Origin of the sequence: Ruegeria pomeroyi DSS-3 (assembly GCF_000011965.2) — a bacterium.
In the GTDB taxonomy this organism is placed as follows: domain Bacteria; phylum Pseudomonadota; class Alphaproteobacteria; order Rhodobacterales; family Rhodobacteraceae; genus Ruegeria_B; species Ruegeria_B pomeroyi.
In genome coordinates, this window is record NC_003911.12 from 3,086,235 (window position 1) to 3,198,793 (window position 112,559).

A 112,559-nucleotide genomic window follows, 5' to 3' on the forward strand; every position below is an offset into this window, starting at 1 on the left:
AGGCGTAAATGTCGGAGACCGCTGGGAAGAACTGGCCGATCTGAGTGCCGCGCGCACAGAGGATGGATGCCTGATCTTCGCAGACCTGCATTACCTGCTGGCCCTGACCGGGGATACCCGCGAAGACGCCATCTCGCGAATGCTGCACCGGATCAAACGCGATGCAGACATGGCCCAATGCGACACCACCCGCCGCATGGCCGACCCCGGACTGGCCGCCGCGCAAGGGCTCGAAGCCTTTGGCGAGGGGCAGTATGGCCAGGCCTTCGACCACCTGCTGACCGCGCGCGGCAGCATGCAGTTGGCCGGGGGCAGCCACGCCCAGCGCGACGTTTTCGAACGCATCACCATCGACGCGGGCCTGCGGGCCGGACGTCTGGATGCGGTCGAGCGAGTGCTGGACGACCGCCGCGCCAAACGCGGCGGCCACGAAGATACCTATGCCCTTGCCCGCCGGGCCTTGATCGAGGCGGGTCGCGACGATCGCAACATTCACAGCGTTCCCGCGGAATGACGAGTGATACAGAAGGACCAAGCACGTATGGCGACAATTTCGCCCGCCGCTGATTTCGCCCCCACCGCCACGGCGCCCCGCGCCGCGGCCACGGCTGCCAGAACCCGCGACCTGCGGCTGGATTTCTTTCGCGGAATCGCGATGTTCATCATCCTGGTGGCCCATATTCCGTTCAACCCCTGGGCCGGCTGGATTCCGGCGCGGTTCGGGTTTTCCGACGCGACCGAGATCTTCGTCTTCTGCTCGGGCATGGCCTCGGCCATCGCCTTTGGCGGCGCCTTTCTGAAACGGGGCTGGTGGATGGGCACCGCGCGCATCGCCTTCCGGATCTGGCAGGTCTATTGGGCGCATATCGGGCTGTTCTTCTTCACCGCCATGAGCATGGCGGCGCTGGACCTGTCGGGCCTGTTTGAAAAGAGCTATGTGGACGGGCTGAACCTGCAGCATTTCTTCGGCGATCCGATGCCGCAGATGCTGGGCTTGTTTACGCTTACCTACATTCCCAATTACTTCGACATTCTGCCGATGTATCTGGTGGTTCTGGCGATGATGCCGCTGATGATGGGGCTCAGACAGGTCGGGTTCTGGGCAATGGCGCTGGCTTCGGTGCTGATCTGGGCGGTGGCCCAGACTGGTGTGCTGGCATTGCCGGCGGAACCCTGGTCCGACCGGCAATGGTTCTTCAACCCGTTTGGCTGGCAGCTGTTGTTCTTTACCGGATTCGCCTTCATGCGCGGCTGGATCCCGGCGCCTCCGGTCAACAAGGCGCTGATCTGGGCGGCGGCGCTGTTTGTGGTGCTGTCGGCCCCGTTCGGCTCGTGGAAAGTGTTTCTGTGGGTCGATGCCTGGAACCCCACCGTCAGCGAGCCGATCCGCGCGACCTGGAAAGTGACCGGAGAGCTGCGCGACAAGACCGACTTCGCCTTGCTGCGCTATGTGCATTTCCTGTCGCTGGCCTATCTGGGCTGGGTCGTGGCGGGCGACAAGGGCGCGCGGTTGCTGCCGCAGGGTGATGGCGCGTTGGCGCGGGCCTGGCAGATGGTGCTGAACGTCATCCTCAAAGTCGGTCAGCAATCGCTGGCGGTCTTCGTCTTCTCTATGGCCGCCGCCCGACTGCTGGGCGTGCTGCTCGACATCGCCGGGCGCGACGCGCTCAGCGTTCTTGCCGTCAACCTGTTCGGCTTCGCCCTGATTACAGCGGTCGCCTATGGCGCCGCCTGGTTCAAATCGCATCCCTGGAAATCGCGCACATGATGCTGTCTCGCCGTTCCTTTCTGGCCTCTGTCTCGGTGCTGGCGCTGGTGCCGCGCGCCTTTGCCGCCGCCCCTGCCGAACCGTTCGAGCGCGCCATGGTGACCGCCCTGGCGCGCGATCTGGCATCGCGCCCCTATGCGCCGCGCCCCGGCGTGCCCGATCCCTGGCAGGCGCTGACCTATGAGCAATACCGCTCGATCCGGTTCCGCATCGACCACGGGCTGTGGGCAGGCACCGAAACCCCGTTCAGCGTCGATTTCTTTGCGCCCGGCCTCTATTTCCCGCGCGCCGTTCAGGTCGAGTCGGTCGAGGCCGGCATGACCCGCCCGGTCGCCTTCGAGATGGACATGTTCGACACCGGCCCCGAAGTGCCGCCCCTGCCTGTCGACGAGGCGCTGGGATTCTCGGGTCTGCGCCTGCGCACCGAGATGCACCGCCCCGGCGAGACCGATGAGTTCTGCGTCTTTCAGGGCGCCAGTTATTTCCGGGCCATCGGTCTGGGCGAGGCCTATGGCCTGTCGGCGCGCGGCCTCGCGCTCAAGACCGGCGATCCGATGGGCGAGGAATTCCCCGATTTCATCCGCTTCTGGCTGGAACGCCCCGAACCGGGCCAGCGCGCCATGGTCGTGCATGCGCTGATGGACAGCCCCTCGGTCACCGGTGCCTATCGGTTCGAGATCACCGCCGGCGAAGATACCGTGATGGAGGTCGAAGCGACCCTGTTCGCGCGCGAGGAACTTGACCATGTGGGCCTGGGCCCGCTCACCTCGATGTTCCTCTACGATGCCACCGACCGCACCCGGTTCGACGATTTCCGCCCCGCCGTGCATGACAGCAACGGGCTCTTGATCCGCAACGGCGCGGGAGAGGTGATCTGGCGACCGCTGGCCAACCCCCGCGCGTTGCAAATCTCCTCGTTTGTCGACGAGAACCCGCGCGGCTTTGGCCTGATGCAGCGGGCGCGCGAGTTTTCGGATTTCGCCGATCTCGAGGCGCATTACCACCGCCGCCCCGGCCTGTGGGTCAAGCCGCATGGCGATTGGGGCAAGGGCGCGGTGACCCTGGTCGAGATCCCGGCCGATCAGGAGATCTATGACAATATCGTCGCCTATTGGCGCCCCGCCACCCCCTATGCCGCCGGCAGCGAGGTGACACTGTCCTATCGCCTGACCTGGGGCGAGGAGCCGCACCGCACGCCGCTGCCGCGCGTGATCCGCACCGCCATGGGCGACAAGACCTTTGGCGAGGGGCGGCTGGTGGTCATCGATTTCGAAGCCAGCCCGCTGTTCGACGATGCCGAGGGGCTGGAGCCGATCGTGCAATCGCCTCATGCCCAGATCGCGCCGCCGGTTCTGCAACGCAATCCCGATACCGGTGGCATGCGCTTGGCGTTCTCCTTTGTCCCGGGCGAGGCGACGCTGGTCGAGCTGCGCGCGCAACTGCGCCGCGACAAGGAGGCCGCTTCCGAAGTCTGGCTATACAGGTGGACCGCGTGATGCGCGACGATCTTCATATCATGCCCCCGCCTGCGCCGCTGGCGATGCAGGCGCAGGATTTCAGCGCCGGGTTCCGTGATGCGCTGGCCCCGCCCGACTCTCCCCAGCGCGATGTGGCGCCCTGGCGGGTACTGGCGTTTTCGCCCGCCATGGCGGCAACGCTGGCGCTGGTCTGGCTGATGGGTGACTGGTTCTCCGACAGCGGGATCTCGGTGCTCGAGGCGGTGCTGCTGGCGCTGATCTCGTTCAACTTCTTCTGGATCGCCTTTGCGGCCAGCACCGTCCTCTTGGGCATGCTGTCGCTGTCGCGCCAGCCCGCGCGGGCGCGGGCGGGCCGGGCAGAGCCGCTGAAGGTGGCGCTGCTGATGCCGGTCTATAACGAGGTGCCCTGGTATGTGCTGGGCAATGCCCGCACCATGCTGGAAGAGCTCAAGGCGCGCGGCGGCCAGCATCAATACGCCATGTTCATCCTGTCCGACACCCGCGACGACGCCATCGCCGCGCAGGAACAGGCCAGCGTCGAGGCGCTGCGCACCACGCTGGCGCCGGACCTGGCGCTCTATTACCGCCGCCGGGTGGAAAACACCGACCGCAAGGTTGGCAATATCGCCGATTGGGTGGCTGGCTGGGGCGGCGCCTGGGATGCGATGCTGGTGCTGGATGCCGACAGCCTGATGACCGGCCGCGCCATCGCACGCCTGACCGATGCGCTGGCCCGCGACCCCGGTGCCGGGCTGATCCAGAGCTTTCCACAACTGATTGGCGCGCAATCGGTTTTTGCCCGGATGCAGCAATTCGCCAATGGCGTCTATGGCGCCGCCTTTGCCGAGGGCATGGCCCGCTGGTGCGGGCAGGAAGGCAACTATTGGGGCCATAACGCGATCATCCGCACCGCCGCCTTCGCCAATTGCGCGGGCCTGCCCAAGCTGCGCTCGTTGTCGGGGCGCGAAAAGCTGATCATGAGCCATGATTTCGTCGAGGCCGGGCTACTGCGCCGGGCTGGCTGGTCGGTCCGCTTCCTGCCGCGCATCCGAGGTTCCTACGAGGAAACTCCGCCTACCCTGATCGACCATGTGCTGCGCGACCGCCGCTGGTGCCAGGGCAACCTGCAACACCTGAACCTGCTGAACGCGCGCGGCTTTCGCTCGGTCTCGCGCTTTCACATGTTCCACGGCGCGATCGGCTATCTGATGTCGCCGATCTGGTTCGCGCTTTTGGTGATGTGGGCGCTGATCGGGCATGGGCAGGATGGATCGGTGCTGCAATATTTCAGCCCCGACAACCCGCTGTTCCCGCAATGGCCCGAGATGACCGAAGGCCGGCATGTGCTGATCATCGTGGTGATGTATGCGATGCTGCTGCTGCCAAAGCTGCTGGGCGTGCTGGCGTTGCCGCTGAGCGGCGCGCATTACTCGGATTTCGGCGGTGCCGGCCGCTTCCTGCTGTCCTTCCTCTCCGAAGTCGTGTTGTCGATCCTCTATGCGCCGATCCTGATGGTGCAGCAGATGATCGCGGTGTTCCGCACCTTTCTGGGCATCCAGAAAGGCTGGTCGCCGCAGGCCCGCGACGGCGGCACCTATGGGCTGGGCACGCTGGTCAAATGCCACATGCTGGAAACGCTGAGCGGGCTGGCGCTGGGCACCGGCATCGCGCTCGGTCTGGTCTCGGTCTGGCTGGCGCCCATCGCGCTCAGCCTGGCGCTGGCGGTGCCGCTTTCGGCGCTGTCGGGCGTGTCGGCGGGCACCGCGCGGCGGCTGATCGGCATGCGTGAAGAGTTCCGCGAGCCCGCGATCACCCGCAGCGCCCGCGCCTATCGCAACGAGCTGAAGACCTTGCTGGAACGCGGCAGCCGGATTCACCCGGCCGAGTGAGGGATCAGGGCGCGGGCAGCGCCTCGACCCAGTCGGCCATCATGTCGGCCCAGCCTTCGGGCACCGTATGGCCGCCGGGAAACAGCGCGAATTCCAGCGAACCGCCGCTGCATCCCTGCCAGCGGCGGCGCAGAAACGGGCCGGTCTGATCAAAGCCGTCCGGCTTGTGCTCGACACAGCCATTGGTCTGGCGCCACAGCTCCAGCCCGGCAAAGATATCGCCCTGCTGGAACCTGCCACCGCCCAGGAACCTCCCTTCGAGCGGCACCACCGGGTCGGCCCAGCCATGGGTCTGGAACAGGTGCACCGGACCGGCACAGCGGTCGGGCTGCGGTCGCCAGAACCCGCCCGAAACCGGCACATAGGCCCGATAGGCCCCGGGCGTGGCGCAGGCCAGATAGGTCACCATAAAGGCGCCCGCCGAAAACCCGCCCAGCACCGCCCTATCTGCATCCAGTCCGAATCGTGCGCTGGCTTCCCCCAGCACCTGGGCCAGAAAGGCGGGCTCGTCCCGCCCCTCCCAGCCGGGAAAGAAGGTCCAGCTGCGCGGGCGGCCCGGGGCGCGCGACTGGCCATCAGGGGCGATCACCGCCCAGCCGCGCGCCAGCAAGGGCGCCACCAGCCGGGCATTGCGCAGGGTCGCCGCCCCCTCGCCGCCATGACCGTGCAGAAAGATCAACACCGGCGGGTTCTCGGCCTCGGGCAGGGCGATATGATAGGTGCCGTCTGCGGTCTCGCAGGGGGCTGCCTCAGCCGCGCACCCCGCCTGCGCGCCCTGCCCCCAGAGACCGGCCAGCAGAGCCAGAACCGCCGCGCGCCTCATTCCTGCGCCTCGGCATGGGCCACCACCGGCAGTCCGGCGCGCAGCCAGCCCGGACCGGCGCGCGAGCCAAGCATCCCCTCGGGCACGTCGATGATGGAGGTGAACCCGGCCTGCGCCAGCTGGTTGGCCAATCGGGCCGAACGCACCCCGCGCGCGCAGATCAGCGCAATGGGCCGCGCCCGATCCCCGCCCGCCAGCTGGTCGAGAGCCGCCACGAAATCCGCGCGCCGCATGTCCAGCGGTTGCGCCCCCGCGCCGACCCCGGTCGAGGCCCATTCGTCGGGACGGCGGATATCGACCAGCAGCACCGCGCCCGCGTTGGCCTGCTCATGGGCCGCCTCGACGCTCAGATCTCCACCGGCGAAATCCTCGGGTGTCAGCAGATATTCCCGCACGGCAAGCCCGGCCAGCACCGCGCCGCCCAGCGCCAGCACCGCCCGGCGGCCCATCGGATGTGTCAGAATGGCGGTACCGCTCACGGCCTGATCCTCTCCTTGTCTCGATCCGCTTCTATCACCTGCGCGACATGATCGCGCGCCCGGATTGGCAAAAGCATGATCAAGAATACGTCAGTCCGGAATACATGAAACATTCTGTCGCGCCGAAACTTCGGGCTTTGCATCCTTGCAATACCGGCCAAGGACATAAATTATCGCTGCAAAGCGGAAACAAGAAAAACCAACAGCGGAGAAATCGACGGTGTCCCTCTTCCTCATCGCCGCCCTACCCTTTCTCGGGGCGATATTCCCTGCCCTGCTGATCCGGGCGGGACGAAACGCTTCGGCTTCGGCGGCGGGACTGACCAGCTTTCTGGCCTTTACCGGTCTGATGATCCATGCCCCGACCATCCTGGCGGGGGGCGTGGTGACGGCGCGGTTCGACTGGCTGCCCGTTCTGGGCCTGAATGCCAACTTCATGCTCGACGGGCTTGGCTTTCTGTTTGCGACGCTGATCCTGGGGATCGGCATGCTGATCATCCTCTATGCCCGGTTTTACCTGTCCCGGCATGACCCGATGGGTCAGTTCTTTACCTATCTGCTGCTCTTTCAGGGCGCGATGGTGGGCATCGTCCTGTCCGACAACATCCTGCTTTTGCTGGTATTCTGGGAGCTGACCTCGCTCAGCTCCTTCTTGCTGATCGGATATTGGAAACACCTGCCCGAGGGCCGCCAGGGCGCGCGCATGGCACTGGCGGTGACCGGATCGGGCGGCTTGGCGATGATCGCGGGCATGCTGATCCTGGGCCATATCGCCGGGTCCTATGACCTGAGCGTGATCCTGCAACATAAAGCGGCGATCCAGGCCTCGCCGCTGTACCTGCCGGCGCTGATCCTGATCCTCCTGGGCTGTTTCACCAAATCGGCACAGTTCCCGTTCCATTTCTGGCTGCCCCATGCGATGGCCGCACCGACGCCGGTGTCGGCCTATCTGCACTCGGCCACCATGGTCAAGGCGGGGCTGTTCCTGATGGCCCGCATGTGGCCGGTGCTGGCGGGCACGCCCGAATGGTTCTACATCGTCGCCACCACCGGGCTGGTGACGATGGTGGTGGGCGCGGTCATCGCGCTGTTCAAGGACGATCTGAAGGCATTGCTGGCCTTCTCCACCGTCAGCCAACTGGGGCTGATCACCATGTTGTTGGGCTTTGGCACCAAGATCGCCGCAGTCGCCGCGGTGTTCCACATCATCAACCACGCCACGTTCAAGGCCGCCCTGTTCATGAGCGCCGGCATCGTCGATCACGAGACTGGCACCCGCGACATCAAGCTGTTGGGCGGGTTGCGGCGGATGATGCCGATCACCTTTGGGATCGCGCTGATCGCGGGCCTGTCGATGGCGGGCATTCCGCCGCTCAACGGCTTTATCAGCAAGGAGATGATGCTGGAAGAGACGATCCACACCGTCTGGCTGGACAGCCATATCGTGGTTCCGGCGCTGGCCATCGTGGGGGCGCTGTTCTCGGCCGCCTATTCCTTTCGCTTCATCGCCCATACCTTCCTGGGTCCCGAGCAGGAGAGCTATCCGCATTCACCGCACGATCCCGGCCCGGGCCTGTGGCTTGCGCCCGCCCTGTTGGTAGTGCTTGTCGTGGTCATCGGCCTGAACTCCACCACCGTCGCCGGCCCGCTCGTCAAGGCCGCCGCAGGGGCGGTGATCGGCGGAGAGCTGCCTTACTTCAAGCTCAAGCTCTGGCACGGCTTTGCGCCCGCGCTTTACATGTCCATTGCCGCGGTTCTGGGCGGCCTGCTGCTGCTGGCGCTGCACCGGCATCTGGAGCGGTTCTGGAACGCCCTGCCCCGGCCCGAGGCCAAGGTCATCTTTGATGCGGTGATCGAGACGCTGACGGCGCTGTCGAACCGGGTGACCGACGGGCTGCACAATGGCGTCATCAGCCGCTATGCCGCCATCATGGTCGCCTTTACCGTGGGCATCGGATATTACGCCTATGCCACCGGCAGCATGGGCGCTCCGACACGCGTTCCCCTGCCCGCGACGATCATCCCGATCATCGGCTGGATCTGCCTGGTGGGCGCGACGCTGGCAATCATGTGGTTCCACCGCAATCGGCTGCTGTCTCTGGTGCTGATTGGCGTTGTCGGGCTGATCGTGTCGATGGCGTTCAACTATCTCTCGGCCCCCGATCTGGCGCTGACCCAGATTTCGGTCGAGGTGGTGACGATGATCCTGCTGCTGCTCTCGCTGAACTTCATGCCGACGGAAACCCCGGTGGACAGCACCAACGGGCGCAAGCTGCGCGATGCGGCGATCTCGATCGTGGCGGGGATCGGGGCGGGCGGGCTGATCTATGCGCTGATGCTGCGCGATTTCGCCTTTCCGACGATTTCCGAGTTCCACCTGGCCAATTCCTACAAGGGCGGCGGCGGCACCAATGTGGTGAACGTGATCCTGGTGGATTTCCGGGGCTTTGATACCTTTGGCGAGATCATCGTGCTGGGGATCGCCGCGCTGGTGATCTTTGCCCTGACCGAAAGCGTGCTGGCCACCAAGGTGCGCGCCTATCTGCTCAACCGCAAGCCGCATTGGCCGCAATCGGGCGACGCGCACCCGCTGATGATGGTGGTGGTGACCCGGGTGATGATGCCCATCGCGCTGATGGTGGGGGCCTATATCTTCTTCCGGGGCCACAACCAGCCGGGCGGCGGCTTCATCGCCGGTCTGGTGGTCGCCATCGCCTTTTTGATGCAATACATGGCCAGCGGCTTTACCTGGGCGGCCGAGCGGCAGCGGTTCTATTACCATGCCACCATCGGCTGGGGCGTGCTGATTGCGGCGGCCACCGGTCTGGGCGCCTGGTTCAACGACATGCCCTTCCTGACCAGCGATTTCGGCTATCTGCACTGGCCGCCTCTGGAGGAGTTCGAATGGGCCACCGCGATGCTGTTTGACACCGGCGTGTTCCTGGCGGTGCTGGGCGCGGTGATGCTGACGCTGGAAAGCCTGTCACGCTTTGCCTGGCAGCCGGGGATGACCCAGGAATTCCCGATGGATATCAACCCCGCGCGTGAGGCGCTGCGCCAGTTTGTCGAGGAGACCAAGCAGAAGATGGCCGAAAAGGGCAAGACCATAGACACGGAAAAGGGGGCCTGAGATGGAAGCGCTTCTTGCATCCGCCGTGGGCGTTCTGACCGCTGCCGGCATTTTCCTGATCCTGCGTCGGCGCACCTTTCCGGTGATCCTGGGCCTGTCGCTGCTGACCTATGCGGTCAACGCCTTCCTGTTCGCCACCGGGCGGCTGGCGCTGAACGCGCCGCCGGTACTGAACAAGTATAAGGAGGTCGTCTATACCGATCCGCTGCCGCAGGCGCTGGTGCTGACGGCGATCGTGATCTCGTTCGGGATGACGGCGGTGATCGTGATGATCGCGCTCAGCGCCTATCTGTCGTCGCGCGATGACCGGATCGACATGAGCGCGCAGGACAGTGTCGACGCGGCGGGAGAGGACGCATGAACCACTGGATCATTGCCCCGATCGTGCTGCCCGCGCTGCTAGCGCCCTTCATCATCATGGTGCTGCGCTATCACCTTGATTTGCAGCGCATCTTTTCGGTTGCAGGCACCGTCGGCCTCGTCGGCATCGCGCTGACGCTGACCGCGCAGGCCTCGGGCGGCGCGGTGCAGGTCTATGAGCTGGGCAACTGGCCCGCGCCCTTTGGCATCGTGCTGGTGCTCGACCGGATGTCGGCGCTGTTCGTGCTGCTGACATCGCTCTTGGCGCTGGTCGTGGTGCTTTATGCGATGGGATCGGGCTGGGACAAGCGCGGGCGGCATTTCCACCCTCTGTTCCAGTTCCAGCTGATGGGGGTCTGCGGCGCCTTTCTGACCGGCGACGCCTTCAACCTGTTTGTGTTCTTCGAGGTGTTGCTGATCGCCTCTTACGGGCTGATGACCCATGGCGGCGGCGCGGTGCGGCTCAAGGCCGGGGTACAGTATGTCACCTATAATCTGCTCGGCTCGACCCTGTTCCTGTTCGCGCTCGGCACGCTTTATGCGGTGACCGGCACGCTGAACATGGCCGATCTGGCGGTGCGGGTGGCCGAACTGCCGCCCGAGGATACCGCCCTGCTGCGGGTCGGGGCGGTCCTGCTGCTGCTGGTGTTCTGCATCAAGGCCGCGGTGCTGCCGCTGCATTTCTGGCTGCCGGCAAGCTATGCCAATGCGCCGCTGCCAGTGGCGGCGTTGTTTGCGATCATGACCAAGGTCGGCGCCTATGCCATCCTGCGCATGTATACGCTGGTCTTTGGCCCCGATCTGGCGATTGCCGAGGGGCTGGCGGGCGCCTGGCTGCTGCCCGCTGCTTTGGTCACCCTGGCGGTGGGCGCAATCGGTATCCTGGGCACAAGGCATATCGCCCGCATGGCGGCCTTTGGCGCCATCGCCTCGATGGGCACGCTGCTGATCGCGGTGTCGCTGTTCACCCCGCAGGCCACGGCGGCGGCGCTTTATTATGCGGTACATTCTACCCTGGCGGCGGCGCTGATGTTCCTGGTCGCCGATCTGGTGATGGAGCGTCAGGGCGGGCGTATCGACGGCATGCCGCCGATGGCGCAATCCGGCCTGATCGCGGTGCTGTTCTTTATCGGGTCGATCGCGCTGGCCGGGATGCCACCGCTGTCGGGCTTCGTCGGCAAGCTGCTGGTGATGGATGCCGCCCGCGACGCGGGCGAGTTTGCCGCGATCTGGGCGATGATCTTGATCAGCTCGTTCATCACCATCGTCGGGCTGGCGCGCGCGGGCTCGCTGATCTTCTGGCAGAGCCATGACGAGCGTCACAACACCGAGCCGGACCCGGAAAACGAGGATGAGGTGATCCACCTGCCCGCGCCCGAGCCGATGCCCGGTCTGACCTTTGCAGCGGTCTTCGGGCTGGTTGCCGGTCTGGCGGCGCTCACCCTCTTTGCCGGGCCTCTGATGGATTATACCCGCGCCATGGCGGCGCAGCTTTACGAACCGCAAGCCTATATCGACGCGGTCCTGAAGGGAGGCGGGAAATGAAACTCTTGCGCCGTATCTTTCCGCACCCGCACCTGACCCTGCTGTTGACGCTGGTCTGGGTGCTGCTGGCCAATGCGCCCTCGCTCAACTCGCTGCTGTTCGGGCTGATCTTGGGGATCGTGATCCCCTTCATCACACAGCCCTATTGGCCGGACCGGCCCAAGCTGCGCAACTGGCCGATGGTGGTCGAATACATGCTGGTCGTGCTGTGGGACATCGTGATGGCCAATGTCACCGTGGCCGGCATCATCCTGTTCAAGCGCGACGCAGACCGCAAACCGGCCTGGATCTCGATCCCGCTGGAGCTGCGCAGCCCCGAGGCGATCACCGTGCTGGCGGGCACCATCACCATGACCCCCGGCACCGTCAGCTGCGATCTGTCCGAGCGCGGTCTGAACCTGCTGGTGCATTGCCTGGACGCACCCGACCCGGACGCGGTGCGCGACGAGATCAAGCAGCGCTATGAACGCCGCCTGAAGGAGATTTTCGAATGATCCTGACCTATGCGATCTATTTCACCTTTGCCTGTTTCGGCGCGGCGATCATGATGTGCCTGTGGCGGATCATCACCGCCGAAGGGGTCGGCACGCGGGTGCTGGCGCTGGATACGATGGTGATCAACACCATCGCGCTGATGATCCTCTATGGCCTGACCGTGGGCTCCGAGATCTTCTTTGAAGCGGCCATGATTATCGCCATGCTGGGCTTTGTCTCGACCGTGGCCTACGCGCGCTTCATGTTGCGCGGCAATATCATCGAGTGAGGGCGGCATGGACCAGATCTGGGAAATCACTATCGCCTTCTTCCTGATCGTCTCGGGAGTGTTCGGCTTTGTCGGCTCGTTCGGGATGATCAAGCTCAAGGATCCGATGTCGCGGCTGCACGCGCCGACCAAGGCGACCACGCTCGGGGTGGGCGGGGTGCTGATCGCCTCGATCCTGCATTCGCTGACGCTCGAGGATCACGTCTCGCTGCACGAGTTGCTGATCACGCTGTTTCTGTTCCTGACAGCGCCGGTCACGGCGCTGTTCATTGCCAAATGGCACATTCACCGGCATGAAACGCCCGAGTCCCTGCCGCCGACCGGCGGGGACGGCAGATGGGCCACCCACGCGGTCGAACCCGACGACGACACACCAGAGCATACGGCCAACTGACATCATGCACACACCGCCCCTGCCCCGCACCCGCGACCTTGTTCTGATCGGGGGCGGCCACACCCATGCGCTGGTGCTGCGCAAATGGGGGATGATGCCGCTGGCGGGCACAAGGGTGACGGTGATCAATCCCGGTCCCACCGCGCCCTATTCGGGCATGCTGCCTGGTTTCGTCGCCGGTCACTATGACCGCGCGGCGCTGGATATCGACCTGGTGCAACTGGCGCGCTTCGCGGGCGCGCGGGTGGTGCTGGGCGCGGTTCAGGGTATCGACCTCGACCAGCGCGAGATCCATGTGCCGGGCCGCCCACCGATCAGCTTTGACGTGGCCTCGGTCAATGTCGGCATCACCTCGGCCATGCCCGAGATGGAGGGTTTTGCCGATCATGCGATCCCGGCCAAGCCGCTGGGGCCCTTCGCTGCCCGCTGGGCCGCCTATCTTGCGGGCGCGGGCCCGGCGCGGGTGGCGGTAATCGGTGGCGGCGTCGCCGGGGCCGAACTGGTGATGGCCATGGCCCACGCCCTGCGCAGCCGGGGCCGCGCGGGTCAGGTGACATTGATCGACCGCGCGCGCGTACTGGCGGGTCTCGGCCCGGGCGCCGCCGCGCGGGTCCGTCAGGCGATGGTCGGTCTGGGCGTGACCCTGGTTGAGGGGGTCGAGATCGCCCGGATCTCCGCCGAAGCGGTCGAACTGGGTGATGGCCGCCAGATCGAGGCCGATTTCATCACCGGCGCTGCGGGCGCGCGCGCCTATCCCTGGCTGGCCGAAACCGGGCTCGACACCCACGAGGGGTTCATCGCCGTCGATGCCTGCCTGCGCTCCAGCGATCCGATGGTGTTTGCCGCCGGAGATTGCGCACATCTGACCGATACACCGCGCCCCAAGGCCGGGGTCTATGCCGTGCGCGAGGCGCCGGTCCTTTATGACAATCTGCGCGCAGCGCTTGGCGCCGGGCATCCGCGCCCTTATCGCCCGCAATCCGATTACCTCAAGCTGATCTCGCTGGGTGGCAAATCTGCCCTGGCCGAGAAATGGGGGCGCGTGTTTGCCGGCCCCGCCATGTGGCGCTGGAAGGACCGGATCGACCGGACCTTCATGGACCGGTTCCGTGACCTGCCGCAGATGGGCCAACCCGCCCTGCCCGAGCTTCACAGCGCCGGGCTGAATGAGGCGCTGGGGGACAAGCCGCTTTGCGGCGGCTGCGGCGCCAAGGTGGGGCGCGCCGCCCTGCGCGCGGCGCTGGCACCGCTGCCGGGCATGGTGCGCAACGACGTGACCCCGCTGCCCGGGGATGACGCGGCGCTGCTGACGACCGGCGGTGTCCGGCAGGTGATGACCTCGGACCATCTGCGCGCCCTGGCTGAGGATCCGGTGCTGATGACCCGCATCGCCGCCCATCACGCGCTGGGCGATATCTGGGCCATGGGCGCAGCGCCGCAGGCGGCCACCGCCACGGTGATCCTGCCGCGCCTGTCACCCGAGCTGCAACAGCGTAGCCTGGCCGAGATCATGGCCGCCGCAACCGAGGTGATGCGCGCCGCCGGGGCAGAAATTGTCGGCGGCCACAGCTCGGTCGGAGACGAGCTGACCATCGGTTTCACCCTGACCGGCCTGTGCACCCAAGCGCCGATCACGCTGGGCGGCGGGCAGCCCGGCGACGTGCTGATCCTGACCAAGCCGCTGGGCAGCGGTGTGCTGATGGCGGCCGAGATGGCTGGCCGTGCGCCGGGCGCAGACGTGGCCGCCGCCTATGCCCTGATGACCATGGATCAGGGACCTGCCGCCCGCATCCTGGGCGCCGCCCATGCGATGACCGATGTGACGGGCTTCGGCCTTGCCGGGCACCTGCACGGGCTGTGCGAGGCCTCGGGCACCGGGGCGGAGCTTGACCTTGCGGCGGTGCCGCTGATGGCGGGCGCGTTGGCCTTGTCCGAGGCGGGTCACCGCTCGTCCATCTTCGCCGACAACCGGGCGCTGGTGCCGGGCTTGCCCGCCACCGGCGCGGCGGCGCTGCTGTTCGATCCGCAAACTGCGGGCGGCCTGCTCGCCGCTGTCGCGCCCGATCAGGCCGACGTCTGCCTCGCGGATTTGGTCAAAGCAGGTTACCCCGCCGCCCGGATCGGGGAGCTGACCCAAACGCCCGGCCTGCGTCTCGCCCGCTGACGGGGGCCAGCCCCCCGCCGCCCGTTCCGGGCGCCTCCCCCCGGAGTATTTCAAACCAGAAAGAAGCAGCAGAGGCTCGGCCCTGCATTTCGCCCAAAGTACGCTGGGGGGTCCGCGGCTTGCCACGTCGGAGGCAGCGCCCCCTCTCGCAGCGCTCAGAGGGCCTTCAGCACTGCGGCAACCTGTGCCGTCAGCGTATCAATACCCGCATGGTCGAGTGTGTCGGAGCGCAGGCGCGCCGCAACCTGCACCGCATGGCTGGCGCGGGACTTGCGATAGGCCGGGTCGTAATGCTGTTCCATCAGGGCGCGGGTGACCCCGTGTTTGTCACCTGCCGCGACCAGGGCCAGCCACCCTTCGACCACCGCATGCCCCCGGTGATAGCGCAGCGGGTCGAGCCGGGCGGTCAGGGTCTCGGCATCCGACAGGATATCGTCATAGGCAGCGGTGAGATAAGCGGAGCGGGCGGCAACGGGCGCCTCGATCTCGATCCGGGGCGCGGCACAAAGCGCGGCCCAGAGGCTGGGCGGCAGGATACGTTCGCCGATGCGCGAGCTTTCCGCCTCGACCACCACGGGGCGCGTGGGGTCGAGCCTGCAAAGCGCCGCCGCCAGCGCCGATTCAAACGCCTTCTGCTCTGGCTGTCCGCCGGGCCGCGCGCCCAGCAGCGAGCCGCGATGATTGGCCAGCGCCTCGAGGTCGAGCATCTGGACGCCCAGCGCCGGCAGCCGGGCCAGGATCTCGGTCTTGGCGGTGCCGGTGAACCCGTCGAGCGCCACCAGCCGGTGCGGCAGCGGATCCTCGTAGAGGTACCGGTTTACCAGTCGTCGATAGGTGCGGTACCCGCCCGAGACCACTTCGGCCCGCCAGCCGATCTGTTGCAACATCCAAGTGAACGAGCCGGACCGCTGCCCGCCGCGCCAGCAATAGACCAGTGGCCGCCAGTGGCCCTCGTGATGGGACAGGCTCTGCTCCACATGGCTGGCGGCGTTGCGGAACACCAGCGCCGCGCCCAGCTTGCGCGCCAGAAACGGGCTTTGCTGCTTGTAGATGGTGCCGACGCGGGCACGCTCTTCGTTGTCCAGCACCGGCAGGTTGATCGCGCCGGGCAGGTGATCCTCGGCAAACTCCGCCGGGCTGCGCACGTCGATGACAGTGTCATAGTCATGCGCATAGAGTTGCGGGAGCGTGGTGAATTCTAGAGCCATGCGCGCGGTGTAGCGCCCTTTGCGGACGGGCGAAAGATCACCCGTCGAAGGGTTCGATCAAATCCGGACCGCTGGCGCGGTTCGAATTCACCGCCGGGTCGACCCGGTGATAGTCGAGCACCTCTTCGGCACCCGGTTGCATCAGCCGGGCAGCGCCATGCCCCGCCTCGCCCAGCCAGAGCGGCCAGTCATCCGGTTCCAGGATCAGCGGCATCCGGTGATGCAACTGCCCCAGATGGCGGTTGGCAGCGGTGGTGACGATGGCGCAGGTGGGCTGGCGCGCGGCCTCGGGGCCCCAGTCCTGCCAGATCCCGGCAAAGGCGATCGGCGCGCCGTCGCGGCGGTGAATGTACCAGGGCAGGCGCACGTCTCCGCCCGGACGCGTCCATTCATAGAACCCCGTGGACGGGATCAGACAGCGCCGCTGCCGGCAGGCTGCGCGAAAGGCTGGTTTCTCGGCCAGGGTCTCGGCACGGGCGTTGATCAGCAGCGGGCCGTCGGTTTCGCTCTTGTACCACTGCGGCAGGAATCCCCAGCGCATCGCCAACAGGTTCCGCCCGCCGGGACCGGCGCGGACGACGTGAACCGGATTGGTGGGGCAGATATTGTAATTTGGCACCGCCGGCAGGTCATTGGCCGGCTGCGCCTGGAACAGCCGCGCCATGGCGTCGCTGGGCAGGGTATTGGCAATCCGTCCGCACATGGCGGCAGATTACGAGGCCGCCTGTACCTTGGCCAGTACCTGTTGCACCTGGGCCTCGACGCTCTGCCAGGCGGGCACTGCCTCGATCGCGGCAATCCAGCGGTGGATATTGGCGTAGCCCTCAAGCGGATAGTGGCACTGATCCCGCAGGCTGAGAATGCAGGCCAGCGTGATATCGGCCAGCGTCATCCCATCGCCCACCAGCCAGTCACGCCCCGCCAGATGGCTGTCGAGCACCGCCGCGTATCTGGCCACCTGGGTTGCGGCGGTTTCCAGATCGGCGTCCATCTGGCCAAAGATGTGGCGGCTGATGAAGGGCGACAGCGCCGGTGTCCAATGGGCGGTCTCCCAATACTGCCAGCGCAGGATGTCATAGCGGATGTCGGATTTCGGCCAGAGGCTGGTCTCGGTCTCGGCACAGAGCCGCGCCATGATGGCGTTGGATTCCCAAAGCGTGCTGCCATCGTCATATTCGAGCACCGGCACCTTGGCATTGGGATTGAGCGCGACAAAACCCGGCGCGAGCTGCTCGCCCGTGGCGAGGTTGACCAGTGCAACCGGCAGGTTCAACCCAAGATGCGCGTTCACGACCAGAACCTTGCGCGAGTTGGGCGAAGGCGGAAAGACATGCAGTTTCATGAAGTATCTCCTTTGTTTAACTTATTTGTTAATTAACGTATCCATATGCCGCAGGTCAAGCGTCATGAAACTGTCGCAAATGGGTTTGCAACCCGCCTGTGCCGCCCCTAGATCTACGGTACCACCTGCCGTCGCAGCGCACGAAAGCCCTTTATGACGCTTGATCCCACCCCTGCCCTGAGCGCGCTTCGATCCGGAGATTTCCGCACCGTGCAGAAACTGGCGCGCCGGGCGCTCAAGCTGGCCAAGGGTGATCCCGGCTGGCTGAACCTTGCCGCAATTGCCGAATCCGGGTTGGGCCGGCCCAAGGCGGCGCTGCCGCATTTCCAGCTGGCGCTGAAACTGGCGCCCGATTTCCATGATGCCCGGCGCAATCTGGCGCAGACGCTGGTGATCCTGGGCCGTTTGGACGAGGCCGAGCGGCATCTGCAGCAGCTGACCGGCACCAACCCGCAAGATGCCGAAGCCTGGGCGTTGCTGTCGCAGGCCGCGATGGGGCGGGGCGATGGCGATGCGGCGCTGGCGGCGGCGGATCGCTATGTCGACCTGCGGCCCGGACAGGCGCGAGGCCTGATGTTGCGCGCCACGTTGCATGGCCGGTTGGGCGACGAGGCGGCGGCGCTGGCTGATCTGCAACAGGCGCAGATGGCCGAACCCGACAATGTCGACCTGCTGATCGCCCTGTCACTGCCGCTGGCGCGCGCAGACCATCCCGGCGCCGCGATCGACGTCGCCCGCCGCGCCGTAGAGCTGGCCCCGCGCCATATCCCCGCCCGGCTCACCCTTGCGATGCGCCATGTGGAACAGGGGGACAGCGATGCCGCCAAGGCGATGTATCACAGAGTGCTCGAAATCGCGCCCGATCAGGCCGAGGCGCTGGAACAGCTGGCCCATCTCAACGATGCCGCCGAGAACCAGCGGCTTGCGCCCCAGGTGCAGACCGCATTGAAAACTGCCGAGGCGGGCAGCCTGGACAAGGCGCAACTGCATTTCGCGCTGGCCCGGATTGCAGCGCAAAGCGCGGATGACGACGGCCTTGCCCGCAATCTGACCCGTGCCAATGCCACCATGGCGCGGCTGATGCCCTATGACGCCGGGGCCGATACCCGGCTGAGCGAGGCGCTGATGGCGCGGTTTGCACCGGGCGCGGACTGCGACGGGCCCGGCGATGGGCCTGCGCCATTCTACGTTCTGGGCCTGCCGCGGTCCGGCACCTCGCTGACCGAGGCGGTGCTGGGCGCGCATCCGGTGGTGCACCCCCTGGGCGAACGCATCGCACCGGGGCGGCTGCTGGCGCCGCTGATCGACGGCGGGCTGCCGTTTGACGCACAGGCGCGGGCGGCGTTCCGCAAGGGCGAGGCCGCGAGCCTGCCCGCCCTGCCCGAAGGCACCCGGTTCTATACCGACAAGATGCCCGAGAATTACCGGCTTGTGGGCTTCCTGCTCGCGGCGCGCGGGGATGCGCGGGTGATCCACCTGCGGCGGGACCCGCGCGATGTGGCGCTGTCGCTGTGGCAGGCGCATCTGGCGGGATCGGCGTTGAACTATGCCTATGACCTGGGCGCTATGGCGCATCGGTTCAACCTTTACGCCCGGATGATGGCGCATTGGCGCGCGATCTTCCCCGACCGCATTCTGGATCTGCCTTACGAAGAGCTGGTGGCCGATGTCACCCGTGCCAGCCAGCGGCTGGCCGAGTGGCTGGGTCTGGTCTGGGATCCCGAAATGGCGCGACCCGAGCGCAGCACATCACAGATTCTGACGCTCAGCGCCAGTCAGCTGCGCCAGCCGGTGCATACACGCTCGGTCGGCAAATGGCGCAAGCATGAGGCCATGCTTGCGCCCTTCATCGCAGGTCTCGACCCCGGCCTCTGGCCCGAGTTGGGCCAGTCCGGGATCTGAGGGTCACTTCTTGACGATGCGCCCGTCGAGATAGGGCTGATAAGGCGCGTTGGCGGCAAGGTACTCCGCCGTCACATCGGCCAGATCGGGGCCGTAGTCATAGGCGTTCTTGTCGTCCCCCGAGAACATCGCATAGCCGTCGCCGCCATTGCGAACATAGTTGTTGGTCACCACCATATATGTCCCCGTCAGGTCGAGAGGCACAAAACCATCCTCGCTGGCAACCATGACCTCGACAATGCGGCTGCCGGCAGGCTGCGCGCTGTCCCAGGTGAAGGTCAGGCCCGAGACCTGCGGGAAGCGGCCCGCGCCCTCTTCGGCCTGGCTGACGCCGTTTTCCAGCGCCTCGACGATCAGGGCACCGGTCGCCTCAAAGGTCGACAGCGTGTTCTGGAAGGGCAGCACTGTCAACACTTCGCCCATGGTCACCTCGCCCGCGTCGATCGAGGCGCGCAACCCGCCCGAATTGGCGATGGCGATGGTCACGCCCTGATCGGCCACCCGCTCCAGCATCGCGTCGGTGACCAGATTGCCCATCTGGCATTCCTGCACCCGGCAGACATCTCGGCTGCCCTCGATCGGGGCGGCGGCATTGGCGACCACCTTGTTGCGGATCTCTTCCAGCGGCACCGCGAGTTCCTGGATACGGGCGACGGTGGCGGTGTCCTCGCTCACGGTGGCATCCATGATCAGCGGCTCGCCCACCGCCTCGATCACGTTGCCGGCGTCATCAAAGGTGACGTTCAGTTCGCCCAGGAACTTGCCATAGGCATAGGCCTGCACGATCTGCACCCCGTTTACCACGGTGGGATAGGGGCCCGACGCCTTGTCCGAGACATTGGACAGGTAGGTGTTGGAATGCCCGCCCACGATCACATCGACACCGGTCGTTTCCGCCGCGACGCGCTGGTCGGTGCCATAGCCCGAATGGCTGAGCACGATGATCTTGTTCACGCCCTCGGCGGTCAGCCGGTCGACCTCTCCCTGTACCGCAGGCACCGGGTCCGAGAAGGAGATGTTCGGGCCGGGGCTGGCCAACTCATGGGTATCCTCGGGCGTCAGGCCGATCAGGCCGATCTTTTCGCCGCCCTTCTCGATCACCGTCGATTTCAGCAACTTGGTGGCCAGCAGTTCCTCGCCGCTGAAATCGGCATTGGACATCAGGACCGGAAAGCTTACCGCATCCATGAAACCGCGCAGCACCTCGGGGCCGTCGTCGAATTCGTGGTTGCCCACGGTCATCGCGTCATAGCCGAGCTTGTTCATGAACTCGGCCGCGACCTTGCCCTTGTAATAGGTATAGAACAGCGTGCCCTGGAACTGATCGCCGCCATCCACCAGAATCGCGTTTCCGGCGCGGGCGCGCGCGGCCTCGATCGCGGTGACCAGACGGGCGGTGCCGCCAAAGCATTTGCCCTCGGCGTTGTCTTCGGCCCCGCAACCGCTGTCATATTTGCTGATCGGTTCGAACCGGGCGTGGAAATCGTTGGTGTGCAGAATGGTCAGCTTGTATTCGGCGGCGGCCATGCCGGCCGTCAGGCCCAGTGCCGCAACCGAAGTCATGAAACGGGTGAACATGCTATCAACTCCCTGTTGTTATTGCCGGTGATGGTGCGCGCGGAATTGAGCGGAGTCAAAGGTCTCGTGAGGGAAATCGCGCTTGATTCCTCCCCCTGCCCAAGGCATCACCGGACCATGCTGATCTACAAGATTTTTCGCGCCGACGAATGGGCGGCGCTGGAGCGTGACGGCCAGAGCGTCGGGGCACCGGTGGACCTGGCCGACGGGTTCGTGCATTTCTCGACCGCCGAGCAGGCGGGCGAAACGGCGGCGAAACATTTCGCCGGGGCCGAGGGGCTGGTCTTGCTGGCCTGCGAGGCCGATGCCATGGGTGACGTCCTGAAATGGGAGGTGTCGCGCGGTGGGGCGCTGTTCCCGCATCTTTACCGCGAATTGCGGCTGTCCGATGTGCTCTGGTCGCAGCCCCTGCCGCTGGTGGACGGTATACATCGCTTCCCGCAGGAGATGACATGACAGGCTATATCGACCCCGACCGTGCCCAGTTCGAGGCGTTCAAGGCGCTGGATCGCGACCACCCGATCGAGATGCTGAACCTGGTGAAGTTCCGCGACCGCGCCGCCTACCCCGAGGGGCACGAATTGGCCAATGCCGGGTTGAGCGGGGCCGAGGCCTATCGCAATTACGGCCGCGAGACCGCGCCGGTCATCGCCCGGCTGGGCGCCTCGATCGTCTGGCGCGGCACGTTCCAGACCGTGCTGATCGGCCCCGGTGACGAGGTCTGGGACGAGATGTTCATCGCGCGCTATCCCAGCGGGCATGCGTTTCTCGAGATGGTGACCGATCCCGCCTACAGACAGGCGGTGGTCCACCGGCAGGCGGCGGTCGAGACCTCGCGCCTGATCCGCACCAAACCCGGTACAGGGGGCACAAGCTTCGGATGAAGATGATCGAGAGATTGGGGCTGACAGCCCTGCACCGGCTGGACCCGGAAACCGCGCATGGCCTGTCGATCAAGGCGCTGAAGGCGGGGCTGGTGCCCCTGCCCGGCCCGGTCACCTCGACCCGGCTGCGCACCCGTGTAGCGGGGCTGGACCTGCCCAACCCGGTGGGGCTGGCGGCTGGATTCGACAAGAATGCCGAGGCGCTGGCACCGCTGGCGCGCGCAGGCTTCGGGTTTATCGAGGTCGGGGCGGCCACGCCGCGCCCGCAGCCCGGCAACCCGCGCCCGCGTCTCTTTCGCCTGACCGAGGACCGCGCCGCGATCAACCGGTTCGGCTTCAACAACCAGGGCATGGAAGCGATTGCCGTGCGGCTGGCCAAACGTCCGCGCGATGCGGTGATCGGCCTTAATCTGGGGGCCAACAAGGACAGCAGCGACCGGCCCGGCGATTTCGCCCGCGTGCTGGCGCATTGCGCCGCGCATCTAGATTTCGCCACGGTGAACGTCAGCTCTCCCAACACCGAGAAACTGCGCGACCTGCAAGGGCGCGCGGCGCTGACGGCGCTCTTGTCGGGCGTGATCGAAACGCGCGATGCGCTGGCCCGGCCGATCCCGGTGTTCCTGAAGATCGCGCCGGATCTGAGCAAGGACGAGATCGCCGATATCGCCGCCGTGGCGCGCGATACGGGCGTGGATGCGGTGATTGCCACCAACACCACCCTGTCGCGCGAGGGGCTGCACAGCGCCCACAAGGATGAGGCGGGTGGGCTGTCGGGCGCGCCGCTGTTTGACAAATCGACCCGCGTTCTGGCGCGGCTGTCGGCGCTGACCGATGGGGCGATCCCGCTGATCGGCGTGGGCGGCATCAGCAATGCCGAACAGGCCTATGCCAAGATCCGCGCCGGGGCCTCGGCGGTGCAGTTCTATACCGCCATGGTCTATGGCGGCCTGGCGCTGGCGGCTGAGATCGCGCGCGGGCTTGATGCGCTTTTGGCGCGCGACGGCTTCGCCTCGGTCGCCGAGGCGGTGGGAACCAGAAGAGAGGACTGGCTGTGATCGAATACTGGCACAATCCGCGCTGTTCCAAGTCGCGGCAGGGTCTGGCGCTGCTGGAAGAGCGCGGCGCAGAAATCGAACTGCGCCGCTATCTGGAGGATGCGCCCAGCCTTGAGGAGCTGCGCGCCACCCAGGCGGCGCTGGGGGTTTCGGCCATCGCAATGATGCGCACGGGCGAGGCGCGGTTCAAGGAACTGGGCCTCAGCAAGAGCGACCCCGACGCCGTGCTGCTGGCCGCCATGGCGGAAAGCCCGGTGCTGATCGAACGGCCGCTGGCGATCAAGGGCGACCGGGCGGTGATCGGGCGCCCGCCCGAGGATATGCTCAGCCTGCTGGACTGACCGCCGCGCGCTCCAGCGCCGGATAGCGCAGGCCCAGCGTGATGCCGCGCGCGATGAAGGAAATCGTCAGCGCCATCCACAGGCCGTGATTGCCGTAGGGCTCAATCAGCAGCCAGACGGTGGCAAAATAGATCGCCGCCGAGAGCGCCATCATGTTGCGCATGTCGGCCGAGCGGGTGGCGCCGATGAAGATGCCATCGAACATCACCAGCGCCAGGATCAGAAGCGGCGCCGCCACCATCCAGGCCAGATAGTCGCGGGCTGCCAGTTGCACCGCCGGGTCCTTGGTCATCACGTCGATCAGCCAGGGTCCAAGCGCCCAGAACACCACCGCCAGCAAGAGCGCCAGCACCAACCCCCAGAGGCTGGTCATCCAGGCCGCGCGCCTGAGCCGGGCCACGGCTCCGGCGCCAAAAGCCTGCCCAACCAGTGACTCGGCGGCAAAGGCAAAACCGTCGAGCGCATAGCCGGTGATATGGACGAATTGCAGCAGCACCTGATTGGCCGCCAGCGTCACGTCGCCGAACCGGCCGCCCAGCAGCAGGAAGCTGACAAAGATCGCCTGGAGCAGCATCGAGCGGATCAGGATATCGGTGTTGACCACCGCCATGCGGCGCAGGCGCGCCGCCTCGAACACCCGCGCCCAGTCGCGCCAGCGCGGGTTCAGAAAGGCATCGCGGCAGAGCCAGAGGCCAAAGGCGAGCCCGGTCCACTCGGCCAGAAAGGTGGCAAAGGCAACCCCGTTGACGCCCCAGCCGAGGCCAAGCACGAACCACAGGTCGAGACCCATGTTGAGCCCGTTCATCCACAGTTGCAGCACCAGCACCGCCCGTGTGCGCTCCAGCGCGATGAGCCAGCCGGTGATGCCATAGATGGCGATGGCGGCGGGCGCCGACCAGATGCGGATGGACATGTAGCCGCGCGCTAGAGTCTCAACCTCGGCGCTGGCCGGGCTGACGGCCAGTGCGCCCCAGTAGATCGGCAGTTGCAGCAAAATGAGTGCGACTCCACCCGCCACGCCGATCATCAGCGAGCGGGTCAGCAGGGCGGCGACCTCGCCCTCGTGCCCTGCGCCGTGCGCCTGCGCGGTCAACCCGGCGGTGCCCATGCGCAGAAAGCCGAAGATCCAGTAGATCGCCGACAGGATGATCGCGCCGACACCCACGGCGGCGATGGGCGCGGCCTGCGGGATCTGGCCCACCACGGCGGTATCGACCGCGCCGAGGATCGGCACTGTCATGTTGGCCAGCATGATCGGAACAGCGATCTTCAACACCCGCTGGTGCGTGATCGGGGCCGCGTCGGACATGCGCCGCTCAGCTTTCGGGGCCGGGGTCCTGCGGCATCAGGAAATGCCCGGTCCCCTGCGCATAGAGCTTGTCGTGATGGTCCTGCCAGGCCTCGACCCGGACCGAGGCATAGCGCCGCCCGGCCCGGCTGATATAGGCGCGCGCATAAGCGTCGCGCGGCAGGCCCGAGCGCAGGTAGTCGATGGTAAAGTCGATGGTCTTGGGAAAGCGCATGTTCTCGTCGGTCAGGATATCCTCGGGCGCGAGATCGCCGCTTTCGATCCGTTCGAACAGATGTGCCCAGCTCAGCGTGATGACGGCCGTCACCTCGAGAAAGGCCGCTGTCACCCCGCCATGAATGGCGGGCAGGAACGGGTTGCCGATCAGCTTGTCATCGAAATTCAGCACCCCGGTCAGCTCGTCCCCGCGCCGGTCGAAGGTGATGTTGAGAAACCGGATAAAGGGCACCCCGCTGACCAGCGCGTTCAGCGCGGCATCGCGGCGCTGCTTGACCACCTGCATGGGTTCGGGACGGGTCCGGGCCATCTCAGCGCCCCTCCACGGTAAAAGCGCCTGCCGCCGTGGCGACGGGACGGTCGGTATCGTCATCGGTGGCCACCGCACGCACAAAGGCGACGTTGCGGGTGATGTGATGACAGGTGGCCCGGGTGGTGATGGTCTGCCCCGGGGTTGCGGCCCGCATGTAGTCGATCCTGAGGTCGATTGTCGCAGTTCCGCCCGGCGCCGACGGGTGGCTCATCACCGCCGCGCCGCAGCAGGTATCCAGCATCGCCGACACCGCCCCGCCATGGATGACCCCGGTGCGCGGATCGCCCACCAGTTCGGCGTTATAGGGCATGGAAATCTCGGCCTCGCCCTGACCGATATACGTCAGTTCCAGCCCCAGCGCCTTGGCATGGGGGATCGCCTGGATGAATTGCCGGGCCAGTTTTACCTTGTCGGTCATATGCCTGCGGTCCTGCCGTTGCTTTGCCCCTTTATGAACAGGGCACGACACAAAGGGCAAGCCCGGCAGTTGCGCTGGAATTCGCAAGCCCCTAGGTTGCGGGCAAGGAGATTGGACATGCCCGAGACGCGTTTGTCATTCAAGGAGATGTGCGCCGAGTTCGACGTGACCCCGCGCACGCTCAGATATTACGAATACATCGAACTCCTTCAGCCCGACCGCGAGGGACGCGCCCGCTATTACGGTGCGCGCGAGCGGGCGCGGATGAAGCTGATCATGCGCGGCCGCCGCTTCGGCTTTGCGCTGGAGGAAATCCGCCAGTGGCTGCTGATCTACGAGGATGAGGGCAACCAGGCGCAGATGGCCGCCTTTGTCGAGATGGCCGACCGCCAGATGCACGAACTGCGCCTGCAACAGCAGCAACTGGACGAAGCGATGAGCGAGTTGCAGCAGTTGCGCGACCAAACCGCCAGGGGCATCAAGTAACGCCCGACCTACCGCAAACGTGATCCGCGCGCGCGACGCGCCGGCTTGTCTTTGCGCCACAGGCGCCGCAGGCTATGATGTGTCGGGCGCCTGCCGCCCGGCCCAGAGCGGGAGGACCGGATGCCCAACCCTGTAGCTCTTGTTACCCTGACGCTTGCCGCCCTTATGCTGGCGGCCTGTGACCCCGGCCCAACCGGGCATGGCACCGCGCCCGCCGGTGTGGATCAAGCCGACTGGGACCGCCAGATCGCCGCCCGCCGGCAGGCGCGCAGCGACGTTTACCGGGGCCCGCGCGGCGGCGCCACGGGGCGCTGATTCCACCCTTTCGTCGGCAGGTCAGCACCCGCAAATCCACCCATCAAACGGTTTCCGCTGGGTAAGGAAATGTCGCAAAACCGCCCTTCCGAGACTTGATCTTACGTCACCGAGAAAGTGACGTGACGTTTGGCTTACGTCAACGTCAAGCAGATGTTGTAAACAGCGGGAAAGCTGATCACCTCTCTGCCATGACGCCAGCGACGAGAGATTGAGAGAATGACCGAAGACCTGATGACCATCCGCGAAATGTGCGACGCCTATGACGTGACGCCGCGCACTCTGCGGTTCTACGAATCCAAGGAGCTTCTGTTCCCGGTCCGGGATGGTCAGAAGCGCCTGTTCACCAAACGCGACCGCGCCCGGCTCAAGCTGATCCTGCGCGGCAAACGGTTCGGCTTCAGCCTGGAGCAGATCCGTCAGCTGCTGGATCTCTACCATGTGGGCGATCAGCAGCACATGCAGCTGAACCGCACCTATCAGATCGCCCACGAGCGCCTGGCCGACATGGAATCCCAGCGCGACGAGCTGACCCAGGCCATCGACGACCTGCGCGAACAGCTGCGCTGGGGCGAGAAAGTGCTTGCCTCGATGAAAGACACCAAGAAGGCGGCCGAATAAGCCGCCTCATCCAACACCCGTTCCAAGACTTCAGGGAGCCCCCCATGCCCATCTATACCGCGCCCACCAAGGACACGCAGTTCATCCTGCACGACGTTCTCAAGGTCTCGCAATCCGACACGCCCGGCTATGCCGAACTGGACGCCGATTTCACCGGCGCCGTGCTGGAAGAGGCCGGCAAGATCGCGACCAACGTGCTGCACCCGCTCAACATCGTGGGCGATACCGAGGGCTGCCGGCTGGAAAACGGCGTGGTCTATACCCCGACCGGCTTCAAGGAGGCCTTTGAACAGGTCAAGGAAGGCGGCTGGACCGGGCTGGACATGCCCGAGCAATATGGCGGCCAGAACATGCCCCAGGTGATCGGCACCGCGGTGGGCGAGATGTTCTCTGCCTCCAACCAGGCCTTCACCATGTATCAGGGCCTGACCCATGGCGCCGCCTCGGCGATCCTGGCCCATGGCACCGACGCGCAGAAGGACACCTATCTGCCCAAGATGGTGTCCTGCGAATGGACCGGCACCATGAACCTGACCGAGCCCCATTGCGGCACCGATCTGGGCATGATGCGCACCAAGGCCGAGCCGCAAGGCGATGGCTCCTACAAGATCACCGGCCAGAAGATCTTCATCTCGTCGGGCGATCACGACATGGCCGACAACATCGTACACCTGGTGCTGGCCAAGATCACCGGCGGCCCCGAGGGCATCAAGGGCGTGTCGCTGTTCATTGTCCCCAAGTTCATGGTGAACGAGGATGGCACGCTTGGCGCCCGCAACGCGGTCTCGGTCGGCAAGATCGAGGAAAAGATGGGCATCCACGGCAACTCGACCTGCGTGATGAACTATGACGGCGCCACCGGCTATCTGCTGGGCGAGGAACACAAGGGCATGCGCGCCATGTTCACCATGATGAACGAGGCCCGCCTGGGCGTCGGCATGCAGGGCCTGGCCCAGGCCGATGCCGCCTATCAGAACGCGCTGGAATACGCCAAGGACCGTCTGCAGGGCCGCGACGTGACCGGGGTCAAGAACCCCGAGGGTCCGGCCGATCCGCTGATCGTGCATCCCGATATCCGCCGCAACCTGATGGACCAGAAAAGCTTTACCGAGGGTGCCCGCGCCTTCCTGCTGTGGGGCGCGACCCTGATCGACGCCGCCCACCGCGCCGGCGACAAGGATGCCGACGGGCTGGTCTCGCTGCTGACCCCGGTGATCAAGGGTTTCCTGTCCGATCAGGGCTATGACATGACCGTGCAGGCGCAGCAGGTCTATGGCGGCCATGGCTACATCGAGGAATGGGGCATGTCGCAATACACCCGCGACGCCCGGATCGCGATGATCTACGAGGGTGCCAATGGCGTGCAGGCGCTGGATCTGGTGGGCCGCAAGCTGGCCGCCGATGGCGGCAAGCACGTGATGGCCTTCTTCGAGCTGGTCAAAAGCTTCTGCAAGGAAAACGCCGGTCAGGACGAGGCCTATGACAAGGCGTTCATCGAACCACTGAAAGCGGCGTCCAAGGACCTGCAGGCCGCGGGCATGTATTTCATGCAGAACGGCATGAAGAACCCCAACAACGCGCTGTCGGGCTCCTATGACTTCATGCATATGTTCGGCCATGTCTGCCTGGGCCTGATGTGGGCGCAGATGGCCAAGGCCGCCCGGACCGCACTGGATGGCGGCGCTTCGGACACCGCGTTCTACGAGACCAAGATCGCAACCGGGCGTTTCTACATGGCTCGCCGCCTGCCCGCCACCGCCCTGCACCTGGCCCGTATCCAGACTGGCGCCGACACGGTCATGGCCCTGGACGCCGCCAACTTCTAAGCCAGCGGTGGGCAGGAATGCCCACCCTACCCCCGCCATGATGGGAGGACCTGGATGCCCAAACGTTTCCGCCTGACCCGCCGCTTCCCGGTCGCGATGACCGAAGACGGCTATCGTCGGCTCAAGAGCTTTTCGCGCGAGGCCGGGCTGGACGAGGGCGAGGCGCTGTCCTTCCTGTTCGAGAATTTCAACAGCGTGATCAACGAGGAGAACCTGATCCACCGGCTGCGCCTGTTCAACGCCGAGCTCGACGACCGCAAGCGGTAGAAAACGCCTTCGGCGGGAGTATTTGCAGCGGAATGAAGAACACGCCTGTTCCCCCGCCCTCCGGCCCGGCCGCCCGGCGGGACGCGGGCAGAACGACGGACCTTCATTCCGCGTGGTCATCGGCCCTTCAGCCTGTACCGCAGCCGGAAACAGACCAGATTAAGCTTGTTATCCGGTAACGAGGCCCCTGCTTCATTTCGCCGGAAATACTCCACGGGAGTGCGGGGGTGAGAAACCCCTGCCGCGACATTGGCCAAGGGAGGCAATGATGACGATCAAACTCTACTGCTTCGGAGAAAGCGGCAATTCCTACAAGGCGGCGCTGGCGCTGCAACTCTCGGGTCTGGACTGGGAACCGGTCTTTGTCGACTTCTTCGGCGGTGAGACCCGAACGCCCGAATACCGCACCACCGTCAACGAGCTGGGCGAAGCGCCGGTGCTGGTGGATGGCGAATTCCGCACCAGCCAGTCAGGCTGTATCCAGGCCTATGTGACCGAGGCATCCGGCAAGTTCGGCGGCAAGACCCGCGAGGAGAACTATGACATCCTGCGCTGGGTGCTGTGGGACAACCACAAGCTCAGCTCGATGGCCGGGCTGACCCGTTTCCTGATGAACTTCCTGCCCGAGGACAAACGCCCGCAAGAGGTGATCGCCTTCAACCAGGGCCGGCTCAAGGCCGCTTATGCCACGCTGAACTCCCATCTGGAGGGCCGCGACTGGATCGTGGGCGTTGGCCCCACCAATGCCGATCTCAGCTGCTGCGGCTACCTCTATTATCCCGAACCTTTCGGCTTTGACCGCGCCGACTGGCCCCATATCGACGCCTGGCTGGACCGCATCGCCGCCCTGCCCGGCTGGAAACACCCCTATGACCTGATGCCCGGCAACCCGTCGGATCGCGCTTGAGGAGACCAAGATGACCGAAGCTTATATCTATGACGCCGTGCGCACCCCGCGCGGCAAGGGCCGCAAAGACGGCAGCCTGCACGAGGTGACCTCGGTGCGCCTCAGCGCGCTGACGCTGAACGCGCTGAAAGAGCGCAACAATCTCGAAGGTCACGCGGTCGAGGACGTGATCTGGGGCAATGTCACCCAGGTGATGGAACAGGGCGGCTGCCTGGCGCGGACCGCCGTGCTGGCCTCGGACCTTGACCAGTCGATCCCCGGCCTGGCCATCAACCGGTTCTGCGCCAGCGGCATGGAGGCGGTGAACCTGGCCGCCAACCAGGTACGTGGCGGCGCGGGCGATGCCTATATCGCCGGCGGGGTCGAGATGATGGGCCGCGTGGCCATGGGCAGCGACGGCGCCGCCATCGCCGTCGATCCCAGCATCGCAATGGAAACCTACTTCGTGCCGCAGGGTATCTCGGCCGATATCATCGCCACCGAATACGGCTTCACCCGCGATCAGGCCGACGCGCTGGCGATGGAAAGTCAGCGCCGCGCCAAGGAGGCCTGGGACGAGGGCCGCTTTGCCAAATCGGTGATCCCGGTGCGCGACCAGAACGGGCTGACCATCCTGGATCATGACGAGTACATGCGTCCGGGCACCGACATGCAGTCGCTGGGCGGCCTCAACCCCGCCTTCCAGATGATGGGCGAGCAGATGCCCGGCTTCGACAAGATCGCGATGCTGAAATACCCGCATCTGGAGCGGATCAACCATATCCACCATGCGGGCAACTCCTCGGGCATCGTGGATGGGGCCGCCGGCGTGTTGATCGGCAACAAGGAATTCGGCGAGAAATACGGGCTGAAGCCGCGCGCGCGCATCAAGGCCACCGCCAAGATCGGCACCGACCCGACCATCATGCTGACCGGCCCGGTGCCGGTGACCGAGAAGATCCTGGCCGATAACGGCATGAAGATCGGTGACCTTGACCTGTTCGAAGTGAACGAGGCCTTTGCCTCGGTCGTCTTGCGCTTCCAGCAGGCCTTTGATGTCGATCCCGCGCTGGTAAACGTCAACGGCGGCTCGATCGCCATGGGCCACCCGCTGGGCGCCACCGGCGCGATCATCATCGGCACGCTGCTGGACGAGCTGGAGCGTCGCGACCTGGAAACCGGTCTTGCAACGCTCTGCATCGCCTCCGGCATGGGCGCGGCCACGATCATCGAACGCGTCTGATGCCGAAACTGGACCTCGACAGTATCGAACGGCGTATCGGCTCGGTCTATCCGGGTCGGCTGAACGCGGCCATGGATGGCCGGTCCAGCCTGCGCCTGGGCGATGCCGGCGGGCTCAGCCAGTTTGGTGTCAACCTCGTGCGGCTGGAGCCCGGGGCGAAATCGTCGCTGCGCCATTACCACATGGAGCAGGACGAGTTCGTCATGGTGACCGAGGGTGCGCTGGTTCTGGTCGACGACCAGGGCGAGCATCCGATGGTTCCGGGCGACTGCGCCGCCTTTCCCGCTGGCGACCCGAACGGGCACCAGTTCGTCAATCGCACCGATGCGCCCGCCACCTTCCTTGTGGTGGGCACGCGGACCCCGACCGAGACCGCTTATTACAGCGATATGGACATGATGGTGAAACAGGATGCCTCGGGCTTCGCTTTCACCCGCAAGGATGGCAGCCCGCTGACGGCTGACCAGATCGGAGACGACAATGAGTGATTTTACGCTGACCAAGGACGCCGACGGCGTCGCCTTCATCACCTGGGATGCTCAGGGCAAGTCGATGAACGTGATGACCCGCGAGGCCTTTGAACTGGTTGACAGCCTGGTCGATCAGGCGCTGGCCGATGACGAGGTCAAGGGCATCGTCATCACCAGCGGCAAGAGCGATTTCGCCGGCGGCATGGACCTGAACACGCTGGCCGTGATCCGCGAGGAAGCGGGCGAAAACCCGGCCCAGGGCCTGTTCGACTTCGTCATGGGCGGCCACCGCATCATGCGCAAGCTGGAACTGGCGGGCATGGACCCCAAGACCAAGAAGGGCGGCAAGCCGGTGGCCTGCGCCATCAACGGCACCTGCGCCGGGATCGGCACCGAGATCGCGCTGGCCTGTCATCACCGGGTGATGACCACCAACCCCAAGGCCAAGATCGGCCTGCCCGAGATCCTGCTGGGCATCTTCCCCGGCGGCGGCGGCACCATCCGCTATTCCCGCATGGTGGGCGCCATGGCCGCGGCCCCGGTGCTGCTGGAAGGCAAGATGATGGACCCGGCCAAGGCCAAGGGTGCGCAGATGGTCGACGCATTGGCGGATGACCCGGTTGCCGCCGCCAAGGAATGGGTGCTGAACGCCAAGGATGCCGATCTGGTCAAACCCTGGGACGCCAAGGGCTACAAGATGCCCGGCGGCGCCCCCTATCATCCGGCGGGTTTCATGACCTTTGTCGGCGCCTCGGCCATGGTCAACGGCAAGACCCAAGGCGCCTTCCCCGCGCCCAAGGCACTGCTGAGCGCCATCTACGAGGGCGCGCTGGTCGATTTCGACACCGCGCTGCGCATTGAGGCACGCTGGTTCACCCATGTGCTGATGAACCCCTCCTCCTCGGCCATGATCCGCAGCCTCTTCATCAACAAGCAGGCGCTGGAGAAAGGCGCGGTGCGGCCCAAGGACATCCCCGACCAGCGGGTCAAGAAACTCGGCGTGCTGGGCGCGGGCATGATGGGCGCGGGCATCGCGCTGGTCAGCGCGCAGGCAGGTATGGAGGTCGTGCTGATCGACCGTGACCAGGCCGCCGCCGACAAGGGCAAGGCCTATACCGAAGCTTACCTCGACAAGGGGATGAAGCGCGGCAAGGTCACCGCCGAGAAGAAAGAGGCGATGCTGGGCCTGATCACCGCCACCCCGGATCTGGACGCGCTGAAAGGCTGTGACCTGATCATCGAGGCGGTGTTCGAGGATCCGGGCGTGAAGGCCGAGATGACCAAGAAGGTCGAGGCGATCATCCCCGAGGACTGCATCTTTGCCTCCAACACCTCGACCCTGCCGATCACCGGTTTGGCCAAGGCAAGCGTGCGGCCCGAACAGTTCATCGGCATCCACTTCTTCTCGCCGGTCGAGAAGATGCTGCTGGTCGAGATCATCAAGGGCAAGGAAACCGGCCCGCGGGCGGTGGCCAAGGCGCTGGATTACGTGCGCCAGATCCGCAAGACCCCGATCGTGGTCAATGATGCGCGTTTCTTCTACTGCAACCGCTGCATCATTCCGTATGTCAACGAAGGCGCGCGGATGATCACCGAGGGCGTGTCGCCGGTGCTGATCGACAATGCGGCGCGGCAGCTGGGTTTCCCGGTGGGTCCGATCCAGCTGACCGACGAAACCTCGATTGATCTCGGCGCCAAGATCGCGCGGGCGACCAAGGCGGCGATGGGCAATGCTTATCCCGAAAGCCCGGCTGACGACCTGATCTTCTGGATGGAAGAGCTGGGCCGGATGGGCCGCAAGGCCAACGCGGGCTTCTTCGATTATGACGACAAGGGCAAGCGCACCGGCTATTGGCAGGGCCTGCAGGACAAGTACCCGCTGGCCGAAGAGCAGCCCGACCTGATCGAGGTGCAGGAACGCCTGATGTTCGCGCAGGTGCTGGAAGCGGTGCGTGCGCTGGAAGAAGGCGTGCTGGAAGACATCCGCGAAGGCGACGTGGGCGCCATCCTGGCCTGGGGCTTTGCCCCTTGGTCGGGCGGCCCGCTCAGCTGGATCGACATCATCGGCACGCCCTACGCGGCGGATCGCTGTGACCAGTTGGCGGCGAAATACGGCGAGCGCTTCGCCTGCCCGCCGCTGCTGCGCGAAATGGCCGACAAGGGGCAGAGCTTCTACGGGCGTTTTGACCCCGAGGCGAAATCGGCGGCCTGACGCCCCCTGTCAGACGGAACAAGACCGGCGCCCCTGCAAGGGGGCGCCGGTTTGCGTTTCGATGTTCGTCAGGCGAAGGGGTTGGCGGCCAACGGGTGACCGGGGCGCGGCGGGCGCATCGGCAGATTCGGCAGGTCGGCGGGATCGCAGCCCAATGCGTGATCGTCATCATCGTCGATCAGGCAATTGACCAGAAACCGCGCCGCCGCCCCGTCGAGCCGGTCATAAAGCGTCGGTTGCAGCAGATCGGCTCCGTCCAACACCTGACGGGGCACCGGACAATGGGCCAGCAGCCCGCCCTCGACATAGATCACCTCGTCCTGGTGGAAGGCCAGCGTGGTCACCTCGACCCGCTCGCCGGGCAGGTCGTCGGTGATGCCGCGATAGCCACGCAGCATGCGCGCGGGAACCACCGCATAGGGATCGCCGAGTGCATCCAGCGCCGCCTCGCATTCCACCAGCAGCCCCTGATCGGGCATCATCCACAGGTCGCGCCGGTTGTGGCACACGCCCTCGGGCAGCCGCACCGGGCGCAGCGCCGCCGGCAGGCCAGCCGGCAATGTCACCGTTTCCCGCTGGATATCGGCCACCGTCTGCATGGCATGGTCAAAGGTCAGCACCTTGTCCCCCACCTTGAGCGCTTCGACCGGTTGCCAGCCGAAATTGGAGGCCACCGACGTTCCCGCCAGAAGCCCCCCTTGCCCGGTGATCAGCAGACCGTCGAGCACCGCCATGGATTCCGCCATGGCCGGGCTTTCCCCTGTGTCCTTGTCTTTCCATCCGAACATAAGCGCCGTCCCCATTGTGGCAGCAGCAAGAGCATGGCTTGCCGGATTAACCAGTTTACAAGGTCAGGACACGCGATTCGAAGGCCGGAAACATGCCGCAACAAGGGCGAGATTGTGGCATTGGCCGGGCCATTTCGGACAATGCCGCGCGGTCTGGCGGATTGACGCCGAGCGCGCAACAGCGCCTCAGTCGAAGCGGTAACCAAAGCGCGCGATATCGCTTGCACAGGCCGCGCCCAGCGCCTCGGCGGCATGGTCAGAATAATAGCTGCGATAATCGGCGGCGCGCTCGGAGCGGTTCGCGCGCGGCATATCCAGCGCAAAGCCCAGATGCGCGGTCAGCGGCGCCAGATCGGTCTCCAGATGCTCCAGCCGGATATAGGCGGCGCAATGTTCCACCCCGTCGACGCGGCGCATATAGCTGGGGGCCGGGGCCGCGCGAAAGGCCGCCAGCGTCTGCGGAGCGGTGACGAAGCCCTCGAACTCCAGCTGCCGCGCCAGATGCACCGCCGGGTGATCGAACGTCTGCCCCCGCAGCCAATGGTAATAGCTGACCGCCCGGTCCCAGGGGTTGCGCACCAGGGTAAAGGCAAAGAGGCCAGCCAGAACCTCGGGCGCGATCAGCCCCTCGATATCGGCCAGCGTCGAATGTTTCCACAGCCGTCCGCGCGCCTGCACCCCCTTGAGACGGCCGCGCCGCCGGATCGCCTTGGGCGTGTCGCCGATCAGGATGTCATCCTTCATCGCCCGCGCTTCGAGCGCCAGCGCCAGCGAGGTGCCGCCCGTCTTGGGGATATGCACGAAGATATAGCCGCGACCGGGTGAGATGATCATGCCGCCACGCTAGCGGCGCGGGCAGCGGCGCTCAACCCGATCTGAGCGCGATGATCGCGCCCGCCAGCACGATCAACCCGATGCCCAGCATCTGCCATGGCCCCAGGCCGACACCCAGCACCACCCAGGCAAAGAGCGGACCAAAGATCATCACCGAGAACTCGAAGACCGAGACATAGGAGGGCTCGCCCAGCTGATAGGCCCGGATCAGCATGAAGACGGCGGTGGCCGATCCCACCGCCTGCAGCGCGACCCAAGGCATCGCCTCGGCCATCGGCCAGACCCAGCCACGCGCGACAAACCCGTCCGGCCCGGGCAGCGGTGTGGCGGGAAACAGCGCCAGCCAGATCAGCCCGCCGAGACCGGTCAGGCCCAGCGCCGTCACCATCGCGCCAAGCAGCGCCGCCGTGCTCTCGCCTGCGCAATGGCGGCGGGTGACCACCGCGCCCAACGCGTAGAAGAACCCACCCGCCACCGGGATCAGCACCGTCGCATCAAAGGCGCCGGGGTCGGGTTGCAGCACGAAGAGTATACCGGCAAAGCCCATCAGCACCGCCAGGATGCGCCAGGGTCCGATCCGCTGACGCAGGCCAAAAGCGGTCACCAGCAGCACGAAGATCGGCGAGGTGAACAAGCCCGCCAGCGCCTGGGCAATCGGCATGAAGGCCAGCGCGCTGAAATAGAACAGCATCGCCACCGTCAACAGAAGGCTGCGCAGCAGGACCCAGCCCTTGCGGCGCGGAAACAGCCCACCCAGCCCCATCAGTGACATCAGCCCCACCAGGGGCAACATCATCAGCGAACGCATAAAGTGGAACTGCCACAGCCCGATGCTCTCGGCCAGCCGGATCACGTAATTGTCGATTACGCCGATGATGCTCATCGCCGCGATCATGTAGAGCGCCGCCGCCAGGGGGGCCGAATTGGTTTCTGCCTGCATTCCGAATGCCATAGCCGGGCCGCGCGACCCGGTCTTGTCCCCTAGCGACACTTTGCCCGGATTATTGCCCGCGGCCCCGGGCACAGCGCAACCCGTTTGCCGCTGGCCCGCCAAAGGTGTAGGCTGGCCGAAAAACAAGAACGAGCATCCCGTATCAGGCATGACAGCTCTCAAGCAATACGAGCGGATCGAGGCGACCGGCCTCTGGCGCCCCTCACCCGAGGCACAGCGACGCGAGGTCGTGGTTTCGATCGGCGAGGCGACGCTGACGATTTCCGATTTCAACGACCGGGCGCTGACCCATTGGTCGCTGGCGGCACTGGAGCGGCAGAACCCGGGCGAGTTCCCGGCGCTTTACTGCCCTGACGGCGATCCGGGCGAGACGCTGGAACTTGCCGAGAGCGAGTCAACGATGATCGCCGCCATCGACCATCTGCAACGGGCGATCGACAGCCGCCGGGCGCATCCCGGGCGGATCCGCTGGATCACCGTGGCGGTGATGGTGACGATTGTGCTGGGGATGCTGACACTGTGGCTGCCCGGCGCGTTGCGGCGGCACGTGGTCGCCGTCGTCCCCGAGATCAAGCGGCAAGAGATCGGCCGTGCCGTTCTGGCCCGGGTCGAACGGGTCACCGGACAGGCCTGTTCCGACGAGGAAACCGACATGATCCTGTCCAGGCTGGCCCAGCGCACCGGTGTGCGCCGGCTGGTTGTGGTCCCCGGCGGGCGCGCCAGCAGCCTGTTCCTGCCCGGAGGCATCGTGGTGCTGAACCATGCGCTGATCGGCGATCACGAGGACAGTTCGGTCGCCGCCGGCTATGTCCTGGCCGAGCGTGCCCGTGCCAATGCGCAGGATCCGCTGGACGATCTGCTCTATCGCGCGGGGCCGCTGGCCTCGTTCCGGCTCTTGACCACGGGGGGTCTGACGCCCGGCATCCTCGACAGCTATGCCGAGCGGGTGCTGGCCGAGCCGCGCCCGGATATGCCGGACGAGGCGCTGCTGGCGGTGTTCAGCCAGGCGGCGATCCCCTCGTCTCCCTATGCCTATGCCCGCGATATCACCGGCGAAACCGTGCTGGGCCTGATCGAGGCCGACCCGATGACGGGCCGCACGCTGGAACCGGTTCTGGCCGACCGCGACTGGGTCCGGCTGCAGGATATCTGCGGCGGCTGAGGTCAGCGCCATCCCGGCAAAGACAAGGGCCGCCCCATGGGCGGCCCGTCTCGTTTCAGATGTCTGTCAGCGGCGCGCGCGGGTCGGGGCCGGTGGCGCCGTGGCCGGTGCGTTGCGCGTGGACAGTCGAAACCGCAGGGGCGGCTTGGCCCCGTGGGTATAGGACCGTTCGCTGTGTTCCACAGTAATGGTTCTGGGGTTGGTCTCGACCGGCAGCAGGGTGCGCGGCAGGTCGCGCGACCAGAGCTGTTCCATCTGTGCGTCCCCCTCGGCGGTCCGCATGCCGCGCAGGGGGTTCAGCCGGTCATCCTCGCGGTCGACGGCCCGGAACCCGGCAGGGGTCTGAAAGCGGCTGTACTGGATCGCCGGGCGCAGCGTGCGTTCAGCGCGATGGGGATTCAGCCGGTCGTCGGTCCAGACCGGGCGAAATCCCTCAGGTATCTGCAGATTGGTGGTGTTCTGCCGCTTGTCATAGACATGCTGCGGCACCACCCGGGTGTTGAGCGAGACCCGGACGCCGGTATCCCCCACCTTGAGCGAGGAACTCTTGCGGGTGCCATAGGTGATCGGCGGTTCCGCCTGCGGGCCGCAGCGCACACCGGTCTGGTTGATGTAACGCTGGCTGAGGGCCGAGGCATTGGAACACCCGCCCGATGCCGCCGCCGGGGCAACCGCGCGCGGCTTGACCCGCGCCGGAGCCGCGGCAGGGGCAACCGGTACGATCACCGGTGTCGGGCGCGCGGTGGTGGTACGGGTGGTGGGCACAGTGACCGGGCGCACGGTGGTGCGGACCGTGGCCACCGGGGCGGTGCGCGGCACGGGGCTGGCCACCGTGCGCACCTGCGGTTTCGGCGCGGGCGCGGCGGCGGGTCTGGCCGTGGATGTCGCGGCGGGCCGCGCGGCCGCTGTCGCGCTGGGCTGATCCAGCGTGATCACCTTGGGGGCGGCCTGTTGCGGCGCGGCGCTGGTCGCCCCGGCCACGGCGGTGGGCTGGTAGCCACAGACCTGCTTGCGCTCGCGCGAGACGCGCGGGACCCAGGTCACATTGCCGTCGATCCCGGCCCGGATATAGATACATCCGCGGCTGTCGACATATTGCTTGCCCTTGAAGGAGGCGGGCGGAAATTCGGCCGGCGGCGAGGCATTTCGCAGCGTCTGGGCGTTCAGCGTGCTGAACCCGATGCTCAGACCGATGACCGAAAGTGCAATAATCCTTGTAACTCTCATGCCTGCCCCCACAAGATATGGAAGGCAGGATGCCGCAAAACCTACTGATAGTAAAGCGGCACGTGCCTCAGTACCGCCCTATTTCGTGCCGAACATGCGGTCTCCGGCATCGCCCAGGCCGGGCATGATATAGCCCTTGGAGTTCAGTGCCCGGTCCAGCGAGGCGGTGACGATGGGCACATCGGGGTGTGCCTCCTTCATCCGCGCCACGCCTTCGGGTGCGGCCAGCAGGCAGAGGAAGCGGATATCGGTGGCGCCAGCCTGTTTCAGCAGATCGACGGCGGCGGCCGAGCTGTTGCCGGTGGCCAGCATCGGATCGACCGCGATCACCAGCCGATCCTGCAACCCTTCGGGTACCTTGAAATAATATTGCACCGGTTGCAGCGTTTCCTCGTCGCGATAAAGGCCGACAAAGCCGACCCGCGCCGAAGGGACCAGTTCCAGCACCCCGTCGAGCATGCCGTTGCCCGCCCGCAGGATCGACACCAGCGCCAGCTTCTTGCCCGCGAGTATAGGCGCCTCCATCTCTTCCAGCGGGGTTTCGATGGTGCGGGTGGTCAGCGGCATCTCGCGCGTGACCTCATAGGCCAAGAGCTGGGTAATCTCGCGCAGAAGCTGGCGGAAAGAGGCGGTCGAGGTGCCCTTGTCCCGCATCAGGGTCAGTTTGTGCTGCACCAGCGGGTGGTCGACGACGGTCAAATGTTCGTTCATGATGTCTCCAGTCTCTTAGCGACCCGGCTCCGGGTGTCTTCATCACAGAATGCCGCTCTGAGCGCGGTGGCGTTCAGGTCGGCGAAATCCTCTGCCCCCCAGCCAAAGGCTTTGGCCAGCATCTCATACTCCCGCCGCATCGTGGTATGGAAAAACGGCGGATCGTCGGTGGATATGGTGACGCGGACACCCGCGTCACGCAGCCGCGCGATGGGATGCGCTGCAAACGAGGGATAAAGGCCCAGCACCACGTTCGAGCCGGGGCAGACCTCGAGCGTGATGCCCCGGTCGGCCAGTTCATGCACCAGATCGGCGTCCTCGATGGCGCGCACGCCATGGCCGATGCGCTCGACCCCCAGCACACGCACCGCGTCGCGCACGCTGTCCGGCCCGCCAAACTCGCCCGCATGGGTGGTGAGCCTCAGCCCCGCCTCGCGGGCGCAGTCGAAGGACCAGGAATAGTCGCCCTGTTTGCCCACGCCCTCGTTGCCGCCCATGCCGAACCCCACGATCCAGTCGCCCGCCGTCTCGGCGGCGCAGCGGGCGGCGCGCCTGGCCTGATCGGGGCCGAAATGGCGCACACAGGTGACGACGCCGCGCAGGGTAATGCCCAGTTTCGCCTCGGCCTCGTCCGCCGCGTCACGGATGGCGGCCAGGTAATCGCGCCAGGCGGCGACATCGCCGCCGCCGCAGAAGTCGGGGCTCAGGAAGGTCTCGGAATAGACCACCCCGTTCTCGGCGCTTTGTTCCAGGATCGCCCAGGTCAGGCGGCGGAATTCCTCGGGGCCGGTCAACACCGAAGAGGCAGCCTCGTAAACGCTGAGGAAATGGGCGAAATCGCGGAAATCATAGGACCCGTCCGGCTTGAAGATGCCGCGCAGGTCGATCTTTTTCTCATGCGCCAGTTGCCGGATCAGGGCGGGCGGTGCGGCGCCTTCGTGGTGCAGGTGCAATTCGACCTTGGGCAGGTCGGCGACCGGGGGATGTTCTTCGCTCACAGAAAACTCCTCCCCGGCCCCTGCGCCGGAATAGCCAGATGCGCCGCCACCGAGGCGGCGATATCGGCGAAATTCACCTGTCCGATTTGCCCGGCGCCACGCCCGGCCACCAGAACCGGCACCTGTTCGCGGGTGTGATCGGTACCGCTCCAGCTGGGATCGTTGCCATGATCGGCGGTCAGAACCATCAGGTCGCCGGGCCGCAGGCTTTGCAGGATTTGCCCGATCTCGCGGTCAAACCACTCCAGTGCCCTTGCATATCCGCTGATGTCGCGGCGGTGGCCGTAAAGGCTGTCGAACTCGACAAAATTGGCAAAGGTCAGGCTGCCCTCTTCGGCGGTGCCGATCAACCGGGCAAGATGGGTCATCAGCTCGGCATCCGACCCTTTGACCACATCGTCGATCCCCTGCATCGAGAAGATATCGCCGATCTTGCCCACCCCATGCACGCGGCGGCCCGCATCCTGTGCCCAGTTGGTCAGCACCGGCGCGGGCGGGGTGATGGCAAAATCCTTGCGGTTGGTGGTGCGGGTGAACCCGGCCTCGGGCGTGCCGACGAAGGGCCGCGCGATCACCCGCCCTACCTTCATCGCATGCAGGCGCGGCGCGACGGCCTTGCACAGCGCCAAGAGGCGGTCGAGGCCAAAGGTTTCCTCATGCGCGGCGATCTGGAACACGCTGTCAGCCGAGGTATAGCAGATGGGCTGGCCCGTCCGCATATGCTCGGCCCCGTGGCGGTCGATGATTACCGTGCCCGAAGCATGGCAATTGCCAAGGATGCCGTCGCTGCCAGCAGCCTGGGCCACCGCCTGCACCAGATCATTCGGGAAGGCGGGAATGGTGTCGGGGAAATAGTGCCAGTCCCACGGCACCGGCAGGCCCGCCAGTTCCCAATGGCCCGAGGGCGTATCCTTGCCCCGGCTGTGTTCGCGCGCGCAACCCCAGAGGCCCGAAGCCTCCGCTGCCAGCCCCGGCGTGGCCGCGTCCGAAGCCAGCCGGGTGGCCGCGCCAAGGCCCAGCCGGTCGAGATGGGGCAGATGCAGCGGGCCGCTGCGCCCCTCTTCCGCCGCGCCACGCGCGCAGGCCTGGGCGATATGGGCCAGCGTGTTGGCGCCGGTATCGGGGCGGTCGCCGTTAAAGAAAGTATCGGCATCCGGCGCACCGCCGATGCCGACCGAATCCATCACCACCAGAAAGGCACGGGTCATGGCGTGATCCTTTCATGGATAAGCGGTGGCGCGGCCACCGGCTCTGGCCCGATGGTGATCGCCGCGCGCAGGGTGGCCTCGGCTGCCTCTGCCGCCTCTTGCCTTGCGGCGTGGATGGTGGCGAGCGGGGTGCCTGGGTTAACCGCTGTGCCCAGCCGGATCACCCGTGACAGGCCAACCGCCGGGTCAACAACATCGGTCTCGACCTGCCGCCCGCCGCCCAGCGCCACCACGGCAAGGCCCAACACCTCGCCGTCGATGGCGGTGACATAGCCTGACGCGCGGGCGGGAACCTCGCGGATCACGGTTGCCTCGGGCAGGAACCGCTGCCAGTTCTCGACAAATTGCACCGGCCCGCCGACAGCCGCGATCATGCGACCAAAGCGTTCGGCCGCGCGACCGTCTGAGATGATGGCAGCAATGCGCGCGGCCCCGCTGACCGCATCCGTTGCCAGCCCCGCATCAGAGAGCAGCACGCCGCCCAGCTCCGCCGAGAGTTGTGCCAGCGGGTCATCAGCGTGACCAGAGGTCAGCACCCGCATCACCTCGCCCACCTCGAGCGCGTTGCCGAGGCTGGGCGCCAGCGGCTGGCTCATATCGGTGATCAGGGCCGAGGTCCGGCAGCCAGCGGCATTGGCGGTCTCGGTCAGGGCAAGGGCCAGCGCGCGCGCCTCGTCCGGCGATTTCATGAAGGCGCCGCTGCCCAGTTTAACGTCCAGAACCAACGCATCGGGGCTGGCGGCCAGTTTCTTGGACAGGATCGAGGCGGTGATCAGATCGAGGCTTTCGACCGTGGCGGTCACATCGCGGATGGCATAGAGCCGCTTGTCGGCGGGCGCGATGCGCGCGGTGGCGCCAACGATGGCAGCGCCGGTATCGCGTACCACCTGCGCCAGCCGGTCAGGCCCAAGCTGGGTGGTGACGCCGGGGATCGCCTCCATCTTGTCGAGCGTACCGCCGGTATGGCCCAGCCCCCGGCCCGAGATCATCGGCACATAGGTACCGCATTCGGCCAGCGCGGGCGCCAGCACCAGACTGACGCAATCTCCCACCCCGCCGGTGGAATGCTTGTCGATCACCGGCCCGTCGAAATCCCAGTGCAGCACATCGCCGGTATCGCGCATGGCCAATGTCAGCGCCGCGCGCCCCTCAGAGCCAAGCCGACCCATGCAAACACCCATGGCAAAGGCGCCCGCCTGAGCATCGCTGACACTACCATCGGCAAGGCCTTGGGCGAACCAGGTCAGTTCAGCCGCACTGGGCACCTCGTGGCGCCTGAGCCGGGCAATGATGGCGCGGGCGTCCATGGTTCAGCCTTTGTCCATATGGGCTGCGCCAAAGGCGCCGGGCAGCAGCTGACCGATGGTCATCGCGGTTTCGACCCCGTCGAGATTGGCCATAGTAACGACCACATCCGGGTCGCCGAATTCGGCCAGTTTCTGGCGGCAGCCTCCGCAGGGCGGCACCGGCGCCGGGCTGTCGGCGACCACATAGACCTCGCTCAGCCGGGTCTCGCCCGCGGCGACCATCGCGGCAATCGCCCCGGCCTCGGCACAGGTGCCTTCGGGATAGGCGATGTTCTCGACGTTGCAACCGGCATAGACCACGCCCGAGGCACCCCGAATGGCCGCGCCCACCTTGAACCGGGAATAGGGCGCGTGGGCGTTTTCACGAACGGTCAGGGCGGCGGATTTGAGGCTCATGGCGATTCCCCGGTTTTTGATCATCTGGTCGGAAATGCATAGCCTATCCCGCAACCGCGCGCGAGAGGAACCGCCGGGCAAGGGGGCGCTGCCCCCGTCCTGCGGCCTCCCCCGGCGTATCTTTGGCGGAATGAAGCGGCTTTAGCCCAGCGTGGTGGTAAAGGTCCCGGGCAGCGTGACCTCGAGCAGTTCGACATCGTCGGAAGGGTCGGACAGGCAGGTGCGCATACCCGGCGGGATCACAAAGGCATCGCCCTGTTCCAGCGGGTACGGATCGCGCCCCTCGCCCATCAGCGTCACGGTGCCGTTCATCACGAAGGTGAACAGGATATCGGTGTCATGGGCCGCCCATTGCGGCGCGCCCTGCCCCCGGCGCACAACCTGCACCCCGGCCACGCCCTTGGTATTCTCGGCGATGGTGGTGTCGCGGTAGATATAGCCCGGCAGGCGGAAGGGGGACCATTCGGCGCCCTCGGCGCGGTTATAGACGAACCTTTGCCCCTGCCATTCACGCTCGGGGCGCAGGTGCGGTGTGGGCAGCATCATCTCGTGGTCGATCTCGGTGACATGTTCGGCCGGAACCCCGATCTCGATCACCTGCACGTTGTCGCTGGCCTCCAGCACCCGGTGGCGGATTTCCGGCGGCTGGATGAAGCAATCCCCTGCGGTCAGGCGCATCTTGTCGCCCTGATCCTCGTAGACCACATCGACCCAGCCATGGATGCAGAAGATCAGCTGAAAACCGACGCGGTGGAAATGCACCATGTCGGGCACCGGCCCGCCATCGGGGATGCGGATATGGCTGGCGATGATCGAGCCGCCCAGCCGCGAGGGCACCAGATCGCGGTAATGCATGCCGGCACGGCCGATGATCCAGGGCGCCTGGTCCTTGAGCCGGCGCACCACGAATGTGTGTTCGGTCTGTGGCATCACCAGGGGCGGGTGGCGCTCCTCTATCTCGATCCGTGTGCCGTTGGGCGCGGTCAGGCTGCGCTGGCAATCGGCGAAACCGTCCGGATCCTCGGTGAGGATGCGCAGGGTGCCGGGCGACTCGGGCGCGCCTTTTTCGATGCGCAGGCGCAGGCCATGACCCGAAAACACCGCGATACGCGGGTCGTCGGCGGGATAGATCATGTCCATCCGCATACCCAGAACCTTGGTGTAAAACGGGATATCGTCGCGCAATTCCTGCGTCGGCAGGCGCATCTCGGCTATGGTGTCGGTCATCGGATCCTCCCTCGGGGCGCGAGAGTGGCGGCTGCGCCCCCCTTTGGCAAGTCGGGCTGCGACCATGTTGCGCGAAAATCCCGGTTTCCCCAGCGTCAAAACTAGTTTAATACTAAACTAGTCTCCCGAGGAGGATTTTCCGAGATGTCCGACCAGCCCAGCCTGCGCCAGGCGGCGCTTGATTACCACGCCTTTCCCAAACCCGGAAAGCTGGAGATCCGGGCCACCAAGCCGATGGCCAACGGCCGCGATCTGGCCCGTGCCTATTCGCCCGGCGTGGCCGAGGCCTGTCTGGAGATCAAGGACAACGCCGCCCACGCCGAGACCTATACCGCGCGGGGCAACCTGGTGGCGGTGGTGTCCAACGGCACCGCGGTTCTGGGGCTGGGCAATATCGGCGCGCTGGCCAGCAAACCGGTGATGGAGGGCAAGGCGGTCCTGTTCAAGAAATTCGCCGGGATCGACTGCTTCGACCTCGAAGTGAACGAGAGCGACCCCGAGAAACTGGCCGATATCGTCTGCGCGCTGGAACCGACCTTCGGCGCCATCAACCTGGAAGACATCAAGGCCCCCGACTGTTTCATCGTCGAGAAACTGTGTCGCGAGCGGATGAACATCCCCGTCTTTCACGATGACCAGCACGGCACCGCCATCGTGGTTGGCGCGGCGGCGCGCAACGCGCTGCATGTTGCGGGCAAGGCGTTCGGGGATATCAAGATCGTCTCGACCGGCGGTGGCGCGGCGGGGATCGCCTGCCTGAACATGCTGGTGAAACTGGGCGTCAAGCGCGAGAATATCTGGCTGTGTGACATTCACGGTCTGGTTTACGAGGGCCGCGCCGAAGACATGAACCCGCAAAAGGCGGCCTTTGCCCAGGCCACCGATCTGCGCACGCTGGACGATGTGATCGCGGGGGCCGACCTGTTCCTGGGCCTCAGCGGACCCAATGTGCTGAAACCCGAGATGGTGGCGCGCATGGCCAAACGCCCGATCATCTTTGCACTGGCCAACCCCACGCCCGAGATCCTGCCCGACGCGGCGCGCGCGGTGGCCCCGGATGCGATCATCGCCACCGGGCGCAGCGACTTCCCGAACCAGGTCAACAACGTCCTCTGCTTTCCCTTCATCTTTCGCGGCGCGCTGGATGTGGGCGCGACCGAAATCAACGACGCCATGCAGATCGCCTGTGTCGAGGGGATCGCGGAACTGGCCCGTATCACCACCAGCGCCGAAGCGGCGGCGGCCTATCAGGGCGAGCAGCTGACATTCGGGGCCGACTATCTGATCCCGAAACCGTTCGATCCGCGCCTGGTGGGGGTCGTTTCCTCTGCGGTGGCGCGAGCCGCGATGGAAAGCGGCGTGGCGCGTCGCCCGATCACCGATCTGGAGGCCTATCGCCAGAAGCTGAACCAGAGCGTGTTCAAATCCGCCTTGCTGATGCGCCCCGTGTTTGAGGCAGCGGCCAAGGCGGCGCGGCGGCTGGTCTTTGCCGAGGGCGAGGACGAGCGGGTGCTGCGCGCGGCGCAGGCCATTCTGGAAGAGACCACCGAAACGCCGATCCTGATCGGCCGCCCCGAGGTGATCGAGGCGCGCTGCGAGAAGATGGGCCTGTCGGTGCGCCCGGGTCAGGATTTCCAGATCGTGAACCCGGAAAACGACCCGCGTTATTACGACTACTGGACCTCGTATCACCAGTTGATGGAACGGCGCGGCGTCACGCCGGACATTGCTAAGGCGATCATGCGCACCAACACCACCGCCATCGGTGCCATCATGGTGCATCGGGGCGAGGCCGACAGCCTGATCTGCGGCACCTTTGGTGAGTATCGCTGGCATCTGAACTATGTCGAGCAGGTGCTGGGCAGCAAGGATCTGCGCCCGCATGGCGCGCTGTCGCTGATGATCCTCGAGGACGGGCCGCTGTTCATTGCCGATACCCATGTGCGCAGCCGCCCCAGCCCCGAGGAGCTGGCCGAGATCACGCTGGGCGCCGCCCGCCACGTGCGCCGCTTCGGCATCGAGCCGCAGATCGCCCTTTGCTCGCAGTCGCAATTCGGCAACCAGGCCGAAGGCTCGGGCCAGCGGCTGCGCCAGGCGATCGAGATCCTTGACAGCCGGCCCCGCGACTTTGTCTACGAGGGCGAGATGAACCTGGACAGCGCGCTGGACCCCGAGCTGCGCCAGCGCATCTTCCCCAATTCACGCTTGTATGGCGCTGCCAATGTGCTGATCTTTGCCCATGCCGATGCCGCCAGCGGCGTGCGCAACGTCCTCAAGATGAAAGCCAATGGTATCGAAGTGGGCCCGATCCTGATGGGCATGGGCAACCGGGCGCATATCGTCACCCCCTCGATCACCGCGCGCGGGCTTTTGAACATGGCCGCCATTGCGGGGACGCCCGTGGCCCACTACGGTTGATCCCGGCGGCGGCGCAGATGCCGCCCGAAGGGAGAGGTCGGAATGAAGGGACATTGCCATTGCGGCGCGGTGCGCTGGCAGAGCGACGGCAAGGTCGCGTGGAGCTGCTATTGCCATTGCGCCGACTGCCGCCGCAATTGCGCCGCGCCGGTCACCGCCTTTTTCGGGCTCCCGCATGAAAGCGTCACGTGGAGCGGTGACGCACCGCGCATCTACCGCTCGACCGACCGGGTCGAGCGGCTGTTCTGCGGCACCTGCGGCACCCAGATGGCCTATCGCAACGCCGATGACCGCGTGAACATACATCTCTATACGGCAACGCTGGAAGATCCCTCCGCGCTCCCGCCGCGGTTTCACGTCTTTCATACCGCGCGGCTGCCCTGGCTGGACCTGCAGGACGACTTGCCCCGTTTCGACCGCACGGCAGGGTGAGGGCGATTCCACCCTGTTTGCAGAACAAAAGTTTGCAATTTTGCAAACAGGCGCGGATTTCCTGAATAACCCGGCTCAGAAAGCGGCTTTGCAAAAGTTTGCAGGACGATTTCCGCGATCTCTGCAAATTTCTTGCGATAATGTGACGCGACGTCCTTTGTCCGGCTTGCCCGGTGGCACCGCTATGCCTAACACACCATCCAGCCGAACGTGAGGAGGACGCCATGGCATATCAGGACGTATACGAGAGCTGGAAGAGCGATCCCGAAGCCTTCTGGATGGAGGCCGCCAAAAGCATCGACTGGGTTGAAGCGCCCAGCCGCGCGCTGGATGACAGCAACGCGCCGCTTTACGAATGGTTCACCGATGCCAAGGTCAACACCTGCTGGAACGCCGTTGACCGCCATGTCGAGGCGGGTCGGGGCGAGCAGACCGCGATCATCTATGACAGCCCGATCACCCATACCAAGCGGCAGATCTCTTACGTCGAGCTGCGCAACCGGGTGGCCATGCTGGCCGGCGCGCTGCGCGCCAAAGGTGTGGAAAAGGGCGATCGCGTCATCATCTATATGCCGATGATCCCCGAGGCGCTGGAGGCGATGCTGGCCTGTGCCCGTCTGGGCGCCGTGCATTCGGTGGTCTTCGGCGGGTTTGCCGCCAACGAACTGGCCGTACGCATCGACGACGCCCAACCCAAGGCGATCATCGCGGCATCCTGCGGGTTGGAACCGGGCCGCGTGGTGCATTACAAGCCCCTCCTCGACGGCGCCATCGACATGGCGAAACACAAGCCCGAATTCTGTGTGATCTTCCAGCGCGAACAGGAAGTGGCGCATCTCGAAGAGGGCCGCGATTACAATTGGCACGGGTTCCAGTATGGCGTCGAACCGGCCGAATGCGTCCCCGTAGAGGGCAACCACCCGGCCTATATCCTCTATACCTCCGGCACCACTGGCGCGCCCAAGGGGGTGCTGCGTCCGACCGCGGGTCATCTGGTGGCGCTGAACTGGACGATGAAGAACATCTATAACGTCGATCCGGGCGATGTGTTCTGGGCGGCATCCGATGTGGGCTGGGTCGTCGGCCACAGCTATATCTGCTATGGCCCACTGATCCACGGCAACACCACCATCGTATTCGAGGGCAAGCCCGTCGGCACCCCCGATGCGGGCACCTTCTGGCGGGTGATCTCCGAGCACAAGGTCAAGAGCTTCTTCACCGCCCCCACCGCCATCCGCGCCGTGAAACGCGAGGATCCCAAGGGCGAGATGCTGGCGAAATACGACCTGAGCCATCTCAAGGCGCTCTATCTGGCGGGCGAACGGGCCGATCCCGACACCATCATCTGGGCGCAAAAGGCGCTGAGTGTGCCTGTGATCGACCATTGGTGGCAGACCGAAACCGGCTGGACCATCGCGGGCAACCCGCTGGGGATAGAGGAGCTGCCGACAAAACTGGGCTCGCCCGCCAAGGCAATGCCCGGCTATGACGTACAGATCCTCGACGAGGGCGGCCACCAGATGAAACCGGGCGAGCTGGGCGCCATCGCGGTGAAACTGCCGCTGCCGCCGGGCACCCTGCCCGGCCTGTGGAACGCCGAGGCGCGGTTCAGGAAATCCTATCTGGAGCATTTCCCCGGCTACTATGAGACCGGCGACGCCGGCATGATCGACGAGGACGGGTACCTCTATATCATGGCGCGCACCGATGACGTCATCAACGTTGCGGGCCACCGCCTGTCCACCGGCGGCATGGAAGAGGTTCTGGCCGGGCACGAGGATGTGGCCGAATGCGCGGTGATCGGCGTCAGCGACGACCTCAAGGGTCAGATGCCGCTGGGCTTCCTGTGCCTAAACAACGGGTGCAACCGCGACCACGGGGATGTGGTGAAAGAGGTAGTCAAGCTGGTGCGCGACAAGATCGGCCCAGTCGCGGCCTTCAAGCTGGCCGTGGTGGTCGACCGCCTGCCCAAGACCCGCTCGGGCAAGATCCTGCGCGGCACCATGGTCTCGATCGCTGACGGCAAGGAGTACAAGATGCCCGCCACCATCGACGATCCGGCCATCCTGGACGAGATCAAGGTCGCACTGCAATCGCTGGGCTACGCCAAGTAACCCCCAGCGCGACCGCAAGAACAGGCGCCGCCCCCCGGGCGGCGCCTTTTTCATGCCCGCATCGCATCCGCCCAACAGCTTGTGATCGCCCGTCATCGCGCCAGCGATTGCCAGGTCACGGGCCGTTTTCTACCCTGACCGCAATCGCTGCAACTGATGAGGTTTCCCCATGCGCGCGTTCCTGACCGCCCTGGCCTGTTGTGCCGCCCTGCCCGCCTTGCCCGCGCTTGCAAGCGAGGGGCAGCGTATTCAGGTCACCGGAGAACTGATCGACACCTGGTGTTACTACTCGGGCGTCATGGGCGGCCCCGAGGCGGTGGTCGGCTCGGCCCATCACACCTGCGCCCTGTGGTGTTCGGCAGGTGGCATCCCGGTGGGGCTGCAGGCCGAGGACGGCACCATCTACATGGTGCTCAAGATCGAGCAGGACGACCAGCTGGCCGGGGGCGATACCGCACTGCGCCTCGCCTCGCACACGGTCGAGGCCGACGGGATGCATTACCAGCGCGACGGCATCAACTATCTGATCGTAGACCAGGTGATCAGCGATCTGGACATCACCAACCTCAACCACGAAGACTATGGCCCGGTGCCCGGCTTCGCCATTCCGGAGCCCAAGGAATGAAGCGCCTTTCTCTCGCGCTGGCGCTGCTCGCCAGCCCCGCCCTCGCTCAGGATTTCTCGGCCGGATCGACCGCCAAGCCCTGGAACCTCTATGCCGAACAGCCCGCGTTCTTCGAGGCCAAGGTGGTCGATCTGCTGTGTGAGCTGACCGGCGACTGCCCCGCCGATTGCGGCGCGGGCAAGCGGCAGCTGGGTCTGCTGCGCAGCGCCGATAACGTGATGGTCCTGCCGCTCAAGAACGGCCAACCGGTGTTTTCCGGCGCCGCCGCCGATCTGGCGCCCTATTGCGGCCAGACGGTCGAGGTGGACGGGCTGCTGATCGACGACCCCGATCTGGGCGCCAAACATGTCTATCAGGTGCAAAAGATCCGCCTGCCCGGCAGTGAATGGGAAACCGCCAATCGGTTCACCAAGGTCTGGGAGGAAGAGAACCCCGAGGCCACCGGCAAGGGCCCCTGGTTTCGCCGCGATCCGCGTGTCCTCGACCATATCGAGGACAGGGGCTATCTGGGCCTGGGGCTGGAGGTGGACGAGGCCTTTATCAAGGAGTGGTTCTGATGCGTCTCCTGCTTCGGGCCGCGTTGCTGGTGGGGGTCGCGCTGGCGGCCCCCGCACAGGCGGGCAATGCGCCGCTGCCCTTTGATGTGGGCGGCCCGTTCGAACTGACCGATCAGCACGGTGCAAGGCGCAGCCAGGCCGACCCGCAAGGGCACGGGCAGCTTCTGTTCTTTGGCTATGCCACCTGCCCCGGCATCTGCTCGGCGGCGATGCCGATGATGGCCGACGCTGTGGACCGGCTGGCCGAGGCGGGCATCCCCGTCACCCCGGTCATGATCACGGTCGATCCCGAACGCGACCGTCCCGGCGAGATGAACGCGCCCCTGGCGCGCTATCACCCGGATTTCATCGGCCTGACCGGATCGGAGGCCGAATTGCAGGCCGCCTATAGCGCCTATTCGGTGGAGCGCGAACTGGCCTATGTCGATCCCGAATACGGGCCGGTCTATACCCATGGTGCCTTTATCTATCTGCTGGACGCCAAGGGCGAGGTGCTGAGCCTGTTCCCGCCCATCCTCAGCTCGGACCGGGTGGTGGAACTGGCGCGCAAATACCTCGGCTCCGAAGGATAGTGACCTAGCGTCACCTTTGGTTCCGGGCGTAGCGTTTGGGCGAAGGGCCGCCTAACCTGCCGGCAGGAGGCCCCGGACATGACAGATACAGCGCTTTGGCAATTGGACGCGACGCAGATCGCGGCACAAACCACAAGCGGCGCGCTGAGCGCCGAACAGGCGGTCGGCGCCGCCATCGAGCGGATGCAGGCGGTGAACCCTGACCTGAACGCGGTGGTCGACAGCTGCGCCGAGGCGGCGATGGATCGCGCCCGCGCGCTGGACAAGGCCCGCGCCGCGGGCACGCCCTGCGGACCGCTGCACGGGGTGCCGGTCACCATCAAGGTCAATGTGGATCAGACCGGCTATGCCACAACCAACGGTGTGACCGCGCTGAAGGACATGATCGCGCCCGATGACGCACCCGTGGTGCGCAACCTGCAAGCGGCGGGCGCGGTGGTGATCGGGCGCACCAACACGCCCGAGTTTTCCTTCCGCGCCGATACCGACAACCCGCTTTATGGCCGCACCCATAACCCCTGGGGGCGGCATATCTCGCCCGGCGGTTCCTCGGGCGGGGCCGGGTCGGCGGTGATGGCGGGGATCGGCGCGCTGGCCCATGGCAACGATATCGGCGGCTCGCTGCGCTTTCCTGCAGCGGCCAACGGCGCCGTCACCGTGAAACCCGGTCTGGGCCGGGTGCCCGCCTGGAACCCCAGCCAGAAGGCCGAGCGCGGCATGCTGGCGCAATCCATGTCGGTGCAGGGGCTGATCACCCGGTCTGCCGCCGATCTGCATCTGGCCATGCCCAGCCTGATCGCCCCCGACCCGCGCGACCCGTTCCACGTGCCCCTGCCCTGGCGCGGCACCCCGGTCGAGGGGCCGATCCGGGTTGCCTTTACCAAGGCGACCTATGGCTATGACCTGCACCCCGAGGTCGAGGCGGCGCTGGACACCGCCCGCGACGCGCTGCGCGATGCCGGTTATCTGGTCGAAGAGGTCGAGACCCCCGACGCCTTCGAGGCGGGGCGTGCCGGCTATCGCGCCCTGATGGGCGAGGTCTGGGCGCTGATGAAGGCCGATGTCGACGCCTATGGCTCGCAAACCGTGCGCGACATCTTCGAGGTGTATTTCCAGGAGTTCCCCCCCTTTCACGGCACCGAGCTGTTGCAGGTGATGGCCGCGCGCAGCCACTACGCCCGCGAATGGTCTCTGTTCCTGGAGCAGTACCCTCTGGTGCTGGGCCCGTTCCTGCCGCAGCCCTTCTTTGGCCCCGACCGCGACACCGAGGGCGCCGAGGGCGTGCACGAAGCTCTGGGTTCTGCGGTCTGGTCATATGCGATGAACTTCATCGGCCTGCCCGCCGCCTGCCTGCCGACACGTTTGGCCGATCTGCCCAAGGGAGCGCAACCGATCAACGTGCAGATCACCGCCCGGCGCTGGCGCGAAGACATGGCGGTGGACGCCGCCGCCGCGGTCGAGGCACGGGTGGGCCGGATGGCGCCCCATCTTTGGGCGCGGATGGGATGAGTTGAGCCTTTTCGGCGACGAGAGAGATCGCGACACGCGGAAATTGACCCCGGGCATGGGGTACGGGACTGCCCGGGGCCATCACTTCACTTAAATCAGACGGCCGATGGTCATTCGGGGCGGACGCAAGCTACAAACCTGCGCCCGCTGCAAACCATGCGAACTCGTCCCAACACTCGACGTGAAGCAGCCACTCACTTCCACCTCACGCGATGTATCGGCAAGGAAGAGGCTGCCAGAAAGCGGCGCGCTTTCCTGTGAAATTGTTCACATAATTGCAAAAATTACGTAAACGATTGCAATTTCACGTGAATTGCTCGGAAATAAGACGCTCTTCCAGCCCGTGGCCCGGATCGAACAGAATCCGGTGACGGATCGTCGGTTCGGACTGGATCTCGACCCAGTCGATGTCCGTGATCGAGGTCGAATCCGCATCGGCCATGACCGGGCGCTTGTCCGCATCGACCACGTCAAAGCGGACCTTGGCGGTCTTGGGCAGCAGCGCGCCGCGCCAGCGGCGCGGGCGAAAGGCGGCAATGGCGGTCAGCGCCAGCACGTCCGACCCGATCGGCAGAATCGGCCCATGCGCCGAGTAGTTGTAGGCGGTCGATCCCGCCGGTGTCGCCACCAGCGCCCCATCACAGACCAGTTCCGCCAGCCTGAGCCGCCCATCGATCGAAATTTTCAGCCGCGCCGCCTGCGGGCCCGCGCGCAGCAGCGACACCTCGTTGATCGCCAGCGCCCGATGTATCTGACCCGCCTGATCCATCGCGGTCATCGACAGCGGATTGATGATCTCCTCTTCAGCCGCCGCCAGACGTTCCAGCAGGCTGGTCTCGGCATATTCGTTCATCAGGAAACCGATGGTGCCCCGGTTCATGCCATAGACCGGCACATCCAGATGCTGGGTGCTGTGCAGGGTGCGCAGCATATAGCCATCGCCCCCCAATGCCACGATCACCTCGGCATCGCGGGGGGCTGCATTGCCGTAACGACCGACCAGCGCGGCGCGCGCGGTCTGGGCCACCGGCGCGTCGCTGGCGAGAAAGGCGATTCTTTTCGACATCAAACAATGTTTCCGGTGCTGCGCATTCGGTTCCGAAACAAGCACACCTTCCCCCCAGTGACCAGACTTGACGCCGCAGTTGGCCATTTCGTCGCTTTACAGCCTTTTGCCTTGCCGCGGTTTCCGATAGGAAATCGCACAAATCGACCCTTCTCATGCGGAGCTGTCATGAACGCGAGCCACCAGGATACCGGATTTTTCACAGAGGCGCTTTCGGAGCGTGATCCCGAGCTGTTCGGGGCGATCACGTCCGAGCTGGGGCGTCAGCGCGACGAGATCGAGCTGATCGCGTCGGAAAACATCGTTTCCGCCGCCGTGATGCAGGCGCAGGGCTCGGTGATGACCAACAAATACGCCGAAGGCTACCCCGGCCGGCGCTATTACGGCGGCTGCCAGTATGTCGACATCGCCGAGAACCTGGCGATCGAGCGGGCCAAGCAGCTGTTTGGCTGCGGCTTTGCCAATGTGCAGCCCAACTCGGGCAGCCAGGCCAACCAGGGCGTGTTCCAGGCGCTGATCAAGCCGGGCGACACCATCCTGGGCATGAGCCTGGACGCGGGCGGCCACCTGACCCATGGCGCCGCGCCCAACCAGTCGGGCAAATGGTTCAACGCGGTGCAATACGGCGTGCGCCAGCAGGACAACCTGCTGGATTACGACCAGGTCGAGGCGCTGGCCAAGGAGCACCGGCCCAAGCTGATCATCGCCGGCGGCTCGGCGATTCCGCGCCAGATCGATTTTGCCCGGATGCGGGAGATTGCGGATATGGTCGGGGCCTACCTCCATGTCGATATGGCGCATTTCGCCGGTCTGGTTGCGGCGGGCGAGCACCCGAGCCCGTTTCCGCACGCGCATGTGGCCACCACGACCACGCACAAGACCCTGCGCGGGCCCCGTGGCGGTATGATCCTCACCAATGATGAAGATATCGCTAAGAAGGTGAATTCGGCGATCTTTCCCGGTATCCAGGGCGGCCCGCTGATGCATGTGATCGCGGCCAAGGCGGTGGCCTTTGGCGAGGCGCTGCGCCCTGAATTCAAGACGTATATTCAACAGGTTATCGCCAATGCCCAAGCGCTGAGCGACCAGTTGATCAAGGGCGGTCTGGACACGGTGACCCATGGCACCGACACCCATGTGGTGCTGGTCGACCTGCGCCCCAAGGGGGTCAAGGGCAACGCCACCGAAAAGGCTCTGGGGCGCGCGCATATCACCTGCAACAAGAACGGCGTGCCGTTTGATCCGGAAAAGCCGACGGTGACCAGCGGCATCCGCCTGGGCAGCCCCGCGGGCACCACGCGCGGCTTTGCCGAGACCGAATTCCGCCAGATCGCCGACTGGATCATCGAGGTGGTCGATGGCCTGGCCGCCAATGGCGAAGACGCCAACGAGGCCGTCGAGGACAAGGTCAAAGCCCAGGTCGCAGCCCTCTGCGCAAAATTCCCTATCTATCCAAACCTTTGATTAATAAAAGCGTTTCGGATTGACACCACAGCTGCCACCGGCCATCCCGGTGGCAGTTCTCATTTTCGGGCTGACCATTTGACCAGGATACGCAACAACCGGACGCGCCAGCTGGAACGGCGGCTTGGCGACTGGATGCGCGCCCGCCTGCCCCATGTGCTGGCGGAATTCGTCATGTTCGTTCTGAAACAGGGCTGGGCCGCGCTGTTCGGTGCCTCGCTGCTGATCGGCCTGATCGTCAGCGACCGCATCTGGCAGCCGGACTGGGCGCTTGCCCGTTATGATGCGCTCTTGATCTATGCGCTGGGTCTGCAGGTGCTGTTTCTGGCGTTGGGACTGGAGAGTTGGCGCGAGGTCCGGGTCATCCTGCTGTTTCATCTGACCGGGACCGCGATGGAGATCTTCAAGGTCCAGGCGGGCAGCTGGGCCTATCCCGGCCCGGGTCTGATCAAGCTTTGGGAGGTGCCGCTGTTCTCGGGCTTTATGTATGCCTCGGTGGGCTCGTACATGGCGCGCGCCATCCGGCTTTTCGACATGCGGTTTGCACCCTACCCGCCCTTCTGGCTGTCGGTCCTGCTGGCGGTTGCGATCTATGTGAATTTCTTCGCCCACCATTTCCTGACCGATGTCCGGCTGATCCTGTTCGCTGCGACGGTCGCGCTCTATGCCCGGACGCGGATCACGTTCCGCATCGGCGATCATCGCTACTGGATGCCGCTGCCGCTGGCGGCCTTCTTCAGCTCGTTCTTCCTGTGGCTGGCCGAGAATGTGGGCACCGCCACGCGGACCTGGCTCTATACCGGGCAAGTTGCCGGAGAGATGGTGCGGCTGGCCAAGATGGGGTCCTGGTATCTGTTGCTCTATGTCAGCTTCGTCACCGTGACGCTGGTAATGCGCGACGCGCTCGAGGAGGCTCCGGCCAAGGGGCGCTCCCGCCCCATTTGACCGCATCGAAGATGCGGCGCAAAGATGCGTTGGGCCGGGCGCCGCGCGTTCCGCGCGGCGATGACCCGTCAGATCAGCCGGCGCCAGGCGAGAAAGGCCAGCAGCAACGCGCCAAAGACCAGCAGATTGAAGACCAGCGCCCCCAGCATGCCCAGCCACCAGCCCTTGCGCCGGTCTGCCAGATCGATGCCGCGCAGATGCGCCTGCACTTCGCGCGCGGCCGCGCTCAGAGAGGGGGCGTTCAGCGTCATCCGCAGGCGCGGATGCGCCATCATCGGTTCGACCCGGGCCAGTTCCATCGCCCGGCGATAGATGCGGCGCGGCAGCCGGTGCTTGGCCCGCCTGAGCGCCAGCCGCAGGGATTTGCCATGCACGCCAAGCCGCGCCCGCAACAGCGCGACGGTTGCGGCTATCTGGTCTTCGATCCGGTCGCTCTCGGTCATGGCATCATCACCCCCGGCGGGCACCATATCGCGCGCAACTGACAGGCTCAATGGGGCTGCCGGGGGCTGGCGGCGCCGGGCGCGACAGGCTATCAGAGCGGCATGCTGAACACGATCCTGCATGGCACCCCGACCGACGCCCCGCCCCTTGTCATCGCCCATGGGCTCTATGGTTCTGGCCGCAACTGGGGCGTCATCGCGCGCCGTCTGGCGGACGAGCGGCAGGTGATCGCGGTCGACATGCGCAACCACGGACACAGCCCCTGGGCCGAGCCACACGACTATCCCGCGCTGGCCGCCGATCTGGCAGACGTGATCGAGGCCCATGGCGGGCGGGCGGACCTGCTGGGCCATTCGATGGGGGGCAAGGCGGCAATGGTGCTGGCGCTCACCCATGGGCAGCTGCTGCGCCGCCTCGTGGTCGCCGATATCGCGCCGGTGACCTATTCCCACAGCCAGATGCCCTTTATCGAGGCGATGCGCGGCGTCGATCTGAGCCGGGTCGAACGCCGCTCGGATGCCGAGGAGATGCTGGCGGCGCAGGGGGTCGAGAAAGCGTTGCAAAGCTTCTTTACCCAATCGCTCGACCTGCCCGGCAAGCGGTGGCGGCTGAACCTCGACGGGCTGGCGGCCAATATGCCCGCGATCATGTCCTTTCCCGAGCTGTCAGGACATTGGGACGGAGCGGCGCTGTTCCTGACCGGTAGCACATCGGATTACGTGCGCACCGAACACCGCCCCCTGATCCGCGGCCTGTTCCCCGCCGCCCGGTTCGCCAAAATCCCCGGCGCGGGTCATTGGCTGCATGCCGACAGACCCCGAGAATTCGAAGCGGCGGTGCGTGTTTTCCTGAACGCCTGACCCTCGGCCCCGGCGCTTACCGCGCGTCCGGGACGCCTCCGGCGGGAGTATTTCGAACCAGAAAGAAGCCCCGGCCTTTTTCATTTCGCCGGAAATACTCGCGGGGGGTCTGCGGGGCTGGCCCCCCGGCCTTATGGCAGGCGTCTAGGCCTCCTCGTCGTAGAGGCGGCGCGCCACCATCCAGCTGACCGGAGCCGCCACGACAAAACCAGCCACGGCCGCCACCAGTATCGCGTTGAGCGAGACCATGCCCGCCGTCAGAACCGCGATCACCGCGGTCCCCGCCAGCGCGGTCGAGATCAGACTGTAGAGAATCGAAGCAAGGCGCATCATGGCCGGACCTCCTGTTTTGGCTGCGCGTCCGACCATGATATTAGATTACCGGAATGTATCCGGCTTTGACCTGGATCACATGCCGGGATCGACCGGTTCGATCCGCTCACCGGTCCAGTCGGCAAAGCCACCCAGATTGTAGACCTCGCCATAGCCCATATCCTTGAGCAACTTGCCCGCCAGCGCCGCGCGCCCGCCCGAGGCGCAATGCAGCACGATCACCCGGTCCTTGCGCAGCTCGGGGTCGTGAAAGGGCGTGTCGGGATCGGCGCGGAATTCCAGCATGCCGCGTGGAATGTGATGGGCGCCGCTGGCGCGGCCGGCGCGCTCGAGCTCGGGCGCATCACGCAGATCGAGCAACAGAGCGCCCTCGGCCACCAGTTGCTGAGCGCGGGCGCCGTCGATGCGCGGAACCACCGCGTTTGCCGCCGCCATCATGTCCTTGACCGTCAATACCATCTTGCGTGTCTCCTGTTCGGTTTCCCGCAGGCTAACATGCGTGTTTCAGAAAGTGTATGACACGATTTCGCGGGCGACACGCCGCCGCCCGCGCCATTCGTTCAGCCCGCCTGATATTGCGGGGTCGAGGCCAGGAACCGGCCATAGGCCCGCGCATCGGGATAAGAGAACTGCTCGGCCAGCGGGTTGGCGCGTTTGCGAACCCCTGCCCCCATATCGGCCAGCAATTCGTCGAAATGCTTGAAATGAAACGGGGCCGAGCACAGCCCGCCATAGACCTGGGCGGCGGGGCGTTCCTTGCGCCTCCAGTTCAGCATCATCTCGATATTGGCGTTCATTTCCTGTGCGCTCGGCTGATGGGCCAGTTGCCCATCGGCAAAGCGGACCAGCCAATTGGCGATCATCTCGGCCGACAGGATGGTGCAGAAGGACGAGTTGAAGCCGACAAAGCCCATGTCGGGCAGGTCCGGGTTCACCGCCAGGCGATAGACCCGGTACTGGCCATCCGCCTCGATCAGCTTGTCGCGGTACTCCTGCGCCAGATAGGGAATGCCCAGTTTCCAGCCCACCGCCAGCACCGACAGGTCGCAAGGCACCCGGTCACCGGTGGTCAGCACCACATGGCCGTCCTCGTAGCGGTCATAGGTGCCCTGGATCGGCTTGACGGTTCCGTCCCTGAAGCTTTCGAACAGGCCCGGCGTCACGATCGGCAGAGAGCACGAGGCCTCCTTCTCGATCGGAGTGTCGGGCACCATGTTCCATTTCTTCAGGCCCAGTTGCGCCTTGAGCAGGGTTTCAAGCCCCCGGAAATTGGCCCAGACCAGCGGTTTCAGCAGCGCGGCGATCACCCGTTGCAGGGGGGATTTGCCCCATTGGTTGAACTGCTGTTCCTGCGCGCGCATGTAAAGCAGTCGCTTGAAGTTGATGCCGCCCACGAAATACGGCACCCGCCAGACATTCTCGCGATAGACCATGGTGACCGATTTCGCGCCGCTGCGGGCCGCGTTCACCACGATGTCGGTGGCCGATTTCGAGCCGCCCAGCACCACCACATGTTTGCCGCGCGCCATTTCGCTGTCGGTATATTCCGACGAGTGGATGACCTCGCCGCCACCGGCGACAAAGGCCTCCTGACCGGGGTGGGTCAGGATGTTCTTGTCGGAAAACTGGCCGGTGCAGATGGCCACGAAATCGAAATCCTCCTTTCGCACCCGGCCTGCCGCTTCGATCGTCAGGGTCCAGCCGGGTTGCCCGTCGGCGCGCCGATCCATCGACAGAATATTGGTGTTGAGCTGAAAGAGCCGTGGCAGATTGTGCTTGTTGGCGTAGGAATGCAGATAGGCATGCACCTGCGGTCCCTTGGGCCATTCGGGATAGGCATCGGGCATCGGCAGATCGGTATAGCAATACAGATCCTTGGGGCTTTGCGTCTGCACGTCGGGGTACGAGCGCGACAGCTCCCACACACCACCGAAATCGTGGCTGCGTTCGAACCCGGTGACCCGGTGTCCGCGCTCGTCAAAGGCCTTTGCCGCGGCAAGACCCGACACCCCGCCGCCGATGACGGCGACGTTCTTGCGTTTTACCATGATATGTTCCTCGCCTTACTGGGCGTCGGGCGGCGGCAGGAAATCGACCTCGTGCAGGGCCGATATGCGCACCAGCTCGGCCGGGTCGGTGACGCCGTCGAGTGCCTTGAACAGATCGAAGAGCTTGCGCGAGGGCGCCACCCCAAAAACACAGGTCGCACCCGCACCCGAGCGGTTGAACACCGCATGCGCCACGCCCTTGGGCATCCGGACCACATCGCCGGGGCCTGCCTTGTTGGCCGTCACATTGCCGGTCTCGAACCCGAAATCCACCTCGAGAGTGCCGCTCAGCACCAGGATCCATTCATCCTGTGTCGGGTGCACATGCGGCGGCACAAAGGTGTCGGCGGGCACTTCGGCATGCCACATGAACACGTTGTCGCTGTGCAGTTTCGGGGTGTAGACCTGTCCGACCACATTCCAGGCCAGACCCTCCAGACCGGCATCGGTGGCGGTGATTCCCGCTTCCATCTGCATATTGTTCCTCCTCCTGTTGGGTTGTTATCCCGCAAGCGTAGAAACGGGCGGGTGGCGCGAATATCCGAAATGCGAAATTTTCGCCGCATCTTTGCCGCCACATGCAGGAATTGCTTTGTGATCGGGGCAAGGGACGCCATGCTGATCCCATGCAGAACAAGCCCGATACCCCACCCCTGTCGCGGTTTCACCAGTTCCGAACAGCGGATCTGGACGAGGCACGCGCGCTGGTGGCACGCAATTTCTGCGGTCACCGGCTGGAACGGCAAGCGCGCGAGGATGCCTTTGACGCCTGCCAGAACCGGGCGGGCGGCAACGGGCTCTTTTACAACTACATCCGCTATGGCGCCGATGTGGAAATCGAACCCGGAGAGCTGGGATCCTTTTACCTGATCCAGGTGCCGATCCGGGGCCAGGCCCTGATCCGCAACGGCAGGACCGAGGTCGAGACCGGCAGCGCCATCGCCTCGGTTCTCAATCCCGACCGCCACACGCGGATGCGCTGGCTGGCCGGGTGCGAACAGGTGCTGCTGCAGATCGACCGCAACCGGCTGACCGCCGTGGCGGAAACCCTGACCGGCACCGCCCTGCAATCCCCGGTCCGGTTCGACCCCCAGATCGACCGCGCCCGCCCCGAGATGCAGCGCTGGCTTGCGCTGTTCCGGCGAGCGGTCTCGGCGGTGGATCATGGCGCGTTGCTCGACCCCGATCAGGCGCTCAGCCGCGCCCTGGTCGAGGACGAATTGATCGCGGGGTTCCTGAGGGCGCAGCCCTCGTCCATCGCACCGCTGCTGGAACGACCCGAAACCGGGCCACTGTCACCCCATGTACGCCGGGCACGCGATTTCATGCAGGCGCATCTGGCCGATCCGCTGACCCTGAGCCAGATCGCCGCCGCCGCCGGCACCTCTCCGCGCAACCTGCAACTGGGGTTCAGCCAGCTGCTCGAGATGACGCCGCTGGCCTATCTGCGCGTGCTGCGGCTGAACTATGCCCGCTACCTGCTGCGCGAAAGCCCGCCGCAGGTCACCATCGCCTCGATCGCGGGGGCAGCCGGGTTCAGCCATCTGGGCCGGTTCTCGGCCCAGTATGCCGCCCGGTTCGGCGAAGGGCCCAGCCAGACCCGCAAACAGCACTACCTGATCTGAGCGCCTCAGTCGCAGGCGGCGGTCACGATGATCTCGACCTTGAGCGTATCGCGCGCCAGCTTCGCTTCGCCGCAGGCGCGCGCAGGCGCGTGACCCGCGGGCACCCAGGCATCCCAGACCGCGTTCATTTCGGCGAAATCAGCCATGTCGGCCAGCCAGACGATGGCCTGCAGGATGCGGGTATTGTCCGACCCGGCCTCGGCCAACAGCGCATCGACGCGCGCCAGACAGTCGCGGGTCTGCTCGGCCACGCTGTCGCCGCTGCCGACCTGACCGCACAGATAGGCGACGCCGTTGTGCTTGACGATCTTGCTCATCCGCTCGCCGGTATGAATGCGTGTGATACCCATGGGTCTGCCCTCTGCAACGCTGAAACTCGCGCCTGTGTTAGCAGAGCGACCGGGGCGAGACCAGAGCGCCTACCAGCTGCCCGAGGCACCGCCGCCCGAGGACGAGCCACCGCCAAAGGACGACCGCCCCGAGCCGCCGCTGTTGCTGTCGCTGATCTTGGGAATGGTGCGGATCTCGCTGTCGTGATGGCCGCAATGGGCACAGTCATATTCGACCCGTTTGCGCCCTTCGCGGGTCTTGGTTGCCGCGCTCAGCACGGTCGAGGTGGTGGACAAGGTGCGATAATTGCATTGCGGGCAGGCACCATAGCCGGAGAACCAGCTTTTGTAGCGGTGGATGTCGATATGGCCGCAATCGGGACAGTGCCAGACATCGTAGTCGACCGATTTCAGATATTCCTCCAGCCGCTGCCCCCCGTCGAGATGTTCGTCATCCGCCTCTTCACCGGCCCGCAGCATCGGCGTGCGGCATTGGGCGCAGGGTCGCGTCCGGTTGCGCAGATAGCGCCTGACCCACAGCGCGGCACCGCCCAGCGGCACCAGCAGCAGCGACAATACCCATTCGCCGATCCGATCCACCGCGCGGGCCAGCCAGCTCCAGCCGCGCTGCGCGGTGCCCATGTCCCAGGCCCCGGGATAGGCGCCGGTCAACTCGCGGATGGTCTCGTCGACCCCGGCCTCGATCCCCTCCTGGTATTCGTCGCGGCGGAAATAGGGCAGGAAACCGGCGTCGATCACCCGCTGCATGCGGGCATCCCAGGCGCGCTCATAGCCGGCGCCGATCTCGATCCGCATCTTGCGGTCGAAACGCACGATCAGTACCAGAACGCCATCGTTGCGCTCGGCATCGCCGATGCCCCAGTTGTTGAACAGACCGGTGGCAAAGGGCTCGATGGCACCGCCATGGCCGTATGTGCCCATGGTGTCGATGGTCAGAACCGTCATCTCGACCCCGTTGTGCCCATAAAGCGCGATCAGCTTGTCGCGCAGCCGATCCTCGGCGGCAGGGTCCAGCAGGTCGGCATAGTCGTTGACATAGAGCTCTTCATAGTCGGGATAGCGCGTGTCCCCGCTCACCGCGCCGCTGCGCGGCGCCTTGCGCGCAGGGGATTTCAGCGCGTCATGCGGCGGGTTCTCGGGCACCACCGAGGCCGGGCGCGTCATCAGCCCGATCCCATAACCGATGGCCCAGCCCAACCCCAGAACCAGCGCGACAATCGTCAGCGCGACACGGATATCCTGCTTTGTCATCGGGCCTCCCTCTCCGCGCCACCTTAACCGCAGCCCGGGACCAAGGCCAAGCGGTCACGGCTGGTCGACAAAGCGCAGCACGACGCGCCCCTCCACCCCGGCAAGGGTCAGCGCATCGCCCTCGACCGCAAAGGCCACAACCTTTGCCAGCGCCTCGAGAAAGCGCCGGTCCAGTGCCTCGGCCTCCTGGGAACAGGCCATCATGGTCATGCCGATGTTGTCGGGAAAGTTGATCCACCCCGCCCCGATCTCGGCCTCTCCCTGAAAACGGTTGCACCCGCCCCGGCCCGAGAACCGCCCGCCGGCGTCAAACGCGATCCCCGGCATGCCCGGCCGCTCGACCGGCATCCCTTCGATCTCGCGCAGCGCCCAGTTGCGCCCCTCCAGCGCCGAGACCTCGCCTGCGACCCGGACCAGCATCAGATCGGCCGTGTTCCCCGCCTCGCCCGTCAGCACCGGAACCACCGTATCGGTCACGAAAAGCAGCCGCTCATCCTGCAATATCCGGGCCGAGACCGCATAGCGCATCGCCGGGTCGATCAGCGCGTCGTCATAGTCCAGCGCAAAATCCATCGGCACGCCGGTCATCGCATAGCGCCGTGCCGACAAGAGCGGCGCCGCCACGTCCTGACGCGAGATATCGCGCAGTTCCACCTGCAAGACCGCACCGGGCGGCAATGCGAACCGCTCGCGATATCCAGCGCTTCCCGAAACGGTCCCCGCCTCGACCGCGCCAGCGACGCAGAGCGCTGCTATTCCCAGAAAAGCTCTCATGACAGACATCCTTCCGAACGGTACACGTACTCCGTGTATCGCAACAGCTCGCCACCCCAACTGTCAACCCGCCGCTTCTTCTGTTTGAAAATACCTCGGGGCCCGGGGCAGCGCCCCGGTCCTGCCCTTTCGGCCCTCACAGCGGCCAAATCAGCGGAATCAGTGCCGAGACCAGCACCCCCATGGTCAGGTTCAGCGGAATGCCCACCCGCATGAAATCGGTGAACTTGTAGCCACCCGGCCCATAGACCAGCATATTGGTCTGATAGCCGATCGGCGTCGCAAACGAGGCCGAGGCCGCGATCATCACCGCGACCACCAGCGGGCGCGGGTCGATCCCCATCGCCTGAGCAAGGCCGATGGCGATGGGGGTGACCACCACCGCCACCGCGTTGTTGGATACCAGCTCGGTCAGCACCGAGGTCAGCAGATAGATCGCCCAGATCACCAGGAACGGCGGCAGGCTGCTCAACCCCGGCGCGATCGCCTCGACGATCAGGCGCACCGCGCCCGAGCTTTCCAGCGCCGCCCCGATGGCCAGCATGGCAAAGATCAGCGCCAAAAGCCGCCCATCGACGAACGAGAACGCCTCGTCCGCATCGATACAGCGGCTGCCCAGAACCAGCGCCACCGCCAGCACCGACAACAACAGGATCGGCGCCACGCCCAGACCGGCCAGGGCCACGATCCCCACCAGCGCCACAACGGCGATGGGCGCATGACCACGCCGATAGGCCCGCACCGAGGGATGCGAGACATCGACCATCTCCATATCGGCCGCCAGCCGCTGGATATCGCCCGGCGCGCCCTCCAGCAGCAGCGTATCGCCCACCTTGACGACCAGCTGGTCCAGCTGGCGCCCGATATTCTGGTTGCGCCGGTGCACGGCCAGCACATAGACGCCATAGCGCCGCCGCAGGCGCATCTCGCCCAGCGAGCGGCCCACCATGCGGCAACCGGGGGTGATCAGCACCTCGACCGTGGCGGTTTCGACCGCCGAAACCTGGTCGACCCGCTTCAGCTCCTTGTTGCGCTGCAGGCTGAGGAGTTCGGTCATCTGGGTGCGCAACACTACCCGGTCCCCCACCTGCAACTCGACCCCTTTCAGGTTGCGGCGCAGCGACAGATCGCCCCGGATCACGTCGATCAGGCGCACGCCGGGCCGCTTGAACAGCTGCACTCCCGTAACCTCGCGCCCGATCAGGTTGCTGTCGGGCGGGATCACCGCCTCGGTAAAGAACTTCATCTTCGAGCGGTCGCTGAGCAGGGTTGCCATGCTGTCACGTTCGGGCAGGAACCGGGGCGCGACGAAACGCAGATAGATCATGCCCCAGGCCACCACTGCGATGCCGAGCGGCGTGACCTCGAAAATGCTGAAGGCGGCCATGCCTTGCGCGCGCGCGACCCCATCGACCAGCAGGTTGGTCGAGGTGCCGATCAGCGTCAGCGTACCGCCCAGGATCGCAGCATAGCTGAGCGGGATCAGCAGTTTCGACGCCGCCACGTTCAGGGTGCGCGCGATCTGCACAAAGACCGGGATCATGACCACCACAACCGGCGTGTTCGACACAAAGGCCGAGGCGATCACCACAAAGGCCATCAACAACCCGATGGCAAAGCGCGCATTGGTCTGCGCATGCCGCTGCGCGATCGAGGTAAACGCATCCAGTGCCCCCGTCCTGACCAGCGCCCCCATGATGATGAACATGGCCGCGATGGTCCATGGCGCCGGGTTGGCCAGCACCGGCAGCGCGGCGTCATAGGGCAGCACCCCGGTGACCAGCATCGCCGAAACCCCCAGAATGGCCACGACCTCGGTCGGATAGCTCTCGCGCAGGAACAGCAGGAACATCGTCAGCACGATGGCCAGCGTGACCAGCGCGCCGGCGGTATCGGTCAGGTGGAGGAATTGCATCTCGTGTCAGTCTTGCCCGAATGCGCCCGGCGACAGTGCCGGCTGGCATCTTCCCGTATCGGCAGAGCTTCGGCAAGCCCACGCGTACAGCCCCCGGGGCGGGGCGATCACGGGCCCGATTGCTGCAACTGCCCGCCCACCCGGACCATGGCGATGCGGGTGGCCGCGCCCCCTTGGGGCGCGGTCTCGACATAGACGCCCGAGACCGTCGCCTCGCCCAGCGCCGGGGTGAACCGCGACTTGGCCATGCCGGTGATGAACCGGCGCATCGGCTCGGCCTTCTCCATGCCGATCACCGAATGATAATCGCCGCACATGCCCGCATCGCTCAGATAGGCGGTGCCGCCGGGCATCACCATCGCATCGGCCGTGGGCACATGGGTATGGGTACCCACCACCAGGCTGGCGCGCCCGTCGCAGTAATGTCCCATCGCCATCTTTTCCGAGGTCGCCTCGCAATGCATGTCGACGATCACCGCATCGGCCAGACCGCCACGCGGATGTGATTTCAGCACCGGCTCGATCGCCGAGAACGGATCGTCATAGGGTCGTTTCATGAAGACCTGACCCAGCACCTGCGCCACCAGCACCTTGCGCCCACCCGGTGCGGTGAACAGCCGGTGGCCGCGCCCCGGCGCGCCCTTGGCATAGTTGATCGGCCGGATGATGCGCGGCTCGGTCTCGATATATTGCAGCATGTCCTTCTGGTCGAAGGCATGATCGCCCAGCGTCAGGCAATCGGCGCCCGCATCCAGCAGCGCCTTGGCATGTTCGCCCGAAAGGCCCATGCCGTTCGAGGCGTTCTCGCCATTGACCACCACGAAATCCAGCTTCCACTCTGCCCGCAATCGCGGCAGGTGTTCGCACACGGCCTGGCGCCCCGCGCGGCCCATCACATCGCCAAGAAACAGTATCTTCATGCCTTTGGTCCTATGAGGCGGCGCGCTCCGGGGCAACCCGGAAAATGCAAAGGGGGCGCTGCCCCCGTCGCCTTCGGCGCCTCCCCCGGAGTATTTTCAACCAGAAAGAAGCAGGCGCGTGATCGGGCTTCTTTCTGGTCAAAAATACTCAATGGCGCTCGGGCCGAACCCGGGCGAAAGGTCAGAAGCTCAGCACCCGGCTTTCGGTGACCACCATGTCGAGCGGCTGGTCGGTGGGTTCCAGTGGCAGCGCCTCGGCCTCTTGCGCATCAAAGGCGAAGCCGATAGCAAGCGTGGCGCGTTTGGCCCGCAACCCCTGCAAGGTGCGGTCGTAGAAACCGCCGCCATAACCCAGCCGCCCGCCCCGCGAGTCAAAGGCCACCAGCGGCACGATCAGGATCTCGGGTTCCATCCAGTCGTCGGTCTCGGGCACCATGGCGCCAAACGGCCCCTCGCGCAGCGGGCCCTCGGGCGACCACAGCGAAAACCGCAGGGGCAGGCCCGCGCCCTGGATCACCGGCACCCCGACGGGGCCATGGGCCGCCGCCTCGGCCATTGCGGGCAGCGGGTCGATCTCGGTCCGGATCGGCATGTAGCCCGACAGCGGCACTCCGCGGTAGCCGGCCAGAACCTCTGAAAGCCGTCCCGCCGCCCCGGCCGGGCAGGCATCGAATGCCGCCTTGCGGCGGGCAAAGGCCGCCTTACGCGCGGCGGCCTTGATCGCGGTCAGGTCGTCCATGACCCCTCCTAGAGCAGAAAGACGGAAGCCAGCCCCAGAAAGGCAAAGAACCCGACAACATCCGTTACCGTGGTCACGAAGGTGCCCGAGGCCAGCGCCGGGTCGATCCCGGCCTTTTCAAGAAGCACCGGAATCCCGGCCCCGGCAAGCCCGGCCACGACCAGATTGACCACCATTGCGGCAGCGATCACCGGACCCAGCAGCGGCAGGCCGAACCAGACATGGCCCACGATCCCCATCACCACCGCAAAGACCGCGCCATTGACCAGCCCCACCATCACCTCACGCCGCAACACCCGGCCCAGGTTCGACCCGGTCAGGTCGCGGGTCGCCAGCGCCCGCACCGCAACGGTCAGGCTCTGGGTGCCGGCATTGCCGCCCATCGAGGCGACGATCGGCATCAGCACCGCCAGCGCCACCACGTTGGCAATCGTGCTTTCGAAGATAGAGATCACCAGCGAGGCCAGGATCGCCGTTGCCAGGTTCACCGCCAGCCAGGGCAGGCGCTGCCTGGTGGTTTCCATTACCGTATCCGACAGGCTGCTTTCGCCGACACCGGCCAGGCGCAGAATGTCTTCCTCGTGCTCTTCGTCCAGAACGATCATGGCGTCATCGATGGTGATCACGCCCACCAGCCGCCCCTCGGCATCCACAACGGGGGCCGAGATCAGGTGATACTGGTTGAACGCATAGGCCACGTCCTCTTCATCCTGATCGGCGGGGATGATCTGAAACGTCTCTTCGGCCAGCGTGCTCAGCGGCACCTCGCGCCGGGCCGACATGATCCGGCCCAGCGTCACATTGCCCACCGGATGCAGGCGCGGGTCGACCAGGACCACGTGATAGAACTGGTCCGGCAGGTCGTCCGAACCGCGCATGAAGTCGATGACCTCGCCCACCGTCCAATGTTCGGGCGCCATCACCACCTCGCGCTGCATCAAGCGCCCGGCAGAGCCTTCGGGATAGGCCAGCGCCTGTTCGACAGCGACCCGGTCGGCATCTTCAAGCGCGTCGAGAATGGTTTCGTGATCGCTCTCTTCGAGGTCTTCGAGCAGGTCGACCACATCGTCGCTGTCCAGCTCACGCACCGCCTCGGCCAGAACGTCGGGGTTGAGCAGGCGCACGACCTCTTCGCGGATGCCCTCATCGAGTTCCGACAGGATCTCGCCATCGAATTCGCGGTCATAGAGCCGGATCAGCCGGGCGCGGTCAAAGGTGTTGATCTGTTCCAGCAGGTCGGCGATGTCGGCCGCGTGCAGCGGCTCCATCAGTTCGATCAGCTGGTCGCGGTCATCGGTGTCGACCGCATAGAGAATCGCGGCCACGTGGCGGCGATCCAGCTCATAGGCGTCCTCGTCGCGGGGCTTGTCCTGGTCTGGCGTTACTGTGCCGGTCGTCATACGCGCCCCCTGTTCGAATTGGCGGCAAGTTAGTAGAAGCTGCTATAGGAAAACAATGGCAATCGCGGAATTTACGGCCCCGCATCGCATGCATTAGCTTGGCCTTCGCCTGAAATGCCCAGAGGAGACCGGCACATGACCGGACAGACCATTTTGCGGGGGCGGGTGCTGTCCTTTGTGCAGTCCCCCTTTGATACCGCGCCCGAAACGGCCGTCCGCGAAAACGAGGCGCTGCTGATCGAGGGCGGGCATGTGACGGCGGTCGGCAGCTGGGACGCGCTGCGGCGCGAAGCCCCGCAGGCAGAGGTAAGTGATCACGGCGAACGGGTAATTCTGGCCGGCTTCGTGGATGCGCATGTGCATTATCCCCAGACCGCGATGATCGCGAGCTGGGGCAAGCGGCTGATCGACTGGCTCAACACCTATACCTTTCCCGAAGAGCGCAAGTTCGCCGACCTGACCTATGCCTCCGAGATCGCGGCCCGGTATCTGGACCTGACGGCGGCGCATGGCACCACCACCATGTGCAGCTTCTGCACCATCCATCCCGAGAGCGTGGAGGCGTTTTTTGCCGAGGCACAGGCGCGCGGCCAGCGGGTGGTCGCGGGCAAGACCTGTATGGACCGCAATGCGCCAGATTTCCTGCGCGACACGGCACAGAGCGCCTATGACCAGTCCAAGGCTCTGTTGCAGAAGTGGCATGGGGTGGACCGGATCTCCTATGCGATCACGCCTCGGTTTTCGCCCACCTCGACGTCGGAACAGCTGGATGCGATGGGTGCGCTCTGGGCCGAGCATCCCGATTGCCTGATGCAGACCCATCTGAGCGAACAGACCGACGAGATCGAATGGGTCAAGGGCCTCTATCCCGAAGCGCGCGATTATCTGGACACGTACGAGCAGCATGGGCTCCTCGGCGGGTGCGGACTGTATGGCCATGCCATCCACCTGGAGAAGCGCGAGCGTGACCGGCTGCGCGAACATGGCGCCGGGCTGATCCATTGCCCGACCTCGAACACGTTCATCGGCTCGGGCCTGTTCGACATGGCCGGGCTGATGGCGGAGGGACAGCGGATCGGGCTGGCCACCGATACCGGTGGCGGGTCCAGCTTTTCGATGCTGCGCACGATGGCCGCCGCCTATGAGATCGGCCAGCTGCGGGGCGTGCCGCTGCACGCGGCGCAGCTGTTGTGGCTGGCCACCCAGGGCTCGGCCCGGGCGCTGCGGATGGATCACCAGATCGGCAACATCGCCCCGGGGATGGAGGCGGATCTGGTGGTACTCGACCTCGCCTCCACTCCCGCCATCGCCCAGCGCAGCGCTATGGCAGACGACCTGTGGGAGGCGCTGTTTCCGACCATCATGATGGGCGACGACCGCGCCATCGCCGAAGTCTGGATCGCCGGCAGGCGGGTCTGACCGCCTTCACCGCGGGCGAAAGATTTTTCGTCGAAAAATCTTTGCCTCCGGCGAGAGTATTTTCAGCGAAATGAAGGGGTTCAGCCCATCAGGGCGCGCGCGAGCCTGTTTTGACGTTCGATCATGTGTGGCAGGTCGATAGTGATGATCTGCCCGTCGCGCACGATCTGGCGGCCCTCGACAAACAGATGTTTGACACGGGTGGGTCCGGCCAGCAGCAGCGCCGCCGGATCCCAGCTGCCAGCGCTGTTGATGCCCGAGACATCCCAGATCGCGATATCGGCGCGTTTGCCCAGCTCGAGCCGGCCGCAATCGGGCCGGCCCAGCACGTCGGCGCCGCCGCGGGTGGCGATCTCGAGCGCCTCGCGGGCCGACATGGCATCGGCGCCCCGCGCCACCCGTTGCAACAGCATCGCCTGTCGCGCCTCGCCCATCAGGTTGCCGCTGTCATTGCTCGCCGAACCGTCGACCCCCAGCCCCACCGACACGCCCGCGTCACGCATGGCGCGGACCGGGGCGATGCCGCTGCCCAGCCGACAGTTGGAGCAGGGGCAATGGGCGACGCCGGTACGCGAGCGGGCGAAGAGGTCGATCTCTTGCCCGTCCAGCTTGACGCAATGGGCATGCCAGACATCCGGTCCGGTCCAGCCCAGATCCTCGGCATATTGACCGGGACGGCAGCCGAACTGCGCCAGGCTATAGGCGATGTCCTCGTCATTCTCGGCCAGATGGGTGTGCAGCATCACCCCCTTGTCCCGCGCCAGCAGCGCCGCGTCGCGCATCAGGTCTCGGCTGACCGAAAAGGGCGAACAGGGGGCAAGGCCCACGCGACACATGCTGCCCTCGCCTGCGTCATGAAAGGCATCAACCACCCGGATCATGTCGTCCAGGATCGCGGCTTCGCCCTCGACCAGCGTATCGGGCGGCAGGCCGCCCGCGCTTTCGCCGATGCTCATGGCGCCCCTTGTTGGGTGAAAGCGCAGGCCAAGCTCGGTCGCGGCGGCGATGGTGTCGTCCAGCCGCGCGCCGTTGGGGTAGAGGTACAGATGATCGGAACTGAGCGTGCAGCCTGACAGCGCCAGTTCCGCCAGCCCGGTCTGGGCCGAGACGAACATCTCCTCGGGGCCGAAGCGCGCCCAGATCGGATAGAGCGTCTTGAGCCAGCCAAAGAGCAGCGCATCCTGCCCGCCCGGCACCGCCCGTGTGAGGCTCTGGTACAGATGGTGATGGGTGTTGACGAGGCCCGGCGTGACCACGCAGCCGCGCGCCTCGTGCACCTCACCCAGCGTGGCGAGGTTCGGGCCGATCGCGGCCACGATTCCGTCACGGATCAGGATATCGGCGCCGGCCAGCTCACGGCGGCCCGCATCCATGGTCAGGATTGTATCGGCATTTCGAATCAGGTGTTCGGTCATGGTGCACACTTCCCCTGTCGGGCCCGTTTCATAGGAAGTGTGTCTGACCGGCGGAAAACGGGCTCAAGAACCGGCTGGTTCGAATTTAGGCCCAAGCGTGGCCGGTTGCAAGCCGCTCAGACTCCGCGCAGGAAATCCAGCGCGGCGCTGTGCAGTTGTGGATTGGCCGCCGCCAGGGCCCGCCCGCCCTCATGGGCGGGGCCGCCCTGCCAATCGGTGACGATGCCGCCGGCGGCCTCGATCAAGGCGATCGGAGCCTGGATATCGACCGCCTTCAACCCGGCCTCGATCACCAGATCGACCAACCCCGCCGCCAGCAGCGCATAGGCATAGCAATCCATGCCATAGCGGGTCAGCTTGACCCGGCTCGACACGGCCCGAAACGCCGCCTCTTCAGCGGTGCTGCCAAGCTCGGGGAAAGTGGTGAACAGAACCGCATCCGACAGGTCGGTGCCCTGGCGCGTCGCCAGGGTCTGCCGGCCGAGAGGCCCCGTGACATAGGCGCCTTCGGGGGTTCCGACAAAACGCTCGCCGATATAGGGCTGATCCACGACTCCCAGGAAGGGGCCGCGCATATCCGACAAGGCGATCAGCACGCCCCAGGTGGGCGTGCCCGAAATGAAACCGCGCGTGCCATCAATCGGGTCCAGCACCCAGACACGGCCCGAGCGTCCCTCGACCTCATCGAATTCCTCGCCATGGATGCCGTCATCGGGGCGCAGGTCGGCAAGAATATCGCGCATCGCCAGCTCGGCGGCGCGATCTGCCTCAGTCACCGGATCAAACCCGGTGTCCAGCTTGTTTTCGGCTCCAAGATCCAGCCGACGGAAATAGGGAAGGATGGCCGCGCGGGCGGCATCGGCCAGTTTTTCGGCGATCTCGAGATCGGTGAAGTCAGCAGGTTTCATGGCACCGCATTGCCACCCGCCGCTCCAATTTGCAATATGCCGTTGCGGATCAGGCGACGTCGCTCAGCACACGGGCCAGCTCGAACAGGCGCCGGCGCTGGTTCTCGGGGATGGCATAGTAGGAGCGCACCAGATCCAGCGCTTCCTTGTCACCCATCAGATCCGCAGGGACGCTGGGCTTCTCTGCAACCACCTTCTCTGCCTCTTCCAGCCCTTCGAAGAAGAAGCTCACCGGAACGTCCAGGGCCTCGGCGATATCCCACAGACGAGACGCGCTGACCCGGTTGGCGCCGGTTTCGTATTTCTGGATCTGCTGGAACTTGATACCGACCTGCTCGGCCAGCTGTTGCTGAGTCATACCGATCAACCAGCGGCGGTGCCGCACACGCTTGCCCACATGAACGTCGACAGGATGGGTCATTAGATTTCTCCTCTGTTACACTGACAACCGCCCGGGCATCGGCATAAAGGGCACGGCCTGCCCCGACTATCGGTCACAGCCGCCTAATTATTCCCTAATTTCGTTGAGCGACCCGAACCGCACCACATAGGAATATGACGAAATTTGCGATTGAATTCAAGTTGGTTGAATCGCGCATCCGCTCATTGCCCCCTGGGTTGTGGCGGAATTCCACCGATACAACCCCTGAAAGGTAACGCAAGGGAAGCTTGGCGGGCTCGTTTCTCCGGCCTCGGCACAGGGAGCGCCACCCAAGTTTGACAGCCCGGGTCCAGTCGGTCTTTATGTCCGCAAATCAAGAGGAAACGGCAATGCGCTCATTCACCGTGCAAAGCGCTGGCAGCCCTGCGCAACTGATCGATCAACCGGTCCCCGAACCGGCTCCGGGGCAGGTGCGTATCGACATAAGGGCCTGTGGTCTGAATTTCGCCGATCTGCTGATGCAGAAGGGGACATATCAGGATACACCCCCCGCCCCGTTCACCCTGGGGATGGAGGTTGCAGGCACAATCAACGCCCTTGGCACCGGTGTTTCGCACCTGAAAGTCGGAGATCGAATCGCCATTTACACCGGTCAGGGCGGGCTTGCCGAACAGGGTGTCTTCGATGCCGACCGCGCCCTGCCCCTACCCGACACGATGAGTTTCGAACACGCCGCCGCCTTTCAGATCGCCTATGGCACCAGCCATATGGCGCTCGATCACCGCGCCCGGCTGCAGCCGGGCGAGACACTGCTGGTCACCGGTGCAGCCGGCGGCGTCGGCCTGACCGCAGTCGAGATCGGCAAACTGATGGGCGCCCGCGTGATCGCCCAGGCGCGCGGGGCCGACAAGCTCGAAATCGCCCGTCAAGCCGGGGCCGACATCCTGATCGACGCCGATGAGGATCTGCGCGCCCGCCTGCTCGACCTGGGCGGCGTCGATGTGGTCTATGACGCGATCGGTGGCGATGTCTTCAAGGCCGCCTTCCGCGCCGCCAATCCCGAGGCGCGCCTGTTGCCCATCGGCTTTGCCGGTGGCGAGGTACCGCAAATCCCCGCCAATCACCTGCTGGTCAGGAATCTCACCGTGATCGGTTTCTATATCGGCGGCTATCTGTCATTTCGCCCCGAGGTGATCCGCAACAGCTTTCAGACCCTGCTCGACTGGTATCAGCAGGGGCGCCTGCACCCGCATGTCAGCCACATCCTGCCGCTCGAACGCGCCGCCGAGGGGTTGGAGTTGCTGCGCAACCGCACCGCCACGGGCAAGGTCGTGATCACCCCCTGACACCCGCTTCTTTCTGAGTGCAAATACTCCCGCCGGAGGCTCCGCCCGCACCACCATCACCGCCGCCCGACGGGACCCGTCACCGCGCCACATGCGCCGAGGAGGAGGCACGACGACGAGATATCGTCTTGCGCCGCAGGCGCACCGCTTGGCAGCCCCGCCTCAACTTACCGCGCGCAGATGAGCTCCACCCATCTTGGCAAAGTTCTGGCGCACCAGATCGACCAGCGCATCGACGATCTGCCCCTTGCCGTCATTGCCGCCATAGAGGTTGATCTTGTGCGAGGGCAGTTCAGGCAAGGTATCGGAGTCGATCTGCATCAGATGCGGCGCGGCGGTGCCCTCCAGCATCGCGTGTACCGCAAGGTCGGCCGAGACGGTGGCCTCGATGGTGCGGTCATTCTCGGTCTCGACCGACAATTCCCATGGAATGTTCGCCGCATCCAGCGCCGCGATCACGCTGGCGCGGAACAGGCAGCGCCGCCCCAGCGCCAGTTTCAGCGGCCGCTGCCGCCAGGCCGAGCCGCCCGCGGCACCGATCCAGCGCAGCGGCAGTTCGGCGATGGTCTCGCAATGATCGCCCCCGCCCGGTTCGGTGGTCAGAATCACGTCACATTCGCCGCGCTCATACTGTTCCTTCAGCCAAGAGGTATAGCAGGACAAGAGCTGCACCCGCACCCGCGGATAGGCGGCGTTGAACTGCTGGAGCACGCGCGGGATCGCCGGATAGACGATGTCATGGGGCACCCCCAGCACCACTTCGCCCTCAAAGGCCTGATCGGTCAGCCGCGCGATCACCTCGTCATTCATCGCCACCATCCGGCGGGCATAGGCCAGCAATTGCTCGCCCGAGGCGGTCAACGCGATGCCGCGCCCGCTGCGGTCCAGCAGTTGTAGCCCCAGCAGTTCCTCCAGCCGCTTGATCTGCATCGACACCGCCGATTGGGTCAGATGCAGGAACCCGGCCGCCCGGGTCACCCCGCCACTGTCGGCCACCGCCACGAAACTGCGCAGGGTTGTGATGTCGAGATTGCGTATCATTCCAAACCTTGATGGGTTACTTCAAAAACATTCGTTTCCCTAATGAAGCACATCCGACCATATCTATCAAGGAAATTGATTGAGACCCAGATACACATCACGGATGAAGAAAGGACACGATATGAGCTTCGTTACCGTCTCGCACCCCTGCCGGCCTGTTCGCCGGACCCGGCTCTCGGCCTTTTACGACTTGCTGGCGCTGCGCCGTCAGCGTCAGGAGCTGCGTCATCTCGATGATCGGGCGCTGGATGACATGGGGATCACCCGCGCCGAGGCCCGGACCGAGGCCAATCGTCCGTTCTGGGACGCGCCGCATCACTGGCTGAAATAGGCCCGGACTGCCCCGTTACCGCTTCCCCCTCCTCGGCCCGCCCCGCGCGGGCCGCTTTTTCGGTACACTTAAAGGGAAATTCGACTCGGAAATACTTGAATTCACGGGTCTGCTCTCCGATATTTGACGGGAATGCCGCAGGGTAGCCCTTGCGGCCCGAGTTTGATTTCAGGGAGACCCAAATGGCTCAATTCGACACGATCCGGTCTGCTGCCGGTTCGCGCGCTGCCCAGATCGACGAGGGCCTGCGCGCCCATATGAACAAGGTCTACGGCACCATGTCCGTGGGCATGCTGATCACCTTTGCCGCGGCCTGGGCGATTTCGGGCCTGGCGGTGACCACCGATCCCGGCGCGGCCGTGGCCCAGCTGAGCGCCGACAAATACCTGACCCAGATCGGCTACTCGCTTTACGCCTCGCCGCTGAAATGGGTGATCATTTTCGCGCCGCTGGCCTTTGTCTTTGGCTTCAGCGCCGCCATCAACCGCCTGTCGGCCGCCGCCGCACAGCTGATCTTCTACACCTTCGCCTTTGTGATGGGTCTGTCGATCAGCTCGATCTTCCTGGTCTTTACCGGCCAGTCGATCATTCAGGTGTTCCTGATCACCGCCATCGCCTTTGCCGGTCTGTCGCTTTACGGCTACACGACCAAGAAGGACCTGAGCGCCATGGGCACCTTCCTGATCATGGGCCTGATCGGCCTGATCGTTGCCATGGTGGTCAATATCTTCCTGGCGTCTTCGGCCATGGCCTTTGCGATCTCCGCGATTGGCGTTCTGATCTTTGCGGGCCTCACCGCCTATGACACCCAGAACATCAAGAACACCTATCTGCAGATGGCCCATTCGGGCGATCAGGAATGGCTGGGCAAGGCTGCCATCATGGGCGCGCTGAGCCTGTACCTGGACTTCATCAACCTGTTCATGTTCCTGCTGCAACTCCTGGGCAACCGCGAATAAGCCGGGTCAGGGCCACGAGTACGAAGGGCGGGGATTTCCCCGCCCTTTTTCGTTGCACATCCGTGAAACGCTCAGCGACAGTCGAGCGGTACCGCCAGCCCGGTCGGTCGGTTGGCGCGCCCCGCCTGATAGACCTGCCCGCCCGTCAGACAGCCGGTGAGACGCGGCACCGACTGGGCAAAGGCGACATTCGAATTCTCAGGCAGGCGGTCGATCTCGCCCTCCTGCGTGCGCAGCACCGCAAACAACACCCCGTTCACCTCGACAGTGCTGAGGAACAGTTCCAGCGTGCCGCTGCCCACCTCGACCGCGCTCTGCGGATCGCGGCCACCGGCACCAATGGCGACCCCGGCCAGGCTGGCGATATCGCCCTTCTCGCTTTGCAGGCGCTGGACCGGCTTGCCCGCCAGTTCAGCCGGCACGCTGAGGCGGCGCGCCACGTAATCGGCCGATCCCTTCTCGGTGGTAAAGGTCTTGGGCTCGCCGTCGATACCGGTGAACCCCACGCCCTCGCGGTGCCACAGGCTGGCACAGGCAGACAGGGACATCAGGGCAAGGGTGGGCAACAGGATTTTCTTCATGACCGTCATGGGGTTGGTGGCAGACCTTGCAACCCTAGCCCCGCCGGGGCAGCGAAAGCAAGCGGTCCGTGCCCGGCGCCAGACCCCGGAATGAAAAAGGCCGCCCCGATGGGGCGGCCCTGTTCGGTTGTCCAAGGACACAAGATTACTTGATCTTGCCTTCCTTGTACTCGACATGCTTGCGCACGACCGGATCGTACTTCCGCACGGTCATTTTTTCGGTCATCGTACGCGCGTTCTTCTTGGTCACATAGAAGTGGCCCGTGCCCGCGGTCGAGTTCAGACGGATCTTGATGGTCGTCGGCTTCGCCATGGTTATCTCCTGCGTCCGAAAAGGCAGGGGCCTTTCGGTTGAATTCTGTCCTGAGGCTGCGCTTTTACCCGGCGTACACGCCGAGTCAATAGGGCCAGGCCGGGAAAATGCGCGCGGAGGGCCTGTAAGCCGGATTCTGTTCCAGGGTTGCCCCCTTCGATGACCATTCCTCTGGTGCGCCTGTTGCCAGGCGCCTCTAGCTGCCAACCCGACCCCTCTCGGCTGAAGCGGCCTAGCGGAGGTATCGGCCGAAACCGACGCGTCCCGCGCGGGGGTCCTATTTGGCATTGCTCCCGGTGGGGCTTGCCGTGCCGCCCCTGTTGCCAGGGGCGCGGTGGGCTCTTACTCCACCGTTTCACCCTTGCCGCGACCTGCGCGGCGGACTGTTCTCTGTGGCGCTTTCCGTCGGGTTTCCCCGCCCGGGCGTTACCCGGCACCGCTGCTTCATGGAGTCCGGACTTTCCTCGCGGGGGTTGCCCCCCACGCGGCCATCCGGCCCTCCGCGCGGCTTCGCAGTTAGGCGCTGGCAGAGGAGAGGTCAAGAGGCGCTTGCAAATGGGGCCCTGCCCCTCTTGGCCTGCGGCCAATTCACCCCGGAGTATTTTGCGCGGAATGAAGCGGCAAGGCGGCCAGATCGGCAGCGCAGAGCGGTCCGCGGCCCCAGGGGCGGTAGCGCAGGCGCAGGGCGGCCAGCAGCGTCTCGTCATCGGCGGGCGCGGTGAAACCCGTCGCGTGGGCAGCGGCGCGCAGGCGCTCGGGTGTGGGATCGTCTTCGCAAGACCCGCTTCCTGATCTTTCGGCGAGGCCAAGACGCGCCAGGCGAGCCCAGTCGAATCGCGGGCCGGGATCGCATTTGCGCCCGGGCGCCATGTCGGAATGACCGATTACACCCGCAGGCGGAATCGCCCATCGGCGCAAGATATCCGCCAGCAGGCCGTCCAGCGTGGTCATCTGTGGCGCCGAGAACGGGTGATCGCCGCGATTGTCGAGTTCGATTCCGATGGAGCGCGAATTGATGTCATCCCGCCCCCGCCATTCCCCTACCCCGGCATGCCAGGCGCGGTCGGCCTCGTCCACCATCTGCCAGAGCGTGCCGTCGGCGCCGATCAGGTAATGGGCCGAAACCTCGGCCTCGGGGTCGCAGAGACGCTCCAGCGCCGCCTTGGCGCTGTCCATGGCGGTGTAGTGCAGCACCACCAGCGACGGGGTCAGCCCGTCGCGGCGGGGTCCGAAATTGGGCGAGGGATGCCAGTGCGGCGCCACCAGGCGTCAGTTCTGTACCGCGCGGCGGAACGGCGCCGGGTCCCAGCCGCAGGCATAGCCGTCACCATCGGGATCCAGCCCCTTGCGGTCACGCTGGGGGCCGCCATTGGACAGGAACTCGATCTGGGCCTGATCGGGCGAGGCGAAGGCGGCGCAATTGCGCTGTGCCTTGGCGGCCAGGTTGAAGCCCGCGCGGCTATAGATCTGGGTGCCCTTGGGATGGCTGGTCGAAAGCGCGTATTGCACCACGTTGGGCGACCCGTCCGTATCACGCTGGGGCAATGCGGTGGGGGCCACCACCTGATAGGAGGCACGATTCTGGGCGATGCGCTCGGCATCGCTCTGGATCGACTCGCGGCTGGCGACGGCCTGGAAATCCTGCTCGTCCGAGATGCCGGGATTGCTGACCAGCGCAGGCGCCGGGTTCGAGGGGCTGGCCTCGACCGGGGCAACGCCGGAATTGCCGTTGGCGGCGGCCAGCGCCGCGGCCGTTTCCCGCGCGATATCGTCCGATGTGTCACCGGGCTGCGGGACATAGGCTGCGGTCTGGGTTGGGGCCTGGAGCGGCGCCGTGGCAGTGGGTGCGGCGGTCGAGGGGTCAAGCGGGGGCAGACCCTCGCTGGACACCGCCGAGGGCGGGATCAGCGGATCGCCGGTCACCGTCTGGCCCTGAAGCACCGCCTCGCGCTGAGCCTGGTATTCGGGCGTGTTGAAACCGACCCCGGCCGCCGAATCCGGGATCGCCGGATCACAGGCCGCAAGCACCCCGATCACGGGGACAAGATAGAATACGCGCATTGTTGCCGTCCTGCTCTTTTGCTTTGCCGACAGGTTTACCACCATTTTGAGGGCTTGGCCACAAAGCCCGCGGCCTGTTCCAGCGCATAGGCCGTATTCAGCAGATCGCCCTCTTCCCATGGACGCCCGATCAGTTGCAGGCCCAAGGGCAGCCCCTGCTTGTCTAGCCCGGCGGGCACCGACACGCCGGGCAGGCCAGCGAGGTTCACGGTGACGGTGAACACGTCGTTGAGGTACATCTGCACCGGATCGGCATCGGTCATCTCGCCCAGGCCAAAGGCGGCCGAGGGGGTGGCGGGTGTCAGGATCGCGTCCACACCGGCGGCGAAGACATCCTCGAAGTCCTTCTTGATCAGGCTGCGTACCTTGCGGGCGCGGTTGTAATAGGCGTCATAGAAGCCCGCCGACAGCACATAGGTGCCGACCATGACCCGGCGCTGCACCTCATGCCCGAACCCTTCGGCGCGGGTTTTTTCGTACATCTCGGTGATGCCGTCACCCTGTGCCAGCTTGGCGCGGTGGCCATAGCGCACTCCGTCATAGCGGGCCAGGTTCGAAGAGGCCTCGGCCGGCGCGATCACGTAATAGGTGGGCAGCGCGTATTTGGTGTGCGGCAGGCTGATGTCGCGGATCTCGGCCCCGGCGGCGCGCAGCATCTCGGTGCCCTGCTGCCACAGCGCCTCGATCTCTTCGGGCATGCCGTCCATGCGGTATTCACGCGGAATGCCGATCACCTTGCCGCGGATATCGCCGGTCAGCATCGCCTCGAAATCGGGCACGGCCAGCTCGGCGCTGGTCGAATCCTTGGGGTCGTGGCCGCACATCGCCTCGAGCATGATGGCAGCGTCGCGCACATCCTTGGTCATCGGCCCGGCCTGATCCAGCGAGCTGGCAAAGGCAACGATGCCCCAGCGCGAGCAGCGGCCATAGGTCGGCTTGATGCCGGTGATGCCGACAAAGGCGGCAGGCTGGCGGATCGAGCCGCCGGTATCGGTGCCGGTGGCGGCCAGACACAGATCGGCGGCCACGGCGGCAGCCGAGCCGCCCGAGGAACCACCCGGCGTCAGCGCCGCGTCGTCATTGCCACGGCGCCAGGGGTTGACCGCATTGCCATAACACGAGGTCTCGTTGCTGCTCCCCATGGCGAACTCGTCCATGTTGAGCTTGCCCAGCATGACGGCGCCCGCGTCGGCCAGTTGCTGGCTGACGGTGGATTCGTATTCCGGCTTGAACCCTTCAAGGATTCGGCTGGCCGCCTGACTCGGCACGCCCTTGGTGCAGAACAGGTCCTTGATGCCGATGGGCAGGCCGCACATCTTGGGCGCCTCTTCGCGCCCTTGCAGGCGCTCATCGGCGGCTTTCGCGCGCTCCAGAGCAAGCTCGGGGGTCTTGTGGACAAAGGCGTTGAGCGCCCCTGCCCCCTCGATGGCGGCAAGGCAGGCCTCGGTCAGCGCGACCGAGGTGGTCTCGCCCTTGCGCAGCGCATCGCGCGCCTGGGCCAGCGTCAGCGTGTTGAGATCGCTCATGTCTTACTCCACCACCTTGGGAACCGCGAAAAACCCCTCGCGCGCGTCGGGCGCGTTGGACAGGACCTTGGCCTGCTGATTGCCGTCGCTCACCCCGTCGGTGCGGCGCTTCAGCCGCATCGGCGTGACCGAGACCATCGGCTCGACGCCGTCAACATTCACCTCGTTCAGCTGCTCGATGAACCCGAGGATGGTGTTGAATTCAGCGGCCAGAGCCGGCAGCGCGTCCTGTTCCACCTTGATCCGGGCCAGCTTGGCCACTTTGGCGGCGGTGCTTTGGTCAATCGACATCGGTTTCCCTCATCTGCGTCAGACCCGCATTTACCGCCCCATGGGCGCGGTCGCAAGGGCAGCGGAGCGCTCGCGGTCAACCACGTCGCCGGCGCAGATGCGCCAGCGCCGCCATTGCCACGAAAATCAGCGCCACCCCCCCGGCAAAGCCGCCATTGCCCATGAACTGCATCGCAGCACCAGTGATCGGGCCACCCAGCATGCCGCCCACACCAAAGGCGATGGCGAATGCGGCGTTCCCTGCCACCAGGTCGCTGCCCGTGAACCGGTCACCCAGTTCCGACATCGCCATGGTATAGATACCCCCCGCCGTGGCGCCAAAGACAAACAGAACGCCCAGAAACAGCGGCAACCGGTCGGGCAATCCCGGCAACAGCACCGCGCCCAGCGCGGTCAGCAGTGCACAAAGCACCATCACCTGACGGCGCGAGGTACGGTCCGACAACCATCCGATGGGTACCTGCAAGGCCGTATTGCCCAGAAACGCCACCGACAGGGCCGAGGTCGCCACCGCCACCGTCAAACCCGCCGCCAGACCAAAGACCGGAAACAGCGACAGCATCGCGCCCTCCCAGAAGGCATAGACGCAGATCGCCGCCAGCAGGGTGGGCGCCCGGCGCAGGAAGCCCAGCGGCGAGACCGGCGTCTCGCCCGAGACATCCGGCGCATAGGCGCGCACCGCCAGCACCACGCCGATGGCCAGAAAACAGCAGACCGCGCCAACGGCAAACGGCGCGAATCCCTGGAACCCGATCAGCGCCAGCGTGAAGGGCCCGGCACCAAAGCCCACCGACAGCGCGGTGGCATAGATGCCCACCACCCGGCCACGCGTCTCGGGGCGGGCCAGCTGGTTGATCCAGGTCTCCGACACGATGAAGATGCCCACATCGGCCATACCCAGCATCAGACGCAGCACCAGAAAGGCACCAAAGGACCGCGTCAGCCCCATCGACAGGATCAGCAACGCCGACAGCAGCAGCGAGCCGATGGCGACCTGCCAGCTGCCGAAGCGTTCGATCAGACGCGGATAGAAGGGCGAGGCCAGCACGATCCCCAGCGGCGTCATCGCCGCGTTGATCCCGATGGCGGCCTCGCTGATGCCTTGATGCTCCAGCACCAGCGACAGCAGCGGAAAGCTGAGGCCGACCGTCAGCGCGAAAATGGTGGTGCAGGCAATCGCGCCCGCGATCCCGGCGCGGCGCGCCCCGTCACTCATCACCACCGTCATCGTCCACTCCCTGTGCGTACAGGCAGATGACGGACCCGGGCCGATCAGGTCAAGCGCCCGAAAACGAAAAGGCCCGCGCGAACAAGCGCGCGGGCCACCCAGTCAGGCGACGGGATCAGAGATCCTTGGCCGCCGTGTGCTCGATCTTGGTCCAGTTGGCCGCCGCTTTGGAGATGGTGCCGGCCTTGTCCTTCTCGAACATCTTGTAGATCTCTTCGTTCAGGAAGACATAGAGCTTGCCATCGACCACTGCGGCATAGTTCGGGTCGCCGTCGAACTTCTTGCCCACCGAGACGCCAAAGGTGCAGAAGCCGCCGTTCTGCACGGAGTAGTGATCGGGGTTGGCCTGGAACGCCTTGAGGTTCTTCTCGGAGGCAAAGTAGTAAGCCACGCCGTCATGCACGGCGGTATGCGCGGCGCTGCCTTCGCGGTTCTTGCCCTTGTCGAGCAGTGCGACCGGGTCCGAACCATGCAGGCCCAGCGGCGCGCCAGCGGCGGTCAGGCCGGGCACCACGTTGATTTCGTCGGCGGCCATGGCAGGGCCGAAGGCGAGCAGGGTCGACAGGGCGGCTGCGGTAAAGGTGATCATGCGAGACATAGTTTGGTTTCCTTTTGGTTGACTGATAACGCCCGGCCACTTGATTGGCGGGTGTGTCAGGAAACTGCATCACGAGGCCTCTGCCGTGAATGTTCAGACGTTCAAGCATCATGACAGATCGTTCAAACAGATGAACGAATAATTAATTTAATTGGACAATGAAGCATGGAAAGTTCAAAAAATACGACATCAGCTGGATTTTTACTCACCCCACCATCAAAGGGCCTGACGCGCGTGCCTGCTCTGACAGCAGCCTCTCCAGCTCGGCGGATCCACCTGCTGCACCGGCGCACCGTCGTGTAAGGCCAGATGCGCCCTCAGCAGCCCCGTTTCGCGCTGTAACCTGACCAGATCAGGCGTGCATCTGGAGACACCCGGAAATGCCGCGCAGCTTTTCGATGACCATACCCTTCGCCGACAACCGCAACGACCTGCTTGTGTGACACTTACGGATCAGGTCTACCCGTCTGCACTCCCATCTTTGCCTCAAACGCAGGGCATCATTTCACGATCATTCCGTGTCTCGTGGATCGGATTAAGCACGGCATTTTCCTAGGCTCCAGACGCATTGATTTTCAAAGCCAGAAGATGACGGTTGTGGCGAGGACGACGGCGGCCAGAAAGGTCGTGACGCTCCTGTCGTATCGGGTCGCGACGCGGCGCCAGTCTCTCAGAGGGCCGAACATGATCTTGAACATTGCTCGGCAATGTATTGAACAGCAATGTCACCAGAGTTGCGGTTTCGGCGTTTGAAACGGCACTTTTCGTAGTGAACGGTTTTGCCTCGGGACTTAGGGCCGAGATTACTGGAGCGTATCCCTTGTCTTTTCACGCATCCCGGGCCCAATCGCATCATAACCCCGGACAGCGATCAGGCATTCGGCGTCGGCCAAACTGCCAATCAGGGCCGCACCACCGGTGCAGTCGCTCACCTGGCCAGCCGTCATGAAAAACAGCAAAGGCTGGCCTTTCGCGTCCTTGACGGCATTCAGCTTGGTGTTCAATCCGCCCTTGGGACGCCCGATCAAACGCCCGCATCCCTTCTTTTGCCCGCGGGCTGGAAACCACGCGATGCGCTTTCAGATAGGTCGCGTCAATCATGACTGCCACCTGCTCAGCGTCCTCGGCGGCCAGACCCACGATGATCCAGTCGCAGCCCCCGTTATCGCTCCTAGCGCTGACAACGGTTGCAAATGGCTTTGGCCCGGCCGCTGACTTCACTTGGCCGGGCCTTGGGCTTCAGGGCACCGCACCCCTAACCCATTGCGGTTGATGAAGATATCCCACTCAAAACACGCGCATCATCGACGCCAGCCATATTGTGCGACTTCGGCAATCAGGGTTTCAGTCGCGCTCGGGAAATCAATGCATCCTGAACCTAGGAACCCGAAAGATCGGATTGAATTCCCCCAAATATTTCGCGGGCAAATGCCGCTTCACTTTTTGCCGTAACATTTAGCGTACCACGACGTTGCGTCGTGATGAACGCCTGTGTTTTGTCCGGAGCCACGCTGGTAAATGTCAGCTTCCCAACTTCACCCCAGCTAAACGCGCTCACGGGTTTCGAAAAAATGATTACGGCTTCATTTTGAGCAACAGTTGATTTTGTAATATTCAATCCTTGCTTTTCGAGAACGGTTTCCGCCGAGGAAACCACTTTTGAAATTGGGGCATCAAAGACCTGGCTCACCCCGGCCTGTGACCCGCTTTTTTCGACAGTTTCAGAGGTCGCGCATGCTGTCAGAAAAGCGAATGCCATCAAAGTGAGAATTGGTTTGAAAAAAGAGCTTTGCGCTTTGGCGTGTGTGGTCATGTTTGATCCCTTAAGTTGATACTACCCAGGCAACTTGGTGCTGGGTGAAGCTGGCGGATTTCGCAATTGTTTTCAACCACAACGGTTGTGATGTTTGCAGAGGCTACGTTCATGACGTAGCGGCAAGATCCTTTGCCAGGCTTCCTGGCGATTTTGACCCGTCTTGAGTGCTCAAGACACAGCTGCGAAGCCGCCTTTATCTGGGATATCGTGTTCTGCGCACGCGGTTTGGGGGCGCGATCCTTTCGATTGACGTCTCGCTCCCTGCAATGCGGCGTTTGAGACGGTTCAGGAACCTGCACCACGGGACCGGCCCCGTGAATGTCCGCACGTTCGATCAGATCACGCAATCGTTCAAAATCGCTCCGATTGGCCCATGAATTCGTAGATTTTTGGATGGTTGATACAGCTCGGATGCACGGATGCGCAAACCGCCACCCACAAAGGAACTCAACTCAACAGACGCGAAACCCCCTGCTCTGACAACAGCTTCACCAGCTCGGCCCTATCCACCTGCTGCACCGGCGCGCCGTCACGAATCGCCAGGTGCGCCGCTGTTCCGGTGGCTTGTCCCATCGCCATGCATTGCGGCATCCCCCGGACCGAGGCAAAGGCCACCAGGTCAGCCGACAGGATGCGGCCGGCGAACATCAGGTTCGCAACCGCTTTCGGCAACAGCGACCGGAACGGGATGGTGTAATAGCCGCCGCGCTCGACCATGGCGTCATGGGTCATCTGGTCCGAGGTCCGCATCACGTCGTCGATCGGGTTGTCACAGGCGACGATCCCGTCTGCAAACTTGGTGCCCGCCGCCAGATCGGCGCCGGTGACCTTGTACATCCCTTCCAGCTTGCGGGTCTCGCGCACGCCCACGGTGGGGCCCAGTTGCGACATATGCGCGGCCTCGAACCCGGGCACATCCGCGCGCAGGAACTGCGCCAGTTGCAGGCAGCGCCGCCGCCCCTCTTGCGTGGCACGGGTGACATCGGCGGGGTCGGTGCCATCCACCCCGCGAATGGCGACCGAGTTGCAAAAGACCGTGCCAGGGTGAAACCCCTTCATCAGGTAGAGCTGTGCCAGATGCGGATGCAGCCGCCCCTCGGCGATCCCCTTGGCGGCGTAGCGGCGGAAATAGGGATCGTTCTCGGCAAACACCCGGTCCCAGTCCGCGCCCTCCATGAAAAAGGACAGGGTCACCGCCATCATGTTGCCCTGCCCGTCGCCAAGCGTGAAGGGCACCCCCGCCTTGGCCGAGATGTCGCCATCGCCGGAACAGTCGATCACGATCTTGGCCGCGATCCGCTGGGGGCAGCGCCGGTCGAAGAATTCGACGGCGGCGATGCGGTTGCCCTCCATCACCGGCGCAAAAGCCACCGCGCCCAGAAACACCCGCACGCCCGCCTCTTCCAGCATCTCGAACATCATCGTGGTGGCGGCGTCGTGGTCGTATTGAATCTCCGGGCCGAAATTCTCCAGCGTGCAGGGGCGTTTCTCGGCCATCGGCGGGTCCATCCCCATCAGCCGGTCGGTCAGCTCCTGCATCAGCCCGCCGATGCTTTCATCCTGCGGATAGGCCGCGCCCCAGGGCATGCCGGGGCAAAAGGCCATGACGCCGCCCACCTTGGTCCCCGCTTCCAAGAGCACCACATCGAGCCCCAGACGCCCCGCCGCCACTGCCGCGCCAAAGCCCGCGGTGCCGCCGCCGATCACCAGAACATCCGCCGTCAGATCGCCCATTGCCGTCTCTCCCTGCCGTCACCGCTCATATCGGCGGCCTGAACAGGCCCCGTCAATCCCGCGCGCGACAAGGTCAAAGCCCTGATCGGTGGCGGTGATAGACCTCGATCATCCAGCCCAGCATCAGCGCGTTCAGCAGATGCCACAGGAAATGGGTTCCAATCGGCCAACTGTTGCACAGCGGGCTGTCCAGCGCCCGGAAGGTGATCGAGACGATGAGGATCCCCGCGCCCAGCGCCAGACCGCGGGCCAGCGCGGGGGCCCTGCGGTTCAACAGCGCGGCATAGATCAGGATCAACAGCGGGATCGGCGCATAGGCCGCCGAACCGCCAAGCTCCGGTACCAGCCCGAACAGCGGCACCGTCGCCGCCGCATAGGGAAAGAACCCGCCTGTCAGCAATAGCGCCGGCAGCGGGCGCAGCCGCCATCCTGCCCGGTTGATCGCGTGGATATAGATCAGAACAAAAGCCGCGATGGGCAGTACGTCGGCGATCGCCGCCCATACCTGCGCATGGGTGTGAAACAGGAAACTGCCCAGACCGATCAGCGCCAGCACGGCGATCAACGCTGTCTCGGTCCTGTCCCGCAGCCCCCGGGTGCGCCGCCACATCACCGCGGCAGCCAGCACAAAGGCAAGGTTGGTCACCGCATTGACCGGCTCGGCCCAGTATCCCGGCCCCAGCCGTTCGCAATAGCCGTCGATTTCGCGCAACCAATCCATGGATTTTCATCTAGCGAGTGCTAGGGTGAAACCAAGACATATCAGGGAGAATGATAGATGAAGATCATCTGGCTGGGACATGGCAGTTTCCGGATCGAAAGCGGCGAGGCGGTGCTGCTGGTCGATCCCTGGCTCAATGGCAACCCGACCCTGCCCGAGGATCAGCACGACGCCGCCGTCATCGGCGCCACCCATATCCTGCTGACCCATACCCATTTCGACCATGTGGTCGATGTGCTGCCGCTGGCGCGCCTGCTCAAAGTGCCGGTGGTGGGCCAATACGACCTGATGGGCTATTGGAGCGAGGCCGAAGAGATCGAGACCGTGGGGTTCAACAAGGGCGGCACGGTGACCCTGAACGGGGTGCGGGTATCGATGGTGCCGGCCTCGCACAGCTCCACCTTCACCACGCCGGACGGGCTTCGCAGCGGTGGCTCTGAAGTGGGTTACATGATCGCAGCCGAGGGGCATGTGGTCTATCTGTCGGGCGATACCGGCATCATGGCCGACATGGACTGGATGGGGGATTACTATAAGCCCGATATCGGCATCCTCAGCGCCGGGGGCCATTTCACCATGGACATGCAGGGCGCGGCCTATGCCGCAAAACGCTATTTCAACTTCAAGACGGTGATCCCCTGCCATTACCGCAGCTTCCCGATCCTGGAGCAATCGGCCCAGGCCCTGATCGACGGGTTGCCCGGCGTCGAGGTGATCGAGCCGCAGGTGATGCAGGCGATCGAGGTCTGACATCTTGGCCGCCCCGCCCGTCATATCCAGGACGGTGCCCCTGTGCGAAGGGCCGCGATGGGTCTTTGACCAAGGGGGCGGCTCAAAGCGATGGGCGAGACTTGGATGAGCGCTGTCACGCCCTCTCCCGAGTTGCTGGCCTTTGCCCGGCGCTGGATCGACGCGATCCCCAACAGGCGGCCAAACGACCTGCGCAACATGATGACCGAAAAGGAACACCTGCTTTTCGTCGGAACCGGAGAGGACGAGATATGGGCCGGCTCTTCGGTACGCGAGGGGATCGGAGATTTCTTCGGGGAGATTCCCGAGTTCCTCAGACATGAAGAGGTCTTCGCCGAGGCTTACGAGCACAACGGAACCGGCTGGGCGTGCCTGTGCCACGAAATAGTTTTCGCGCGACAGCCCGACCGGGTGTTCCAGGTCCGCTCGACCCTGATCTTCACGCTCGAGGACGGCGCGTGGAAGATCGTGCATCGCCATGGGTCGGTCCCGATCCCGAACATGGATTTCACCGGTGCCGCACAGACAGCCATCGCCGATCTGGTCGCCGCCGCAAAACAGGGGTTCTCGCTGGATCAGCGCGAGGGCTTTGCCTCGGTCATGTTCACCGACATCGTCAATTCCTCGCGCCTCGCCTCGGCCATGGGCGACCGGCTGTGGTCCTCCGAGGTGGCCCGCCATTTCAACAGCTTGCGCGAGATCATCGAGGCGCGGGGCGGACAATTCGTCAAATCGCTGGGCGACGGCACCATGTCGAGCTTCCCGTCACCAGAGCAGGGGTTGCGCGCGGCGCAGGCCATTTTGCGCGCGACCGAGGCCTCGGACGGCCCCGCCATCGCGCTGCGGATCGGCATTCATACCGGCGAGGTGATCCAGACCCGCGAGGATTTCTTTGGCACCGTGGTCAACAAGGCCGCCCGCATCGCCGCCGTCGCGGCACCGGGCGAGATCGTGATTTCGGGCGATACCCGCGACCTGGCCGGTGCGGTGGAGGGCCTGATCATTCACCCGCCAGCAGACATATCGCTCAAGGGCTTCGACGGCCTGCACCGGGTCCATCGGCTGGAGTGGAAGGCATGATCCAGCGCTCGCCCGAGATCGAGGCCATCGTGCGCCGCTGGACCACGCTGATCCGCAGTCACAAGGTGGCCGATCTGCCGCATTACCTGTCGCAATCCGATGCGCTGGTCTATATCGGCACCGCCGATGGCGAGCTTTGGCGCGGGCAACTGGTGCGCGATGGCATCGCCGATCACCTGGCCGAGGTCCCCGACTTCATCGAGGAAGACATAGAGATCGAAGCCTACGAGCATGGCGAAACCGGCTGGGCCACCTATCAGAGCCACTACACCTTTCCCGGCACCGGCAGCCAGGGCACCCACCGGGTGACCTTTGTGTTCGTGCTGGAACGCGGCAGCTGGAAGATGGTGCAGCACCATATCTCGCAGGCCGACTCGAACCGCGACAAGTTGGGGATCGAGCACACCGCCTTTCAACGCCTGATCGCGGCGGCCGAGGCCGGTTCGCACAGCTTCGCCACCGGCGGGCTCGCCACCATCATGTTCACCGATATCGTCGACAGTTCCGCCCAGGCCGCAGCCATGGGCGATACCGACTGGGTGCGCCTGCTCGATGCCCATTTCCGCCGCATCGAAACCATCGTCACCGATCACGGCGGCACACTGGTCAAATCGCTGGGCGACGGCACCATGTCTTCGTTCCAGTCCGCCACCGGCGCCCTGCGGGCGGCCCGGGCGATCAGGGCGGCAACCGGATCACCCGACGCCGCCCTTGCCCTGCGCATCGGCTTGCATACCGGAGAAGTGGTGGAGAACCGCGGTGATTTCTTCGGCACCGTGGTCAACAAGGCCGCCCGCATCGCCGCCGCTGCCGGTCCCGGCGAGATCCTGATTTCAGAGGCCCTGCATCTGATTGCCGGCGGCGCCCCGGGCGACGCTCTCGCAGAGCCTGTTTCGCTTTTCCTCAAAGGGTTCGAGGGCGAGCATGCGGTCTTTCGCCTGGCGGTCGACGAATAAGCGCGCCTTTGCCCAACCCGGAAACACCCGGCCATCCGACGCCACCCGCCTGATGATCGAGTCGGCAACACCGACAGGGTCGGAACCGCCAGCCCCTGCTCAGTGACAGGCGGGCACCTCGGCACAGGCCGAGGCCCGGAACCGCGCCATCAGGGCGGCGGTTTCCTCGGTTTCACCCCCCTGCGCATCTTCAGAGCAGAGATAGGTCCGGTGTGGTTCGAAAAGCGCCAGAAAGGACGTTTCCCAGCCTTCGCTGACACTCAACATCTGTTCGGCGGAATAGAGCAGATGGTCGACAAAGGCGGCGTAGGCACCGCCCCGGTTCGAGTGGAGCAACGCGCACTCATCTGCCGGCGCCGCAAATTCGGGCAGCGTTGCGGCCAGCGCCAGATGGGCACGGAACGCCTCGCGCGCGGATTGCTGGCGTTGCAGGCGGTCGGCCTCGTCCAGCTGGATCTTGATCCCGATCAGCGCCGCCAGCGCCAGCGCGGCGGTGGCCATGGCCGCCAGTGCCTCGATCGAGGCCGCGTGTCGCGAAAGCCAGCTCATGTGGCGGGCATCTGCTGGGTGGCGCAATGGATGCCGCCGCCCATCTCGCCCAGCGGATCGACGTTCAGCGTGACGATCTCGCGCCCCGGATAGTGCCGCGCCAGCGCCCGGGCGGCGATGCGGTCGGTCTCGGCATCGCCGAACTGGGCCGCGATCACCGCGCCATTGCAGACATAGTAATTGGCATAAGAGGCCACGAAATCCACGCTCTTGACCCGCCGCCGGTGGGGTTCGGGAATGACCTCGACCATCAGGCCCGCCGCCACCAGCGCGTCATGGGTATCCAGCGCCGCCAGATGGAACGGGTCGTCCATGTCGGGATCGTCGGGCAGGTTTATCAGCACCCGCCCCGGCCCGGTGAACCGGGCCAGGCTGTCGATATGGTAATCGGTGATATCCTCGCCCCAGACGCCCGGCGACCAGATCATCCGCTGCGCCCCATAGGCGCGCAAAAGCCGCGCTTCGATCTCGGCCCGCGACAGGCCGGGATTGCGGTTGTCGTTCACCCACGAGCTTTCATGCGCCATCAGAAGACCATGGCCGTCCTGCTCGACCCCGCCCGCCTCGCCACGCAACCCGGCAGGCAGCAGTGGCAGGCCCAGGCGTTGCGCCACCTGCTCGGCAACACGCGCGTCACGGCGGTGCACCTGCTTGCGGCCCCAGCCGTTGAACTGGATATGGCTGACTGCCAGCCCACCCCGCCCGTCCCGTGCAAACAGCGGCCCGGCATCGCGGCACCACAGGTCCTCGGTCGGGATGTCCCACAGCGTGACCTTGTCCGACAGTTTCCTGCGCGCGCGCGCGTGATCCTCGGCAGCGGCCAGCAGCGTGACAGGCTCGAACTCGGCAATTGCATTGGCGATATCGGCGATGGTCTGCTGCGCCATGTCCAGAAAGACCGGATCGGGATGCACCCGTCGGTTGACCGGCCATTGCATGAAGGTGCGGTCATGACGCGCCTCTTCCGGTGGAACATGAAAACCGGCTTCACCGGCACTTGCCTGTCCTGCCATCCCCATCAGCCCAAACGCGCCCCCTGCCCGCAGGATATCTCTTCTTTGCATGGCCTTGCCTCTGACAACTTCCACCACCTGAGTAGCGTTGCTTTCCGGCAAACCCCAAGCAAAACTTTCCCGGCAAGGGTTGGCTATCCCTCATCCCGTGGCGCGCGCGGGCAATCCGTTCGCCATCCGAATTCGCCCTGAAAGCTCGGACAACCGGTCCTGCAGGTCAAGGATATCGAGCTTGGCTGCGCCTTCGCAAACCAGCCGCGCGGCGCCGACCTTGTTGGCGGCCTGATGAACCTCGCCGTCCCTGCGAAGGAAGTAAAAGGCGTGGTCAAAAGCGCCACCCTCGGCGGGACGGTCATAGATCCGGGGGTGCAGGGTTTTCAATGCCGCCTGCAAAGCCGCGTGATCGACATAATTCTCGATCTCGCGCCCCCTGGTGACCCAGACCATGCCCCAGTCGTCGGTCAACTCCCGCTTGATCCGCTCGGGCGTCCCTTTCAGTCGCGCCCGAGGCCCGGCCCGGTCGCTGTCCATCACGATGGCCATGTTGCGGTTCATCCGGCGCAGGTCAATCAGGTCCTGTATCCCGTCCTCCTCCGCTCCCGCCGCCAGATGCGACACCAGCCCGCCGCCATAGAACAGGATCGAATAATGGATCCCCTCGCGCAGGTCCGGGTCCACCGCCGCGATCCAGTGGTTGAGGTAGATGCGGTCCGAGGGCCCCTCGACCCAGATCACCATATTGGCCTGCAACAGGTCCGAGGCATGCAGGCCCAGATCGTCGAGCAGCCGCCACTTGTCCTGCCGCACCAGCGCCGGGCGCACAAGCGTCTGCTGCCCGTCATTTTCCACATGAAAGATCGCGGCACCGGGCGTGTCGATAAAGGCCCCCGAATGAGTGGCGATGAAATACTGGTTGTCGGTATGGTCGCGCAGATATTCCACCAGCTTGCGCTGCAACAATGGATGCAGGTGAATCTCCGGCTCTTCCATGCAGATGATCTGGTCCTGGTGGATGGTACAGAACGAAGCGATCAGAACCACCTCGTGAATGCCGGTGCCCAGACTGTCGAGCGGCAGGACCTTGCCATCCATCTCGACCAGAACCTGCGACTGGTCATGCGGGATTCGAATGCGCGCACCCGGTTTGCCGGTCGCCTCTTGCAGAAAGGCGTTGATCTGTTCGAACAGGTCCCGCTTTTCATCCTCGTTGAACCCAGGCTCCTGAAGGCGGGCCAGTTCGAAGATCAGCCCGTCGCCGCGCCCGTTGAAAGCTTCGTCAGCCCGGCCGATACCGCGCTTTGCCTCGATCTTCTGCGTAGTGGGGAAAGAGAGAACTGAACATCTGTTGAGTATGTCCAGACTCTGCGGAATCCAATGGTTTATTAGGCCTCCACCAGAGGAGCTTTGAACACTTCGCCACAAAGCGTTCCATTCTCTATCCGGAAAAAGCTTGGACAAGGCTTCAATGTCGGGCTGCGGATGGTACTCTCTGTCTCCTATTTGAGGACCAGAACGAAACCAAACGCACTCGCCGACAGACAGCTCGTCAAATATCGCGGAGACTTTTCCCTTAAATTCATGCACATGCATCTGCGCCTGCGGAAACCTCTCCCAGACCGCCTCCAGAAACCGCTCTTTCGGCACACCCACCGCCGCGACGAACTCGCCCTCTTCGCCCGATCCGCGATGTACCTCGGGTGAGTTCGGCTCCAGCCGCTGCGACTTGCCCTCGCAGAACGGCAGGCGGTCGTGGATGAAGTTCAGCACGATGGACTTGCCCGCGTTGTTGGCGCCGACAAAGAAGTTGATCGCGGAAAACGGGCCGATGCTCTGCAACTCTGCGCCGATGCCGCGATAGAAGCGGATTGCCACCGCATCCAGAAACACCTGTACCACTATCACCCCCTGCCCTACCCGGGCCGGCAGTGAACCCGATAAACCGCAGGTTGAAAAGAGGGCAAGGCCTCAGACTCCGGGTTTGGGCGGCGCCTTGGGCGTGAACTCGCAACGGTTGGGCTTGATGTCGATCAGCGGCGTGCCGTCCAGGCAATCGAGGCCGCGCACCACCAGCGTGGTGCCCTCCACCCGCTCCAGCCGCACCCGCGACAGGCCGATCGGATTGGGCCGCTGCGGCGAGCGCAGGGCGAAAGTGCCAAAGAGCTTGCCGTCGCTCTTGGGGTTCTGGATGACCAGATCGCGCCGCCCTTTGTCGAGCCAATAGAGCACGTCGAGCCAGGTATAGTCCGCCACTCCGTGCAGTGCGGACGCCCAGCGCGCATCCAGCTCGATCCGGCATTTCGGCCCGTCCTCGCGCCCCTGCCGGGGGCAGTCCTTGCGGTCGCTCCAGGGGGTGCGGATACGGCCGATGAAGTAGACGCCCGCGTCGGTGCCGTCGGGCAGGTCCACCACCTCTTCGCCCTCGCGAAACCTGAATTCCATCTCAGCTCTCTCCCCCGTTGCGATTGCCTGTGTCCCGCCGTTCCGCAAAAAACCCGCGCAGCAGCTCCGCCGCCGCCTCGCCGCCGATACCGTCATAGACCTCGGGCGCGTGATGGGCCTGCGGGTGTGAAAACACCCGCGCCCCATGCGCCACCCCGCCCGACTTCGGATCCGCCGCGCCGTAATAGACCCGCCGGATGCGCGCCGCAGCCAGTGCCGCCGCGCACATGGCGCAGGGTTCCAGCGTCACATAGAGGTCATGCCCCACCAGCCGCTCGGACCCGGCGGCTGCACAGGCCGCGCGCAGGGCCACGATCTCGGCATGCGCGGTGGGGTCGCAGGTCTCGCGCGTGCGGTTGCCGGCGGCGGCCACCACGCGCCCGTCGGGCGCCACGATCACCGCGCCCACCGGCACCTCGCCGCGCGCGCCCGCCGCGCGCGCCTCTGCCAGCGCCTGATCCATGTGCGATCTGAAAACCATGCCCGACCCTGCCCCGATCATCCATCTTCCGCAAGCGCGGCAAATGGTCTATTGCGCGGGGATGAGCAACACCCCTCCCCCCGGCGAGCGCATCGCCAAGATCCTGTCGCGTGCGGGCGTCGCCTCGCGCCGCGAGGCCGAACGTATGATCGAGGCCGGCCGCGTCGCGGTCAACGGCAAGGTGATCGACAGCCCAGCGCTGAACGTGACCGAGCGCGACCGCGTGACGGTCGACGGCGCGCCATTGGCCGATGCCGAACCGGCGCGGCTGTGGCTGTATCACAAGCCCAGCGGCCTGGTGACCACGGCGCGTGACGAAAAGGGACGCAAGACCATTTTCGACGACCTTCCCGAGGACATGCCAAGGGTGATGAGCGTGGGCCGCCTCGACCTCAACTCCGAGGGGCTCTTGCTGCTGACCAATGACGGCGCCGTCAAGCGGCAGCTGGAACTGCCCTCGACCGGCTGGCTGCGCCGGTATCGGGTGCGGATCAAGGGCACGCCCAAGGACGAGGATTTTGCACCGCTGCGCCAGGGTCTGGTGATCGAGGGCGAACGGTTCCAGCCGATGATCGTCTCGATCGACCGCCAGCAGGGCGCCAATGCCTGGCTGACGGTCGGCCTGCGCGAGGGCAAGAACCGCGAAATCCGCCGCGCCATCGAGGATATCGGTTTCATCGTGAACCGGCTGATCCGGATCTCATACGGTCCGTTCCAGCTGGGCACGCTTGCGCCCGGCAAGGTCGAGGAAGTGCGCCGCCGGGTGCTGCGAGACCAGTTGGGACTGGATGGCGAGGATCAACCCACCGACGAACGCCCCGCCCGCCCCGAGCGCAAGCGCAAACCCGGCGCGTCTGCGCCAGCGACTCCGCGCGGCGGTACAACGGCAAAGGCGCGGCCCGGCGGAGCCGCTGCGGGCCGCAGCGACGCAGCCAGCAAGCCGCGCAGCGGTGCCCCCGCCAAGTCCCGCTCAGGCGACCCTGCCAAGCAGCGCTCCGGCGCCCCGCCCAGGACCCGCTCGGGTGACCCCGTGAAAGCCCGTACCGACGGGCCGGCACGCGCACGCGCCGACGGACCGGGCAAACCGCGCGGCAGCGGCCCGCGCGCGGGCGGGCCTGCAAAGCCGGGCACGGGCCGGCGCAATGCGGCTCCGGGCGAGCGGCCTGCCGCAAAACCGGGCGACAAACCGTCCCGGCGCCCGGGTGGCGGCAAACCGCGTTCCTGAGCCGCAGACGGCAACCTTCCCCCTAGCAAGCCCGCGCCGCATCGCCTAGATTCGCCGCAACCGCAACTCAGAGGGGAAGGCAATGTCACAGACCGGTGTCCAGAAACTGGCCTTTGCCGCGCTTCTCGTGCTGCTCTTCGGCGTGAGCACCGGCTGGCTGGGAGGGCTCTGACCCGATGGCGCGGCGTTATGGCGGCAAATTCAGCCCCGAGACAGAACAGCAGAGCGAACCAGCCCCGCGCGGCCAGTTCGACGGCGCCCGCGTCGATCCGGCAGGCGCCCGGGCCAATGCGATGTTCGTGCCCGCGATCCCGCTGGTCTTTACCTCGCTGAACGATGGCGCCATCGGGCTGGTGCTGGGGCTAGGCGCCGCCGGTCTATGGACCGGCGCGGCGCTTCTGCTGCGCGAGGGGCTGAGGGCCGAGGCCGCCTATCACGCGCGTCGGGTCGCCCGCCGCCCGGCGATCCCGCGCAAGCTGTTCGCCACCGCGCTGACCGGGCTGGGCACCGCGCTAGCAGTCTACAAATCCGGGATGATGGCGGGCGATGCCTCGATCCTGGCCGGTATCCTTTTCGGCATCGCGGCCTCGGCGCTGCATCTTCTGGCCTTTGGGGCCGATCCGATGCGCGACAAGGGGATGGAGGGGGTCGATACCTTTCAACAGGACCGGGTCGCCCGCGCCGTGGGCGAGGCCGAGAACATGCTGGGTGAGATGTCCGACGCGATCCGCCGCGCGGGCGACCGCCAGCTCGACGCCCGGGTCGAACGGTTCCAGACCACCGCGCGCGAACTGTTTCGCACGGTCGAAGAGGATCCGCGCGATCTGACCGGCGCCCGCAAATACCTCACCGTCTACCTGCGCGGTGCCCGCGATGCGACGGTGAAATTCGCCGATATCCATGCCCGCACCCGCGACGGTGGTGCGCGGGCCGATTACCTGGCCCTGCTCGACGATCTGGAGCAGAACTTTGCCGCCCGCACCCGCAAGATGCTGCTGGATGACCGCAGCGATCTGACCGTTGAAATCGACGTGCTGCGCGACCGCTTGCAGCGCGAAGGCGTCCGGCTCGACTGACCGGCCCAACCCGAAAGGAACCCCCATGTCCGACAGCATTCAGAAAAAAGCGGCCGAGGCGGTCGGCCTGGTCGAGGAAGTGACCGCCGTCATCCTGCCCGAACCGCGCGCCGAAGTTGTGCCGCTGGCCGAGGCCGACGCGCCGGCCAGCGCCGAGATCCGCCGCCGCATGGGCGAGATCGACATGGGCGACACCAACTCGATCGTCCGCTTCGGCTCGGGCGCGCAGGCCGAGTTGCAGGAAATCAGCCAGGCCATGCTGGCCGATGTCCGCAACAAGGATGTCGGCCCCGCAGGCGACAGCCTGCGCAACATCGTCACCACCATCCGCGGCTTTTCCGTCAGCGAGCTGGACGTGCGCCGCGAACGCAGCTGGTGGGAACGGCTGCTGGGTCGCGCCGCGCCGTTTGCCAAGTTCACCGCTCGCTTCGAGCAGGTGCAGGGCCAGATTGACAAGATCACCGACACCCTGCTGGGCCACGAGCACACGCTGCTCAAGGACATCAAATCGCTTGACCTGCTCTATGAAAAGACGTTGCGGTTCTACGACGAGCTGGCGCTTTATATCGCGGCGGGCGAAGAGAAGCTGACCGAGCTGGACAGTCAGGACATCCCGGCGCTGGCCGCCGCCGTCGATGCCGCACCCGAGGGCGAACAGGTGATCAAGGCTCAGGAGCTGCGCGACCTGCGCGCCGCCCGCGACGATCTGGAACGCCGGGTGCATGACCTGAAACTGACCCGCCAGGTGACCATGCAGTCTCTGCCCTCGATCCGGCTGGTACAGGAAAACGACAAGTCGCTGGTGACCAAGATCAACTCGACCCTGGTCAACACCGTGCCGCTCTGGGAAACCCAGCTGGCGCAGGCGGTCACCATCCAGCGCAGCGCCGAGGCCGCCGCCGCCGTGCGCGACGCCAACGACCTGACCAACGAGTTGCTGACCTCGAACGCCGCCAACCTGCGCGAGAGCAACAAGCTGATCCGCCAAGAGATGGAGCGCGGCGTGTTCGACATCGAGGCGGTGAAAAAGGCCAATGCCGACCTGATCGGCACCATCCAGGAAAGCCTGCAGATCGCCGACGAGGGCAAGGCCAAACGCGCCGCCGCCGAAGAAGAGCTCAAGAAGATGGAGGCCGAGTTGCGCGACACGCTGGCCGCCGCCCGCGCCCGCGCCGATGGCATCGGTTACAATGCCGGCACCGCGGTTCCGGGCTGATCGGGTGAGGACAGGCCGACGCATAGCCACAGCCTGCGCCGCCGCATTTGCGGCGCTTGCGCTGCTGGCGGGCTGTGACATGCCGCCCAAAAGCTCGCCGGTGCCACCGTCGCGCCCGGCGGGCCTGGCCCCAGCGGGCGATCAGGTCACGCCGCGCTCTGCCGCCAGCGCCGATCTGGCCCGCTATTATGCGGCGGTACAGAACGATCTGCTGACCCGTGGCCTGCTGCGCACCGACGGGGGAGGCCCCGACACGCCCTATGATGCCGAGGATCTGGAACGCAACTTCATCAATATCGCCTTCTATAACGAATACGACAGCGGCGCCGGTCTGCCCACGGGTGGGCGCTCGCAGGGATTTCTCAGCCGCTGGCCCGGCTCGGTGCGGGTCGGGGTGGAATTCGGCCCCTCGGTGCCGCTGGAACAGCGCGCCAAGGACAAGGGCGCGGTCGAGAATTACGCCGACCGTCTGGGCCGGCTCACCGGTCACCAGATCTCGGCAGTCTCTCGGGGCGCCAATTTCCATGTCTTCGTGGCCGGGTTGGATGACGGCCCCTTTGTGCAGGAACGTCTGCGGCGGCTGGTGCCCGGTATCCGCGCCGAACAGCTTGACCTGTTCGTCAACCTGCCGCGCGACATCTACTGTTTCGTCTTTGCCGCCGCCGATCCCGACCGGCCCTATGGCTATATGCGGGCGGTGGCGCTGATCCGGGCCGAACATCCCGACCTCGTCCGGCTCAGCTGCGTACACGAGGAGATGGCTCAGGGGCTGGGGCTGGCCAATGACAGCCCCGCCGCGCGGCCCTCGATCTTCAACGACGATGACGAATTCGCCCTGCTGACCGATCAGGACGAGAAACTGCTGTCCATGCTCTATGACCCGCGCCTGACGCCGGGCACGAGCGCCGAAGAGGCCCGCCCGGTGATCCGCATCATCGCGCGGGAGAAACTGGGGCTGTCGCTCTGATCCCCGCCTGAGAGAGGACCAAAAGACATGGGTATTTTCGATTTCCTGTCCGGCCAATTCATCGACGTCATCCACTGGACCGACGACACCCGCGACACGATGGTCTGGCGGTTCGAGCGCGAGGGCCACGAGATCAAGTACGGCGCCAAGCTGACCGTGCGCGAGGGGCAATCGGCGGTCTTTGTGCACGAGGGACAGCTGGCGGATGTGTTCACGCCCGGTCTCTACATGCTTGAAACCAACAACATGCCGATCCTGACCACGCTGAACCACTGGGACCACGGTTTCAGATCGCCGTTCAAATCCGAGATCTATTTCGTCAACACAACCCGGTTCAACAACCTCAAATGGGGCACCAAGAACCCGATCATGCTGCGCGACCCGGAATTCGGACCGACCCGCATCCGCGCCTTTGGCACCTATTCGGTGCGGGTGACCGATCCGGCGCGGTTCCTGTCCGAGATCGTTGGCACCGATGGCGAATTCACCATGGACGAGATCAGCTTTCAGATCCGCAACATCATCGTACAGGAGTTCTCCCGCGTGATCGCGGCTTCGGGCATTCCGGTGTTGGACATGGCCGCCAATACCGCCGATCTGGGCAAGCTGATCGCGGCGCAGGTGGCTCTGCCGCTGACCGAATACGGGCTTGAGATGCCCGAGTTCTACATCGAGAACATCAGCCTGCCGCCCGCGGTCGAGGCGGCGCTGGACAAACGCACCTCGATGGGGCTGGCGGGCGATCTGGGCAAGTTCACCCAGTATTCCGCGGCCGAGGCGATGACAGCCGCCGCCACCAACCCCGCCGGGGGTGGCATGGCCGCCGGTCTGGGCGCCGGGATGGGCATGGCGATGGCGCAGCAGATGGCCCAACCCGGCCCCTGGGGCGCGGCTCCGGCGTCGCGGCATGCGGCGCCGCCGCCTCCGCCGGTGGAACATGTCTGGCATGTGGCGGTGGACGGGCAGACCTCGGGTCCGTTCTCCAAGGCCAAGATGGGACGAATGGCCGCCGAGGGCGAGATCACCCGTGACACCTATGTCTGGACCCCCGGCCAGGACGGCTGGAAACGGGCCGAGGATGTGCGTGAGCTGGCGCAGCTCTTCACCATTCTGCCGCCGCCCCCGCCGCCACCCGGCGCCTGAGGCGACGGAATGCGCGAGCCGGGCCGTTTCATCCTGGCATGACCTGTCCGAGGAGCCACTGAAATGCCCGCCCGCCCTGCCTATTCCCGTCTCCAGATCGCGCTACACTGGCTGGTCGCGATCCTGATCGCCGCCGCCTGGCTTACGCACGAGGGGATGGGCCGTGCGCTTGAGACCCGGATCGAGACAGGCGCCTCGGGGTTCGAGGGCAATACGCCGCATGTCTGGCTGGGGATCGCGGTCTTTGTCGCGGTGTTGATCCGCATCGTGGTGCGCCGCGTTCAGGGCGCCCCGGGCCCGCTGCCCGGCGCCACCCCATTGATGGAGAAGGCTGCGACCTGGGGGCATCGCCTGCTCTATCTGCTGATGGTACTGACCCCTGCGCTGGGCGCATTGGCCTGGAACGCCCATTCCGAGGCGGTGGGCGAACTGCACGAGACAGTGGGAAGCGCGCTCATGCTGGTGGCGCTGGGCCACGCGCTGGTTGCGCTCTGGCATCAATATGTCAAAAAGGATGGCAGTTTGACCCGGATCACCCGACCGCAAGGCTAAGGCATGACCGATCTCCCCCCGCCCCCGCCCGGCGCCGCCCCGGCACCGGTGCAGGAGCACCGCTTTCCCTGCGCCCAATGCGGCGCCGATTATCGGTTCAACCCGGGCGCAGGCACGCTGGTCTGCGACCATTGCGGCCATACCGAACCCATGCGCGCCGATCCGTGGACGGGCGCCAGCCTGCGCGAGCTGGATTTCGAGGCCGCAATGGCCCAGGATCTGCCCGAGGCCGAGATCGAGGAAACCCGGGTCCTGTCCTGCCCCAACTGCGCGGCGCAGGTGGAGTTCGACCCCGACACCCATGCCGCCGAATGCCCGTTCTGCGCCACACCGGTGGTGACCGATACCGGCATCCACCGCCACATCAAGCCGCGCGGTGTTCTGCCCTTTGCGCTGGATGAACGCAGCGCCCACAAGGCGATGACCGACTGGCTGGGGCGGCTCTGGTTCGCGCCTAACGGATTGAAGGACTACGCCCGCAAGGGGCGCCGGATGCAGGGCATCTATGTGCCCTACTGGACCTTCGACGCCGACACCAAATCCAGCTACCGGGGAGAGCGCGGCACCATCTATTACGAAACCCGCACCGTGGTGCGCGACGGCAAGACCGTGACCGAACAGGTACCCAAGATCCGCTGGAGCCCGAAATCGGGCCGGGTGGCGCGGTTCTTCGACGACGTTCTGGTGCTGGCCTCACGGTCGCTGCCGAAATCCCATACCGATGCGCTGGAGCCCTGGGACCTGGCCGCGCTCGAACCCTACCGGCCCGAGTATCTGGCGGGTTTCCGCGCCGAGGGCTATACCGTCGAACTGGCCGAGGCGCATGGCGAGGCGCGCGCGCATATGGCCCGCGTCATCGAGCGCGACGTGCGTTTCGACATCGGTGGCGACCAACAGCGCATCCATGCCATCGACACCAAGGTGTCGGACGTGACCTTCAAGCATATCCTGCTGCCCGTGTGGCTCGCCGCGTACAAATACCGCGGCACCACCTACCGGTTCGTGGTCAATGGCCGCACCGGTCGGGTGCAGGGCGAACGCCCCTGGTCGGCGATCAAGATCACCATCGCGGTGGTCCTCGGCCTCCTGATCGCAGCAGGCGTGGGTTACGTCATGGCGCTCAACCAGTAACGCCCTCATTCCAATGCGCCCATGTCGCCACAGGCGGCAGAAGATTTTTCGTCGAAAAATCTTCGCCACCGCAATGACCGGCCCACGCGCGTCGCGCGGGCCGGGCAAACAGGGTCAACCGCGCGAGATCGCGATTTTCTGCGCCACGGCCGAGGCCTCCTTGGCCCGTTTGGGCACGCGGACATGCAGAACCCCGTCCTTCATCTTTGCCTCGGCCTTGCCAGCCTCGGCATCGTCGGGCAGCCGGAACGAGCGACGGAAAGCGCCGTATTGACGTTCCGAGAAATACCAGGTGTCGCCTTTCTTTCTCTCATGGGTGCGCTTCTCGCCCCGGATGGTCACAACACCGTTTTCCACCGACAACTCGATATCCTCCTCGGACACGCCCGGCAGTTCCATGGCGATGTCATAGGCATCCTCATTGCCCGAGGCCTCGGTCGCGGGGCTCAGCCAGTCCGCCAGCCGCGCGCCGAAATTGCGAAACGGATCGTAGAGCGAGGGCCAGAGGCCCGCGTGATCGGATTTTTCAACCATTCTCAGTCCTCCTTTGATGGTTTGAGCCGATTCTGACACAGCCGCCGTCGCGCCTCCTTGATCCGGCGCAAATCGCCCGCCGATCGGCTTGCGTCCGCCGATCCGCCCGGCCATTGTGCCGGCAAGAGGAGACCTGCCCCATGAGCCTGAACCAGCTGGAGGCGCTGCTTGGCGCACGCCATTCCTGCCGCGCCTTTCGCCCAGACCCGGTCCCGCGCGCCGATATCGAACGGATCATTGCCGCCGCCTGCCGAGTGCCAAGCTGGTGCAACGCCCAGCCCTGGCAGGTAACCCTCACCAGTGGAGCCGAAACAGACGCCTTTCGCACGGCGCTGATGGCCGAGGCCATGACCGGCAAACCCGGACCCGACCTTGCCTTTCCCACCGGCTATTCCGGCGTCTATCAAGAGCGCCGCCGGACATGTGGCTGGGCGCTTTACGAGGCGGTGGGCGTCGAAAAAGGCGACCGCGCCGGATCGGCGGCACAGATGATGAAGAACTTCTCGCTGTTTGATGCGCCCCATTGCGCCATCATTTCCAGCCCCGCCGAATTGGGCGGCTATGGCGCCATGGATTGCGGCGGCTTTGTCGCGGCCTTTACCCTTGCCGCCCAGGCGTTGGGGGTGGCGACCATCCCGCAGGCCGCCGTTGCCTCGTATGCGCCGTTCCTGCACCGCTATTTCGATATCCCCAAAGACCGGCTGATCCTCTGCGCCATCTCCTTTGGCTATGCCGATACCGACCATCCAGCCAACGGCTTTCGCACCGAACGCGCCGCGCTCGACGATATCGTCGACTGGCGCGGCTGAGGGGGGTCTGATGCGCGCCCTGATCCAGAGAGTGTCCCATGCCTCGGTCACCGTCGATGGTGTGGTGGTGGGGCAGACCGGCCCCGGCCTGCTGGTGCTGGTCTGCGCCATGGCGGGTGATGGCGAGGCGCAGGCCGACCAGTTGGCCGCCAAGATCGCCAGGCTTCGTATCTTCAAGGACGAGGCGGGCAAGATGAACCGCTCGGTCCTCGATATCGGCGGCGCGGCGCTGGTGGTCAGCCAGTTCACCCTGGCCGCCGATACCCGCAGCGGCAACAGGCCCGGATTTTCCAGCGCTGCGCCCCCTGCCGAGGGCGAGCGGATCTATGAGTATTTCGCCGCGCAGCTGGCCGCACAGGGGGTGCCGGTCGAAACTGGCCGGTTCGGCGCCGACATGAAGGTCGAACTGCTGAATGACGGGCCTGTCACCATCTGGATGGACATATGACAACGGCGCATGACCAGGCATTGGCGATCTGGCAGGCCGGGGTCGATGCGGTTGGCGGCCATGCCGCCACCGGCGCCGCGCTGGGTAACCTGCCCCGCCCCGATCGCATCCTTGCGGTGGGCAAGGCCGCCGCCAGCATGGCGCGCGCGGCGCTTGACCACTTCGGGCCGCTGCCCTGTCTGGTGGTCACCAAGGATGGCCATGGCGCCGAACTGCCTGCCTCGGTCCAGCTGATCGAGGCCGCGCATCCTGTGCCCGACGCCCGCAGCCTTGTCGGTGGCCGCGCCCTGCGGCAGGCGGTCGAGGCGATGCCCGAGGGCAGTCACCTGCTGTTGCTGGTTTCGGGCGGCGCCTCCTCGCTGGCCGAGGATCTGGTCACGGGCAAGACACTCGACGATCTGGCCGCGCTCAACCGGGCGATGCTGGCCGAGGGGCTGGACATCACCGCAATGAACGCCCGCCGTCGGCAGATCTCTCGGATCAAGGGCGGCGGCTTGCTGGCCGGTTTCAAGGGCGCGCGGGCTGATGTGCTGGCGATCTCGGATGTGCCGGGCGACGACCTGATGGTGATCGGCTCGGGGATTGGGGCGCTGCCCGCCGCCCCAGCATTTGCTGCCAGCGCGTGCATCATTGCCTCGAACTCGGTGGCGCGGGCGGCGGCCTGTGACCATGCGCGGGCGCTGGAGCTGCCTGTTCTGGGCAACGAGGAAGCGCTGCATGACGATCTGGCGGCGCTGGCGCCGCGGATCGGCGCGCGGCTGCGCGCGATGCCGCAGGGCGTGCTGGTGCTGGGCGGAGAGCCGACCGTGATCCTGCCGCCGAACCCTGGCCGGGGCGGCCGCAATCAGGCGCTGGCGCTGGCGCTGGCCCGTGAAATCGCAGGCGACCCGGGGTTGGTGGTGGTGGTCGGTGGCACCGATGGCACCGACGGCCCCACCGATGCGGCGGGCGCCATCGTCTCCGGCCGGACCTGGGGCGAAGGCGCCGCGCAGGCGCTGGCCGCCGCCGATAGCGGCAGCTGGCTGGAACGGGCCGGGGCGCTGCTGGTGACCGGCCCCACAGGGACCAATGTTATGGACCTGCTGGTCGCGCTTCGCACCTGAAAGGTCGCAAATCAACCTTACCCCCGGGCGACCGCCTGAGAGAGTTGCGCATGACGCAAAAGAACACCCTGCGCGAGATCGAAGAGCTGGAGGATTTGGGCATCACCCTGTCCGACGGCACCCGGCTGTCGGCCCGGGTCTGGCGCCCGCTCGACGCCGGTACCGATCCGGTACCCGCGATCCTGGAATACCTGCCCTATCGCAAGCGCGACGGCACCTGCGCGCGCGACGCGCTGAGCCACCCCTGGATGGCCAAGCGCGGCTATGCCTGCATCCGCGTCGACATTCGCGGCAATGGCGACAGCCAGGGGCTGATGGAGGACGAGTACACCCAGCAGGAACTGGATGACGCGGTCGAGGTGATCCACTGGCTGGCCGCGCAACCCTGGTGCAGCGGTACGATCGGCATGATGGGGATCAGCTGGGGCGGGTTCAACTCGCTCCAGGTGGCGGCGATGCAGCCCGAGCCGCTCAAGTCGATCATCACGCTGTGTTCCACCGTCGACCGCTATGCGGACGATATCCATTTCAAGGGCGGATGCCTCCTGAACGAAAACCTGGGCTGGGGGGCCACCATGTGGTGTTTCTCGTCCCGCGCGCCCGACCCGGCACTGGTGGGCGATGCCTGGCGCGAGATGTGGCTGGAGCGTCTGCGCGCCCAGCCCTTCCTGCCCGAGACCTGGCTACAGCACCAGACCCGCGATGCCTTTTGGCAGCATGGCTCGATCTGCGAGGATTTCAGCGCCGTCAAAACACCAACGCTGGCGATCAGCGGTTGGGGCGACAGCTATATGAACACGGTGCCGCATCTGGTCGAAAACCTCGACACGGTGGTCAAGGGCATCAACGGGCCGTGGATTCACAAGTACCCGCATTTCGCCATTCCCGGACCTCGCATCGGGTTCCTGCAAGAGGCGCTGCGCTGGTGGGATCGCTGGCTGAAAGGGGTCGAGAACGGGGCCGAGGACGACCCCGATTATCGCGCCTATCTGATGGACGGGATCGCGCCTGAAACCAAGAGCCTGTTCCGTCCCGGCCGCTGGGTCGCCGAGGCCGAGGGCGCCACCGCTCATCTGCCGGTGACCACGCTGTCACTGTCGGATGCCGGGTTGGGCAGTGATGGTCCGCTCAGCGCCCGGGTCTGCTCGCCGCTGCATGTGGGTATGGATTGCGGCGAATACGGGTCGTTCTGGGCCGGACCGGAACTGCCCGGTGATCAGCGGCTGGACGATGCGCTGTCGGTCTGTTTCGACAGCGCCCCCCTGCCCCAGCGGACGGATATCGTCGGCGCGCCCCGCCTCCGGCTGCGGTTGCGCGCGGACAAGCCGCAGGCGCAGATCGCGGTACGGCTGAACCATGTGCTGCCCGACGGCACCTCGGCCAGGATCACCTGGGGGGTGCTGAACCTGTCCCATCGCGACAGCCATGCGACGCCCGAGGCGCTGGAGCCCGGGCGCCTCTACGATATCGCGCTGGATCTCGACCATATCGCCTATCGCGTGCCTGCCGGGCATCGCCTGCGGGTGGCGATCTCCAGCTCTTACTGGCCGATGATCTGGCCCGCGCCCGAACGTGCCACGCTCACGCTCGACAGCGGCGCGCTCGATCTGCCGCTGCGCCCTTCGGGCGAGGCGGACGAATGGGTCTTTCCACCCGAGGATGCCGATCCGCCCTGGCAGATCCGCACCCTGCGCGAAGGCACCAACACCCGCCGGACCGAGATCGACAAGGCCACCGGGCATGTGCGGCTGATCATCGTCGATGATGCCGGACTGGTCGAGGACATGGCACATGGCGCCCGCTCGGGCACCATCGCGCGCGAGGAATGGGTGATTCACCCCGATGATCCGACTTCGGCCCGTGGCAGTTGCCACTGGACCGCAGAAACCGGACGCGGCGATCTTTCTTTGCGCACCGAAACCCGATGCGAAATGTGGTCGGACGCAGAGCATTTCCACCTCAAAGCCGCGATTGAGGCTTATGAAAACGACACAAAAATATACGAAAACGTCAAGACCAGCCGAATCCGGCGCAACATGCTCTGATCGCAGGAGAGATCGCCGCCAGACATTCCCGCTTGCCCGAAGGGGCGAAATACGCAAACCTTGATTCGTCAGTCAACAAAAACCGCGCTGCAAAACCGCGCAAACACTCAACAGGGGAGAATTCCATGAACGAACAACTCGAACATATGGCGGGCCGGGTCACCGCCGGCAAGATGACCCGCCGCGAATTCATGGGCAAGGCCGCCGCACTGGGCGTGTCGGCCGCCGTGGCCAGCTCGATCTTTGCGCAGGCCGCCCAGGCCGCCGGCCCGAAAAAGGGCGGTGTGGTCAAGATCGGTTCGGTCGGCGGTGAATCGACCAACTCGCTCGACCCGGCGACCTATGCCAGCCAGGTGCCCTATCACAACGGCCGCCAGTTCGGCGACACGCTGGTCGAAGTGGCCTCGGATGGCTCGATCGAGCACCGCCTGGCCGAAAGCGTCGAGGCCAGCGCCGACGCCAAGACCTGGACCTTCAAGCTGCGTCAGGGCGTCGAATTCCACAACGGCAAGACGATGACCTCTGAAGACGTGCTGAAGACCATGCAGCGCCATTCCAACGAGGATTCGAAATCGGGCGCGCTGGGCATCATGAAGGGCATCGAGTCGATGAAGGCCGATGGCGAGTACTTCTCGGTCACCCTGACCGACGCCAACGCCGACCTGCCCTATCTGATGGCCGACTATCACCTGATCATCCAGCCCGATGGCGGCATGGACAATCCGGGCGCGGGCATCGGCACCGGCCCCTATCAGGTCGAGGTGAACGAACCCGGCGTGCGCCACGCCTACAAGAAATTCGCCAATTACTGGGGCGATGACGCGCATTTCGACGGGGTCGAAGTGCTGGTGATCAACGATGCCACCGCCCGGACCGCCGCGTTGCAGTCGGGCCAGGTGCACATGATCAACCGGGTCGAACCCAAGGTGGCGAGCCTGCTTGACCGCGCGCCGAACCTGACAGTGCAATCCACCCCCGGCCGCGGCCACTATGTCTTCATCATGCATGTGGACAAGGCGCCGTTTGACAACAAGGACCTGCGCCTGGCGCTGAAATACGCCATCAACCGCGAGGAGATGGTCGAAAAGATCCTGCGCGGCTATGGCTCGGTGGGCAACGACATGCCGATCAACGCGGCCTATCCGCTGTTCGACAGCGCGATCCCGCAACGCGAGTTCGATCTGGCCAAGGCGGCCGAGCACTACAAGGCTTCCGGCCACGACGGCTCGCCCATCATCCTGCGTACCGCCGATGGCGCCTTCCCGGGTGCCGTGGACGCAGCTGCGCTGTTCCAGCAGACCGCGGCCCAGGCCGGCATTCCGCTGGAAATCAAGCGCGAGCCCAATGACGGCTACTGGTCCGAAGTCTGGAACGTGCAGCCCTTCTGCGCCTCGTATTGGGGTGGCCGTCCGGTGCAGGACCAGATGTATTCGACCGCCTATCTGTCGACCGCAGACTGGAACGACACCAAGTTCAAGAACGCCGATTTCGACGCCATGCTGATGGCCGCCCGCTCCGAGCTGGATCCGGCCAAGCGCAAGGAAATCTACTCGAAGATGGGCATGCTGCTGCGGGATGAGGGCGGCCTGATCTGCCCGATGTTCAACGATTTCGTCGATGCGGTCAGCAACACCCTGTCGGGCTGGGAAACCGACCCGAACGGCGAGCTGATGAACGGTCAGGTGACCCGCAAACTGTGGTTCTCGTGAGCCGCCGGGACACGCAGATATGCACCCCGTCGTGAAACTTGTGTCCCAGCGCCTTGCGCTGGGACTCATGCTCCTCTTTGGCGCTTCGGCCCTGATATTCGGCCTGACCGAAGCCCTTCCCGGAGACGCCGCGCAAGCCGTCCTGGGACAGTCCGCAACCCCCGAGTCCCTGGCGAACCTTCGCGAGGAAATGGGCCTCGACCGTCCCGCGCTGACGCGCTACTTCGAATGGCTGGGCGGCATTCTGCAAGGTGATCTGGGCAAATCGCTGACCAACAAGCTCGACATTGCCGAATCGGTCGGCAGCCGTCTGGGCAACACGCTATTCCTCGCCTTCTGGGCCGCCATCGTATCGGTGCCCATGGCGATTTTCCTGGGTCTGCTGGCTGTGCGCTATCGCAACCGCTGGCCCGACAAGGTGATCTCGGCGGTAACGCTGACCACAATTTCCATCCCCGAATTCCTGATCGGCTACGTTCTGGTCTATTTCGTCGCGGTGAAACTGGGCATGTTCTCTCCCCTCGCGATGATCAATGAAAGCATGAGCCTGGGGCAGAAGCTGAACGCCATCGCCCTGCCGGTGATCGTGCTGACCATGGTGGTTCTGGCCCATATGATGCGGATGACCCGCGCCGCCATCCTGAACGTGATGCAATCGGCCTATATCGAGACTGCCGAGCTGAAGGGGCTGACCAACTTCAAGATCATCTATCGCCACGCCTTTCCCAATGCGATCGCACCGATCGTCAACGTGGTGATGTTAAACCTCGCCTATCTGGTGGTGGGCGTCGTGGTGGTCGAGGTGGTGTTCGTCTATCCCGGCATGGGGCAGTATCTGGTCGATCACGTGACCAAGCGTGACGTGCCGGTGGTGCTGGCCTGCGGGGTCATCTTTGCCGCGATCTATATCGGTCTGAACATGGTCGCCGATATCGTTGCCATTCTGGCCAACCCCAGACTGAGGCACCCGAAATGAAGAATATTCCAATTTCCGCCGCCATCGGCCTGGTCCTGACGGCGTTGTATTTCATCGGGGCGATCTTTGCCCCGCTGCTGGCCCCCTATGGCATGGCCGAGGTCGTTGGCGATGTTTGGGAGCCGTCGAGCAGTGAATACCTGCTGGGCACCGACAATATCGGCCGCGACCTGCTGAGCCGGATGATCTATGGCGGGCGCACGACGATCTTCGTCGCCACGATGGCCACCATCCTCAGCTTTACCACCGGGTCTATCCTGGGCTTTCTGGCCGCCGTGCTGGGCGGCTGGGCCGATCAGGTGATGTCGCGCACGGTCGACCTGATCATGTCGATCCCCTCGCTGATCACCGCGCTGGTGGTGCTGGCCATGGTGCCGGTGACCATTCCGGTGCTGATCCTGGTGATGGGCTTTCTCGACGCCACCCGCGTCTATCGTCTGGCCCGCGCCGTGGCGGTCGACATCAACGTGATGGATTATGTCGAGGCCGCCAAGCTGCGCGGCGAAGGCCGCGCCTGGGTCATCTTTCGCGAGATCCTGCCCAACGCCCTGTCACCGCTGGTGGCCGAGCTTGGCCTGCGCTTCATCTTCATGGTGCTGTTCATCTCGACCCTGTCCTTCCTGGGCCTGGGCGTACAACCGCCGCTGGCCGATTGGGGTGGCATCGTGAAAGAGAACAAGGACGGCATCGTCTATGGCATCGGCGCGGCGCTTTATCCGGCCGTGGCCATCGCCACCCTGGCCATCTCGGTCAACCTGGTGGCCGACTGGGTGCTGAACCGCACCACATCGCTGAAAGGAGGCCGGGGATGAGCGAACCGCTTCTCAAGGTCCGTGGCCTCAAGATCGGCGCGACCGTCTATCCGCCGGGCGAAAAGCCTCATGACATCGAGATCGTGCACGGGGTCGATTTCGACCTCGAGCGCGGCAAGGTACTGGGGCTGATCGGTGAATCCGGGGCCGGCAAATCGACCATCGGGCTGGCCTCGATGGCCTATGGCCGCGGCGGTGTGAAAATCACCGGCGGCGAGGTCTGGGTCAACGGGCGCGACATCCTCAAGACCTCGCTCAAGGATATCCGCGGCCTGCGCGGCGGCGAGGTCACCTATGTCAGCCAATCGGCGGCAGCCTCGTTCAACCCGGCCAAGAAGATCATGGAACAGGTGATCGAAGCGGCGGTGGAACAGAAGAAGTTCTCCAAGCCGGAGGCCGAGGCGCGCGCGCGCGCCCTGTTTGCCAAGCTGGGCCTGCCCGATCCCGACAATATCGGCGAGCGCTATCCGCATCAGGTCTCGGGCGGGCAGTTGCAGCGCTGCATGACAGCGCTGGCGCTGTGTCCGGAGCCTGATCTGGTGGTGTTCGACGAGCCCACCACTGCGTTGGACGTGACCACCCAGATCGACGTGCTGATGGCGATCAAGGAGGCGATCCGCGATACCGGCGTTGGTGCGCTTTACATCACCCACGATCTGGCGGTGGTTGCGCAGGTAAGCGACGACATCATGGTGCTGCGGATGGGCGACATGGTCGAGTATGGCGAGACCGACCAGATCATCAACCGCCCGCAGGAAGAGTATACGCAGGCGCTGGTCTCGGTTCGTTCGATCGAGCATGAAGAGAAGAAGCCGACGCCCGACCCGGTGCTGTCTGTCAAGGGTATCTCGGCACGCTACAGGGGGCTGGCCTTTGACGTGCTGCATGACGTCACCGTCGACCTGCATCCCGGCCAGACCCTGGCCGTGGTGGGTGAAAGCGGCTCGGGCAAGTCGACGCTGGCGCGCGTGATCACCGGCCTGTTGCCGCCGCGAGAGGGCGAGATCAATTTCGCCGGACGCAAGCTCAGCCGCGATCTGGCGGGGCGTTCGCGCGAGGACCTGCGCGAGTTGCAGATGATCTATCAGATGGCCGACACGGCGATGAACCCGCGTCAGACCGTGGGCACCATCATTGGCCGGCCGCTGGAGTTCTATTTCGGCCTGCGCGGCGCCGAAAAGCGCAAGCGTATCATCGAGTTGCTGGACGAGATCGAGATGGGCGAGAAGTTCATCGACCGCTATCCGGCGGAACTCTCAGGCGGTCAGAAACAGCGTGTCTGCATCGCCCGCTCGCTGGCGGCCAAGCCCAGGATGATCATCTGTGACGAGGTGACCAGCGCGCTTGACCCGCTGGTGGCCGACGGCATCCTGAAGCTGTTGCTCGACCTGCAAAAGATCGAGGATGTGGCCTATCTGTTCATCACTCACGATCTGGCGACGGTGCGGGCGATCTCGGATTCCATCGCGGTGATGTATCAGGGTCGGGTGGTCCGCTACGGACCCAAGAGCCAGGTGCTGAGCCCGCCGTTCGACGACTATACCGACCTGTTGCTCAGTTCGGTGCCCGAGATGCGTCTGGGCTGGCTGGAAGAGGTGGTCGCCCATCGCAAGATGGAAAGCGCCGGCAACTGATGCCCTCTCCCTCTCCGCACATGCGGCGGAGAGGGAACGCGCTGTTCAAAAGGTCAGCTTGATCCCGCCGATGACCGTGTGCGAGCGCACCCCGTTCACCGCGGTGACAGTGGGCATGATCAGCGGCACGAACCCATCGTTGAACATGTATTCCGCGCCGATCGTCAGATGCGGGTTCAACGCCATCTCCATCCCCAGAACGACCTGATCCATCTTGCGCCAGGCAGTGCCCTTGGCACCCTGGATGCCACGACTGGCGGCCAGAGAATAGGTCACCGGCTTGCCCAGCACGCTGGCGCGATAGCGCCCCTGCACCGTGGTGGCGTTGACGCTGTGACCTGTGGCGGGCCAGACTTCTTCGGTCTGGGTGAATTCCGCCATCAGG

Annotated in this window: 113 protein-coding genes, 1 other RNA gene and 1 pseudogene (2 of these 115 cut by a window edge); 59 read left to right on the plus strand and 56 right to left on the minus strand. The window is 65.2% G+C overall.

From position 1 onward, the window contains the following. The 4 genes in view from SPO_RS14650 to mdoH are tightly spaced (at most 27 nt apart) and all read left to right on the plus strand, a layout consistent with a single transcriptional unit that may run on beyond the window. Positions 1-514, plus strand: partial view of a tetratricopeptide repeat protein gene (locus SPO_RS14650; RefSeq protein WP_011048587.1) — the 3' end only. 857 nt of this gene lie to the left of the window's left edge; only the last 514 of its 1,371 coding nucleotides appear in the window; its start codon lies off the left edge, out of view; the stop codon is at positions 512-514. Between the two features lie 27 nt (positions 515-541). Next, positions 542-1,768 (plus strand): OpgC family protein, encoded by a 1,227-nt coding sequence (locus tag SPO_RS14655; protein ID WP_030003241.1) that lies wholly within the window; start codon positions 542-544, stop codon positions 1,766-1,768. Then, entirely contained in the window at positions 1,765-3,264 is a 1,500-nt protein-coding gene (locus SPO_RS14660) for a glucan biosynthesis protein (RefSeq protein WP_011048589.1), read from the plus strand. Before SPO_RS14655 ends, SPO_RS14660 begins: the two co-directional genes overlap by 4 nt. Further along, positions 3,264-5,135 (plus strand): glucans biosynthesis glucosyltransferase MdoH, encoded by a 1,872-nt coding sequence (gene mdoH / locus SPO_RS14665; RefSeq protein WP_044029313.1) that lies wholly within the window; start codon positions 3,264-3,266, stop codon positions 5,133-5,135. Before SPO_RS14660 ends, mdoH begins: the two co-directional genes overlap by 1 nt. Before the next feature lie 4 nt (positions 5,136-5,139). Here mdoH and SPO_RS14670 read toward each other — a convergent pair whose 3' ends face one another. Together SPO_RS14670 and SPO_RS14675 are read right to left on the minus strand one after the other, a co-directional pair. Beyond that, complete coding sequence (locus SPO_RS14670) at positions 5,140-5,958, minus strand: alpha/beta hydrolase family esterase (protein WP_011048591.1); 819 nt, start codon at positions 5,956-5,958, stop codon at positions 5,140-5,142. Beyond that, complete coding sequence (locus tag SPO_RS14675) at positions 5,955-6,437, minus strand: rhodanese-like domain-containing protein (RefSeq protein ID WP_011048592.1); 483 nt, start codon at positions 6,435-6,437, stop codon at positions 5,955-5,957. Before SPO_RS14675 ends, SPO_RS14670 begins: the two co-directional genes overlap by 4 nt. 220 nt (positions 6,438-6,657) lie before the next feature. Here SPO_RS14675 and SPO_RS14680 point away from each other — a divergent pair, with 220 nt between their 5' ends. From SPO_RS14680 to selD, 7 genes are read left to right on the plus strand one after another with little or no spacing between them, the layout of a single operon-like run. Next, entirely contained in the window at positions 6,658-9,567 is a 2,910-nt protein-coding gene (locus SPO_RS14680; RefSeq protein WP_011048593.1) for a monovalent cation/H+ antiporter subunit A, read from the plus strand. A 1-nt stretch (position 9,568) separates the two neighbouring features. Then, positions 9,569-9,928: a Na+/H+ antiporter subunit C gene (locus SPO_RS14685; protein ID WP_011048594.1), complete on the plus strand. Its 360-nt coding sequence runs from the start codon at positions 9,569-9,571 to the stop codon at positions 9,926-9,928. Continuing rightward, entirely contained in the window at positions 9,925-11,472 is a 1,548-nt protein-coding gene (locus SPO_RS14690) for a monovalent cation/H+ antiporter subunit D (RefSeq protein ID WP_011048595.1), read from the plus strand. The genes SPO_RS14685 and SPO_RS14690 overlap by 4 nt, the downstream gene beginning before the upstream one ends. After that, positions 11,469-11,966, plus strand: a complete 498-nt coding sequence (locus tag SPO_RS14695; protein WP_011048596.1) for a Na+/H+ antiporter subunit E — start codon at positions 11,469-11,471, stop codon at positions 11,964-11,966. The genes SPO_RS14690 and SPO_RS14695 overlap by 4 nt, the downstream gene beginning before the upstream one ends. After that, positions 11,963-12,235, plus strand: a complete 273-nt coding sequence (locus SPO_RS14700) for a K+/H+ antiporter subunit F (RefSeq protein ID WP_011048597.1) — start codon at positions 11,963-11,965, stop codon at positions 12,233-12,235. Before SPO_RS14695 ends, SPO_RS14700 begins: the two co-directional genes overlap by 4 nt. 7 nt (positions 12,236-12,242) lie before the next feature. Then, on the plus strand, positions 12,243-12,629 hold the full coding sequence (locus SPO_RS14705) for a Na+/H+ antiporter subunit G (protein ID WP_011048598.1): 387 nt from the start codon (positions 12,243-12,245) through the stop codon (positions 12,627-12,629). A 4-nt stretch (positions 12,630-12,633) separates the two neighbouring features. Beyond that, positions 12,634-14,793, plus strand: coding sequence for a selenide, water dikinase SelD (gene selD, locus SPO_RS14710; protein WP_011048599.1), 2,160 nt, complete (start codon positions 12,634-12,636; stop codon positions 14,791-14,793). Between the two features lie 155 nt (positions 14,794-14,948). On the opposite strand, the gene mnmH is transcribed toward selD, so the two are convergent. From mnmH to SPO_RS14725, 3 genes are read right to left on the minus strand one after another with little or no spacing between them, the layout of a single operon-like run. Next, entirely contained in the window at positions 14,949-16,001 is a 1,053-nt protein-coding gene (gene mnmH, locus SPO_RS14715) for a tRNA 2-selenouridine(34) synthase MnmH (protein ID WP_011048600.1), read from the minus strand. A 37-nt stretch (positions 16,002-16,038) separates the two neighbouring features. Continuing rightward, a complete protein-coding gene (locus tag SPO_RS14720) occupies positions 16,039-16,704 on the minus strand; it encodes an SOS response-associated peptidase (protein ID WP_011048601.1) in 666 nt (221 codons plus the stop codon). 9 nt (positions 16,705-16,713) lie between these two features. Beyond that, positions 16,714-17,343 (minus strand): glutathione S-transferase family protein, encoded by a 630-nt coding sequence (locus SPO_RS14725; protein ID WP_011048602.1) that lies wholly within the window; start codon positions 17,341-17,343, stop codon positions 16,714-16,716. 153 nt (positions 17,344-17,496) lie between these two features. Here SPO_RS14725 and SPO_RS14730 point away from each other — a divergent pair, with 153 nt between their 5' ends. Continuing rightward, a complete protein-coding gene (locus SPO_RS14730; RefSeq protein ID WP_011048603.1) occupies positions 17,497-19,245 on the plus strand; it encodes a tetratricopeptide repeat-containing sulfotransferase family protein in 1,749 nt (582 codons plus the stop codon). Positions 19,246-19,248: 3 nt separating this feature from the next. Here the strand turns inward: SPO_RS14730 and SPO_RS14735 are convergent, their stop codons facing one another. Then, positions 19,249-20,823: a bifunctional metallophosphatase/5'-nucleotidase gene (locus SPO_RS14735; RefSeq protein ID WP_011048604.1), complete on the minus strand. Its 1,575-nt coding sequence runs from the start codon at positions 20,821-20,823 to the stop codon at positions 19,249-19,251. 117 nt (positions 20,824-20,940) lie between these two features. Between SPO_RS14735 and SPO_RS14740 the strand changes: the two genes are divergently transcribed. The 4 genes from SPO_RS14740 to arsC are packed head-to-tail and all read left to right on the plus strand — an operon-like array spanning position 20,941 to position 23,103. Further along, positions 20,941-21,279 carry a DUF952 domain-containing protein gene (locus tag SPO_RS14740; protein ID WP_011048605.1) on the plus strand — a complete coding sequence of 113 codons (339 nt, stop codon included), beginning with the start codon at positions 20,941-20,943 and terminating at the stop codon, positions 21,277-21,279. Beyond that, the gene (locus tag SPO_RS14745) at positions 21,276-21,707 is read left to right on the plus strand and encodes a DUF1330 domain-containing protein (RefSeq protein ID WP_011048606.1); all 432 of its coding nucleotides are present in this window, start codon (positions 21,276-21,278) and stop codon (positions 21,705-21,707) included. The genes SPO_RS14740 and SPO_RS14745 overlap by 4 nt, the downstream gene beginning before the upstream one ends. Next, a complete protein-coding gene (locus SPO_RS14750; protein ID WP_044028594.1) occupies positions 21,704-22,762 on the plus strand; it encodes a quinone-dependent dihydroorotate dehydrogenase in 1,059 nt (352 codons plus the stop codon). Before SPO_RS14745 ends, SPO_RS14750 begins: the two co-directional genes overlap by 4 nt. Continuing rightward, positions 22,759-23,103 carry an arsenate reductase (glutaredoxin) gene (arsC, locus tag SPO_RS14755; protein ID WP_011048608.1) on the plus strand — a complete coding sequence of 115 codons (345 nt, stop codon included), beginning with the start codon at positions 22,759-22,761 and terminating at the stop codon, positions 23,101-23,103. Before SPO_RS14750 ends, arsC begins: the two co-directional genes overlap by 4 nt. On the opposite strand, the gene SPO_RS14760 is transcribed toward arsC, so the two are convergent. From SPO_RS14760 to SPO_RS14770, 3 genes are read right to left on the minus strand one after another with little or no spacing between them, the layout of a single operon-like run. Further along, on the minus strand, positions 23,087-24,412 hold the full coding sequence (locus tag SPO_RS14760; protein WP_011048609.1) for an MATE family efflux transporter: 1,326 nt from the start codon (positions 24,410-24,412) through the stop codon (positions 23,087-23,089). The two genes, arsC and SPO_RS14760, sit on opposite strands and share 17 nt — an antisense overlap. 7 nt (positions 24,413-24,419) lie before the next feature. Next, entirely contained in the window at positions 24,420-24,938 is a 519-nt protein-coding gene (locus tag SPO_RS14765; RefSeq protein ID WP_011048610.1) for a PaaI family thioesterase, read from the minus strand. Between the two features lies 1 nt (position 24,939). Then, positions 24,940-25,359: a PaaI family thioesterase gene (locus SPO_RS14770; protein WP_044028595.1), complete on the minus strand. Its 420-nt coding sequence runs from the start codon at positions 25,357-25,359 to the stop codon at positions 24,940-24,942. A gap of 117 nt (positions 25,360-25,476) precedes the next feature. Here SPO_RS14770 and SPO_RS14775 point away from each other — a divergent pair, with 117 nt between their 5' ends. The 9 genes from SPO_RS14775 (at position 25,477) to SPO_RS14810 (ending at position 33,685) form a co-directional block, all read left to right on the plus strand. Next, a complete protein-coding gene (locus SPO_RS14775; protein ID WP_011048612.1) occupies positions 25,477-25,845 on the plus strand; it encodes a MerR family transcriptional regulator in 369 nt (122 codons plus the stop codon). A 120-nt stretch (positions 25,846-25,965) separates the two neighbouring features. Further along, on the plus strand, positions 25,966-26,160 hold the full coding sequence (locus SPO_RS22935) for a hypothetical protein (protein WP_011048613.1): 195 nt from the start codon (positions 25,966-25,968) through the stop codon (positions 26,158-26,160). Between the two features lie 219 nt (positions 26,161-26,379). After that, positions 26,380-26,781, plus strand: a complete 402-nt coding sequence (locus SPO_RS14780; protein ID WP_011048614.1) for a MerR family transcriptional regulator — start codon at positions 26,380-26,382, stop codon at positions 26,779-26,781. 44 nt (positions 26,782-26,825) lie between these two features. Then, positions 26,826-28,607 (plus strand): acyl-CoA dehydrogenase C-terminal domain-containing protein, encoded by a 1,782-nt coding sequence (locus tag SPO_RS14785; RefSeq protein ID WP_011048615.1) that lies wholly within the window; start codon positions 26,826-26,828, stop codon positions 28,605-28,607. Positions 28,608-28,661: 54 nt separating this feature from the next. Beyond that, a complete protein-coding gene (locus SPO_RS14790; RefSeq protein WP_011048616.1) occupies positions 28,662-28,874 on the plus strand; it encodes a hypothetical protein in 213 nt (70 codons plus the stop codon). A gap of 268 nt (positions 28,875-29,142) precedes the next feature. After that, positions 29,143-29,781: a glutathione S-transferase family protein gene (locus tag SPO_RS14795; RefSeq protein ID WP_030003242.1), complete on the plus strand. Its 639-nt coding sequence runs from the start codon at positions 29,143-29,145 to the stop codon at positions 29,779-29,781. 10 nt (positions 29,782-29,791) lie between these two features. Further along, positions 29,792-31,003, plus strand: coding sequence for an acetyl-CoA C-acetyltransferase (locus SPO_RS14800; RefSeq protein WP_011048618.1), 1,212 nt, complete (start codon positions 29,792-29,794; stop codon positions 31,001-31,003). Continuing rightward, complete coding sequence (locus SPO_RS14805; protein WP_011048619.1) at positions 31,003-31,491, plus strand: cupin domain-containing protein; 489 nt, start codon at positions 31,003-31,005, stop codon at positions 31,489-31,491. Before SPO_RS14800 ends, SPO_RS14805 begins: the two co-directional genes overlap by 1 nt. Beyond that, positions 31,484-33,685, plus strand: coding sequence for a 3-hydroxyacyl-CoA dehydrogenase NAD-binding domain-containing protein (locus SPO_RS14810; protein WP_011048620.1), 2,202 nt, complete (start codon positions 31,484-31,486; stop codon positions 33,683-33,685). The genes SPO_RS14805 and SPO_RS14810 overlap by 8 nt, the downstream gene beginning before the upstream one ends. A gap of 68 nt (positions 33,686-33,753) precedes the next feature. Here the strand turns inward: SPO_RS14810 and SPO_RS14815 are convergent, their stop codons facing one another. The 3 genes from SPO_RS14815 to SPO_RS14825 form a co-directional block, all read right to left on the minus strand. Next, positions 33,754-34,473: a Hint domain-containing protein gene (locus tag SPO_RS14815; RefSeq protein WP_158454180.1), complete on the minus strand. Its 720-nt coding sequence runs from the start codon at positions 34,471-34,473 to the stop codon at positions 33,754-33,756. 186 nt (positions 34,474-34,659) lie between these two features. After that, positions 34,660-35,307, minus strand: a complete 648-nt coding sequence (locus SPO_RS14820) for a sulfotransferase family 2 domain-containing protein (protein WP_011048622.1) — start codon at positions 35,305-35,307, stop codon at positions 34,660-34,662. A gap of 31 nt (positions 35,308-35,338) precedes the next feature. Beyond that, on the minus strand, positions 35,339-36,247 hold the full coding sequence (locus SPO_RS14825; RefSeq protein WP_011048623.1) for a DMT family transporter: 909 nt from the start codon (positions 36,245-36,247) through the stop codon (positions 35,339-35,341). Between the two features lie 160 nt (positions 36,248-36,407). Between SPO_RS14825 and SPO_RS14830 the strand changes: the two genes are divergently transcribed. After that, a complete protein-coding gene (locus tag SPO_RS14830; protein WP_044028596.1) occupies positions 36,408-37,421 on the plus strand; it encodes a hypothetical protein in 1,014 nt (337 codons plus the stop codon). A gap of 66 nt (positions 37,422-37,487) precedes the next feature. Here the strand turns inward: SPO_RS14830 and SPO_RS14835 are convergent, their stop codons facing one another. The 7 genes from SPO_RS14835 to SPO_RS14865 all read right to left on the minus strand — a co-directional run bounded on the left by SPO_RS14835 (position 37,488) and on the right by SPO_RS14865 (position 44,495). Further along, complete coding sequence (locus SPO_RS14835; protein ID WP_030003243.1) at positions 37,488-38,648, minus strand: hypothetical protein; 1,161 nt, start codon at positions 38,646-38,648, stop codon at positions 37,488-37,490. Between the two features lie 78 nt (positions 38,649-38,726). Beyond that, positions 38,727-39,359 carry a uracil phosphoribosyltransferase gene (upp, locus tag SPO_RS14840; protein ID WP_011048626.1) on the minus strand — a complete coding sequence of 211 codons (633 nt, stop codon included), beginning with the start codon at positions 39,357-39,359 and terminating at the stop codon, positions 38,727-38,729. Then, complete coding sequence (locus SPO_RS14845; protein ID WP_011048627.1) at positions 39,356-40,357, minus strand: adenosine deaminase; 1,002 nt, start codon at positions 40,355-40,357, stop codon at positions 39,356-39,358. Before SPO_RS14845 ends, upp begins: the two co-directional genes overlap by 4 nt. Next, positions 40,354-41,565 carry a phosphopentomutase gene (locus tag SPO_RS14850; RefSeq protein WP_011048628.1) on the minus strand — a complete coding sequence of 404 codons (1,212 nt, stop codon included), beginning with the start codon at positions 41,563-41,565 and terminating at the stop codon, positions 40,354-40,356. The genes SPO_RS14845 and SPO_RS14850 overlap by 4 nt, the downstream gene beginning before the upstream one ends. Beyond that, positions 41,562-42,872, minus strand: coding sequence for a thymidine phosphorylase (locus SPO_RS14855; protein WP_011048629.1), 1,311 nt, complete (start codon positions 42,870-42,872; stop codon positions 41,562-41,564). Before SPO_RS14855 ends, SPO_RS14850 begins: the two co-directional genes overlap by 4 nt. A gap of 3 nt (positions 42,873-42,875) precedes the next feature. Next, on the minus strand, positions 42,876-43,268 hold the full coding sequence (locus tag SPO_RS14860) for a cytidine deaminase (protein WP_011048630.1): 393 nt from the start codon (positions 43,266-43,268) through the stop codon (positions 42,876-42,878). Positions 43,269-43,409: 141 nt separating this feature from the next. Further along, a complete protein-coding gene (locus tag SPO_RS14865; RefSeq protein ID WP_044028597.1) occupies positions 43,410-44,495 on the minus strand; it encodes a cupin domain-containing protein in 1,086 nt (361 codons plus the stop codon). Positions 44,496-44,639: 144 nt separating this feature from the next. Here SPO_RS14865 and SPO_RS14870 point away from each other — a divergent pair, with 144 nt between their 5' ends. The 7 genes from SPO_RS14870 to SPO_RS14900 all read left to right on the plus strand — a co-directional run bounded on the left by SPO_RS14870 (position 44,640) and on the right by SPO_RS14900 (position 52,722). Then, positions 44,640-46,913, plus strand: coding sequence for an NADP-dependent malic enzyme (locus SPO_RS14870; RefSeq protein WP_011048632.1), 2,274 nt, complete (start codon positions 44,640-44,642; stop codon positions 46,911-46,913). Between the two features lie 42 nt (positions 46,914-46,955). Next, positions 46,956-47,345 carry a GFA family protein gene (locus SPO_RS14875; protein ID WP_011048633.1) on the plus strand — a complete coding sequence of 130 codons (390 nt, stop codon included), beginning with the start codon at positions 46,956-46,958 and terminating at the stop codon, positions 47,343-47,345. A gap of 224 nt (positions 47,346-47,569) precedes the next feature. After that, the gene (gene prpE / locus SPO_RS14880; protein ID WP_011048634.1) at positions 47,570-49,459 is read left to right on the plus strand and encodes a propionate-CoA ligase PrpE; all 1,890 of its coding nucleotides are present in this window, start codon (positions 47,570-47,572) and stop codon (positions 49,457-49,459) included. Between the two features lie 169 nt (positions 49,460-49,628). After that, on the plus strand, positions 49,629-50,084 hold the full coding sequence (locus SPO_RS14885; protein WP_011048636.1) for a hypothetical protein: 456 nt from the start codon (positions 49,629-49,631) through the stop codon (positions 50,082-50,084). After that, positions 50,081-50,641: a hypothetical protein gene (locus SPO_RS14890; RefSeq protein ID WP_030003244.1), complete on the plus strand. Its 561-nt coding sequence runs from the start codon at positions 50,081-50,083 to the stop codon at positions 50,639-50,641. Before SPO_RS14885 ends, SPO_RS14890 begins: the two co-directional genes overlap by 4 nt. Beyond that, positions 50,641-51,213 carry an SCO family protein gene (locus SPO_RS14895; protein WP_011048637.1) on the plus strand — a complete coding sequence of 191 codons (573 nt, stop codon included), beginning with the start codon at positions 50,641-50,643 and terminating at the stop codon, positions 51,211-51,213. The genes SPO_RS14890 and SPO_RS14895 overlap by 1 nt, the downstream gene beginning before the upstream one ends. A 78-nt stretch (positions 51,214-51,291) precedes the next feature. Continuing rightward, positions 51,292-52,722 (plus strand): amidase family protein, encoded by a 1,431-nt coding sequence (locus SPO_RS14900; RefSeq protein WP_011048638.1) that lies wholly within the window; start codon positions 51,292-51,294, stop codon positions 52,720-52,722. 304 nt (positions 52,723-53,026) lie between these two features. On the opposite strand, the gene SPO_RS14905 is transcribed toward SPO_RS14900, so the two are convergent. Further along, the gene (locus tag SPO_RS14905) at positions 53,027-53,788 is read right to left on the minus strand and encodes an NAD kinase (RefSeq protein ID WP_011048639.1); all 762 of its coding nucleotides are present in this window, start codon (positions 53,786-53,788) and stop codon (positions 53,027-53,029) included. Between the two features lie 168 nt (positions 53,789-53,956). On the opposite strand from SPO_RS14905, the gene glyA reads away from it, so the two are divergent. Both glyA and SPO_RS14915 read left to right on the plus strand, forming a co-directional pair. Then, positions 53,957-55,252 (plus strand): serine hydroxymethyltransferase, encoded by a 1,296-nt coding sequence (gene glyA / locus SPO_RS14910; protein WP_011047309.1) that lies wholly within the window; start codon positions 53,957-53,959, stop codon positions 55,250-55,252. A 135-nt stretch (positions 55,253-55,387) separates the two neighbouring features. Beyond that, on the plus strand, positions 55,388-56,197 hold the full coding sequence (locus SPO_RS14915; RefSeq protein ID WP_011048640.1) for a DUF817 domain-containing protein: 810 nt from the start codon (positions 55,388-55,390) through the stop codon (positions 56,195-56,197). A gap of 68 nt (positions 56,198-56,265) precedes the next feature. On the opposite strand, the gene SPO_RS14920 is transcribed toward SPO_RS14915, so the two are convergent. Beyond that, positions 56,266-56,640, minus strand: a complete 375-nt coding sequence (locus SPO_RS14920; protein WP_030003245.1) for a hypothetical protein — start codon at positions 56,638-56,640, stop codon at positions 56,266-56,268. A gap of 102 nt (positions 56,641-56,742) precedes the next feature. Between SPO_RS14920 and SPO_RS14925 the strand changes: the two genes are divergently transcribed. Then, the gene (locus tag SPO_RS14925) at positions 56,743-57,501 is read left to right on the plus strand and encodes an alpha/beta fold hydrolase (RefSeq protein ID WP_011048642.1); all 759 of its coding nucleotides are present in this window, start codon (positions 56,743-56,745) and stop codon (positions 57,499-57,501) included. A 144-nt stretch (positions 57,502-57,645) separates the two neighbouring features. On the opposite strand, the gene SPO_RS14930 is transcribed toward SPO_RS14925, so the two are convergent. From SPO_RS14930 to SPO_RS14945, 4 genes are all read right to left on the minus strand, one after another. After that, a complete protein-coding gene (locus SPO_RS14930; RefSeq protein WP_044028599.1) occupies positions 57,646-57,834 on the minus strand; it encodes a hypothetical protein in 189 nt (62 codons plus the stop codon). A gap of 75 nt (positions 57,835-57,909) precedes the next feature. After that, positions 57,910-58,293, minus strand: coding sequence for a rhodanese-like domain-containing protein (locus SPO_RS14935; RefSeq protein WP_011048644.1), 384 nt, complete (start codon positions 58,291-58,293; stop codon positions 57,910-57,912). Positions 58,294-58,394: 101 nt separating this feature from the next. Further along, complete coding sequence (locus tag SPO_RS14940) at positions 58,395-59,882, minus strand: flavin-containing monooxygenase (RefSeq protein ID WP_011048645.1); 1,488 nt, start codon at positions 59,880-59,882, stop codon at positions 58,395-58,397. Positions 59,883-59,897: 15 nt separating this feature from the next. Then, positions 59,898-60,359: a cupin domain-containing protein gene (locus tag SPO_RS14945; RefSeq protein WP_011048646.1), complete on the minus strand. Its 462-nt coding sequence runs from the start codon at positions 60,357-60,359 to the stop codon at positions 59,898-59,900. 149 nt (positions 60,360-60,508) lie between these two features. Here SPO_RS14945 and SPO_RS14950 point away from each other — a divergent pair, with 149 nt between their 5' ends. Then, positions 60,509-61,507: a helix-turn-helix domain-containing protein gene (locus SPO_RS14950; protein WP_044028601.1), complete on the plus strand. Its 999-nt coding sequence runs from the start codon at positions 60,509-60,511 to the stop codon at positions 61,505-61,507. Between the two features lie 5 nt (positions 61,508-61,512). Here the strand turns inward: SPO_RS14950 and SPO_RS14955 are convergent, their stop codons facing one another. From SPO_RS14955 to mgtE, 7 genes are all read right to left on the minus strand, one after another. Continuing rightward, positions 61,513-61,857, minus strand: a complete 345-nt coding sequence (locus SPO_RS14955; RefSeq protein WP_011048648.1) for a RidA family protein — start codon at positions 61,855-61,857, stop codon at positions 61,513-61,515. Between the two features lie 69 nt (positions 61,858-61,926). Continuing rightward, complete coding sequence (locus SPO_RS22285) at positions 61,927-63,108, minus strand: TPM domain-containing protein (RefSeq protein ID WP_011048649.1); 1,182 nt, start codon at positions 63,106-63,108, stop codon at positions 61,927-61,929. Positions 63,109-63,162: 54 nt separating this feature from the next. Continuing rightward, on the minus strand, positions 63,163-63,882 hold the full coding sequence (locus tag SPO_RS14965) for a YbaY family lipoprotein (RefSeq protein WP_158454182.1): 720 nt from the start codon (positions 63,880-63,882) through the stop codon (positions 63,163-63,165). A 136-nt stretch (positions 63,883-64,018) separates the two neighbouring features. Further along, positions 64,019-65,797 carry an SLC13 family permease gene (locus tag SPO_RS14970; RefSeq protein ID WP_011048651.1) on the minus strand — a complete coding sequence of 593 codons (1,779 nt, stop codon included), beginning with the start codon at positions 65,795-65,797 and terminating at the stop codon, positions 64,019-64,021. Between the two features lie 107 nt (positions 65,798-65,904). Beyond that, a complete protein-coding gene (locus tag SPO_RS14975) occupies positions 65,905-66,717 on the minus strand; it encodes a TIGR00282 family metallophosphoesterase (protein ID WP_011048652.1) in 813 nt (270 codons plus the stop codon). 181 nt (positions 66,718-66,898) lie between these two features. Next, positions 66,899-67,456 carry a 5-formyltetrahydrofolate cyclo-ligase gene (locus SPO_RS14980; protein WP_011048653.1) on the minus strand — a complete coding sequence of 186 codons (558 nt, stop codon included), beginning with the start codon at positions 67,454-67,456 and terminating at the stop codon, positions 66,899-66,901. Positions 67,457-67,464: 8 nt separating this feature from the next. After that, the gene (gene mgtE, locus SPO_RS14985) at positions 67,465-68,856 is read right to left on the minus strand and encodes a magnesium transporter (protein ID WP_011048654.1); all 1,392 of its coding nucleotides are present in this window, start codon (positions 68,854-68,856) and stop codon (positions 67,465-67,467) included. Positions 68,857-68,991: 135 nt separating this feature from the next. Here mgtE and guaD point away from each other — a divergent pair, with 135 nt between their 5' ends. Next, positions 68,992-70,275, plus strand: a complete 1,284-nt coding sequence (gene guaD / locus SPO_RS14990; RefSeq protein ID WP_011048655.1) for a guanine deaminase — start codon at positions 68,992-68,994, stop codon at positions 70,273-70,275. Positions 70,276-70,355: 80 nt separating this feature from the next. Here guaD and SPO_RS14995 read toward each other — a convergent pair whose 3' ends face one another. The 3 genes from SPO_RS14995 to SPO_RS15005 form a co-directional block, all read right to left on the minus strand. Beyond that, on the minus strand, positions 70,356-71,690 hold the full coding sequence (locus SPO_RS14995) for an 8-oxoguanine deaminase (protein WP_011048656.1): 1,335 nt from the start codon (positions 71,688-71,690) through the stop codon (positions 70,356-70,358). 116 nt (positions 71,691-71,806) lie between these two features. Then, positions 71,807-72,598, minus strand: coding sequence for a histidinol-phosphatase (gene hisN / locus SPO_RS15000; RefSeq protein ID WP_011048657.1), 792 nt, complete (start codon positions 72,596-72,598; stop codon positions 71,807-71,809). Between the two features lie 49 nt (positions 72,599-72,647). After that, on the minus strand, positions 72,648-73,019 hold the full coding sequence (locus SPO_RS15005; RefSeq protein ID WP_011048658.1) for a helix-turn-helix domain-containing protein: 372 nt from the start codon (positions 73,017-73,019) through the stop codon (positions 72,648-72,650). Between the two features lie 350 nt (positions 73,020-73,369). Between SPO_RS15005 and SPO_RS15010 the strand changes: the two genes are divergently transcribed. After that, entirely contained in the window at positions 73,370-74,326 is a 957-nt protein-coding gene (locus tag SPO_RS15010) for an NADPH:quinone oxidoreductase family protein (RefSeq protein WP_011048659.1), read from the plus strand. 162 nt (positions 74,327-74,488) lie between these two features. Here the strand turns inward: SPO_RS15010 and SPO_RS15015 are convergent, their stop codons facing one another. Continuing rightward, entirely contained in the window at positions 74,489-75,367 is an 879-nt protein-coding gene (locus SPO_RS15015) for a LysR family transcriptional regulator (RefSeq protein WP_011048660.1), read from the minus strand. 121 nt (positions 75,368-75,488) lie between these two features. Between SPO_RS15015 and SPO_RS15020 the strand changes: the two genes are divergently transcribed. Both SPO_RS15020 and SPO_RS15025 read left to right on the plus strand, forming a co-directional pair. Next, the gene (locus tag SPO_RS15020; protein ID WP_044029321.1) at positions 75,489-75,698 is read left to right on the plus strand and encodes a DUF1127 domain-containing protein; all 210 of its coding nucleotides are present in this window, start codon (positions 75,489-75,491) and stop codon (positions 75,696-75,698) included. A 182-nt stretch (positions 75,699-75,880) separates the two neighbouring features. Then, positions 75,881-76,657: a Bax inhibitor-1/YccA family protein gene (locus tag SPO_RS15025; RefSeq protein ID WP_044028603.1), complete on the plus strand. Its 777-nt coding sequence runs from the start codon at positions 75,881-75,883 to the stop codon at positions 76,655-76,657. 71 nt (positions 76,658-76,728) lie between these two features. Here the strand turns inward: SPO_RS15025 and SPO_RS15030 are convergent, their stop codons facing one another. The 13 genes and pseudogenes from SPO_RS15030 to SPO_RS15080 all read right to left on the minus strand — a co-directional run bounded on the left by SPO_RS15030 (position 76,729) and on the right by SPO_RS15080 (position 87,526). Then, positions 76,729-77,238: a hypothetical protein gene (locus SPO_RS15030; protein ID WP_144084018.1), complete on the minus strand. Its 510-nt coding sequence runs from the start codon at positions 77,236-77,238 to the stop codon at positions 76,729-76,731. Between the two features lie 145 nt (positions 77,239-77,383). Then, positions 77,384-77,551, minus strand: a complete 168-nt coding sequence (gene rpmG, locus SPO_RS15035; protein WP_007799108.1) for a 50S ribosomal protein L33 — start codon at positions 77,549-77,551, stop codon at positions 77,384-77,386. Positions 77,552-77,660: 109 nt separating this feature from the next. After that, positions 77,661-78,055, minus strand: an RNA gene (gene rnpB / locus SPO_RS22335) — RNase P RNA component class A. Positions 78,056-78,139: 84 nt separating this feature from the next. Continuing rightward, on the minus strand, positions 78,140-78,814 hold the full coding sequence (locus SPO_RS15040) for an N-acetylmuramoyl-L-alanine amidase (protein ID WP_011048664.1): 675 nt from the start codon (positions 78,812-78,814) through the stop codon (positions 78,140-78,142). 6 nt (positions 78,815-78,820) lie between these two features. Next, the gene (locus SPO_RS15045) at positions 78,821-79,612 is read right to left on the minus strand and encodes a hypothetical protein (RefSeq protein WP_044028613.1); all 792 of its coding nucleotides are present in this window, start codon (positions 79,610-79,612) and stop codon (positions 78,821-78,823) included. A gap of 35 nt (positions 79,613-79,647) precedes the next feature. Further along, positions 79,648-81,138, minus strand: a complete 1,491-nt coding sequence (gatA, locus tag SPO_RS15050) for an Asp-tRNA(Asn)/Glu-tRNA(Gln) amidotransferase subunit GatA (RefSeq protein ID WP_011048666.1) — start codon at positions 81,136-81,138, stop codon at positions 79,648-79,650. 3 nt (positions 81,139-81,141) lie between these two features. Then, positions 81,142-81,429, minus strand: coding sequence for an Asp-tRNA(Asn)/Glu-tRNA(Gln) amidotransferase subunit GatC (gene gatC, locus SPO_RS15055; protein WP_011048667.1), 288 nt, complete (start codon positions 81,427-81,429; stop codon positions 81,142-81,144). A 76-nt stretch (positions 81,430-81,505) separates the two neighbouring features. Continuing rightward, on the minus strand, positions 81,506-82,657 hold the full coding sequence (locus SPO_RS15060) for an MFS transporter (RefSeq protein ID WP_011048668.1): 1,152 nt from the start codon (positions 82,655-82,657) through the stop codon (positions 81,506-81,508). 115 nt (positions 82,658-82,772) lie between these two features. Beyond that, on the minus strand, positions 82,773-83,255 hold the full coding sequence (locus SPO_RS15065; RefSeq protein WP_011048669.1) for a YHS domain-containing (seleno)protein: 483 nt from the start codon (positions 83,253-83,255) through the stop codon (positions 82,773-82,775). A 575-nt stretch (positions 83,256-83,830) separates the two neighbouring features. Then, positions 83,831-84,591: pseudogene (locus SPO_RS22600) on the minus strand (IS5/IS1182 family transposase). A 42-nt stretch (positions 84,592-84,633) separates the two neighbouring features. Further along, positions 84,634-85,068 (minus strand): hypothetical protein, encoded by a 435-nt coding sequence (locus SPO_RS22940; protein ID WP_030003246.1) that lies wholly within the window; start codon positions 85,066-85,068, stop codon positions 84,634-84,636. A gap of 450 nt (positions 85,069-85,518) precedes the next feature. Further along, entirely contained in the window at positions 85,519-86,805 is a 1,287-nt protein-coding gene (locus SPO_RS15075; protein WP_011048670.1) for an FAD-dependent oxidoreductase, read from the minus strand. 73 nt (positions 86,806-86,878) lie between these two features. Then, on the minus strand, positions 86,879-87,526 hold the full coding sequence (locus SPO_RS15080) for a ceramidase domain-containing protein (RefSeq protein ID WP_011048671.1): 648 nt from the start codon (positions 87,524-87,526) through the stop codon (positions 86,879-86,881). Positions 87,527-87,583: 57 nt separating this feature from the next. On the opposite strand from SPO_RS15080, the gene SPO_RS15085 reads away from it, so the two are divergent. The 3 genes from SPO_RS15085 to SPO_RS22290 all read left to right on the plus strand — a co-directional run bounded on the left by SPO_RS15085 (position 87,584) and on the right by SPO_RS22290 (position 90,312). Continuing rightward, positions 87,584-88,276: a metal-dependent hydrolase gene (locus SPO_RS15085; RefSeq protein WP_011048672.1), complete on the plus strand. Its 693-nt coding sequence runs from the start codon at positions 87,584-87,586 to the stop codon at positions 88,274-88,276. Between the two features lie 90 nt (positions 88,277-88,366). Further along, the gene (locus SPO_RS15090) at positions 88,367-89,356 is read left to right on the plus strand and encodes an adenylate/guanylate cyclase domain-containing protein (RefSeq protein WP_011048673.1); all 990 of its coding nucleotides are present in this window, start codon (positions 88,367-88,369) and stop codon (positions 89,354-89,356) included. Continuing rightward, positions 89,353-90,312, plus strand: a complete 960-nt coding sequence (locus tag SPO_RS22290; protein WP_011048674.1) for a nuclear transport factor 2 family protein — start codon at positions 89,353-89,355, stop codon at positions 90,310-90,312. Before SPO_RS15090 ends, SPO_RS22290 begins: the two co-directional genes overlap by 4 nt. Positions 90,313-90,411: 99 nt before the next feature. Here the strand turns inward: SPO_RS22290 and SPO_RS15100 are convergent, their stop codons facing one another. The 5 genes from SPO_RS15100 to SPO_RS15120 all read right to left on the minus strand — a co-directional run bounded on the left by SPO_RS15100 (position 90,412) and on the right by SPO_RS15120 (position 94,794). Beyond that, positions 90,412-90,861: a hypothetical protein gene (locus tag SPO_RS15100; RefSeq protein WP_011048675.1), complete on the minus strand. Its 450-nt coding sequence runs from the start codon at positions 90,859-90,861 to the stop codon at positions 90,412-90,414. Continuing rightward, positions 90,858-91,925, minus strand: a complete 1,068-nt coding sequence (locus SPO_RS15105; RefSeq protein ID WP_044028617.1) for an agmatine deiminase family protein — start codon at positions 91,923-91,925, stop codon at positions 90,858-90,860. The genes SPO_RS15100 and SPO_RS15105 overlap by 4 nt, the downstream gene beginning before the upstream one ends. A 90-nt stretch (positions 91,926-92,015) precedes the next feature. Further along, positions 92,016-93,770, minus strand: coding sequence for an AAA family ATPase (locus SPO_RS22295; protein WP_051420391.1), 1,755 nt, complete (start codon positions 93,768-93,770; stop codon positions 92,016-92,018). Positions 93,771-93,839: 69 nt separating this feature from the next. Further along, positions 93,840-94,313: a tRNA (N6-threonylcarbamoyladenosine(37)-N6)-methyltransferase TrmO gene (gene tsaA / locus SPO_RS15115; protein WP_011048678.1), complete on the minus strand. Its 474-nt coding sequence runs from the start codon at positions 94,311-94,313 to the stop codon at positions 93,840-93,842. 1 nt (position 94,314) lies between these two features. Continuing rightward, complete coding sequence (locus SPO_RS15120; RefSeq protein WP_011048679.1) at positions 94,315-94,794, minus strand: nucleoside deaminase; 480 nt, start codon at positions 94,792-94,794, stop codon at positions 94,315-94,317. Between the two features lie 61 nt (positions 94,795-94,855). On the opposite strand from SPO_RS15120, the gene SPO_RS15125 reads away from it, so the two are divergent. From SPO_RS15125 to SPO_RS15155, 7 genes are all read left to right on the plus strand, one after another. Continuing rightward, complete coding sequence (locus SPO_RS15125) at positions 94,856-96,019, plus strand: pseudouridine synthase (RefSeq protein ID WP_011048680.1); 1,164 nt, start codon at positions 94,856-94,858, stop codon at positions 96,017-96,019. Positions 96,020-96,195: 176 nt separating this feature from the next. After that, a complete protein-coding gene (locus SPO_RS15130; RefSeq protein WP_011048681.1) occupies positions 96,196-97,095 on the plus strand; it encodes a 5-bromo-4-chloroindolyl phosphate hydrolysis family protein in 900 nt (299 codons plus the stop codon). A 25-nt stretch (positions 97,096-97,120) separates the two neighbouring features. Next, positions 97,121-98,311, plus strand: coding sequence for a toxic anion resistance protein (locus SPO_RS15135; RefSeq protein WP_011048682.1), 1,191 nt, complete (start codon positions 97,121-97,123; stop codon positions 98,309-98,311). A gap of 4 nt (positions 98,312-98,315) precedes the next feature. Next, positions 98,316-99,278 (plus strand): DUF2927 domain-containing protein, encoded by a 963-nt coding sequence (locus tag SPO_RS15140; RefSeq protein WP_011048683.1) that lies wholly within the window; start codon positions 98,316-98,318, stop codon positions 99,276-99,278. 27 nt (positions 99,279-99,305) lie between these two features. Then, positions 99,306-100,421 carry an SPFH domain-containing protein gene (locus SPO_RS15145; RefSeq protein WP_011048684.1) on the plus strand — a complete coding sequence of 372 codons (1,116 nt, stop codon included), beginning with the start codon at positions 99,306-99,308 and terminating at the stop codon, positions 100,419-100,421. A 63-nt stretch (positions 100,422-100,484) separates the two neighbouring features. Beyond that, positions 100,485-100,973: a cytochrome b gene (locus SPO_RS15150; protein WP_011048685.1), complete on the plus strand. Its 489-nt coding sequence runs from the start codon at positions 100,485-100,487 to the stop codon at positions 100,971-100,973. A gap of 3 nt (positions 100,974-100,976) precedes the next feature. Beyond that, positions 100,977-102,104 carry a TFIIB-type zinc finger domain-containing protein gene (locus SPO_RS15155; protein WP_011048686.1) on the plus strand — a complete coding sequence of 376 codons (1,128 nt, stop codon included), beginning with the start codon at positions 100,977-100,979 and terminating at the stop codon, positions 102,102-102,104. A gap of 114 nt (positions 102,105-102,218) precedes the next feature. Here the strand turns inward: SPO_RS15155 and SPO_RS15160 are convergent, their stop codons facing one another. Further along, entirely contained in the window at positions 102,219-102,638 is a 420-nt protein-coding gene (locus tag SPO_RS15160; protein ID WP_030003247.1) for an Hsp20/alpha crystallin family protein, read from the minus strand. A 140-nt stretch (positions 102,639-102,778) separates the two neighbouring features. Here SPO_RS15160 and SPO_RS15165 point away from each other — a divergent pair, with 140 nt between their 5' ends. From SPO_RS15165 to SPO_RS15200, 8 genes are all read left to right on the plus strand, one after another. Further along, positions 102,779-103,447 (plus strand): nitroreductase, encoded by a 669-nt coding sequence (locus SPO_RS15165; RefSeq protein WP_030003248.1) that lies wholly within the window; start codon positions 102,779-102,781, stop codon positions 103,445-103,447. Between the two features lie 10 nt (positions 103,448-103,457). Continuing rightward, a complete protein-coding gene (gene dtd / locus SPO_RS15170; RefSeq protein WP_011048688.1) occupies positions 103,458-103,895 on the plus strand; it encodes a D-aminoacyl-tRNA deacylase in 438 nt (145 codons plus the stop codon). Then, positions 103,892-104,998: a DUF4147 domain-containing protein gene (locus SPO_RS15175; protein WP_011048689.1), complete on the plus strand. Its 1,107-nt coding sequence runs from the start codon at positions 103,892-103,894 to the stop codon at positions 104,996-104,998. Before dtd ends, SPO_RS15175 begins: the two co-directional genes overlap by 4 nt. Positions 104,999-105,048: 50 nt before the next feature. Then, positions 105,049-107,043, plus strand: a complete 1,995-nt coding sequence (locus tag SPO_RS15180; protein WP_044029326.1) for a CocE/NonD family hydrolase — start codon at positions 105,049-105,051, stop codon at positions 107,041-107,043. A 125-nt stretch (positions 107,044-107,168) separates the two neighbouring features. Then, complete coding sequence (locus SPO_RS15185) at positions 107,169-108,752, plus strand: ABC transporter substrate-binding protein (protein ID WP_044028622.1); 1,584 nt, start codon at positions 107,169-107,171, stop codon at positions 108,750-108,752. A 19-nt stretch (positions 108,753-108,771) separates the two neighbouring features. Further along, the gene (locus SPO_RS15190; protein ID WP_011048692.1) at positions 108,772-109,728 is read left to right on the plus strand and encodes an ABC transporter permease; all 957 of its coding nucleotides are present in this window, start codon (positions 108,772-108,774) and stop codon (positions 109,726-109,728) included. Next, positions 109,725-110,540 (plus strand): ABC transporter permease, encoded by an 816-nt coding sequence (locus tag SPO_RS15195; protein WP_011048693.1) that lies wholly within the window; start codon positions 109,725-109,727, stop codon positions 110,538-110,540. Before SPO_RS15190 ends, SPO_RS15195 begins: the two co-directional genes overlap by 4 nt. Continuing rightward, the gene (locus SPO_RS15200) at positions 110,537-112,174 is read left to right on the plus strand and encodes an ABC transporter ATP-binding protein (RefSeq protein WP_011048694.1); all 1,638 of its coding nucleotides are present in this window, start codon (positions 110,537-110,539) and stop codon (positions 112,172-112,174) included. Before SPO_RS15195 ends, SPO_RS15200 begins: the two co-directional genes overlap by 4 nt. A 45-nt stretch (positions 112,175-112,219) precedes the next feature. Here SPO_RS15200 and SPO_RS15205 read toward each other — a convergent pair whose 3' ends face one another. Further along, positions 112,220-112,559 carry the 3' portion of a hypothetical protein gene (locus SPO_RS15205; protein ID WP_230981745.1) on the minus strand. The gene runs 893 nt beyond the window's last position, so only the last 340 of its 1,233 coding nucleotides appear in the window; its start codon lies off the right edge, out of view — the gene reads right to left on this strand; the stop codon is at positions 112,220-112,222.

Coding starts and splice junctions, on each gene's coding strand:
- SPO_RS14655 (WP_030003241.1), top strand. CDS start 542: ATGGCGACAATTTCGCCCGCCGCTGATTTCGCCCCCACCGCCACGGCG.
- SPO_RS14660 (WP_011048589.1), top strand. CDS start 1,765: ATGATGCTGTCTCGCCGTTCCTTTCTGGCCTCTGTCTCGGTGCTGGCG.
- mdoH (WP_044029313.1), top strand. CDS start 3,264: ATGCGCGACGATCTTCATATCATGCCCCCGCCTGCGCCGCTGGCGATG.
- SPO_RS14670 (WP_011048591.1), bottom strand. CDS start 5,958: ATGAGGCGCGCGGCGGTTCTGGCTCTGCTGGCCGGTCTCTGGGGGCAG.
- SPO_RS14685 (WP_011048594.1), top strand. CDS start 9,569: ATGGAAGCGCTTCTTGCATCCGCCGTGGGCGTTCTGACCGCTGCCGGC.
- SPO_RS14690 (WP_011048595.1), top strand. CDS start 9,925: ATGAACCACTGGATCATTGCCCCGATCGTGCTGCCCGCGCTGCTAGCG.
- SPO_RS14695 (WP_011048596.1), top strand. CDS start 11,469: ATGAAACTCTTGCGCCGTATCTTTCCGCACCCGCACCTGACCCTGCTG.
- SPO_RS14700 (WP_011048597.1), top strand. CDS start 11,963: ATGATCCTGACCTATGCGATCTATTTCACCTTTGCCTGTTTCGGCGCG.
- SPO_RS14705 (WP_011048598.1), top strand. CDS start 12,243: ATGGACCAGATCTGGGAAATCACTATCGCCTTCTTCCTGATCGTCTCG.
- selD (WP_011048599.1), top strand. CDS start 12,634: ATGCACACACCGCCCCTGCCCCGCACCCGCGACCTTGTTCTGATCGGG.
- mnmH (WP_011048600.1), bottom strand. CDS start 16,001: ATGGCTCTAGAATTCACCACGCTCCCGCAACTCTATGCGCATGACTAT.
- SPO_RS14720 (WP_011048601.1), bottom strand. CDS start 16,704: ATGTGCGGACGGATTGCCAATACCCTGCCCAGCGACGCCATGGCGCGG.
- SPO_RS14725 (WP_011048602.1), bottom strand. CDS start 17,343: ATGAAACTGCATGTCTTTCCGCCTTCGCCCAACTCGCGCAAGGTTCTG.
- SPO_RS14730 (WP_011048603.1), top strand. CDS start 17,497: ATGACGCTTGATCCCACCCCTGCCCTGAGCGCGCTTCGATCCGGAGAT.
- SPO_RS14735 (WP_011048604.1), bottom strand. CDS start 20,823: ATGTTCACCCGTTTCATGACTTCGGTTGCGGCACTGGGCCTGACGGCC.
- SPO_RS14740 (WP_011048605.1), top strand. CDS start 20,941: ATGCTGATCTACAAGATTTTTCGCGCCGACGAATGGGCGGCGCTGGAG.
- SPO_RS14745 (WP_011048606.1), top strand. CDS start 21,276: ATGACAGGCTATATCGACCCCGACCGTGCCCAGTTCGAGGCGTTCAAG.
- SPO_RS14750 (WP_044028594.1), top strand. CDS start 21,704: ATGAAGATGATCGAGAGATTGGGGCTGACAGCCCTGCACCGGCTGGAC.
- SPO_RS14760 (WP_011048609.1), bottom strand. CDS start 24,412: ATGTCCGACGCGGCCCCGATCACGCACCAGCGGGTGTTGAAGATCGCT.
- SPO_RS14765 (WP_011048610.1), bottom strand. CDS start 24,938: ATGGCCCGGACCCGTCCCGAACCCATGCAGGTGGTCAAGCAGCGCCGC.
- SPO_RS14770 (WP_044028595.1), bottom strand. CDS start 25,359: ATGACCGACAAGGTAAAACTGGCCCGGCAATTCATCCAGGCGATCCCC.
- SPO_RS14775 (WP_011048612.1), top strand. CDS start 25,477: ATGCCCGAGACGCGTTTGTCATTCAAGGAGATGTGCGCCGAGTTCGAC.
- SPO_RS22935 (WP_011048613.1), top strand. CDS start 25,966: ATGCCCAACCCTGTAGCTCTTGTTACCCTGACGCTTGCCGCCCTTATG.
- SPO_RS14780 (WP_011048614.1), top strand. CDS start 26,380: ATGACCGAAGACCTGATGACCATCCGCGAAATGTGCGACGCCTATGAC.
- SPO_RS14785 (WP_011048615.1), top strand. CDS start 26,826: ATGCCCATCTATACCGCGCCCACCAAGGACACGCAGTTCATCCTGCAC.
- SPO_RS14790 (WP_011048616.1), top strand. CDS start 28,662: ATGCCCAAACGTTTCCGCCTGACCCGCCGCTTCCCGGTCGCGATGACC.
- SPO_RS14795 (WP_030003242.1), top strand. CDS start 29,143: ATGACGATCAAACTCTACTGCTTCGGAGAAAGCGGCAATTCCTACAAG.
- SPO_RS14800 (WP_011048618.1), top strand. CDS start 29,792: ATGACCGAAGCTTATATCTATGACGCCGTGCGCACCCCGCGCGGCAAG.
- SPO_RS14805 (WP_011048619.1), top strand. CDS start 31,003: ATGCCGAAACTGGACCTCGACAGTATCGAACGGCGTATCGGCTCGGTC.
- SPO_RS14810 (WP_011048620.1), top strand. CDS start 31,484: ATGAGTGATTTTACGCTGACCAAGGACGCCGACGGCGTCGCCTTCATC.
- SPO_RS14815 (WP_158454180.1), bottom strand. CDS start 34,473: ATGTTCGGATGGAAAGACAAGGACACAGGGGAAAGCCCGGCCATGGCG.
- SPO_RS14820 (WP_011048622.1), bottom strand. CDS start 35,307: ATGATCATCTCACCCGGTCGCGGCTATATCTTCGTGCATATCCCCAAG.
- SPO_RS14825 (WP_011048623.1), bottom strand. CDS start 36,247: ATGCAGGCAGAAACCAATTCGGCCCCCCTGGCGGCGGCGCTCTACATG.
- SPO_RS14830 (WP_044028596.1), top strand. CDS start 36,408: ATGACAGCTCTCAAGCAATACGAGCGGATCGAGGCGACCGGCCTCTGG.
- SPO_RS14835 (WP_030003243.1), bottom strand. CDS start 38,648: ATGAGAGTTACAAGGATTATTGCACTTTCGGTCATCGGTCTGAGCATC.
- upp (WP_011048626.1), bottom strand. CDS start 39,359: ATGAACGAACATTTGACCGTCGTCGACCACCCGCTGGTGCAGCACAAA.
- SPO_RS14850 (WP_011048628.1), bottom strand. CDS start 41,565: ATGACCCGTGCCTTTCTGGTGGTGATGGATTCGGTCGGCATCGGCGGT.
- SPO_RS14855 (WP_011048629.1), bottom strand. CDS start 42,872: ATGGACGCCCGCGCCATCATTGCCCGGCTCAGGCGCCACGAGGTGCCC.
- SPO_RS14860 (WP_011048630.1), bottom strand. CDS start 43,268: ATGAGCCTCAAATCCGCCGCCCTGACCGTTCGTGAAAACGCCCACGCG.
- SPO_RS14865 (WP_044028597.1), bottom strand. CDS start 44,495: ATGACCGACACCATAGCCGAGATGCGCCTGCCGACGCAGGAATTGCGC.
- SPO_RS14870 (WP_011048632.1), top strand. CDS start 44,640: ATGTCCGACCAGCCCAGCCTGCGCCAGGCGGCGCTTGATTACCACGCC.
- SPO_RS14875 (WP_011048633.1), top strand. CDS start 46,956: ATGAAGGGACATTGCCATTGCGGCGCGGTGCGCTGGCAGAGCGACGGC.
- prpE (WP_011048634.1), top strand. CDS start 47,570: ATGGCATATCAGGACGTATACGAGAGCTGGAAGAGCGATCCCGAAGCC.
- SPO_RS14885 (WP_011048636.1), top strand. CDS start 49,629: ATGCGCGCGTTCCTGACCGCCCTGGCCTGTTGTGCCGCCCTGCCCGCC.
- SPO_RS14890 (WP_030003244.1), top strand. CDS start 50,081: ATGAAGCGCCTTTCTCTCGCGCTGGCGCTGCTCGCCAGCCCCGCCCTC.
- SPO_RS14895 (WP_011048637.1), top strand. CDS start 50,641: ATGCGTCTCCTGCTTCGGGCCGCGTTGCTGGTGGGGGTCGCGCTGGCG.
- SPO_RS14900 (WP_011048638.1), top strand. CDS start 51,292: ATGACAGATACAGCGCTTTGGCAATTGGACGCGACGCAGATCGCGGCA.
- SPO_RS14905 (WP_011048639.1), bottom strand. CDS start 53,788: ATGTCGAAAAGAATCGCCTTTCTCGCCAGCGACGCGCCGGTGGCCCAG.
- glyA (WP_011047309.1), top strand. CDS start 53,957: ATGAACGCGAGCCACCAGGATACCGGATTTTTCACAGAGGCGCTTTCG.
- SPO_RS14915 (WP_011048640.1), top strand. CDS start 55,388: ATGCGCGCCCGCCTGCCCCATGTGCTGGCGGAATTCGTCATGTTCGTT.
- SPO_RS14920 (WP_030003245.1), bottom strand. CDS start 56,640: ATGACCGAGAGCGACCGGATCGAAGACCAGATAGCCGCAACCGTCGCG.
- SPO_RS14925 (WP_011048642.1), top strand. CDS start 56,743: ATGCTGAACACGATCCTGCATGGCACCCCGACCGACGCCCCGCCCCTT.
- SPO_RS14930 (WP_044028599.1), bottom strand. CDS start 57,834: ATGATGCGCCTTGCTTCGATTCTCTACAGTCTGATCTCGACCGCGCTG.
- SPO_RS14935 (WP_011048644.1), bottom strand. CDS start 58,293: ATGGTATTGACGGTCAAGGACATGATGGCGGCGGCAAACGCGGTGGTT.
- SPO_RS14940 (WP_011048645.1), bottom strand. CDS start 59,882: ATGGTAAAACGCAAGAACGTCGCCGTCATCGGCGGCGGGGTGTCGGGT.
- SPO_RS14945 (WP_011048646.1), bottom strand. CDS start 60,359: ATGCAGATGGAAGCGGGAATCACCGCCACCGATGCCGGTCTGGAGGGT.
- SPO_RS14950 (WP_044028601.1), top strand. CDS start 60,509: ATGCAGAACAAGCCCGATACCCCACCCCTGTCGCGGTTTCACCAGTTC.
- SPO_RS14955 (WP_011048648.1), bottom strand. CDS start 61,857: ATGGGTATCACACGCATTCATACCGGCGAGCGGATGAGCAAGATCGTC.
- SPO_RS22285 (WP_011048649.1), bottom strand. CDS start 63,108: ATGACAAAGCAGGATATCCGTGTCGCGCTGACGATTGTCGCGCTGGTT.
- SPO_RS14965 (WP_158454182.1), bottom strand. CDS start 63,882: ATGAGAGCTTTTCTGGGAATAGCAGCGCTCTGCGTCGCTGGCGCGGTC.
- SPO_RS14970 (WP_011048651.1), bottom strand. CDS start 65,797: ATGCAATTCCTCCACCTGACCGATACCGCCGGCGCGCTGGTCACGCTG.
- SPO_RS14975 (WP_011048652.1), bottom strand. CDS start 66,717: ATGAAGATACTGTTTCTTGGCGATGTGATGGGCCGCGCGGGGCGCCAG.
- SPO_RS14980 (WP_011048653.1), bottom strand. CDS start 67,456: ATGGACGACCTGACCGCGATCAAGGCCGCCGCGCGTAAGGCGGCCTTT.
- mgtE (WP_011048654.1), bottom strand. CDS start 68,856: ATGACGACCGGCACAGTAACGCCAGACCAGGACAAGCCCCGCGACGAG.
- guaD (WP_011048655.1), top strand. CDS start 68,992: ATGACCGGACAGACCATTTTGCGGGGGCGGGTGCTGTCCTTTGTGCAG.
- SPO_RS14995 (WP_011048656.1), bottom strand. CDS start 71,690: ATGACCGAACACCTGATTCGAAATGCCGATACAATCCTGACCATGGAT.
- hisN (WP_011048657.1), bottom strand. CDS start 72,598: ATGAAACCTGCTGACTTCACCGATCTCGAGATCGCCGAAAAACTGGCC.
- SPO_RS15005 (WP_011048658.1), bottom strand. CDS start 73,019: ATGACCCATCCTGTCGACGTTCATGTGGGCAAGCGTGTGCGGCACCGC.
- SPO_RS15010 (WP_011048659.1), top strand. CDS start 73,370: ATGCGCTCATTCACCGTGCAAAGCGCTGGCAGCCCTGCGCAACTGATC.
- SPO_RS15015 (WP_011048660.1), bottom strand. CDS start 75,367: ATGATACGCAATCTCGACATCACAACCCTGCGCAGTTTCGTGGCGGTG.
- SPO_RS15020 (WP_044029321.1), top strand. CDS start 75,489: ATGAGCTTCGTTACCGTCTCGCACCCCTGCCGGCCTGTTCGCCGGACC.
- SPO_RS15025 (WP_044028603.1), top strand. CDS start 75,881: ATGGCTCAATTCGACACGATCCGGTCTGCTGCCGGTTCGCGCGCTGCC.
- SPO_RS15030 (WP_144084018.1), bottom strand. CDS start 77,238: ATGAAGAAAATCCTGTTGCCCACCCTTGCCCTGATGTCCCTGTCTGCC.
- rpmG (WP_007799108.1), bottom strand. CDS start 77,551: ATGGCGAAGCCGACGACCATCAAGATCCGTCTGAACTCGACCGCGGGC.
- SPO_RS15045 (WP_044028613.1), bottom strand. CDS start 79,612: ATGCGCGTATTCTATCTTGTCCCCGTGATCGGGGTGCTTGCGGCCTGT.
- gatA (WP_011048666.1), bottom strand. CDS start 81,138: ATGAGCGATCTCAACACGCTGACGCTGGCCCAGGCGCGCGATGCGCTG.
- gatC (WP_011048667.1), bottom strand. CDS start 81,429: ATGTCGATTGACCAAAGCACCGCCGCCAAAGTGGCCAAGCTGGCCCGG.
- SPO_RS15060 (WP_011048668.1), bottom strand. CDS start 82,657: ATGACGGTGGTGATGAGTGACGGGGCGCGCCGCGCCGGGATCGCGGGC.
- SPO_RS15065 (WP_011048669.1), bottom strand. CDS start 83,255: ATGTCTCGCATGATCACCTTTACCGCAGCCGCCCTGTCGACCCTGCTC.
- SPO_RS22940 (WP_030003246.1), bottom strand. CDS start 85,068: ATGACCACACACGCCAAAGCGCAAAGCTCTTTTTTCAAACCAATTCTC.
- SPO_RS15075 (WP_011048670.1), bottom strand. CDS start 86,805: ATGGGCGATCTGACGGCGGATGTTCTGGTGATCGGCGGCGGCACCGCG.
- SPO_RS15080 (WP_011048671.1), bottom strand. CDS start 87,526: ATGGATTGGTTGCGCGAAATCGACGGCTATTGCGAACGGCTGGGGCCG.
- SPO_RS15085 (WP_011048672.1), top strand. CDS start 87,584: ATGAAGATCATCTGGCTGGGACATGGCAGTTTCCGGATCGAAAGCGGC.
- SPO_RS15090 (WP_011048673.1), top strand. CDS start 88,367: ATGGGCGAGACTTGGATGAGCGCTGTCACGCCCTCTCCCGAGTTGCTG.
- SPO_RS22290 (WP_011048674.1), top strand. CDS start 89,353: ATGATCCAGCGCTCGCCCGAGATCGAGGCCATCGTGCGCCGCTGGACC.
- SPO_RS15100 (WP_011048675.1), bottom strand. CDS start 90,861: ATGAGCTGGCTTTCGCGACACGCGGCCTCGATCGAGGCACTGGCGGCC.
- SPO_RS15105 (WP_044028617.1), bottom strand. CDS start 91,925: ATGCAAAGAAGAGATATCCTGCGGGCAGGGGGCGCGTTTGGGCTGATG.
- tsaA (WP_011048678.1), bottom strand. CDS start 94,313: ATGGAATTCAGGTTTCGCGAGGGCGAAGAGGTGGTGGACCTGCCCGAC.
- SPO_RS15120 (WP_011048679.1), bottom strand. CDS start 94,794: ATGGTTTTCAGATCGCACATGGATCAGGCGCTGGCAGAGGCGCGCGCG.
- SPO_RS15125 (WP_011048680.1), top strand. CDS start 94,856: ATGAGCAACACCCCTCCCCCCGGCGAGCGCATCGCCAAGATCCTGTCG.
- SPO_RS15130 (WP_011048681.1), top strand. CDS start 96,196: ATGGCGCGGCGTTATGGCGGCAAATTCAGCCCCGAGACAGAACAGCAG.
- SPO_RS15135 (WP_011048682.1), top strand. CDS start 97,121: ATGTCCGACAGCATTCAGAAAAAAGCGGCCGAGGCGGTCGGCCTGGTC.
- SPO_RS15145 (WP_011048684.1), top strand. CDS start 99,306: ATGGGTATTTTCGATTTCCTGTCCGGCCAATTCATCGACGTCATCCAC.
- SPO_RS15150 (WP_011048685.1), top strand. CDS start 100,485: ATGCCCGCCCGCCCTGCCTATTCCCGTCTCCAGATCGCGCTACACTGG.
- SPO_RS15155 (WP_011048686.1), top strand. CDS start 100,977: ATGACCGATCTCCCCCCGCCCCCGCCCGGCGCCGCCCCGGCACCGGTG.
- SPO_RS15160 (WP_030003247.1), bottom strand. CDS start 102,638: ATGGTTGAAAAATCCGATCACGCGGGCCTCTGGCCCTCGCTCTACGAT.
- SPO_RS15165 (WP_030003248.1), top strand. CDS start 102,779: ATGAGCCTGAACCAGCTGGAGGCGCTGCTTGGCGCACGCCATTCCTGC.
- dtd (WP_011048688.1), top strand. CDS start 103,458: ATGCGCGCCCTGATCCAGAGAGTGTCCCATGCCTCGGTCACCGTCGAT.
- SPO_RS15175 (WP_011048689.1), top strand. CDS start 103,892: ATGACAACGGCGCATGACCAGGCATTGGCGATCTGGCAGGCCGGGGTC.
- SPO_RS15180 (WP_044029326.1), top strand. CDS start 105,049: ATGACGCAAAAGAACACCCTGCGCGAGATCGAAGAGCTGGAGGATTTG.
- SPO_RS15185 (WP_044028622.1), top strand. CDS start 107,169: ATGAACGAACAACTCGAACATATGGCGGGCCGGGTCACCGCCGGCAAG.
- SPO_RS15190 (WP_011048692.1), top strand. CDS start 108,772: ATGCACCCCGTCGTGAAACTTGTGTCCCAGCGCCTTGCGCTGGGACTC.
- SPO_RS15195 (WP_011048693.1), top strand. CDS start 109,725: ATGAAGAATATTCCAATTTCCGCCGCCATCGGCCTGGTCCTGACGGCG.
- SPO_RS15200 (WP_011048694.1), top strand. CDS start 110,537: ATGAGCGAACCGCTTCTCAAGGTCCGTGGCCTCAAGATCGGCGCGACC.